At 71.5% G+C, this 111255-nt stretch carries 119 protein-coding genes, 1 tRNA gene and 3 pseudogenes (2 of these 123 only partly in view); 61 read left to right on the top strand and 62 right to left on the bottom strand.

Going from position 1 to position 111255, the window contains the following annotated elements:
* Together ACIHAD_RS06680 and ACIHAD_RS06675 are read left to right on the top strand one after the other, a co-directional pair.
* Nucleotides 1-98 carry the final stretch of a gamma-glutamyltransferase family protein gene (locus ACIHAD_RS06680; protein WP_397353354.1) on the top strand. The gene continues 1441 nt to the left of window position 1, outside the view, so 98 of the gene's 1539 nt are visible here — the last part of the coding sequence; the start codon falls outside the window, past its left edge; its stop codon occupies nt 96-98.
* 93 nt (nt 99-191) lie between these two features.
* On the top strand, nt 192-518 hold the full coding sequence (locus ACIHAD_RS06675; protein ID WP_397353353.1) for a DUF5709 domain-containing protein: 327 nt from the start codon (nt 192-194) through the stop codon (nt 516-518).
* A gap of 18 nt (nt 519-536) precedes the next feature.
* Here ACIHAD_RS06675 and ACIHAD_RS06670 read toward each other — a convergent pair whose 3' ends face one another.
* The 3 genes from ACIHAD_RS06670 to ppgK all read right to left on the bottom strand — a co-directional run bounded on the left by ACIHAD_RS06670 (nt 537) and on the right by ppgK (nt 5922).
* Nucleotides 537-1190 (bottom strand): HAD family hydrolase, encoded by a 654-nt coding sequence (locus ACIHAD_RS06670; RefSeq protein ID WP_397353352.1) that lies wholly within the window; start codon nt 1188-1190, stop codon nt 537-539.
* A 34-nt stretch (nt 1191-1224) separates the two neighbouring features.
* Nucleotides 1225-5097, bottom strand: coding sequence for an ATP-dependent RNA helicase HrpA (hrpA, locus tag ACIHAD_RS06665; protein WP_397353351.1), 3873 nt, complete (start codon nt 5095-5097; stop codon nt 1225-1227).
* Between the two features lie 96 nt (nt 5098-5193).
* Entirely contained in the window at nt 5194-5922 is a 729-nt protein-coding gene (gene ppgK, locus ACIHAD_RS06660) for a polyphosphate--glucose phosphotransferase (RefSeq protein WP_397353350.1), read from the bottom strand.
* 119 nt (nt 5923-6041) lie between these two features.
* On the opposite strand from ppgK, the gene ACIHAD_RS06655 reads away from it, so the two are divergent.
* Both ACIHAD_RS06655 and ACIHAD_RS06650 read left to right on the top strand, forming a co-directional pair.
* Nucleotides 6042-7151, top strand: coding sequence for a TIGR03118 family protein (locus ACIHAD_RS06655; RefSeq protein ID WP_397353349.1), 1110 nt, complete (start codon nt 6042-6044; stop codon nt 7149-7151).
* Between the two features lie 248 nt (nt 7152-7399).
* A complete protein-coding gene (locus ACIHAD_RS06650) occupies nt 7400-7762 on the top strand; it encodes a hypothetical protein (RefSeq protein ID WP_397353348.1) in 363 nt (120 codons plus the stop codon).
* A gap of 55 nt (nt 7763-7817) precedes the next feature.
* Here ACIHAD_RS06650 and ACIHAD_RS06645 read toward each other — a convergent pair whose 3' ends face one another.
* The gene (locus ACIHAD_RS06645; protein ID WP_397353347.1) at nt 7818-8402 is read right to left on the bottom strand and encodes an HAD family hydrolase; all 585 of its coding nucleotides are present in this window, start codon (nt 8400-8402) and stop codon (nt 7818-7820) included.
* A 126-nt stretch (nt 8403-8528) separates the two neighbouring features.
* On the opposite strand from ACIHAD_RS06645, the gene ACIHAD_RS06640 reads away from it, so the two are divergent.
* The 4 genes from ACIHAD_RS06640 to ACIHAD_RS06625 are packed head-to-tail and all read left to right on the top strand — an operon-like array spanning nt 8529 to nt 12978.
* Nucleotides 8529-9347, top strand: a complete 819-nt coding sequence (locus tag ACIHAD_RS06640) for a DUF4253 domain-containing protein (protein ID WP_397353346.1) — start codon at nt 8529-8531, stop codon at nt 9345-9347.
* Between the two features lie 52 nt (nt 9348-9399).
* Nucleotides 9400-10917, top strand: a complete 1518-nt coding sequence (locus tag ACIHAD_RS06635) for a hypothetical protein (RefSeq protein ID WP_397353345.1) — start codon at nt 9400-9402, stop codon at nt 10915-10917.
* Entirely contained in the window at nt 10914-11333 is a 420-nt protein-coding gene (locus ACIHAD_RS06630; protein ID WP_397353344.1) for a hypothetical protein, read from the top strand. Before ACIHAD_RS06635 ends, ACIHAD_RS06630 begins: the two co-directional genes overlap by 4 nt.
* Before the next feature lie 25 nt (nt 11334-11358).
* Complete coding sequence (locus ACIHAD_RS06625) at nt 11359-12978, top strand: MFS transporter (protein WP_397353343.1); 1620 nt, start codon at nt 11359-11361, stop codon at nt 12976-12978.
* A gap of 44 nt (nt 12979-13022) precedes the next feature.
* On the opposite strand, the gene ACIHAD_RS06620 is transcribed toward ACIHAD_RS06625, so the two are convergent.
* Nucleotides 13023-13817 carry an SAM-dependent methyltransferase gene (locus ACIHAD_RS06620; RefSeq protein WP_397353342.1) on the bottom strand — a complete coding sequence of 265 codons (795 nt, stop codon included), beginning with the start codon at nt 13815-13817 and terminating at the stop codon, nt 13023-13025.
* 206 nt (nt 13818-14023) lie between these two features.
* Nucleotides 14024-15280: a Scr1 family TA system antitoxin-like transcriptional regulator gene (locus tag ACIHAD_RS06615; protein WP_397353341.1), complete on the bottom strand. Its 1257-nt coding sequence runs from the start codon at nt 15278-15280 to the stop codon at nt 14024-14026.
* 222 nt (nt 15281-15502) lie between these two features.
* Between ACIHAD_RS06615 and ACIHAD_RS06610 the strand changes: the two genes are divergently transcribed.
* The 5 genes from ACIHAD_RS06610 to ACIHAD_RS06590 all read left to right on the top strand — a co-directional run bounded on the left by ACIHAD_RS06610 (nt 15503) and on the right by ACIHAD_RS06590 (nt 20725).
* A complete protein-coding gene (locus tag ACIHAD_RS06610) occupies nt 15503-16243 on the top strand; it encodes a hypothetical protein (protein ID WP_397353340.1) in 741 nt (246 codons plus the stop codon).
* A gap of 471 nt (nt 16244-16714) precedes the next feature.
* Entirely contained in the window at nt 16715-16915 is a 201-nt protein-coding gene (locus ACIHAD_RS06605; RefSeq protein ID WP_397353339.1) for a hypothetical protein, read from the top strand.
* A 37-nt stretch (nt 16916-16952) separates the two neighbouring features.
* The gene (locus ACIHAD_RS06600) at nt 16953-17693 is read left to right on the top strand and encodes a hypothetical protein (protein ID WP_397353338.1); all 741 of its coding nucleotides are present in this window, start codon (nt 16953-16955) and stop codon (nt 17691-17693) included.
* On the top strand, nt 17690-18874 hold the full coding sequence (locus ACIHAD_RS06595) for an FAD-dependent oxidoreductase (RefSeq protein ID WP_397353337.1): 1185 nt from the start codon (nt 17690-17692) through the stop codon (nt 18872-18874). Before ACIHAD_RS06600 ends, ACIHAD_RS06595 begins: the two co-directional genes overlap by 4 nt.
* Before the next feature lie 27 nt (nt 18875-18901).
* On the top strand, nt 18902-20725 hold the full coding sequence (locus ACIHAD_RS06590) for an RNA polymerase sigma factor (protein ID WP_397353336.1): 1824 nt from the start codon (nt 18902-18904) through the stop codon (nt 20723-20725).
* A 31-nt stretch (nt 20726-20756) separates the two neighbouring features.
* Here the strand turns inward: ACIHAD_RS06590 and ACIHAD_RS06585 are convergent, their stop codons facing one another.
* The gene (locus ACIHAD_RS06585; RefSeq protein WP_397353335.1) at nt 20757-22679 is read right to left on the bottom strand and encodes a Xaa-Pro dipeptidyl-peptidase; all 1923 of its coding nucleotides are present in this window, start codon (nt 22677-22679) and stop codon (nt 20757-20759) included.
* A 76-nt stretch (nt 22680-22755) separates the two neighbouring features.
* Here ACIHAD_RS06585 and ACIHAD_RS06580 point away from each other — a divergent pair, with 76 nt between their 5' ends.
* Both ACIHAD_RS06580 and ACIHAD_RS06575 read left to right on the top strand, forming a co-directional pair.
* Nucleotides 22756-23745, top strand: a complete 990-nt coding sequence (locus tag ACIHAD_RS06580) for an ADP-ribosylglycohydrolase family protein (protein WP_397353334.1) — start codon at nt 22756-22758, stop codon at nt 23743-23745.
* Nucleotides 23746-23776: 31 nt separating this feature from the next.
* A complete protein-coding gene (locus ACIHAD_RS06575) occupies nt 23777-24436 on the top strand; it encodes a FadR/GntR family transcriptional regulator (RefSeq protein WP_397353333.1) in 660 nt (219 codons plus the stop codon).
* A gap of 13 nt (nt 24437-24449) precedes the next feature.
* Here ACIHAD_RS06575 and ACIHAD_RS06570 read toward each other — a convergent pair whose 3' ends face one another.
* The 10 genes from ACIHAD_RS06570 to ACIHAD_RS06525 form a co-directional block, all read right to left on the bottom strand.
* Nucleotides 24450-25814, bottom strand: a complete 1365-nt coding sequence (locus ACIHAD_RS06570; protein WP_397353332.1) for an NADH-quinone oxidoreductase subunit N — start codon at nt 25812-25814, stop codon at nt 24450-24452.
* Nucleotides 25811-27274: a NuoM family protein gene (locus tag ACIHAD_RS06565; RefSeq protein WP_397353331.1), complete on the bottom strand. Its 1464-nt coding sequence runs from the start codon at nt 27272-27274 to the stop codon at nt 25811-25813. The genes ACIHAD_RS06570 and ACIHAD_RS06565 overlap by 4 nt, the downstream gene beginning before the upstream one ends.
* A 3-nt stretch (nt 27275-27277) precedes the next feature.
* Nucleotides 27278-29203: a proton-conducting transporter membrane subunit gene (locus ACIHAD_RS06560; protein WP_397353330.1), complete on the bottom strand. Its 1926-nt coding sequence runs from the start codon at nt 29201-29203 to the stop codon at nt 27278-27280.
* Nucleotides 29200-29505, bottom strand: a complete 306-nt coding sequence (nuoK, locus tag ACIHAD_RS06555; RefSeq protein ID WP_397353329.1) for an NADH-quinone oxidoreductase subunit NuoK — start codon at nt 29503-29505, stop codon at nt 29200-29202. The genes ACIHAD_RS06560 and nuoK overlap by 4 nt, the downstream gene beginning before the upstream one ends.
* Nucleotides 29502-29999 (bottom strand): NADH-quinone oxidoreductase subunit J, encoded by a 498-nt coding sequence (locus tag ACIHAD_RS06550; protein ID WP_397353328.1) that lies wholly within the window; start codon nt 29997-29999, stop codon nt 29502-29504. The genes nuoK and ACIHAD_RS06550 overlap by 4 nt, the downstream gene beginning before the upstream one ends.
* Nucleotides 29996-30865 (bottom strand): NADH-quinone oxidoreductase subunit H, encoded by an 870-nt coding sequence (locus ACIHAD_RS06545; protein WP_397353327.1) that lies wholly within the window; start codon nt 30863-30865, stop codon nt 29996-29998. Before ACIHAD_RS06545 ends, ACIHAD_RS06550 begins: the two co-directional genes overlap by 4 nt.
* Nucleotides 30866-30893: 28 nt before the next feature.
* Nucleotides 30894-31904, bottom strand: a complete 1011-nt coding sequence (locus tag ACIHAD_RS06540) for a hypothetical protein (protein WP_397353326.1) — start codon at nt 31902-31904, stop codon at nt 30894-30896.
* Between the two features lie 38 nt (nt 31905-31942).
* Nucleotides 31943-32281, bottom strand: coding sequence for an NADH-quinone oxidoreductase subunit A (locus ACIHAD_RS06535; protein WP_397353325.1), 339 nt, complete (start codon nt 32279-32281; stop codon nt 31943-31945).
* Between the two features lie 179 nt (nt 32282-32460).
* Nucleotides 32461-33399: a hypothetical protein gene (locus ACIHAD_RS06530; RefSeq protein ID WP_397353324.1), complete on the bottom strand. Its 939-nt coding sequence runs from the start codon at nt 33397-33399 to the stop codon at nt 32461-32463.
* Between the two features lie 55 nt (nt 33400-33454).
* Nucleotides 33455-33835: a hypothetical protein gene (locus ACIHAD_RS06525; RefSeq protein WP_397353323.1), complete on the bottom strand. Its 381-nt coding sequence runs from the start codon at nt 33833-33835 to the stop codon at nt 33455-33457.
* A gap of 61 nt (nt 33836-33896) precedes the next feature.
* On the opposite strand from ACIHAD_RS06525, the gene ACIHAD_RS06520 reads away from it, so the two are divergent.
* Nucleotides 33897-34139 carry a hypothetical protein gene (locus tag ACIHAD_RS06520; RefSeq protein WP_397353322.1) on the top strand — a complete coding sequence of 81 codons (243 nt, stop codon included), beginning with the start codon at nt 33897-33899 and terminating at the stop codon, nt 34137-34139.
* 73 nt (nt 34140-34212) lie between these two features.
* On the opposite strand, the gene ACIHAD_RS06515 is transcribed toward ACIHAD_RS06520, so the two are convergent.
* The 3 genes from ACIHAD_RS06515 to ACIHAD_RS06505 all read right to left on the bottom strand — a co-directional run bounded on the left by ACIHAD_RS06515 (nt 34213) and on the right by ACIHAD_RS06505 (nt 35824).
* Complete coding sequence (locus ACIHAD_RS06515) at nt 34213-34854, bottom strand: class I SAM-dependent methyltransferase (RefSeq protein WP_397353321.1); 642 nt, start codon at nt 34852-34854, stop codon at nt 34213-34215.
* 42 nt (nt 34855-34896) lie between these two features.
* Nucleotides 34897-35178 (bottom strand): metal-sensitive transcriptional regulator, encoded by a 282-nt coding sequence (locus ACIHAD_RS06510; RefSeq protein ID WP_352322745.1) that lies wholly within the window; start codon nt 35176-35178, stop codon nt 34897-34899.
* A 70-nt stretch (nt 35179-35248) separates the two neighbouring features.
* Entirely contained in the window at nt 35249-35824 is a 576-nt protein-coding gene (locus ACIHAD_RS06505; RefSeq protein WP_397353320.1) for a YybH family protein, read from the bottom strand.
* Between the two features lie 356 nt (nt 35825-36180).
* Here ACIHAD_RS06505 and ACIHAD_RS06500 point away from each other — a divergent pair.
* Nucleotides 36181-36294 (top strand): annotated as a pseudogene (locus tag ACIHAD_RS06500) (hypothetical protein); the annotation flags it as partial.
* On the opposite strand, the gene ACIHAD_RS06495 reads toward ACIHAD_RS06500, so the two are convergent.
* Genes ACIHAD_RS06495 through ACIHAD_RS06460 form a run of 8 tightly spaced genes read right to left on the bottom strand, consistent with a single transcriptional unit; the run spans nt 36258 to nt 46570 of the window.
* Nucleotides 36258-37346 (bottom strand): glycosyltransferase, encoded by a 1089-nt coding sequence (locus tag ACIHAD_RS06495; RefSeq protein ID WP_397353319.1) that lies wholly within the window; start codon nt 37344-37346, stop codon nt 36258-36260. The pseudogene ACIHAD_RS06500 and the gene ACIHAD_RS06495 sit on opposite strands and share 37 nt — an antisense overlap.
* Complete coding sequence (locus ACIHAD_RS06490; protein WP_397353865.1) at nt 37343-38326, bottom strand: iron-containing redox enzyme family protein; 984 nt, start codon at nt 38324-38326, stop codon at nt 37343-37345. The genes ACIHAD_RS06495 and ACIHAD_RS06490 overlap by 4 nt, the downstream gene beginning before the upstream one ends.
* Complete coding sequence (locus ACIHAD_RS06485; protein ID WP_397353318.1) at nt 38326-39057, bottom strand: class I SAM-dependent DNA methyltransferase; 732 nt, start codon at nt 39055-39057, stop codon at nt 38326-38328. The genes ACIHAD_RS06490 and ACIHAD_RS06485 overlap by 1 nt, the downstream gene beginning before the upstream one ends.
* A 54-nt stretch (nt 39058-39111) precedes the next feature.
* Nucleotides 39112-39432, bottom strand: coding sequence for a nitrite reductase small subunit NirD (nirD, locus tag ACIHAD_RS06480; protein ID WP_397353317.1), 321 nt, complete (start codon nt 39430-39432; stop codon nt 39112-39114).
* Nucleotides 39429-41858 carry a nitrite reductase large subunit NirB gene (gene nirB / locus ACIHAD_RS06475; protein WP_397353316.1) on the bottom strand — a complete coding sequence of 810 codons (2430 nt, stop codon included), beginning with the start codon at nt 41856-41858 and terminating at the stop codon, nt 39429-39431. Before nirB ends, nirD begins: the two co-directional genes overlap by 4 nt.
* Complete coding sequence (locus tag ACIHAD_RS06470; protein ID WP_397353315.1) at nt 41855-43249, bottom strand: FAD-dependent oxidoreductase; 1395 nt, start codon at nt 43247-43249, stop codon at nt 41855-41857. The genes nirB and ACIHAD_RS06470 overlap by 4 nt, the downstream gene beginning before the upstream one ends.
* The gene (locus tag ACIHAD_RS06465; protein ID WP_397353314.1) at nt 43246-45258 is read right to left on the bottom strand and encodes a molybdopterin oxidoreductase family protein; all 2013 of its coding nucleotides are present in this window, start codon (nt 45256-45258) and stop codon (nt 43246-43248) included. The genes ACIHAD_RS06470 and ACIHAD_RS06465 overlap by 4 nt, the downstream gene beginning before the upstream one ends.
* Nucleotide 45259: 1 nt before the next feature.
* Nucleotides 45260-46570: an MFS transporter gene (locus ACIHAD_RS06460; RefSeq protein ID WP_397353313.1), complete on the bottom strand. Its 1311-nt coding sequence runs from the start codon at nt 46568-46570 to the stop codon at nt 45260-45262.
* A gap of 234 nt (nt 46571-46804) precedes the next feature.
* Here ACIHAD_RS06460 and ACIHAD_RS06455 point away from each other — a divergent pair, with 234 nt between their 5' ends.
* Nucleotides 46805-47074 carry a hypothetical protein gene (locus ACIHAD_RS06455; RefSeq protein WP_397353312.1) on the top strand — a complete coding sequence of 90 codons (270 nt, stop codon included), beginning with the start codon at nt 46805-46807 and terminating at the stop codon, nt 47072-47074.
* 64 nt (nt 47075-47138) lie between these two features.
* On the opposite strand, the gene ACIHAD_RS06450 is transcribed toward ACIHAD_RS06455, so the two are convergent.
* On the bottom strand, nt 47139-47606 hold the full coding sequence (locus ACIHAD_RS06450) for a GNAT family N-acetyltransferase (RefSeq protein WP_397353311.1): 468 nt from the start codon (nt 47604-47606) through the stop codon (nt 47139-47141).
* 123 nt (nt 47607-47729) lie between these two features.
* Here ACIHAD_RS06450 and ACIHAD_RS06445 point away from each other — a divergent pair, with 123 nt between their 5' ends.
* Nucleotides 47730-49652 (top strand): hypothetical protein, encoded by a 1923-nt coding sequence (locus ACIHAD_RS06445; protein ID WP_397353310.1) that lies wholly within the window; start codon nt 47730-47732, stop codon nt 49650-49652.
* An 87-nt stretch (nt 49653-49739) separates the two neighbouring features.
* Nucleotides 49740-50717: an aldo/keto reductase gene (locus ACIHAD_RS06440; protein ID WP_397353309.1), complete on the top strand. Its 978-nt coding sequence runs from the start codon at nt 49740-49742 to the stop codon at nt 50715-50717.
* Between the two features lie 225 nt (nt 50718-50942).
* Here the strand turns inward: ACIHAD_RS06440 and ACIHAD_RS06435 are convergent, their stop codons facing one another.
* Both ACIHAD_RS06435 and ACIHAD_RS06430 read right to left on the bottom strand, forming a co-directional pair.
* On the bottom strand, nt 50943-51146 hold the full coding sequence (locus tag ACIHAD_RS06435) for a hypothetical protein (protein WP_397353308.1): 204 nt from the start codon (nt 51144-51146) through the stop codon (nt 50943-50945).
* A 108-nt stretch (nt 51147-51254) separates the two neighbouring features.
* Nucleotides 51255-51950 carry a GntR family transcriptional regulator gene (locus ACIHAD_RS06430; RefSeq protein ID WP_397353307.1) on the bottom strand — a complete coding sequence of 232 codons (696 nt, stop codon included), beginning with the start codon at nt 51948-51950 and terminating at the stop codon, nt 51255-51257.
* A 118-nt stretch (nt 51951-52068) separates the two neighbouring features.
* Between ACIHAD_RS06430 and ACIHAD_RS06425 the strand changes: the two genes are divergently transcribed.
* Entirely contained in the window at nt 52069-52851 is a 783-nt protein-coding gene (locus tag ACIHAD_RS06425) for an N-acetylmannosamine-6-phosphate 2-epimerase (RefSeq protein WP_397353306.1), read from the top strand.
* A gap of 43 nt (nt 52852-52894) precedes the next feature.
* A complete protein-coding gene (locus ACIHAD_RS06420) occupies nt 52895-54010 on the top strand; it encodes an ROK family protein (RefSeq protein WP_397353304.1) in 1116 nt (371 codons plus the stop codon).
* A gap of 128 nt (nt 54011-54138) precedes the next feature.
* Here ACIHAD_RS06420 and ACIHAD_RS06415 read toward each other — a convergent pair whose 3' ends face one another.
* Nucleotides 54139-55095 carry an ankyrin repeat domain-containing protein gene (locus ACIHAD_RS06415; protein ID WP_397353303.1) on the bottom strand — a complete coding sequence of 319 codons (957 nt, stop codon included), beginning with the start codon at nt 55093-55095 and terminating at the stop codon, nt 54139-54141.
* Between the two features lie 312 nt (nt 55096-55407).
* Between ACIHAD_RS06415 and ACIHAD_RS06410 the strand changes: the two genes are divergently transcribed.
* The 5 genes from ACIHAD_RS06410 (at nt 55408) to ACIHAD_RS06390 (ending at nt 58205) form a co-directional block, all read left to right on the top strand.
* Entirely contained in the window at nt 55408-55653 is a 246-nt protein-coding gene (locus tag ACIHAD_RS06410) for a hypothetical protein (protein ID WP_397353302.1), read from the top strand.
* Entirely contained in the window at nt 55643-56101 is a 459-nt protein-coding gene (locus tag ACIHAD_RS06405) for an ArsR/SmtB family transcription factor (protein ID WP_397353301.1), read from the top strand. Before ACIHAD_RS06410 ends, ACIHAD_RS06405 begins: the two co-directional genes overlap by 11 nt.
* Nucleotides 56098-56811, top strand: coding sequence for a cation transporter (locus ACIHAD_RS06400; RefSeq protein WP_397353299.1), 714 nt, complete (start codon nt 56098-56100; stop codon nt 56809-56811). Before ACIHAD_RS06405 ends, ACIHAD_RS06400 begins: the two co-directional genes overlap by 4 nt.
* Nucleotides 56812-56909: 98 nt before the next feature.
* Complete coding sequence (locus tag ACIHAD_RS06395) at nt 56910-57638, top strand: TSUP family transporter (protein ID WP_397353298.1); 729 nt, start codon at nt 56910-56912, stop codon at nt 57636-57638.
* A gap of 123 nt (nt 57639-57761) precedes the next feature.
* The gene (locus tag ACIHAD_RS06390; protein ID WP_397353297.1) at nt 57762-58205 is read left to right on the top strand and encodes a T6SS immunity protein Tdi1 domain-containing protein; all 444 of its coding nucleotides are present in this window, start codon (nt 57762-57764) and stop codon (nt 58203-58205) included.
* 58 nt (nt 58206-58263) lie between these two features.
* Here ACIHAD_RS06390 and sigJ read toward each other — a convergent pair whose 3' ends face one another.
* Nucleotides 58264-59172 (bottom strand): RNA polymerase sigma factor SigJ, encoded by a 909-nt coding sequence (gene sigJ, locus ACIHAD_RS06385; RefSeq protein ID WP_397353296.1) that lies wholly within the window; start codon nt 59170-59172, stop codon nt 58264-58266.
* 158 nt (nt 59173-59330) lie between these two features.
* Here sigJ and ACIHAD_RS06380 point away from each other — a divergent pair, with 158 nt between their 5' ends.
* The 3 genes from ACIHAD_RS06380 (at nt 59331) to ACIHAD_RS06370 (ending at nt 61252) form a co-directional block, all read left to right on the top strand.
* Nucleotides 59331-59960, top strand: coding sequence for an LUD domain-containing protein (locus ACIHAD_RS06380; protein ID WP_397353295.1), 630 nt, complete (start codon nt 59331-59333; stop codon nt 59958-59960).
* Between the two features lie 74 nt (nt 59961-60034).
* Entirely contained in the window at nt 60035-60919 is an 885-nt protein-coding gene (locus ACIHAD_RS06375; protein ID WP_397353294.1) for a DUF2268 domain-containing protein, read from the top strand.
* Nucleotides 60920-60934: 15 nt separating this feature from the next.
* A complete protein-coding gene (locus tag ACIHAD_RS06370) occupies nt 60935-61252 on the top strand; it encodes a TipAS antibiotic-recognition domain-containing protein (RefSeq protein WP_397353293.1) in 318 nt (105 codons plus the stop codon).
* An 81-nt stretch (nt 61253-61333) separates the two neighbouring features.
* Here ACIHAD_RS06370 and ACIHAD_RS06365 read toward each other — a convergent pair whose 3' ends face one another.
* The 3 genes from ACIHAD_RS06365 to ACIHAD_RS06355 form a co-directional block, all read right to left on the bottom strand.
* The gene (locus ACIHAD_RS06365) at nt 61334-62584 is read right to left on the bottom strand and encodes a serine hydrolase domain-containing protein (RefSeq protein ID WP_397353292.1); all 1251 of its coding nucleotides are present in this window, start codon (nt 62582-62584) and stop codon (nt 61334-61336) included.
* A gap of 141 nt (nt 62585-62725) precedes the next feature.
* Nucleotides 62726-63136: a hypothetical protein gene (locus tag ACIHAD_RS06360; RefSeq protein ID WP_397353291.1), complete on the bottom strand. Its 411-nt coding sequence runs from the start codon at nt 63134-63136 to the stop codon at nt 62726-62728.
* A 136-nt stretch (nt 63137-63272) separates the two neighbouring features.
* A complete protein-coding gene (locus tag ACIHAD_RS06355; protein WP_397353290.1) occupies nt 63273-63551 on the bottom strand; it encodes a hypothetical protein in 279 nt (92 codons plus the stop codon).
* A gap of 21 nt (nt 63552-63572) precedes the next feature.
* Here ACIHAD_RS06355 and ACIHAD_RS06350 point away from each other — a divergent pair, with 21 nt between their 5' ends.
* The 7 genes from ACIHAD_RS06350 to ACIHAD_RS06320 all read left to right on the top strand — a co-directional run bounded on the left by ACIHAD_RS06350 (nt 63573) and on the right by ACIHAD_RS06320 (nt 70009).
* Nucleotides 63573-64484 (top strand): DMT family transporter, encoded by a 912-nt coding sequence (locus ACIHAD_RS06350; RefSeq protein WP_397353289.1) that lies wholly within the window; start codon nt 63573-63575, stop codon nt 64482-64484.
* A 128-nt stretch (nt 64485-64612) separates the two neighbouring features.
* Nucleotides 64613-66070, top strand: a complete 1458-nt coding sequence (locus ACIHAD_RS06345) for an AMP-binding protein (RefSeq protein ID WP_397353288.1) — start codon at nt 64613-64615, stop codon at nt 66068-66070.
* 75 nt (nt 66071-66145) lie between these two features.
* A complete protein-coding gene (locus tag ACIHAD_RS06340) occupies nt 66146-66415 on the top strand; it encodes an acyl carrier protein (RefSeq protein WP_397353287.1) in 270 nt (89 codons plus the stop codon).
* Complete coding sequence (locus tag ACIHAD_RS06335; RefSeq protein WP_397353286.1) at nt 66412-66786, top strand: ectoine synthase; 375 nt, start codon at nt 66412-66414, stop codon at nt 66784-66786. The genes ACIHAD_RS06340 and ACIHAD_RS06335 overlap by 4 nt, the downstream gene beginning before the upstream one ends.
* 15 nt (nt 66787-66801) lie before the next feature.
* Complete coding sequence (locus ACIHAD_RS06330) at nt 66802-67956, top strand: acyl-CoA dehydrogenase family protein (protein ID WP_397353285.1); 1155 nt, start codon at nt 66802-66804, stop codon at nt 67954-67956.
* Nucleotides 67953-68609 (top strand): transglutaminase family protein, encoded by a 657-nt coding sequence (locus ACIHAD_RS06325; RefSeq protein ID WP_397353284.1) that lies wholly within the window; start codon nt 67953-67955, stop codon nt 68607-68609. Before ACIHAD_RS06330 ends, ACIHAD_RS06325 begins: the two co-directional genes overlap by 4 nt.
* 35 nt (nt 68610-68644) lie before the next feature.
* Nucleotides 68645-70009 (top strand): TrpB-like pyridoxal phosphate-dependent enzyme, encoded by a 1365-nt coding sequence (locus ACIHAD_RS06320; RefSeq protein WP_397353283.1) that lies wholly within the window; start codon nt 68645-68647, stop codon nt 70007-70009.
* A 123-nt stretch (nt 70010-70132) separates the two neighbouring features.
* On the opposite strand, the gene ACIHAD_RS06315 is transcribed toward ACIHAD_RS06320, so the two are convergent.
* Nucleotides 70133-70504, bottom strand: a complete 372-nt coding sequence (locus tag ACIHAD_RS06315; RefSeq protein ID WP_397353282.1) for a DUF5997 family protein — start codon at nt 70502-70504, stop codon at nt 70133-70135.
* Nucleotides 70505-70558: 54 nt separating this feature from the next.
* On the opposite strand from ACIHAD_RS06315, the gene ACIHAD_RS06310 reads away from it, so the two are divergent.
* On the top strand, nt 70559-71284 hold the full coding sequence (locus tag ACIHAD_RS06310) for a LysR family substrate-binding domain-containing protein (protein ID WP_397353281.1): 726 nt from the start codon (nt 70559-70561) through the stop codon (nt 71282-71284).
* A 100-nt stretch (nt 71285-71384) separates the two neighbouring features.
* Nucleotides 71385-71690, top strand: coding sequence for a hypothetical protein (locus ACIHAD_RS06305; protein ID WP_397353280.1), 306 nt, complete (start codon nt 71385-71387; stop codon nt 71688-71690).
* A 57-nt stretch (nt 71691-71747) separates the two neighbouring features.
* Here the strand turns inward: ACIHAD_RS06305 and ACIHAD_RS06300 are convergent, their stop codons facing one another.
* The 3 genes from ACIHAD_RS06300 to ACIHAD_RS06290 all read right to left on the bottom strand — a co-directional run bounded on the left by ACIHAD_RS06300 (nt 71748) and on the right by ACIHAD_RS06290 (nt 73023).
* Nucleotides 71748-71891, bottom strand: a complete 144-nt coding sequence (locus ACIHAD_RS06300) for a hypothetical protein (RefSeq protein WP_397353279.1) — start codon at nt 71889-71891, stop codon at nt 71748-71750.
* 45 nt (nt 71892-71936) lie between these two features.
* The gene (locus ACIHAD_RS06295) at nt 71937-72083 is read right to left on the bottom strand and encodes a hypothetical protein (RefSeq protein WP_397353278.1); all 147 of its coding nucleotides are present in this window, start codon (nt 72081-72083) and stop codon (nt 71937-71939) included.
* Nucleotides 72084-72336: 253 nt separating this feature from the next.
* On the bottom strand, nt 72337-73023 hold the full coding sequence (locus ACIHAD_RS06290) for a GNAT family N-acetyltransferase (RefSeq protein ID WP_397353277.1): 687 nt from the start codon (nt 73021-73023) through the stop codon (nt 72337-72339).
* Nucleotides 73024-73402: 379 nt separating this feature from the next.
* Between ACIHAD_RS06290 and ACIHAD_RS06285 the strand changes: the two genes are divergently transcribed.
* Both ACIHAD_RS06285 and ACIHAD_RS06280 read left to right on the top strand, forming a co-directional pair.
* A complete protein-coding gene (locus tag ACIHAD_RS06285; RefSeq protein WP_397353276.1) occupies nt 73403-74776 on the top strand; it encodes a hypothetical protein in 1374 nt (457 codons plus the stop codon).
* Between the two features lie 27 nt (nt 74777-74803).
* Nucleotides 74804-75649: an FkbM family methyltransferase gene (locus ACIHAD_RS06280; protein ID WP_397353275.1), complete on the top strand. Its 846-nt coding sequence runs from the start codon at nt 74804-74806 to the stop codon at nt 75647-75649.
* Here ACIHAD_RS06280 and ACIHAD_RS06275 read toward each other — a convergent pair.
* The 11 genes and pseudogenes from ACIHAD_RS06275 to ACIHAD_RS06225 form a co-directional block, all read right to left on the bottom strand.
* A complete protein-coding gene (locus ACIHAD_RS06275) occupies nt 75626-75895 on the bottom strand; it encodes a hypothetical protein (RefSeq protein ID WP_397353274.1) in 270 nt (89 codons plus the stop codon). The two genes, ACIHAD_RS06280 and ACIHAD_RS06275, sit on opposite strands and share 24 nt — an antisense overlap.
* Nucleotides 75892-76149, bottom strand: a complete 258-nt coding sequence (locus ACIHAD_RS06270; RefSeq protein WP_397353273.1) for a hypothetical protein — start codon at nt 76147-76149, stop codon at nt 75892-75894. The genes ACIHAD_RS06275 and ACIHAD_RS06270 overlap by 4 nt, the downstream gene beginning before the upstream one ends.
* 58 nt (nt 76150-76207) lie before the next feature.
* Nucleotides 76208-76879 (bottom strand): TetR/AcrR family transcriptional regulator, encoded by a 672-nt coding sequence (locus tag ACIHAD_RS06265; protein ID WP_397353272.1) that lies wholly within the window; start codon nt 76877-76879, stop codon nt 76208-76210.
* 102 nt (nt 76880-76981) lie between these two features.
* A complete protein-coding gene (locus ACIHAD_RS06260) occupies nt 76982-77248 on the bottom strand; it encodes a hypothetical protein (RefSeq protein ID WP_397353886.1) in 267 nt (88 codons plus the stop codon).
* A 100-nt stretch (nt 77249-77348) separates the two neighbouring features.
* Nucleotides 77349-77621, bottom strand: a pseudogene (locus ACIHAD_RS06255) (LLM class flavin-dependent oxidoreductase); the annotation flags it as partial.
* A gap of 93 nt (nt 77622-77714) precedes the next feature.
* Entirely contained in the window at nt 77715-78398 is a 684-nt protein-coding gene (locus tag ACIHAD_RS06250; RefSeq protein ID WP_397353271.1) for an alpha/beta fold hydrolase, read from the bottom strand.
* Nucleotides 78395-78874: an ester cyclase gene (locus ACIHAD_RS06245; protein WP_397353270.1), complete on the bottom strand. Its 480-nt coding sequence runs from the start codon at nt 78872-78874 to the stop codon at nt 78395-78397. Before ACIHAD_RS06245 ends, ACIHAD_RS06250 begins: the two co-directional genes overlap by 4 nt.
* Before the next feature lie 14 nt (nt 78875-78888).
* Nucleotides 78889-79362, bottom strand: coding sequence for a zinc-binding alcohol dehydrogenase family protein (locus ACIHAD_RS06240; protein WP_397353269.1), 474 nt, complete (start codon nt 79360-79362; stop codon nt 78889-78891).
* Nucleotides 79363-79600: 238 nt separating this feature from the next.
* Nucleotides 79601-80077, bottom strand: a complete 477-nt coding sequence (locus tag ACIHAD_RS06235) for an NUDIX domain-containing protein (protein ID WP_397353268.1) — start codon at nt 80075-80077, stop codon at nt 79601-79603.
* 1274 nt (nt 80078-81351) lie between these two features.
* On the bottom strand, nt 81352-81828 hold the full coding sequence (locus tag ACIHAD_RS06230) for an NUDIX hydrolase (protein ID WP_364329088.1): 477 nt from the start codon (nt 81826-81828) through the stop codon (nt 81352-81354).
* Nucleotides 81829-81858: 30 nt separating this feature from the next.
* Nucleotides 81859-83073 carry a helix-turn-helix domain-containing protein gene (locus ACIHAD_RS06225; RefSeq protein WP_397353267.1) on the bottom strand — a complete coding sequence of 405 codons (1215 nt, stop codon included), beginning with the start codon at nt 83071-83073 and terminating at the stop codon, nt 81859-81861.
* 125 nt (nt 83074-83198) lie between these two features.
* Between ACIHAD_RS06225 and ACIHAD_RS06220 the strand changes: the two genes are divergently transcribed.
* From ACIHAD_RS06220 to xerC, 4 genes and pseudogenes are all read left to right on the top strand, one after another.
* Entirely contained in the window at nt 83199-83546 is a 348-nt protein-coding gene (locus ACIHAD_RS06220; RefSeq protein ID WP_357698467.1) for a hypothetical protein, read from the top strand.
* Nucleotides 83547-84045: 499 nt separating this feature from the next.
* Nucleotides 84046-84702: pseudogene (locus ACIHAD_RS06215) on the top strand (replication initiator); the annotation flags it as partial.
* A 19-nt stretch (nt 84703-84721) separates the two neighbouring features.
* Entirely contained in the window at nt 84722-84868 is a 147-nt protein-coding gene (locus tag ACIHAD_RS06210; protein ID WP_397353266.1) for a helix-turn-helix domain-containing protein, read from the top strand.
* Nucleotides 84865-86013 carry a tyrosine recombinase XerC gene (xerC, locus tag ACIHAD_RS06205; protein ID WP_397353265.1) on the top strand — a complete coding sequence of 383 codons (1149 nt, stop codon included), beginning with the start codon at nt 84865-84867 and terminating at the stop codon, nt 86011-86013. The genes ACIHAD_RS06210 and xerC overlap by 4 nt, the downstream gene beginning before the upstream one ends.
* Nucleotides 86014-86105: 92 nt before the next feature.
* On the opposite strand, the gene ACIHAD_RS06200 is transcribed toward xerC, so the two are convergent.
* The 7 genes from ACIHAD_RS06200 to ACIHAD_RS06170 all read right to left on the bottom strand — a co-directional run bounded on the left by ACIHAD_RS06200 (nt 86106) and on the right by ACIHAD_RS06170 (nt 89395).
* Nucleotides 86106-86180: transfer RNA gene (locus tag ACIHAD_RS06200), tRNA-Val, on the bottom strand.
* A gap of 16 nt (nt 86181-86196) precedes the next feature.
* Nucleotides 86197-87138 (bottom strand): ROK family protein, encoded by a 942-nt coding sequence (locus tag ACIHAD_RS06195; protein WP_397353864.1) that lies wholly within the window; start codon nt 87136-87138, stop codon nt 86197-86199.
* Nucleotides 87139-87300: 162 nt separating this feature from the next.
* Nucleotides 87301-87630, bottom strand: a complete 330-nt coding sequence (locus tag ACIHAD_RS06190) for a hypothetical protein (protein WP_397353264.1) — start codon at nt 87628-87630, stop codon at nt 87301-87303.
* Between the two features lie 14 nt (nt 87631-87644).
* Complete coding sequence (locus ACIHAD_RS06185; protein WP_357965566.1) at nt 87645-88106, bottom strand: peroxiredoxin; 462 nt, start codon at nt 88104-88106, stop codon at nt 87645-87647.
* A 29-nt stretch (nt 88107-88135) separates the two neighbouring features.
* The gene (locus tag ACIHAD_RS06180) at nt 88136-88564 is read right to left on the bottom strand and encodes a DUF3052 domain-containing protein (RefSeq protein WP_352321051.1); all 429 of its coding nucleotides are present in this window, start codon (nt 88562-88564) and stop codon (nt 88136-88138) included.
* A 117-nt stretch (nt 88565-88681) separates the two neighbouring features.
* Nucleotides 88682-89089, bottom strand: coding sequence for a secondary thiamine-phosphate synthase enzyme YjbQ (locus tag ACIHAD_RS06175; protein WP_397353263.1), 408 nt, complete (start codon nt 89087-89089; stop codon nt 88682-88684).
* 9 nt (nt 89090-89098) lie between these two features.
* Complete coding sequence (locus tag ACIHAD_RS06170; protein ID WP_397353262.1) at nt 89099-89395, bottom strand: DUF1918 domain-containing protein; 297 nt, start codon at nt 89393-89395, stop codon at nt 89099-89101.
* 1315 nt (nt 89396-90710) lie between these two features.
* Between ACIHAD_RS06170 and aceE the strand changes: the two genes are divergently transcribed.
* The 3 genes from aceE to ACIHAD_RS06155 all read left to right on the top strand — a co-directional run bounded on the left by aceE (nt 90711) and on the right by ACIHAD_RS06155 (nt 95900).
* On the top strand, nt 90711-93458 hold the full coding sequence (gene aceE, locus ACIHAD_RS06165) for a pyruvate dehydrogenase (acetyl-transferring), homodimeric type (protein WP_397353261.1): 2748 nt from the start codon (nt 90711-90713) through the stop codon (nt 93456-93458).
* 185 nt (nt 93459-93643) lie between these two features.
* Nucleotides 93644-95143, top strand: coding sequence for an alpha/beta hydrolase (locus tag ACIHAD_RS06160; protein ID WP_397353260.1), 1500 nt, complete (start codon nt 93644-93646; stop codon nt 95141-95143).
* A gap of 10 nt (nt 95144-95153) precedes the next feature.
* Entirely contained in the window at nt 95154-95900 is a 747-nt protein-coding gene (locus ACIHAD_RS06155; protein WP_397353259.1) for a maleylpyruvate isomerase family mycothiol-dependent enzyme, read from the top strand.
* Between the two features lie 198 nt (nt 95901-96098).
* On the opposite strand, the gene ACIHAD_RS06150 is transcribed toward ACIHAD_RS06155, so the two are convergent.
* The 3 genes from ACIHAD_RS06150 to ACIHAD_RS06140 all read right to left on the bottom strand — a co-directional run bounded on the left by ACIHAD_RS06150 (nt 96099) and on the right by ACIHAD_RS06140 (nt 98372).
* A complete protein-coding gene (locus ACIHAD_RS06150) occupies nt 96099-96458 on the bottom strand; it encodes a VOC family protein (protein WP_397353258.1) in 360 nt (119 codons plus the stop codon).
* 76 nt (nt 96459-96534) lie between these two features.
* Nucleotides 96535-97263 carry a helix-turn-helix transcriptional regulator gene (locus ACIHAD_RS06145; protein ID WP_397353257.1) on the bottom strand — a complete coding sequence of 243 codons (729 nt, stop codon included), beginning with the start codon at nt 97261-97263 and terminating at the stop codon, nt 96535-96537.
* Nucleotides 97264-97349: 86 nt separating this feature from the next.
* Nucleotides 97350-98372: a PHP domain-containing protein gene (locus tag ACIHAD_RS06140; RefSeq protein WP_397353256.1), complete on the bottom strand. Its 1023-nt coding sequence runs from the start codon at nt 98370-98372 to the stop codon at nt 97350-97352.
* Between the two features lie 89 nt (nt 98373-98461).
* On the opposite strand from ACIHAD_RS06140, the gene ACIHAD_RS06135 reads away from it, so the two are divergent.
* From ACIHAD_RS06135 to ACIHAD_RS06095, 9 genes are all read left to right on the top strand, one after another.
* On the top strand, nt 98462-98860 hold the full coding sequence (locus ACIHAD_RS06135; protein ID WP_397353255.1) for a hypothetical protein: 399 nt from the start codon (nt 98462-98464) through the stop codon (nt 98858-98860).
* Nucleotide 98861: 1 nt separating this feature from the next.
* On the top strand, nt 98862-100007 hold the full coding sequence (locus ACIHAD_RS06130; RefSeq protein ID WP_397353253.1) for a glutathionylspermidine synthase family protein: 1146 nt from the start codon (nt 98862-98864) through the stop codon (nt 100005-100007).
* Nucleotides 100008-100031: 24 nt separating this feature from the next.
* Nucleotides 100032-100463, top strand: a complete 432-nt coding sequence (locus ACIHAD_RS06125) for a DUF350 domain-containing protein (RefSeq protein WP_364090593.1) — start codon at nt 100032-100034, stop codon at nt 100461-100463.
* A gap of 95 nt (nt 100464-100558) precedes the next feature.
* Nucleotides 100559-101683, top strand: a complete 1125-nt coding sequence (locus tag ACIHAD_RS06120; protein ID WP_397353863.1) for a PucR family transcriptional regulator — start codon at nt 100559-100561, stop codon at nt 101681-101683.
* A 103-nt stretch (nt 101684-101786) separates the two neighbouring features.
* Nucleotides 101787-102683, top strand: a complete 897-nt coding sequence (locus tag ACIHAD_RS06115) for an ACP S-malonyltransferase (RefSeq protein WP_397353252.1) — start codon at nt 101787-101789, stop codon at nt 102681-102683.
* Complete coding sequence (locus ACIHAD_RS06110; protein ID WP_397353251.1) at nt 102680-103636, top strand: beta-ketoacyl-ACP synthase III; 957 nt, start codon at nt 102680-102682, stop codon at nt 103634-103636. The genes ACIHAD_RS06115 and ACIHAD_RS06110 overlap by 4 nt, the downstream gene beginning before the upstream one ends.
* Nucleotides 103637-103722: 86 nt before the next feature.
* Nucleotides 103723-103962, top strand: a complete 240-nt coding sequence (locus tag ACIHAD_RS06105; RefSeq protein ID WP_397353250.1) for an acyl carrier protein — start codon at nt 103723-103725, stop codon at nt 103960-103962.
* A gap of 36 nt (nt 103963-103998) precedes the next feature.
* Nucleotides 103999-105231 (top strand): beta-ketoacyl-ACP synthase II, encoded by a 1233-nt coding sequence (fabF, locus tag ACIHAD_RS06100; RefSeq protein WP_397353249.1) that lies wholly within the window; start codon nt 103999-104001, stop codon nt 105229-105231.
* The gene (locus ACIHAD_RS06095; protein WP_397353248.1) at nt 105231-106655 is read left to right on the top strand and encodes an acyl-CoA carboxylase subunit beta; all 1425 of its coding nucleotides are present in this window, start codon (nt 105231-105233) and stop codon (nt 106653-106655) included. The genes fabF and ACIHAD_RS06095 overlap by 1 nt, the downstream gene beginning before the upstream one ends.
* A gap of 170 nt (nt 106656-106825) precedes the next feature.
* Here the strand turns inward: ACIHAD_RS06095 and ACIHAD_RS06090 are convergent, their stop codons facing one another.
* Complete coding sequence (locus ACIHAD_RS06090; protein ID WP_352323642.1) at nt 106826-107320, bottom strand: DUF3145 domain-containing protein; 495 nt, start codon at nt 107318-107320, stop codon at nt 106826-106828.
* A gap of 176 nt (nt 107321-107496) precedes the next feature.
* Here ACIHAD_RS06090 and ACIHAD_RS06085 point away from each other — a divergent pair, with 176 nt between their 5' ends.
* The 4 genes from ACIHAD_RS06085 to ACIHAD_RS06070 form a co-directional block, all read left to right on the top strand.
* Nucleotides 107497-108510: a S8 family peptidase gene (locus ACIHAD_RS06085; RefSeq protein WP_397353247.1), complete on the top strand. Its 1014-nt coding sequence runs from the start codon at nt 107497-107499 to the stop codon at nt 108508-108510.
* Between the two features lie 72 nt (nt 108511-108582).
* Nucleotides 108583-109143: an RNA polymerase sigma factor gene (locus tag ACIHAD_RS06080; RefSeq protein WP_397353246.1), complete on the top strand. Its 561-nt coding sequence runs from the start codon at nt 108583-108585 to the stop codon at nt 109141-109143.
* The gene (locus ACIHAD_RS06075; protein WP_397353245.1) at nt 109140-109601 is read left to right on the top strand and encodes a hypothetical protein; all 462 of its coding nucleotides are present in this window, start codon (nt 109140-109142) and stop codon (nt 109599-109601) included. Before ACIHAD_RS06080 ends, ACIHAD_RS06075 begins: the two co-directional genes overlap by 4 nt.
* Before the next feature lie 66 nt (nt 109602-109667).
* A protein-coding gene (locus tag ACIHAD_RS06070; protein ID WP_397353244.1) for a CHAT domain-containing protein crosses the window boundary here: on the top strand, nt 109668-111255 show its 5' portion. The gene runs 965 nt beyond the window's last position; only the first 1588 of its 2553 coding nucleotides appear in the window; its start codon is at nt 109668-109670; its stop codon lies beyond the right edge, outside the window.

The following is a 111255-nucleotide window of genomic DNA, read 5'->3' as shown; positions in this document are numbered from 1 at the left end:
CCTTCGGCCACGCGCACCTCATCGACGTGCGCCCGGACGGCATGCTGGCGGGCGCCGCCGACCCCCGTTCCCTCATCGGCGCCGCGATCGGCCGCTAGACGGACGCCAGATGGACAAGGATGAGCTACCGGACGCCCTAAACCGGGCCAAGTAGCAGGATTCCGGTCCGTACGGTGGGTAGAGGGCGCAGTATGAGCGAACTACCTCCGGACCGATTCGGCATGGCCGACGAGCAGGACATCGAGGTCAGGGAGTGGACCGACGACCTCGGCCTGCACCATGAGGTCAAAGAGGACGACCCCCAGCACGAGGCCACGCTCGACGAGCGGCTGCGCCAGGAGTTGCCCGACCGCCCGCGCCGCGCCCCGAGGCCCGAGCACCGCCTGACCGAGCCCGACGAAGGCGCCCACCCCGACACCGAGGACGAGGCCATCGGCATGGACTGGGGCGCCGACCGGGAGGACCTGTCGGCCGAGGAGCGCGCCCTGCGCATCGACCCCGACGAGGACCTCACCTGACGGGAGTCACCGGGATCCTCACGTGAGCCGCCGCAGGGCCGGCAGCAGGGCGTGCAGGTCGTCGACGATCACGTCGGCGGCCTTCGCCTGCGGACGCTCGGCGTGCAGGAAGCCCCAGGGGCCGCGGCGCAGCAGCGCGGTGCGCATGCCCGCGCGGGCGGCGGGCAGCACGTCGTTGTCGAGCCGGTCGCCGACGTAGAGGATCTCGGCCGGCTCGCGCCCGGCCACCGAGGCCACCTTGGCGAAGAACTCGGGGGCGGGCTTGGACAGCCCCCACCCGTCGGAGGTGTGCACGGAGTCCACCGGCAGGTCCATCGCCACCAGGGCGTCGAAGGCCCGCCGGGGCTGGTTTCCCGCGACGATCACCTGGAACCCGGCCGAGCGCAGCGCCGCCAGGGCCTCCCGCACGTCGGGGTAGAGGTCGTCGGCGTCGAAGTGGTTGCGCAGGCCGGCCGGGTCGTCGCGCTCCCAGGCGGCGGCCTCGGCCTCCACGTCGAGACCCGGACGGACCAGTTCGAACGCCTCGCGGTGGGAACGGTCGAGCGCCGCCATCCCGCCCAGCGCGCCCATGAGCACGAACCTGCTCACCCCCAGCCGGTCGGCCCAGCGCGACCAGATGCGCGTCTCGTCGATCAGCGTCTCACCGACGTCGAGCACCACGGCCTTGACCATCACTTCCCCTGTTCGTCCGTGCGCCGCCCCTGGCTCAGGGCCGCAGCTTCTCCATCGCCTTGGCGATGCGCTTCTCCGACACCGGTGTGGGGGTGCCGAGGGTCTGGGCGAAGAAGCTGACCCGCAGCTCCTCGATCATCCAGCGGATCTCCGTCACGTCGGGGTCGCCCCGGCGGGCCGGGTGGAGGCTCGCCAGCAGGTCCTGGTAGTCGTCCTCGATCTTGTGCACGCGGTCCATCCACTCCTCGTCCCGCCAGGGCTCCTCGGGGAGCTTGGTGAGACGGCGCTCGACGGCCCGCAGGTAACGCAGGACGTCGGGCAGGCGGCCGGTGCCGGTGGCGGTGACGAAGCCCTTGAAGACGAGCTTGCCGAGCTGGTCGCGCACGTCGTCGGTCGAGGCGCTCGCGCGCAGGCCGTCGAGGCGGGTGCCCACGGCGTGCCAGACGCTCAGGATCTGCTCGACCTTGGCCAGCACGTCGGCCGCGGTGTCGTGCAGCTCGGCCCGGACGTGCTGGTGGAGGCGGTCGAAGCCGGCCGGGTCCCAGGCCGGGCCGCCCAGGTCGAGCATCAGCTTGTCGACGGCCGCGTTGACCACGTCGTCGAACAGCGCCACGGCGCCGCCGTGGGGGCTGCGGGACAGGGCCAGCTTGGCCTGGTTGGACAGGCCGCCGAGCAGGGACCTGGCCGGGTTGGTGACGTTGAGCAGGAGCAGCCGGCGGGTGCCGGGCCAGTGGGCGCGGCGCTGCTCGGCGGCCGTCTCGAAGATCTTGACGGAGACCGAGTCGCCCGCGTCGACGAGCGCCGGGTAGCCCTTCATCCGGCCCTGCTCGAACACCTTGGGCAGGGTGCCGAAGCTCCAGGTGCGCAGGCCCGTACGCTCCAGGTCGTCGCCGGCCTCCGACAGGGTCTTGCGCAGGCGCGGCGCGAGCCGGCGCTTGAGCGCGTCGAGGTCTTTGTCCTCGGCCACCGTGCGCTTGCGCTCGTCGATCACCCGGTAGGTGATGCGCAGGTGGTCGGGCACCTGGTCGAGCTGCCAGGCGTCGTGCGGCACCCGGACGCCGGTGAGCCGCAGCAGCTCGCGCTCCACGGCCTCCAGCAGCGGCTCGCCGCCCTGCCTGACCCCGGCCAGCACCTGCTTGGCGTAGTTGGGGGCGGGCACGAAGTTGCGGCGCAGGTGTTTGGGCAGCGACCGGATCAGCGCGGTGATCAGGTCTTCGCGCAGGCCCGGGATCTGCCAGTCGAACCCGTCGGAGTTGACCTGGTTGAGCACCTGCAACGGCACGTGGACGGTGACGCCGTCGGCGTTGGCGCCCGGCTCGAACTGGTAGGTCAGCCTCATCCGCTGACCGAGCTGCTTCCAGGTGTCGGGGTAGTCGCGGGCGCTGATGTCGGCGCCCTCGTTGACCAGCATCTCCGGCGAGAACGTGAGCAGCTCGGGCTGCTCCTGCCCGGCCTTCTTCCACCAGGAGTCGAAGTGCCTGGCCGAGACGACGTCGGCGGGGACGCGCTGGTCGTAGAAGTCGTACAGGGCCTCGTCGTCGACCATGATGTCGCGGCGGCGGGCCCGGTTCTCCAGCTCCTCGACCTCTTCGAGCAGCCGGCGGTTGTCCTTGAGGAAGCGGTGGTGGGTGTCCCAGTCGCCCTCGACCAGGGCGTGCCGGATGAACAGCTCGCGCGACAGGTCGGGGTCGATGCGGCCGTAGTTGACCTTGCGGCCGACCACGAGCGGCACGCCGTAGAGGGTGACCTTCTCCAGGGCGATCACCGCGCCCTGGTTCTTCTCCCAGTGGGGCTCGGAGTAGGTGCGCTTGACCAGGTGCTGGGCGAGCGGCTCGACCCAGTCGGGCTCGATCTTGGCGTTGACCCGGGCCCACAGCCGCGAGGTCTCGACCAGCTCGGCCGACATCACCCACTGCGGCTGCTTCTTGGCCAGGGCCGAGCCGGGGAATACGGCGAAGCGGGCGTTGCGCGCGCCGATGTACTCCTGCATGGGCCGGCGCCCGTCGGCGGCGCGCTGCTTGTCCATGACGTCCTTGACGCCGATGTGCGACAGCAGCCCGACCAGCAGCGACACGTGCACCTGGTAGGGGTCGGCGGGCACGCTGCCGGGCTGGGCGCCGAGCGCCTGGCGGACCTGGCTGTAGATGTCCTGCCACTCGCGGACCCGCAGGTAGTTGAGGAACTCGGCCTTGCACAGCCGCCGGAACGCGCTGGAGGACAGCTCCTTCTGCTTGTCGCGCAGGTAGTTCCACAAATTGAGGTAGGTCAGGAAGTCGGACTCGGGATCGGCGAAGCGCCGGTGCTTCTCGTCGGCCTGCTGCTGCTTGTCGGACGGGCGCTCGCGCGGGTCCTGGATGGACAGCGCGGAGGCGATCACCATCACCTCGCGCAGGCAGCCGTTCTTCTCGGCCTCCAGCACCATGCGGCCCAGGCGCGGGTCGACCGGCAGGGACGCCAGCTTGCGGCCGACGCCGGTGAGCTTGCCCTGGGCGTCGAACGCGCCCAGCTCGTGGAGCAGGCTGACGCCGTCCTTGACCTGGCGGCGGTCGGGCGGCTCGACGAACGGGAACGCCTCGATGTCGCCCAGCCCGATGGAGGTCATCTGCAGGATGACCGAGGCCAGGTTGGTGCGCAGGATCTCCGGGTCGGTGAACTCCGGCCGGCCGAGGAAGTCCTCCTCCTCGTAGAGCCGGATGCAGATGCCGTCGGAGGTGCGGCCCGAGCGGCCCTTGCGCTGGTTGGCGCTGGCCTGCGAGATGGGCTCGATGGGCAGGCGCTGCACCTTGGTGCGGTGGCTGTAGCGGGAGATGCGGGCGAACCCCGGGTCGACCACGTATTTGATGCCGGGGACGGTCAGCGAGGTCTCGGCCACGTTGGTCGCCAGGACGATCCGGCGGCCGGTGTGGCGCTGGAAGACGCGGTGCTGCTCGGCGGCGCTCAGCCGGGCGTAGAGCGGCAGGATCTCGGTGTTGCGGAAGTCGGCCTTGGCCAGGGCGTCGGCGGCGTCGCGGATCTCCCGCTCGCCGGACAGGAAGACCAGGACGTCGCCGGGGCCCTCGGTGACCAGCTCGCGGCAGGCGTCGACGATGCCGCCGGTCTGGTCGTCGTCCTCCTCCAGCGGGCGGTAGCGGACCTCGACCGGGTAGGTGCGGCCGGAGACCTCGATGATCGGCGCGTCGCCGAAGTGGCGGGAGAAGCGCTCGGGGTCGATGGTGGCGCTGGTGATGATGACCTTGAGGTCGGGGCGCTGCGGGAGGAGCTGCTTGAGGTAGCCGAGGATGAAGTCGATGTTGAGGCTGCGCTCGTGGGCCTCGTCGATGATCAGGGTGTCGTACTGGTCGAGCATGCGGTCGTTCTGCAGCTCGGCCAGCAGGATGCCGTCGGTCATCAGCTTGACCAGGGTGCGCTCGCTCGCCTGGTCGGTGAAGCGCACCTTGTAGCCGACGACCTCGCCGAGCTCGGTGCCGAGCTCCTCGGCGACGCGCTCGGCGACGGTACGGGCGGCGATGCGGCGCGGCTGGGTGTGGCCGATCAGCCCGCGCACGCCGCGCCCGAGCTCAAGGCAGATCTTGGGGATCTGGGTGGTCTTGCCGGACCCGGTCTCGCCCGCGACGATCACGACCTGGTGGTCGCGGATGGCGGCGAGGATGTCGTCCTTGCGCTGGGACACCGGCAGGTTCTCCGGATACCGGACCTGCGGCACGGCTTCGCGGCGGCGCGCCAGCCGTTTTTCGGCGCGCTCGACGTCGGCGAGGATCTCGGTGACGATCTTGTCCCGGGCGTCACGGGAGCGGACCCGGCGCATGCCGTCGAGCCTGCGCCGCAGCCGCCGCTGGTCGCGCGGCATGAGCTCGGGCAGGCGGGACTGGAGGTCGGCGAGCGGAGAGGACAACGAAGGCGTTCCCATACTGCTTTCAGGATATTTGAGCCCCGTGGCCCCGGAGCCAACGGCCCATGCTGCCCGACGCGGCCCGCCTCCCGCATCCCAATATCGCCGTGACCCCTACCCGGCCGACCGGGTGGCGGCGTGGCGGGCGGCGCCGATGATGCCGGCCTCGTTCTGCAGGGCGGCGGGGACCACGGGGGTGTCGAGGGTGAGGTGCGGCAGGAACTTGTCGGCCTTCCTGCTCACGCCGCCGCCGATCACGATCAGGCCCGGCGAGAACAACATCTCCACGTGCCTGAGGTACTCCTCGACCCGCTCGGCCCACTTCTCCCAGCTCAGGTCGTGCTCCTCGCGGGCCCGCGCCGACGCGCGCTCCTCGGCGTCCTTGCCGCGCAGCTCCAGGTGGCCGAGCTCGGTGTTGCAGACGAGCGTGCCGTCGGCGAACAGGGCGCTGCCGATGCCCGTGCCGAACGTCAGGATCAGCACGGTCCCCTTCTGGTCGCGGCCCCTGCCGAAGGTCATCTCGGCGATGCCGGCGGCGTCGGCGTCGTTCAGCACCGTCGCGCCGCCGAACAGCTCGCCGGCGTCGACGCCGATCCACGAGCGGTGGACGTTGGCCGCCGTGTGCACGACCCCGTTGACGACGACGCCGGGGAAGGTGACGCCGACCGGGCCGTCCCAGTCGAAGTGCTTGACGATCTCGCCCACCACCTCGGCCACCCCCTCGGGCTTGGCCGGCTGGGGCGTGGCGATGCGCAGCCGCTCCTGGACGAGCTCTCCGGCCTCGGTGTCGACCGGGGCGCCCTTGATTCCCGAACCGCCGATGTCGATGCCCAACACGTTCATGACTCTCCTTCTCCCCCGCCCTGGACGGGAAAACTCGCCTACCGATATTTCCGGCCCGGCTGAACCCGCTCCGGGCCCTCCGCGTATCTCGCGTCACAAGCGCTAATTAGGAGGCACGGATGCGGCTCCGCATCATCACGCTCTGCGCTGTCGCGGCCGTCGCGGGAGCGACTCTCACCGCCCCCGCACACGCGACCACCAGGACCCGTTTCGACGTCATCAACCTTGTGTCGGACGTCAAGGGCAAGGCCCCGGTCACCGACCCCAAGGTCGTCAACCCGTGGGGCCTGGCCATGGGCAAGACGCTGTGGGTCTCCAACACGGGCACCGGCACCGCCACCGTCTACTCCGGCACGGGCAGGAAGGAGAAGACCGAGGTGTGGATCCCGGGCGGCTCCCCGACCGGCCAGGTGTTCAACCCGGGTGACGGCTTCACCGTGAAGGGGAGACCCGCCACGTTCATCTTCTGCAGCCCCAGCGGCGCGATCACCGGCTGGAACGCCGAGGCGGACCCGGCCAACGCCGTGATCGCCGCCTTCACCCGCGGCGCCGACTACAAGGGCCTGGAGCTCGTACGGACCGGCGACGGCGACTTCCTGCTGGCCGCCGACTTCGCCCACGGGCGCGTCCACGCCTTCGACGAGAACTTCCGGCGCATCCGTTTGGCCGGCTGGCAGTTCCAGGACTCGCAGGTCCCGCGCGGCTACAACGCCTACAACGTGGCCGTGGTCAACGGCAGCGTCTGGGTGTCGTACGCGCTGCGCGACCGCACCACCGGCAAGCCCGTCTTCGGCGCGGGCAAGGGCTTCGTGAGCCGCTTCAACGCCGACGGCCGCCTGACCGGCCGCATCTCCAAGGTCGGGCTCAACGCCCCCTGGGCCATGACCGCCGCGCCGCGCGGCTGGGGCCAGTACGCGGGCGCCCTGCTGGTCGGCAACTTCGGCGACGGCACCGTGCACGCCTACAAGGGCAACCGCCACCTGGGCGCGATCACCACGTCCAACGGCCGCCCCGTCACGCTCCCCGGCCTGTGGGACCTCGAACCCGGCACCGCGGCCACCGGCGGCGTGAACACGCTGTGGTTCTCCGCCGGCATCGACGGCGCCAAGCACGGCCTGATCGGGATGATCGCCCCCACCGGCACCAGGCCGACCTCCTCGGCCGCCCCCGCGAGCACGCCCGCGCCCACGAAGTCGAAGTCGCCCTACGGCGGCGGTGGCGGCTACTGACGCGGCTGCCGAACGGGGCCCTCGACGTTTCCGGCGCGGCCGGCGCGAGCCGCGCCGGAAACACCCCCCACCTGGCGGGATCTCCGGAAAACCTGAGCAAGACGTATGGACACGGAGTGCGACGGAGCAGATACTCAACGTGTCAACACCCTCGTCCCTGCTGTCACGTCGCCCCCAGCACCGCACAAGCCGGCGTGTTGTGTGCTGCCCGGAAACGTGCCTGTCAGGGAACAGGACAAGGAGAGACCATGCCATCGAAGAAGTCTCTGTTCCTTTCCGTCGCCGCCCTCGCCACCGCGGCCTGCGTGACGGCCACCGTCGTGGCCCTCCAGGCGTCCAGCCCCGTCTCGGCCGCCACCCGCCAGGCGGCGCTGCCGTCCGGCTATCAGCTCGTCACCCTGCCCAACTCCAACGTCCCCAACTTCCAGCGCCGCACGGTCTACTGCCCGGGTGGCAAACACGTGCTCGGCGGCGGCGGCGAGGCCCGGGGCAACGGCGCGATCCTGGTGGGGTCGTTCCCCACCGACGACGCCCGCGGCTGGATCGCGCTCGGCCGCCAGATCGGCTACAACGACGTCGGCATCAGCGTGTTCGCCATCTGCGCCGACTGACCCCGTCGACGGCCCCGCCCGCCACCCCGCGGGCGGGGCCGTCGCACGTCCGCCCTCAGAGCTGCCCGAGGACGGCCACCAGGTCGGCGACGGTGCGGTAGTGGACGCCCGTCATGCCGAGCGCCCTGGCGGCCTCCACGTTCGGCAGCCGGTCGTCGACGAACAGGCAGCGCGCGGGGTCGGCCCCGGCGCGTTCGGCGGCGATCTCGTAGATGCGCGGGTCGGGCTTGGCCACCCCCACCCGGGCGCTGCTGACCAGGTCGTCGGCGAAGTAGGTGAGCCCCAGCCGGTCGAGGTGCTCCTCCACGGTGTCCATGGCGTTGGTCACGATGATCACCGGCACGTGCCGCTGCGCCTTGGCCAGCAGCGCCCTGACCTCCTCGTCCACCCGGAACGGCACCGCCCCGAACTCGGCCACCGCCTGCCTGGCCCGCTCGTCGCCGCCGAGGGCGACCGCGACCGCGTCCAGCCATTCGCGCTCGGTCATCCGGCCCAGCGTGGCCGGCTCGATCAGCTCGGGAGCGAAGGCCGTGGCCATCAGCGGCAGGGCGTACCGGGCCTCGATCTCGGCCTGGACGGTGTCGTCGAAGAGGCGGAGCACGCCATCAAGATCGGTGAGAACCGCGTCGAAGGGGATCACAGCCATCATTGTGCCGTGAAGCACCGCATCCGCTGGTCCGAGAAGGTTTCGCGTGCCGCCAAGGCCCCGGGGCGACCGGCGGCACTACCATCTCCGAGACGGGATTCGGTATCGGAACGGTAGGGCATGGACGATCACCAGCTGCCACCTGAGTTGTGCCAGCTGTTCGCCGACGGCGGCAGGGGGCGCAGACTGCCCCCGGGCCTGCCCGAGGGCGACGTGGTCTGGCCCGACCCGGCCTACACCCGGCAGGACGCGGCGGCCCGGCCGGCGTTCTGGATGAGCGACGAGCGCGCCGCGGGCGAGGACTGGTCGTTCATGCGGGTCTGGCATCCGCACAGCGGCCTGTGGCCGGTCCTGCTCGACGAGTCGGCCCAGCCGTGGGCGATCGGGCAGATCGTCCCCGACGACCCGCTGCTGATCGGCCACTTCACCGCCGAGGGGTTCATGACCGAGGTGTGGCAGGAGTGGGTGTCGCAGATGCCGCGCGACGCGCTGGCGGAATTAGAGCCGTACGGGGCGCTCTGCCCGGGGCTGGCGCCGCCGGGGGTGCCCCGCGCCGACCCCGGCGACGTGGCCGACTGGCTGGCCCGCGAGCTGGCGCCCAAGGGCATGCCGCTCGGGCTGGTCGCGGCCGGGCGGGGGGCCGACGCGCTGGCGGTCATGGGCTGGCAGGGCGCGCTGCACCACAACGAGTGGATGGTGCCGCTGGCGGCCGTGGTGCGGAGCTGGGAGGACCGGTTCGGTGCCCGCGTGGTGAGCGTCGGGTTCAACACGCTCGACCTGAGCGTGGCCGCGCCGCCCGCCGACCCCGAGCACGCCCTGCACGTCGCCGCCGAGCACTGGGCGTTCTGCCCCGACAACGTCGTGCAGGGGCCGGGCGACCTCCAGGGGTACGCCGACCAGATCATCGGGCAACACGCCTGGTCGTTCTGGTGGGACTGAATCCCCGGCTTTTACGCTACTTTTAACCGCGACAGGAGGGCTCGGTCACAGCATGTCACGGGGAGACCTGACTCCGGAGTTACTGCATTCCTCGTCCTGGACGGACCGGCTGGTGCAGTCGGCCGGCATCCCCGTCCACGACGTGCCGCTGGTGTCGGTGGGCGGCGGGCTGGGCTCGTTCACCATGGTCGACGTGCTGCGCATCCGGGGCGTGCCGATCCCCGCCATGCGCGTGCTCTCGACCAGCGACACGCCGTGGCAGACGTGGGAGTACCTGACCCGCGTCTCCCAGTTGCCCGCGCACGAGCGGATCCGCTCCGACGCCGGCGCGCGGCCCGACAACGTCTGGGGCTTCCCCTCGTACGCGGTGCAGGAGGCCTGGCAGGACGGCTCGCTCAAGCCGATCCTCCAGGTGCTCGCCGAGCCGCTGTTCACCGACTTCTACAGCCCGCGCGCCGGGCTGGTCACGCAGACCGTGCGGCGCGAGGCCGACCGCATCGGCTACTGGCACATGCTGGCCAAGGGCCAGGTGCGCATGGTCAGGAAGCGGCTGGGCGGCGGGTACTTCACCGTGCTCACGCCGCCGCCGGGCACCTCGCCGACCAAGCGGGTGGTGCTGCGCTCCCAGTACGTGCACCTGGCCGTCGGCTATCCGGGGCTGAAGTTCCTCGACGACCTCCAGGAGTTCCGGCAGGCGCAGGGCGAGCGTTACCGGGTGGTCAACGCGTACGAGCCGCACGAGCACGTCTACGACCAGTTGCGCAAGCGTCCCGGGGTGGTGGTCGTGCGCGGCGGCGGGATCGTGGCCTCGCGGGTCCTCCAGCGCCTGATGGACGACCGCGAGCGGTACGGCCTGCACACCCAGATCGTCCACCTGTTCCGCACGTACGTGGCCGGTCCGCACGGCCCGAGCGTGTTCATGCGGCGCAAGGGCGGCGACGGCTGGGCCTACCAGGCGTTCACCATGCCCAAGTCGGCCTTCGGCGGCCAGCTCAAGGCCCGTTTCAGGAAGGCCACGCCCGAGCAGCGGGCCGCGATCTCCAAGGCGCTGGCCGGCACCACCACCCCGAAGCTGGCCCGCTGGCAGGAGCAGATGCGCAGGGGCCGGCAGGGCAACTGGTACCACCCCACCCAGGCCGTGGTCGACCGCATCGAACGCGCCCCCGACGGCCGCCTGGTCACCCACACCCGCAGCGTGAACGCCGCCGCCATGCAGTACGTGTCCGACTTCATCATCGACTGCACCGGCCTGGAGGCCGACATGCCCGAGCACCGCGTGCTCGACGACCTGCTGCGGCACGGCGGTGCCCAGCCCAACAAGGCCGGCCAGCTGCGCGTCGGCCCGAACTTCGAGGTGCGCGGCGCCGAGAGCGAGGGCGGCGTCCTGTACGCCTCCGGCGCCGCCACGGCCGGCAACCACTTCCTGGCCGTGGACAGCTTCCTGGGCATGCAGACCGCCGCGCTCGACATCGCCGCCGACCTGACCAGGCGCGGGTTCTGCAAGGGGCTCGGGCCGATGAGGTCCACCGCCCAGTGGCTGCGGTGGGCGGCGAACAGGAGGCCGGCTTGATCCCGACGCTGGCCGGGCGGTTGCAGACCCGGCTGTTCACGCTGGCCACCGTGGGCGCGGCGCTGACCGCGCTGATCACCCTGGTGCTGCCGATGTCCTTCAAGGACGCCTATCTCGTGCTGCTGGCCGTCGCCGTCGCGGGCGTCGGCTGGGAGCTGCTGTACCACCTGCTCATGCAGTTCCGCTGGGACAAGGACTGGCCGACGCTGTTCGGGCTGGTCACGGCCGTGCCCGAGGGGCTGCTGACGTGGGTGCTGCTGGACGGCGGGCTCGTTCCCGGGGTCGCGGGCCCGGTCAGGGCGTGGGCGTTCGCGGTGATGTTCGCCTTCGTCTGGCTCGGCCAGTGGTTGTTCGTGAACGGGCCGATGCGGGTGTTGTTCGTCGAATGGCGGCTGCGCGGCGGCCGCCTGCTCTGAACACGGATCTGATCACGGAGGGGCAATGGGGGGCGTCGAGCTGGCTCGACCGCTGTACTTCTGGCTCGGTTTCCTGGCCACGGTGGCCGGGGTCGTGCTGCATCTGCCGATGTACCTGCACGGCGCCGACATGCACTACCGCCTGGCGGGCATGCCGATGGACCTGCCGATGGCGATCGGCATGGCGCTGATCGTGGCGGGGCTGGCGGTCACCGCGTACGGGCTGATCCCGCCCGGCGCGCTCACCGCCCGGCCCGCCGCCGAGGTACGGGTCCGCGCGCTGGACGACGCGCGCATGCGGCCGGCGCACATCGGGCTGATCGTGGTCATGTCGGTCGCGGTGATCATCGACGCCATGAAACCGATCACGCTCGGCTTCGTCGCGCCCGGCATGGCCAAGGAGTACGGGCTGAAGTCCGCGCTCAACCCGGCCGGCGAGCTGCCCGTGGCGCTGCTGCCGCTGGCGGGGCTCACCGGGACCGTGCTCGGCTCGCTGCTGTGGGGCTGGATGGGCGACAAGATCGGGCGCAAGCCGTCGATCCTGTTCGCCGGGGTGTTGTTCATCGGCACCGCGATCTGCGGCGTCATGCCGGACTTCGAATGGAACCTGGCCATGTGCGTGGCCATGGGGCTGGGCGCGGGCGGCATGTTGCCGATCACGTTCTCGCTGCTGGCCGAGACGATCCCGCCCCGGCACAAGGGCTGGGTGATGGTGCTCATCGGCGGCAACCTGGCCGTCGCCTACCTGGCGGCGAGCTGGCTGTCGGCATCGCTGGCGCCGACGTTCTCCTGGCGCGTCCTGTGGCTGGTCGGGCTGCCGACCGGGGTGTTCCTCATCCTGCTCAACCGGTTCATCCCCGAGTCGCCGCGCTTCCTGCTCGCGCACGGCCGCGACGCCGAGGCCCGCGCCGTCCTGGCCCGGTACGGCGCGTCCGCCACCCCCCAGGAGGCCGCCGAGGAGGCCGGCGCCGGCGTGGAGCGCGTCGAGGACGAGCACGCGGGCGGCTACTCGCGGCTGTTCCGCCGCCCGTTCACCGGGCTGACGGTGGCCGTGGTGGTCCTCGGGCTGAGCATCGGCCTGGTCACCTACGGCTTCCAGCTCTGGATCCCGTCCAACCTGCAGAAACTGGGCCTCGACCAGCAGACGGCCGACCGGGCGCTGCGCGACTCGACGCTGCTCGGGCTGCCGCTGATCTTCATCTCGGCCGCCATGTACGGCCTGTGGAGCGCGAAGAAGACGATCGTCACGCTGTCGGCGCTGGTCGGTGCGGCGCTGGCGGTGCTGGCCTTCTCCGGCGAGACCCTGGCGCACGACCGTACCTGGCTGTACCTGCTGCTGGCCGGGCCGATCGTGGGGACGGCGACGATCGCCGCGGTGCTGGCCGCCTACAGCTCGGAGATCTACCCGACCCGGGTGCGCTCGCGCGGCTCGGGGCTGTCGGCCGGGATGGGCAAGGCCGGCGGCGTGGCCGTGACCGCCGTGCTCGTGGCCGGGGCCGCGGCGCCGTCGATCGGCACGACCGCGCTGCTCGGGGCGGTCCCGCTCATCCTGGCGGTGGTGGCGGTGCTGGTGTTCGGGGTCGAGCCGCCGAAGGGCGCGGCCGGTGAACCGGCCACACCCGCCGCCGCCTCCACACGCGCCTGACACTCAAGGGACGCCCGCCACGACTTCCGTCAGGGCCCTGGCACTCAGGGGACGCGTGCCACGGCGCCGTACGTGCCCGACGAGCTCGGCTGGTCGGAGCAGGCGGCGCCGGGGCCGTCGGGCCGCCACTCCGGGACCCACACCAGCCCCGGATCGACCAGCACCAGACCGTCGAGCAGCGCCGCCACCTCCCGCCTGCCGCGGATCGCGTGGCCGGGCAGCGTCATCGCCAGCAGGTCGCGGATCGCCGGCAGCAGCTCGCCGGGCACGCCGTCGAACGTCGTCTGCAGGAGCGACAGGTAACTGCCGTCCGGCGCCGCCTGGCGGACCCGTTTGATCACGTAGTGGACGTACTCGTCGTCGGTCAGGCTGTGGGTGGACAGCAGCAGCACGGCCACGGGCCGGTCCCAGTCGAGGAAGCGCCGTACCACCCCGTCGTCGAGGATCGCGTCGATCTCGCGCACGTCGCCCTCGACCACGCGGACCAGGTCGGTGACCGGCTCGATGGTGGCCCGCGCGAGGGCCAGCACCATCGGGTCGTTCTCCACGTAGACCACCCGGGCGGGCGCGCCGCCGGGGCCGCCCGCGGCCACGTCGTGCAACCGCCGGCCCGCGGGAAGGCCGCTGGGCACGCCACTTCCCACGATGACGAACTGGTCCACGCCTTCCGCCGCCACATGACGGACCACGCGCGTAAGGAATTGCAGCACGGCCCGCGCGGCGGTGGTCGTCACGGAGGCTGCCTGGTCATATCGGCGCACCAGATCGCGGTCGGCCGAGAAGTTGTTCTTCCCGCCCGCGGCCGCGTCGAGCACACGGGTTGTCCTCGCTCGGGTCATCTCCAGCTTCGCCAGGTTTCGGATGGCACGCTGACGCATTGAGTGTTGCCCCTTTCCCCTCGCCCACTATCTCGGGAAAAGCTGATCCTTTCGGACCCCACTCGATGACCCAGACCATATGATCCTCGTTACGCACAGGAAGACAACAGGAAAAGCATGAATTCTGCGGAAATATGCCTTACCTGAATGGCGCGCCTACGAAGAGATCATTTTCCGATCGAGCGCGACAGGCGTTCGCGGTGGAGCTCCAGCACCTCGTACGTCTCCTCGCGGGTGGTGGTCGTCACCGACAACTTCGTGAACGCCTGGTGGTAGGTCTCGACCGCGGCGACGTCGGTGATCAGCTCGTCGGACTCGATGCCGTGGGCGCAGGCGACGTCCGGCTCGAACGCCTCGGCGAAGCGCCACAGCGTGAACGGGCCGGTGCGCGGCACGTACGCGGGGTCGTCGATCGGCACGACGTGCAGCGAGACGTTGGGCCGCTTGGCGTGGTCGAGCAGCAGGTCGAGCTGGCGGAGCTGGGCGTGCGGGCCGACGATCGAGCGCAGCAGCGCGGCCTCGTCGATCACCGCCCACAACACCGTGTCACCGGCCCCGGCCAGCACCTCCTGGCGGGCCATGACCAGCGCCAGGGCCTCCTCCACCGACGACTGCCCGAGCGTGGCCGGCCCGGCCACGGTGAGCGCGGCCCGCGCGTAGTCCTCGGTCTGCAACATCGGCGGGACGAACTGCGGCTGGTACGTGCGGATCACCGTGGCCCGCTGCTCCAGCGCGTACGCGGTGGCCAGCCAGACGGGCACCGACTGGGCGTCGTACCAGGCGGCCTCGCGCTCGCCCCTGGCCAGGGAGAGCACGTACTCGCGGACGGGCGGGGCGGTCACGCCGTAGAGGCCGAGCAGGCGCTCGACGGTGATCGGCGTGGGCGCGAGGCGGCCCTCCTCGATGGCGGGGATCGCGGCGGCGCCCCTGCCGAGCGCGATCTCGACCTGCTCGACCGAGAGCTGCACACCCATGCGCAGGCCGTGGAGCCGCTTGCCGAGCGCGCGGCGCTGGGAGTCATTGAGCGGCGTGGCGGCGTCGGGGATCTCGGGGGCCGGCTCCGGCTCGCCGGGCAGCCCTTCGGCCCGGCGAGCGAGCTCGACCACGCCGCGCAGGACGGCCAGCGACCCCTCGGACAACCCTGAGGCCGACAGGCCGATCGCGGCCGCCCGCAGTTGCAGGTCCTCGACCGCGCCGGACTCGTAGTGCTCGTCGCCGACCAGCCAGCCCACGCTCACCTGGAGGCAGGAGGCCAGCGCCCGGAGCACCTGGAGGGTCGGATTGGTCTGCTTGCCGGTGCGGAGCTGGCTGACGTAGGCACGCGTGATGGGTATGCCCGCCTCGGTGAGGGCGGAGGCGACCTGGGCGCCTGTGAAGCCGCGCTTGGTCAGCGCGAGATCGAGCCGTTCGGCGAAGTTCGCCACGGCACACCTCCTACCGCCCGTGAACTTTTCCCAGCCTAAGGTACGAGACCCCTACTGTCCCCTGCCACGCGGGCCAGCTCTGCCCGGCGGGTAGGTATCAACTTATTCGCAAAGTGTGAGTTGACATAGCCCCTCTTTCCAGCACAGTATCGGAGCGCGTGGTAACTGTGGCTTAACAGCCCGGACGATTCGCGAGAGTCTCCGGGGAGGAGGTGGCCGGACGTGACCATGGACTCCCTCGGCGGCTCGCGCTTCCTGGAAGATCCGGTCTCCCGGGGGCAGGAGCAGGTGGTCCGGCGCATCTGCGCGCGGATCGCCGGCCCGCTGACCGGCCGCGACGTCCATGTCGCCGAGCTGCCGCTCGGCGGGGTCGAGATCTGGCTGGACAGCCCGCGCCACCTCTGGCGTCTCCATCACCGCATGGCCCGCGAGCTGCGGCTGGCCGGCTGGCACACCGAGCCGGGCCCCGACCGGCTGCTGCTGCTCGGCTGGAGCCCGGTGTGCCTGGGCCACCGCGCCAGGATGCTGGGCGCGGCCCTGACCGGCCGGCTGGCCCACTTCGACCGCACGTCGTTCGCGGCCGTCATGATCGCCACCCGGCTGCGGCACGAGGGGCTGCCCGCCGCCGAGCTGCCCGCCGCCGTGGTCGACCGTTGCCGCGACGCGCTGCGCTGGCCCGCCCGGCTGGCCGACCTCGACGGCCTCGAACGCAGGTCGTCGCTGGAACCGATCAGGCTCAGGCTGGCCCAGGTGGCCGGGCTGGAGTCGAAGGTGAGCCGGCGCTGCGCCGAGCACCTCGCGCTGGCCTCCAGGGTCGCGCGCACGGTGGCCGGCGACGCGCCGCCCGTCCGCTCGCGCGCCTCCGGGCCGCGCGCGGGGCTGACCGAGCGCATGGTCTGCGTCAGCGTGCCCAACAGGGCCGCCGCCGCGCCGGCCGCGCTCGACCCGGAGACGGCGCGATGACGCCGATCCCCCTCGCCCGACGCCGGGCCTCGCCGCCCACCGGCCCGTCCGCATCGCGTGCGGCCACGGTGGCGGCCCTCCTGCGGCCGGCTCCGGCGCTACCCCATCCCTCCGGCACCGTGCGTCACGTGTCCGACAAAGTCGGCACGGTGCTGACGGCCGGCGCGGTAGCGGCTGGCGTGCTGGCCAACTCAAGGGGTAGTGCCTGGGGCCGGCTTTCCTCGCGGCCGTCCGCCCGTGACCGGGCGGCGGCCTCCGCGATCGGGGAGGCGGGCCCGCCCGGCTCCCCGGTCGCCACCACCGGCACGGCGGCCACGCCGGGCGCGACGATCGGCGTGACGGGCGCCACGGCTCTGATCGACCGCCCCCTCAGGGGGCCGGCGTCCGTGCGGGCCCCCGTGCCGGTGGCCATGACGTCCGCGGGCCGCGCCCGGCCCGCCTCACCCAGATCCGCGACCGACAGGAGTGATCATGCTCACCGACGAGGTGTCCAGGCGGCAGCCGCACGAGGTGCACGCCAGGGGCGCGCGGCCCCTGCCCGCGGAGCCCAGGGGCGAGGGCCGGGACGAGCCGGCGCGGGCCGAGGCCCCGGCGCGCACCGTCCACCGGCTGCGCCGGATCCGGCAGGTGTCCGTCCAGGCGATCGGCGAGATCGACCAGGCACTGGCCTGACCGTCATGCGGACGGTCCTCGACCCGGAAGGTGTCAGATGAGCCGCGGCAGGGTGGGCGTGATCGTCGCCCCCGCCAATCCCTCGGCGGAGCCCGAGCTGACCCGCCTGCTCGGCTCGCGCGCCGACATGCACGTCACCCGCTTCCCCGTGCACCGGGGCGTGTCGCTCGCCGAACGGCTGGAGAGCTACAACGCGGCCCTGCCCGGCATGGTCTGCGCGTTCGACGGCCTGCCGCTCGACGCCCTGGTCATGGCCTGCAGCGAGGCGCGCTACCTGCTGGGCCCCGACGAGGACGGCGACCAGTGCGCCCGGCTGTCGGCCTCGACCGGCGTGCCGTTCGCCTCCTCCACGCAGGCGACCAGGGAGGCGGTCGAGCACGTCGGCGCGAGCGACATCGTGCTGGTCTCGCCGTACCAGCCGTGGCTGACCGAGCTGGCCGAGCGCTTCTGGAAGACGGCGGGGCTCAACGTCACGCAGGTCGTCCAGGTGCGGGCGGCCAAGGGCGGCTACTCCTCCTACGCGGTCACCCCGGCCGAGCTGATCACCCAGGTCGAGCGGGCCGAGGTGCCGGGCGACGCGGTGCTGCTGTTCACCGGCACCGGCATGGCCACGCTGCCCGTGCTCGGGCCGCTCAGCGCCGGCAACGACCGCACACTGCTCACGTCCAACCTCTGCACCGCCTGGTGGGCCCTGTCGCGGGCCATCGGCGAGCACGTCACGCTCAGCCGGGTGCCCTACCGCCGCCACATGGCGGAACAGGGGAGGCGCCCCGCATGAACGGCGTCATCGTGGTCGGGGCCGGCCCGGCGGGGCTGACCGCGGCGCTCTCGCTGGCCAGGGCCGGGATCCCGGTCACCGTCCTGGAGCGGGAGAACGAGCTCGCCGTGCAGGCGCGGGCCTGCACCTTCCACCCGGCCACGCTCGACCTGCTCGACGAGCTGGGCGTGGCCTCGCAACTCGTCGCCAAGGGCCGCGTGGTCGACCGGGTGCAGTGGCGCGACCGGTCGGGGATCGTCCTGGCCGAGATGGGCATGAACCGGCTCAACGGGCTGACCAAGCACCCGTTCAGGATCCACGCCGACCAGGCCGCGCTCACCCCGCTGCTGCTCGCGGCCCTCAACGCCTACCCCGACGTCGACGTGCGCTTCGGCACCCGCGTCGACGGGGTCTCCGAGGGGGGCACCGGCATCCGGGTCCGCGTCGGCCACACCTGGACGCGGGCCCGTTACATGATCGCCGCCGACGGCGGCCACAGCACGGTACGCGGCTCGCTCGGGCTGCCCTTCCCCAGGTCGGCCTACCCGACGCAGGCGCTGCGGGTGTTCACCGACTCGCCGCTCGACCGGCTGCTGCCGAGCCTGGCGCCGCTCACCTACGTCCGCGACGTGCAGCAGTCGTGCACGCTGCTCGCGCTGCCCGACCACTGGCGGATCATCTTCAGGATCCCCTGCGACGCCACCGAGCCGCTGTCGTCGCCCAACGTCTCGATGCTGGTCCGCCGCGCCCTGCCGGGGGCGAGCGGGCCCATCCACGTGACCGGGGCCGACCGGTTCGGGCTGTCCAGGGGCGTGCTGACCTCCTACCGCTGCGGGCGGGTGCTGTTCGTCGGCGACGCCGCCCACTTGACCTCCACGGTCGGCGGCCTCAACATGAACGCCGGCATCCACGACGCCGTCGAGGTCGGCCAGGTGATCGCGGCCGTGCTCGGCGGTTTCGCGCCGCCCACCGCGCTGGAGGCGTGGGCGTGGCGGCGGCGGGCCGTGCTGCTGCAACGGGTGATCCCGCGCGGCGAGGCGCGGCTGGCCGGCGTGCGCGAGCGCGACAGCGCCCGGCTGGCCGCGGCGATGGCCGGGCTGCGGGCCATCGCCGGTGATCCGGAGGCCACGCGGGCCTATCTCGCGCAGGCCTCGCTGCTCGACACCGTTCCCGGCTCCGCCGGCGGAGCCCGGCCCGTCTGAGACACCGCTGAGGAGGTGTGACACCGCATGTGGCGAACGCTCTCGGACGAAGCGCGCCAGGCCATCCGCGAGCTGTGCGACACGCACGGCTCCCGCCTCTACGACTACTGCCGCACCGAGCTGGCCGCGGGCGACGCCGAGCAGGCGGTCGCGGGCGCGCTGGTGTCCGCCCACCTCTACGCGGACCGGATGCCCGACCCCGCCCTGCACCGGCCCTGGCTCTACGCCCTGGCCCGCGCGCATCGCGCGTTCGTGGCCAAGCCGGCCAGCATCGGCTCGTGGTCGCGTCCCGGGCGGATGTCGGAGCTGCTGCCCGAGGCGTTGCTCTCCCTCGACCGTCCGCTGCGCGAGCTGCTCGACCTGTCGCTGCGCCACGGCCTGTCCGACGCCGAGCTGGCCACCGTCTTCGGTCTGGGCCAGGACGAGGTCAGGGGCGTCGTGACACGGGCGGCCGACGGGCTGGAGGGCTGGTTCGCCGCGATCATCGCCGCACGCGGCCGTACGGGATGTCCTGATCTGACCACGCGGGTGGCGGCCTGGGTGACCTCGCCGGGCCGCCGGGCCCGCGCCCGGATCAGCCGTCACATCCGGGGCTGCGCCGCCTGCCGGGCCGCGCCCAGGACCATGTCGGCCGCCACGCTGCTGCGCCGGCTGCCGATCGCGGCGCTGCCCGGCACACTGCCCACCCGGCTCGCCTCGGCGCAGCCGCTGCCCGGAGACGCACCTTTCTGGCGGGCGGACGGCTTCCCCGTGCAGGCACGCACCCTGGTGGAGCCCCTCGCGGCTCCACCGGGCGTGGAGGCAACGCCGATGCCCCCGGTCGCCGACCCCACGACGGCGACACCGGGAAAGCCCTGGTCGGCGGCGGGCGCGGCCGCCGCCGACCAGGAGCCCCCGGGGCGGGCGGCGCGCGGGCGGCACCCGTTCACGCCGACGAGCCGCACCCGGCCCTTCCGCGGCGGCTCCCAGGGCGACAAGCTCGTGTACGGCGACCGCGCCGAAGGCGGCCTCAGCGGCACCGTGGTCAACGGCACGACCAACGGCACCTCCAACGGAAGCGCTGTCGGCGGCGCGGACGCCGGTGGCGGTGACGGCGCCGCCGCCCCGTCCGGCGCGATGATCATCCGGTACGGCGGCATCGGCTGGAACGGCGAGCCCGGCGGCCTCGACCGGCTCGACGGCGAGGCGCCCTGGCAGGAGTTCTGGCGGGAGCAGCCCGCCGAGCCCGAGCAGGAGGCCGAGGCCCCGATCCGCACGGTGGCCAGGCTCGGCCTGCTCCTGGGCGTCGGGCTGCTGGTGGTGGGCCTGGTCTGGGCGGTGCTCAACGCCCGCGCGCACCCGGCGACGACGGTCACCAGGGCGGCGGCGCAGTCGAGCGTCCCGGCCGGGACGCCCACGCGCTGGACGGCCGCGGTCGGCCCGGCCGCCGGCTCCGGCCTGTCGTCCCTGGACAGGAAGGCCGAGCTGCCGAGGCCGGCCCCGCCCACGGCCCGGCTGTCGCCCCGGTCGGCGTGGCTGGGGTCCGGGCGCACCGGGGCGTTCTCCCTGGCGTGCACCGGGACCTGCCGGGTCGTCTCGGCCACCGGCACGCGCGGCATCGTCGTGGACGGCACGACGTTCCGCGTCAAGGACCCGCGCTCGCGGCCCGGCTGCCCGGGAGGGCCCGACGTGCGGCGCGGCCGGATCACCATCGTCTGGACGGGCCGCGCAACCGGCGACGGCCTGCGCACCGGCGGCACGGCGACCGCCGGCGGCACGCTCACCCTGAAGGTGGGCTGGACGATCGCCAGGGACAAGGGCGTGCGGCGGCTCGACGCCGAGCGCGGCGTCCACTGGAGCAACTGCGGATGAGGCCCCGGACCCGCCGGGGCCTCACGCGCGGCTAGAAGAACTGGAACCCGGGCTCGGGCTCCGGCAGGTCGAGCTGCTGCGGTCCCCTGAACGTGGCGCTGTCCTTGGGCACGTCGGCCAGCGGCGTCCCGAGCACGAACGGCACGGCCACGCTGCTCCTGGCCAGATCGACGGTGACGGTCGCGCCGGTGCCGTCCTCACTGGTGTAGGTGGTGTCGGTCCCGGCCAGCACCAGGCCGATCCGGTGGCCCTTCCTGAAAGTGTAGTCCTGCGGCAGCGTCAGCCACCTGACCGTCCCGTACGTGCCGACGGGCAGCGGCCGGGCCTGGCTGAGCGAGTCGCGGTTCTGGACGTCGATCCAGCCGCGGGCGACGATCTCCAGCGGGCGGGTGGCCACGTTCGTGGTGACCTTCTTGTAGCAGGCGTCGTCGGCCGCGGTGCTCTCGCCGTGGCAGTCCTCCTCGGTGAGCGTGGTGACGCCCTGGCCGCGCCGCCAGTCGACGCGGGTGTCCTCGCCGAAGTCGACGAGCAGGGCGGTCAGGTTGGCGGTGGGCTTGTCGAGCTTGACCCGCAGGTCGGCGGTGGGGGTGCCGGACAGGCGCAGGTCGAGCGGGAGCGCGCCGGTGGTGAAGGCCGCGCGGCCCGGCTTCGCAGCGCCGACGTCGGCCACCATCTCGGTCTCGCTCAGCGCGAGGTCGGTGAAGGTGGCGGTGCTGTTCCCACGGGCCTTGAGCAGGCCGAGCGAGCCGTCGGCGGCGGGCCGCAGCACGGCCTTGAGCGCGTACGGGGCCGGCCAGTCGCGCTGGGTGGTCCACTGCGCCGGGCCGAGCTGCACGTCGGCGCGGGGCTCGTTCATGATCCCGTTGCGGACGCCGTGCAGCCAGTGGTCGAACCAGCGGTGCAGGGTGTCCACCCACAGGTCCCTGCGGCCCTCGAAGTCGAACGGGTCCACGTGCTGGTACTGGCCGACCCAGATCTTGCGCGGCACGTTGCGCTGGGCCAGGGCCTGCCACCAGGCGGAGAAGTTGTCCGGCCGGACGTTGAGGTCGTTGACCGTGTGCACGACGAAGACGCTGGCCTTGACCTTCGAGGCGTCGCCGAGCAGGCCCTTGAGGTAGTCGCGTTCGTTCCAGAAGGCGGTGTAGTTCCCGGTGTCGTCGCCGTCCTCGGCGTCCATGCGGTCGCGGACGGCCTGGCACTTGGCCTCGGGGTCGGTGTCGACGTAGTTCGTCAGCCAGGAGGCGTAGTCGTAGTTGTAGACCACGCCGTTCGAGCGCTGGTACTTGTACCAGGAGCTGATGGCCGAGATGGGGACGATCGTCTTCAGGCCCTCGACGCCGGTGGCGGCCACGGCGTTGGCGAGCGTGCCGTCGTACGACTTGCCGATCATGGCGGCCTTGCCGGTGGTCCAGTCGGCCACGGCCGGGGTGCCGTCGGCCCTGACCGCCTTGGCGCGGCCGTTCAGCCAGTCGATGACCGCCTTGCCGCCCAGTACGTCGGCCTTGCCGCCCATGTCGGGGCAGCCGTCGGACCTGGTGGTGCCGAGCATGTCCACGTTGAGGACGGCGTAGCCGCGCGGGACGAAGTAGTTGTCGTAGAACAGAGGGAATTTCGTGACATTTCCGGAGGCGTCGTATTCCTTGCGCTCTCCCTCGTTCCCGCGCCCGGAGTTGTCGTAGTACGGACTCTCGTCGATGATCACGGGCACCTTGAGACCCGGACCGGACTCCTTGGGACGGATGATGTCCACCCTGACCCTGTCGAGCGCGCCGTCGAGGTCGCTGTCCACGGTGGACTCGACGTACACGTGCTCGCGGACGGCGTCGGCGTAGGAGAAGACCGGCTGCGTACGGCCGTTCTCGACGGTGATTCCGGGGCCGGCAGCGGCTTGTGCCGGGGTCGCGATCGCCAGGGTGAGGGCGACCGCGAAGAGGGCCGGGCGTAATTGTGGCACGCGTGACCTCCGTGACGAGTGTCGTAATTTCCCCCGCAATCTCTCACCCGTCCCCAAAGCTGACAAGATCCCACGTATGGACGTAAAGGACCGGATCCGGGGCTGCCTGCTCGGCGGCGCGATCGGTGACGCGCTCGGGGCGCCCATCGAGTTCGAGTCGCTGCGGGAGATCCGCAGGCATCATGGCCAGGACGGCATCACCGGATATGTCGCCACCTGGCGGGGCACGAGCGCCCTCGTCACCGACGACACCCAGATGACCCTCTTCACCGTCGAGGCGCTGACCGGCGACCGCACGCCCGGCGGGGTGCGGCAGGCGTACCTGCGCTGGCTCGACACCCAGGAGCACCAGGCTCCCCCGCCGGCCGACCGTCCCCACCGGACCGGCGCGCTGCGCGAGGAGGGCTGGCTGTACTCCCGGCGGGCCCCGGGCAACGCCTGCCTGTCCGGGCTGAGCCGGCCCTTCCCCGGCCCGTCGCCGTTCGGCACGCCGGGCCCGGTGAACCCCGGCTCCAAGGGCTGCGGCACGGTGATGCGCTCGGCGCCGTTCGGCCTCGTGGCGCCGTACGACGCGGGCGCGGCGTTCGAGCTGGCGGCGGTCTGCGCCCAGATCACCCACGGCCACCCGACGGGCTACCTGGCCGCGGGCGCGTTCGCCGCGATCATCGCCCGCCTGATGACCGGCGAGCCCCTGGAGGCCGCCGTCCACCACGCCCTCGGCCTGCTGGCCGGTCAGCCGCGGCACGAGGAGACGTCCGGCGCCCTGCGCGCGGCGCTCGACCTGGCCGCGTCCGGCCCGCACTCCCCCGAGCGGGTCGAGTCGCTGGGCGGCGCGTGGGTGGCCGAGGAGGCGCTGGCCATCGGCGTCTACTGCGCCCTGGCCGAGCCGTCGCCCGAGCGGGCGCTGCTGCTGTCGGTCAACCACTCGGGCGACAGCGACTCGACCGGCTCGGTCTGCGGCAACCTGGTGGGCGCGCTGCGCGGCGCGGCGGCGCTGCCGGCCGCCTGGCTGACACCGCTGGAGGGACGCGACACGATCGAGCGCCTGGCCGCCGCGCTCCTCTAGGCTGGAGGCTCACCGGGACGGAAGGGATCGCATGCGAAACGTCGCGCGGACCTCGCTCGTCGACTCCGCCATCGAAGAGCTCCGCAGGGAGATCAGCAGCGGGGCGTGGCCGGTCGGGACGAAGATCCCGTCCGAGAGCCGGCTCGCCGAGAGCCTCGGCATGAGCCGGCTGTCGGTGCGCGAGGCGGTGCGGGTGCTGGCCCACGCCGGGCTGCTGCAGACCAGGCAGGGCGACGGCACGTACGTGACCGCCACCGACGAGGCGCAGGTGGCGCTGCGCCGGCGGCTCGACCGGGCGGCCGCGATGGACATCATCGACGTGCGCCGCGGGCTCGACCTGGTGGCCGCCCGGCTGGCGGCGGTCAAGCGCACCGGCGACGACGTGACCGCGATGCGCGAGGCGCTGGCCCGCCGCGGGTCGGCCGCGCGCACCGGCGACCTCGACGGGTTCGCCGACGCCGACGCCGACTTCCACCTGCTGGTGGCCGACGCGGCGCACAACCCGCTGCTGGCCGACCTCTACCGCAGCATGCGCGACGCGCTGCGCGAGAGCGTCAGGGACAAGGAGCAGGCGGCGCTGGCGCCGGACCCGTCGCACGACGACCTGCTGGCGGCGATCGAGGCGGGCGACGCGGCCAGGGCGGTCGAGGTCTCGGTCGCCATCCTCGACGACCAGGAACGCGAACTGTGACCCACGCGCCCGTTCAGCGGGCGATCAGCAGGGCGAGAGCGGCGGCCGGGCCGAGGAGGACCGAGGCGGCGGCGCACACCTGCGCGACCGGGCTCGACACGGCGCGGGCCGGTGCGGCGGGCGTCGCCGGGCCCTCCTGGGCGAAGACCGGGCGGATCCAGCGCAGGTAGTAGAAGAGGCTCGCGACGGTGTTGGCGGCGGCGACCACCGCGAGCCAGGCGTACCCGCCGTCCCAGGCCGCGGCGAACATCAGCAGCTTCCCGGCGAACACGGCGGTCGGCGGCGTCCCGACCAGGCCCAGCAGGCAGACCACCAGCGCGAACGCCGTCCACGGCGACCGCCGGCCGAGCCCCGCGTAGTCCCGCAGCCGCTCGGCCCCCGTGGCGACCACGACGGCGAACGCGCCCAGGTTCGTGACCGCGTAGGCGGCCAGGTAGAACAGCAGCGCGGGCGCGGCCAGGCCGGTGCGTCCCGCCATCGCGACCGGGACCAGCAGGTAACCGGCCTGGCTGACCGTCGAGTACGCCAGCAGCCGCCGTACGTTCTCCTGCTGGAAGGCGGCCAGGTTGCCCAGCGTCATCGTGCCGGCGGCCAGCACCGCGAGCAGCGCGGGCTCGTCGAGCACCGTCGTCGCCAGCCGGTACAGCGCCACCAGCGCCCCGATCTTGGGCACCGTGGTGACGAACGCCGCCACCGGCGCCGACGTGCCCTCGGTGACGTCGGGCACCCAGAAGTGCGCGGGCGCTCCCCCGGCCTTGAACAGCGGCCCGGCCAGCAGCAGCACCGCGCCCACGGCCGGGGCCCGCGCGACGGGGTAGGCGGTGGCGCCGGACCAGCCGTACACGAGGGTGGCCCCGGCCAGCATGAGCACGCCGAGGAACGCGCCCATCAGGTAGTACTTGAGCGCCGCCTCCGTGCCGGACGCGTCCTTGGCGAAGCCCGCCAGCGCGTACGCCGGGATGCTCGCCAGCAGGTACGCCGCCACCAGCACGAGCAGGTCGTCCGCCCCCGCCATGAGGACGGACCCCAGCGCGGCCAGCACCATCAGGGTGTACAGCTCGGTCTCCCTGCTGTCACCCCTGGCCCGGCCGGTCGCCAGCCACACGGCGAGCAGGGTGGCCAGGCAGACGGTCACGCGGGCCACGCCGGTCGGCGGATCGACGGCGTAGGCGTCGAAGGCCAGGGCGGCGGGGCGGCGCAGGGCGGCGGCGCTCGCGGCGGCGGCCCCGGCGAGCGCCGCCATGCAGACCCAGGCGGCGACGCGCTGCCGGTGGCGCGCCACGAACAGCCCCGCGACCAGCGCCGCCACGGCCCCCGCCAGCATCAGGACCTCGGGCAGCAGGAGGGTCACCGCCGCGCCGCCATGGGGTGCGGTCATCGGCCCGCCAGGGCGACGACGGCGCGGGCGGCGGGCTCGATCAGGTCGAGCAGCGGGCGCGGGGCCAGGCCGATGAGCAGGGACAGGACGAGCAGCGGGGCGATTGCCCCCAGCTCCCGCGGCCGCACGTCGGTGACCCGCGGCGTCAGCTCGCCCGGCTCGCCGAGGAAGGCGCGCTGGAGGACCCGCAGGAACAGCGCCGCGGTGATCAGGATGCCGACGACGGAGAGCGCGCCTGCGACGACGGCCCCCGAGCCGATCACCCCGGTGAAGATCTGGAACTCCGCGATGAACCCGGACAATCCCGGAAGCCCGAGCGAGGCGAACGCCGCCACCGCCGTGAGCCAGGTCAGCACGGGCGCCCGTCCGGCGATGCCGCCGTACCGGCCCAGGGCGTAGCCGCCCGCGCGGTCCCACAACACGCCGGTGATCAGGAACAGCGCGCCGGTGACCAGGCCGTGGCTGACCATCTGGGTGACCGCGCCGGTGACCGCCAGCTCCCTGGCCCGCGCCGGGCCGCCGGCCAGCCCGGCGGCGCCCAGGGCGAGGACGACGTAGCCCATGTGGTTGACCGAGGTGTAGGCGATCAGCCGTTTGAGGTTCTCCTGGGCGAGCGCCACCAGGGCGCCGTACAGGACGCTGAGCAGGCCGATCAGGATGACCAGCCAGGCGTACGAGCGCCATGGGCCGGGCAGCAGCGGCACGGCGATGCGGGCCAGCCCGTACGTGCCCATCTTGAGCAGCACCCCGGCCAGGACGGCCGAGCCCGCGGCCGGGGCGTCGGTGTGCGCGGGCGGCAGCCAGGTGTGCACGGGCACGACCGGCGTCTTGACCCCCAGGCCGATCCCGATCGCGAGCAGCACCGCCGCGCCCGCGTCCGGCGGGCGGCGGGTGAGGTCGGCGAGGTCGAAGGTGTGCGGCTCGGCGGCCAGGTACAGGCCGATGAAGCCGAGCAGCAGCGCCAGCGAGCCGAGGAACGTGTAGAGGAAGAACGTCAGCGCGGACCTGGCCCGGTCGCCGTGCCCCCAGCCGACGATCACGAAGTACATGCCGACGATGGACAGGTCGAAGAAGACGAAGAACAGCAGCAGGTCGAGCGCCGCGAACAGCCCGGTGGAGACGGTCTGCAGGAACAGGAACAGCGCCGCGTACGCCTTGGGCCTGGTGGGCTCGCGCAGCGAGTGGACGGCGCAGAGCAGGAACAGCACCGCGGTCATGGCGATCAGCGGGAGCGACAGGCCGTCCACGCCGACGTGGTAGCCGGCGCCCGCCGTCGGGATCCAGCGCAGCCTGGTCTCGTACGCCAGGCCGCCTCCGTACCCGGTCCACAGGACGATGACCAGGGCGAGGTCGGCGGCGGAGGCGGCCAGCCAGATCCGGCCCGCCGCGCGCGCGGTGACGCCCGGCAGGACGAGCAGGGCGGCGGCGGCCAGCGGCAGGAACACCACGACGTCGAGCACGCCTCACCTCACGATCGCGAACACGACGGCCAGCACGACGAGGGCGACGGCGGCCTGGGCGAAGTAGGTGTGGACCTGTCCGGTCTGCGGGCGCCTGGCCAGCCCGCCGAGGCGTCGTACGGCGCCGCCGACCCGCCGTACGAGGCCGTCCAGCCCTGCCTCGAACGGGCTCGCGGCCAGCCGCGCGGCCGAAAGCCCGGCCCGCGCGACGGCCTCGACCGTGCCCTGCACGACCCGCTCGTCGAACCACGCCACCCACCGCGCCGCCCCCAGCAGCGGCTCCCACACCACACCCCGCGCCACCCTCTCCAGCCCCAGCCACCGCCCGAAAACCCCGCCTCCGTAAGCGATCGCGGCCTTCCCGGGCCTCACCGCGATCCCGGCCTTCCCGGGCCTCACCGCGATCGCGGCCTTCCCGGGCCTCACCGCGATCGCGGCCGTCACCAGGGCGAGCGCCGGGAGCCCGGACAGGGCCAGCCCGCCCGCCGTGAGGCCGGGCGCGTCCGGATCGCCGACCAGCCGGGACCACCAGCCGTGCACCGCGGGCAGCCCGACCACCCCGAACCCGGCCGCCACCAGGGCGAGCACGGGCAGCGGCAGCAGTTCCGGCCCCGCCACCCCACCCGAGGCCCGCCGCTCGGTCCCGCCGCCGCCCCCGCTCCCGCCCCCGCTCCCGGCCCCGGCCCCGGTCCCGGTCCCGGTGGCCGCGTCGGCGGGCCGCCAGACCTCGGCCAGCGCCTTGCCCGCGTACAGCGCGGCCACCACCCCCGCCGCGAACCCCACCACGCGCGGCCCCGGCTGCCCGGCCCCGCTCAGGACGGCGTCCTTGGTCACCCACAACGACAGCGGCGGCACCCCCGCCAAGGCCATCGCCCCCACCCCGAACACCACACCCACCAGCGGGAACCGCCGCGCCGCCCCGTGCAGCCCGGCCAGGTCCTCGGTGCCGAGCGCCGCCAGCCAGGCCCCCGCCGCGAGGAAGAGCAGGCTCTTGACCGCCGCGTGCGCGACCAGGTGGGCCGTCCCGCCCGAGACCGCCGGCACCCCCGCCGCCAGCACCATGAACCCGACCTGCGCGCAGGTCGAGGCGGCCAGGAGCTGCTTGAGGTCCCGCTGCGCCACCGCCACCAGCCCGAGCAGCAGCGCCGTCACGGCCCCCGTCCAGGCCACCACCGCCGCCGCCCAGCCGGTGACCGCGAGCAGGGCGTGCAGCCGCATCAGCAGGTACGCCCCCGCGACCACCATGGTCGCCGCGTGCAGGAAGGCCGACACCGGGCTCGGGCCCACCATCGCCCGCGACAGCCAGAACGCGAACGGCCCCTGCGCCGACTTGCCGAGCGCCGCCAGCACGACCCCGCCCGCCACCAGGTCACGCCACGGCGGAGGCAGCCCCGGCAGCCCGGCGAGCGCCAGCCCGCCGCCGCCGGCCAGCGCCGCGCCGCAGGCGACGTAAAGGCCCAGGTCGCCGGCCCGGGTGGTGACGAAGGCGACGGCGCCGGACCGTACGTGCTCCCGGTCGCGCCACCGGTAGCCGATCAGCGCGTACGACATCGCGCCCATGACCTCCCAGCCCATCAGCAGCAGGACGAGGTCCGTCGCGGTCACCGTCGCCAGCATCGCGCCCAGGAAGATCAGCATGAGCCCGTGGAAGCGTCCCGACCGCGGCTCTCCGGCGGCGAACACCAGCACGGCCAGCCCGACCGCCGCCACGGTGACCACCATGACGGCCGAGAGCCCGTCCACGGCCAGCCCTTCGCCGAAGATCAACCGGGCCGTCGCCGAGGGCCTGGTCACCGCCGCGTGCACGGCCAGCCCGAGCGTCACGGCGGCCGTGGCGACGGACAGGGCGGGGGCGGCGCGGCGTACCGGGATCAGCAGCGCGCCGGCGGCGGCGGGCAGCGCGGGCAGCAACCACAGGGACGGGCTCATCCTCTGAGGTCTCCGGCGGCATCGGTCATGTCCACGTCGCGGGCGCGGAAGACGGCCGTGGTGACGGCGAAGCCCATCGCCATCTCCAGGGCCATCACGGTGACCGCCACCAGGACGAGGACCTGGCCGTCCGCGGCGGCCGGGGCGACGTGGTACCAGAAGGCGCCGCCGGCCGCGATCAGGCCGTTGATCATGAGTTCGAGGCCCATCATGAGCATGACGATCGACTGCTGGGACAGGACGCCGTACAGGCCGACGGAGAACAGGGCGGCGGCCAGCAGCAGGAAGGCCTGGAGTGTCACCGGTCGTACCGTCCCCGGTGGGTGGCCAGCAGCACGGCCGAGATCATCGTCGCCAGGACGGACACCCCGACGACCATCATGACCAGCATCTTCGGCCCCATCAGGGACAGGCCGAGCGCGTGCGTGGGGTCCGCCGGCGGCCGTCCGCGCCGGCTCGGCCAGGAAGCGAGCAGCGCCCCTGACGCCAGCAGGACGAACACCGTCCCGGCGATGGCCGCCGCGCCGCGCCGGTTGTGCACCATCTTCATCGGCATGAGCCCGGCCGGGTTCATCATGTACATGATCATGAAGACGGCCATCACCATCATCTCCATGACCATCATGAGGACGACCAGCACCCCCAGGTACTCCAGGTCGATCAGCAGCAGCGTCCCGCCCACCGCCAGCAAGGACACCAGCAGCGCGAACGTCGCCCGCGCCATCGAGTCCACCACGAACACCGCCACCCCGCCCGCCACCGCGACGACCGCCAGCGCCCAGAACGCCACGTTCACGGCAGCACCACCATCGCGACGACCAGCAGTTGCACGAGCGTGACCGGGATCAGCACCACCCACGCGAACTGCACGAACCGGTCCATCCGCACGACCGGCACCCGATGCCTGACCAGCACCAGCACGGCGAGCACCGCCACGGTCTTGAGCAGCCCCCACGCCCAGCCGGGCAACACCGGCCCCGCCGCGCCCCCGAGGAACAACGGCACCGCCCCGGCCGCCGCCACGACCAGCAGCGCGTAGCGTCCGGCCAGGAAGACCAGCCGGTCGGGGCCGCCCAGCTCGCCCGGCACGCCGCCGCACACGTCCCGGCCGACGGGCTGGCACATCGGCCCCCAGAACGCCATCGCCACCGCCGACACCAGATAGACCACGAACGCGACCGGCATCCACACCACGAACCACAACCCCCGCTGCGCCGCCACGACGTCCGCGAACCGCAACGACCCGGCCCCCACGCCCGCGGTGATCAGCACGAACATGTGCGGCAGCTCGTACGCCAGGCCCTGCGCCAGAAACCGGTAGCCGCCGACCAGCGGCCACACCGCGTTGACCCCCCACCCGACCAGCCACAGAGCCCCCCAGACGCACACCTCCATGGCGTTGAACCACACCACCCCCGCCCCCAGGTCCAGCACCGGCGCACCCCCGACCGGCAGGACGACGGCCGCCAGCAGCGCGGCCAGCGGCAACACCACGACCCCGGCCCTGGTGAGCAGGACGTCGGCCCTGTCCGTCCGCCGCCGCTGCTGCACCACCAGCCGCGCCCCCTCCCGGAACGGCGCCACCGCCGCCGCCCGCCACGAGCCCCGGCCCGCGCCGAGCGCCGCGTCGAAGGCCGCCGCGCCCCACGTCAGCACCGCCATCCCCAGAGCCGTCCCCACAACCACCGATTCACCCGTCCCTGGCTACCGACGGCAGCCGGTCGAGGTCCGGATCGAGACCGGCCACGATCAGCCGCGCCACGGCGAGCTCGGCCCCGGCCAACAGGCCGGGCAACAACGCCAGCACCCCGTCCACCGGGACGTCCCCGCCGTCCTCAGGCCCGGAACACTCTTCGGTCAGGGCCTCAACGTCGTCGAGCCACCGGCGCACCCGATCCAGGGTGTCCCCCCGCAGCGGCCGCGGCGCGTCGGGGCCGAGCTCACCGGCGCCGCGCAGCATCCACCGCAGCACCCATGACCGACGCACCCGCCGCGTGAACCGGACACACCGACGCCTTGCCCCGTCATCGACGGCGCCCGCGAGCAGGCGGTCCCGCAGGCGCCGGGCGTCTCTCGCGGCGGCGGGCCATCCGGCCACGCCGAGCAGCCTGCCGAGGCTGTCCAGACGGGCCGCCGCCGTACGCCGCCGTGCCTCCTCCCGGCTCGCCCCCGACCCCGGTCCCCAGAACGCACTCCCCGCGCCCTCAGCCGGAAGAGCCCGCACCTCCGCCTCCTGGATCACGTCCCCTTGCAGGACGGTCTCCACCACCAGCCCCGCCGGCCAGTCCACGAGTACGGGCCCCAACGGCACGTGAAGCCGATCCAGCTTCAACCCGTCCCGGTCGGCCCCCCGCTCAGCCATGGGCGGTTCGTCCGCACCCTCCCGAGGCGTCCCCGAGGCCATGGCACCGGCGTCCCGCCACTGGCCCCGCTCGTCCCCCAGCACGCGAACCGCCCGGTCCAACGCGGTCACGACCTCACCACCCGAGACGTCCGGCGGCAGTTCCACCAGCGCCCTGGGGACCGGAACCGCCCTCCAGACCTCCCGTACGGCTCCCGCCAGCTCCGGTCCCGGACGCCCGCACACCACCACCAAGCTCGCCTCCGCCGGGGACGCCGCCACCGGCCATCCACGACGGCCCACCTCCGCCTCGGCCAGCAGCCGCGCGCCCGTCCCGTACGGGGAGGCGACGACGAGCACCCGGGGCCGAAGCGCCGCCTGCCGAAGAAGCCACCCCCTCAGGCCCACCGGAACGCCCCTTCCCGCCACGCGTACAGAACCCCGACCAGCAGCAGCCCCAGGAAGGCGAACATCTCCACCACCGCCGGGACCCCCACCTCGGCCACCACGATCGCCCACGGGTACATGAAGACCATCTCCATGTCGAAGGCGAGGAAGACCAGCGTCACGGCGTACCACCGGACGTGGAAGCGGGAGACGGCATGCTCCCGGGGCCGCGCCCCGGACAGGAACGGCCCCACCGGCACGACTCCCCGGGGCGACAGGATCAGGGAGGCCAGATACACCCCGGCGACCCCGGCGGCGAGCAGCGCCACGAGCCCCAGCACAGCGCCCACCGCTCTCACCTGCCGCAGAGCCCCGAAGATCAGAACAACCTGCTACTCACCGTAGCAACCGGAAACCCCCTTCCCCACGACCGACATCCACCCACGAACCGCCCTCTCACCAGCACGAACACGACGGCCCCCCTCGCCGACGACACGCCCCCAGCCCGCCGACCAGGTCCGCCGTCCGGTTAACCGCCGATGACGAGGGTCTCCGAGGAGCCGTCCTCGCCGGCAGGGCCCTGATCCCCGTCCTTCCGACCGGGACGGCGTGACCTGCCCACCAGACGAGGCAGGCGTATCGCCACGAGCACCACCAAGGCGCCGCCCACCGCCGCCGGCAGCAGCGCGTACGCCGGAACCCTGCCCCCCGGAGCGCCGCCCCCTTCAGCCCCGACGCCCGGCGCCTCCATGGACGACACCTCGGCGCCCGGCGGCTCCGTGGACGGAACCGCGGTAGTCGCGCTCCCTCCGCTGTCGGCCTCGCCCCCCGTCAACACGGGCGCGCTCTTGCCCATGGGGAACCCCGGCGGCCGGACCGCGCCCCAAGGGTCTTTCCCGTCCCCGCCGAACGTCGCCACCTTGTCCTGCGGCACCGGGTCGACCACCAGGCGCCCGGGAACCGTGAGCGTCCCCACCGCATAGGGCTCGAACCAGCCCTGGACGCCCGCCACCTTCCACACCCCGTCCGGTACGGCCACCGACGTGGCGTAGTGGCCGGGCTCCGGGAGCGGGGTGCCGGGGAAGGTGACGGTCCTGCCGTCGGCCCGGGTGAGGCGCAGGCCGACGGGGTCGAGCTTGCCCACGTAGGGATGCGTGCCGTGCTGCAGCACCCAGAACCCCACCGTGTACGACTTCCCACCCCCGAACACCTCCGGCGGCGGATCGAGGTAGGTCACCGCCCATCCCCCGCGTACGGACGCGGAGGCCGGAGCCTCCCACCATCCGAACGCCGGCAGAACGGCCAGCAGGACAGCCACCACGGCCGCCAGCCGCCCCACCGACACGACGCCCCGCCGGACGGCAGCCACAACGGCCCGTACGGCAGCCGGCCGGGTTACAGGCCGGGCGGCCGGGACGGCCGCTCGCCGGGCGGCCAGCGTGGCCGGCATGGCCAGAGTTGTTTTCATCGTGCACCTCCGCCCCCCCATACACCGCCCCGCCCCGCCAGGTTCCGCCCGCGGATCAGACGAGCAGCTTGCCGATCGCCTCGGCCACCGCCTCCGGCTGGGACTCGGGCAGGAAGTGGCCGTCCGGTAGGCGGCCAGGGCGCCGCGGTCGTGGCCGATCAGGGCGGAGCGCGCGCATCGTCCACGATCCGCTCGCGTTCCCGGTGACCTGCAGGCCGGGGCAGACGACGTGGAAGCGGTCGGCGAGCAGCGGGCCGACGTGCCGCCGGGCGAGATGGGTCTGGGGGAAGCCGGGCAGCAGCGGGACGGCCGGCCGCTCGCCGCCCACGGCGACGTGGAGGCCCCAGACGGTGTGGCGGCGGAAGCCGGGAACGGCGACAGCATTTATGCCGGGAACATGCCAGACGGGTGCGACAATTTCCGGTACGGCGAGCACAATGGAGTCAGCACGAGGAAATCAGGGCGAGAATTCGGCGAGGAGCGAGGAGGATTACGCCGTGTCCGCCACCGCAGGCGAATATCTGACCGCGATGCTCGACGTTCTGGTTTACGAGAACGTATTGGTGGCCTGGCGACGCGCGCCGGGCGGTTACCTGATCGTCACGCATGAGGGCGAGGAGGTGCGGCTGACCGGGCAGCAGGCCGGGATGTGGGCGCAGGGGGCGTTCGCGGTCTATCTGGCACTGGTGGATCAGCGCCGCATCACTCCGCGCATCCCCGGCGACACCGCAACACAATAACGCGCATCAGAACAAAAGCCCATTTTCCAGATTTCTCGCCACAGCCACCGTGACGAACCGGCCGGACAACCGGTCAAGCGGGTTTTCTGGCGCGTCCCAGAATGTGCGGCATACTCGGCGACAACGGCAACGGCCGGAACGCGAACCGTTCGCGTTCCTCGACCACCAGGCCGCTGTCGGCCATGGCGCGCTCGGTGTCGCGGTTGAGGCGGCACCCGCCGGCCATCCGCCGCCACAGCGGCGTCACGAGATCCTGCACCAGCGCGCCGGCGGCCCGCGAGGAGCGCACGTGCTCGTAGAACCGCACCTCGCCCCCGGGCCTGAGCACCCGGGACACCTCGCCGAGCGTCACCCGCTGGTCCGGCACCGAGCACAGCACCAGCGAGAGCACCACGGCGTCGAAGGAACCGTCCTCGAAGCGCAGGTCCGCGTCGTGCCCGGCGACCACCCGCACGGGCACCGGCGCACCGGCCGCGACCCGGCCGGCCAGCTCGCGCAGCCGGTCCTCGGGCTCGACGGCGACCACCTCGCGGACCGTCGCCGGGTAGTGCGCGAAGTTCATCCCGTTGCCCGCGCCGATCTCCAGCACCCGCCCGCTCAGCCCGGCCAGCAGGCGCCGCCGGTGCTCGGCCGCGCCACGCCGTTCCGACTCGGCGCTCATCCGCTCGTACGCCTGGGCGAAGCGGGGGTTCTGGAACCGCGACAGGTCCTGCACGTCCCCCACGCTAACCCGCCCCCGCCCGCGCCGCGCGATCCGTCACGAACGGACGAGGCGGGCGATGGCGTCGGCCGCCTCCTTGACCTTGGCCTCCGCCTCGGCCCCGCCCTTGCGCGCCGCCTCGACCACACAGTGCGCCATGTGCTCCTCCAGCAGCGACAGCGCGAACGACTGCAACGCGCTGGTCGTCGCCGACACCTGGGTCAGGATGTCGATGCAGTACTTGTCGTCCTCCACCATGCGCTGGATGCCCCGCGCCTGGCCCTCGATCCGGCGCAGCCGCCGGAGGTGGTCCTGCTTGCCGTCGGTGTACCCGGCCATCTCCCGGTCCTCTCGCTCGCTACACCGACCGCAACACGGTACCCCCCTACCGTATTCCTGGCGAGGTCCGTCAGCCGCCCTGGTTGTTCATGAAGCGCGAGATCAGCCACTGGCCGCCCTGGTGCGTGAGCATGAAGAGCTCGCGGTAGGTGGTGTCCCCCTGCTTGCTGGTCGAGCGCGCGAAGGCGTCCTGGCTGCCCGCGTTCCGCGTCTCGTCGATGGTGTGCGTGGCCGACTTCAGGTCGGCGCCGTCCTGGAGCTGCTTCTGGAAGAGGCTGCGGATGGCCTGCGAGCCCGTGGCCGTGGCCTGCCCGTCCATGGCCACCACGGCGTCGTTGGTGAACGTCTTCACGACCGCGTCCACGTTGCCGGACTTCAGGGCGTCGAAGTAGTTCTGGACGGCGGCGCGCGGCTGGGTGGCCGCCGTCATGGTGCCGGTCGGCGTGGCGGTCTCGGTCATGGTCTCGGTCGTGGTCGGCGACTCCATGCCGGTCTCGGTGGGCGTCATCATGGTCTCGGTCGGCGTCGCCGGGCTGGCCTCGCCCTTCATCGCCTGGGTGTTGCTCCCGGAGGAGCAGCCCGCGACCAGGACGACGGGAACGACAGCGGCCAGCAGGAGTGCCCTGCGCTGAAAAATCTTGCTCATGGCGGGGTTGATGCCCGCGCCAGTCGTCACCGAATGCCCGGTTTAGGCACTCCGCACGACGCCTTTACCTGAGGCCGGTATTACTCACGGTCACGCTTCACTGTCATTGGTGAGATCATTCAGAGCCACGATCGTTGCCGCGCCGAGACCGGATGGGCAAGGGCCGCCTATAGCGTCCCTCCAGTGCGGCCAACACAGGCGAACCCCGAGCCACTGCCCCAGCGCGAGGACGCCGAACGCTGCGCCAGCGTCCGGTCCGGGCGGCGGTGCGTCCTGCCTGCGGCTCACCGTAGCCTGCACGTCTATCCACCGGTCGAGGCCGTGTAGTCGGCCGGCCGGCGGGGCAGGGGACGACGATGGACGAACCGACGACCACCGTCACGCCCTGTGCGGACGGACCGCTGCTGATCAGGGGTTCCTTCACGCTGCTGACTCAGGACGGCGAGCCGATCGACCCGGGCAGGGCCACGGTCGCGCTGTGCCGGTGCGGCCGATCGTCCACCAAGCCGTTCTGCGATGGTTCGCACAAGTCCGTCGGCTTCCGGGCGTCGAGCGAGCCCGACCCGCCCGCCGACTGCTGAGCCCGCGCGCGCAGCCACCGCGCCGAGTGGGCGGCCCGCGCGAGCCTGGCCCCCGCGTACGGCACGCCGCCCGCGCACGCCGCGCCCACCGCCAGCCAGGAGCACACCGCCCGCTCCAGCACCCACACCGGCGCGAACAGCGAGGCCGAGGCGGGGAAGACGCGCCGCCCGCCGGCCCGCCGCCGCCCGGCCTCGGCCAGCCCGACGGCCGCCCCGGCGGCGGCCAGCAGCGGCAGCGGCCGGCGCACCAGCGCGAGCGCGGGCAGCACCGCCAGGAAGGACGCCAGCCTCACCGGCTGCGCGAGGTCGTCGTAGGCCTGCCGGACCCGCTGCGACCAGAACCGCCGCGCGTCGCACGGCAGCCTGCGGACGTACAGGCCGGGCGGGCACAGCTCGCGCCCGCCGTGGGCGCGCACGGTACGGACGAGCTCCAGGTTCTCGAACAGCACGTCGCCGTCGTAGCCGCCCATGGCCAGGAAGAACGACCGCCGGACGCCGAACGTGCCCGGGTAGTCGGCGCCGAACGCGCGGTTGAGCAGGCTGCGGGCGGTGTCCCAGCGGGCGTGCCAGGGGGCGGGGTCGAAGTAGTTCTGCGGCCTGACCAGTTCGGCGCGGGCGAGCAGGGCGTGCATCTCGGCCAGGGCGGGCAGGTCGTAGCGCACGTCGTCGTCGGCGATCACGACGCGGTCGCCCGCGGCCAGCCGCAGCCCGGTCGTCACGCCGTCGACCTTGCCGTTGGCGAAGGACAGGCCGGCGGCGGGGCTGACGTGCCGGACCAGGCAGCGCCAGCGGCGGGCGTGCCGGGCGTACAGCTCGGGCGGGCTGCCGTCCACCACGGTCACGCGTACGTGCGGGGCGAGGGCGCGCAGGTATCCGGTCAGCTCGTCGAGGCCGGAGTCGTCCTGCCAGCGCAGCGGGACCACGTAGTCGAGGTCGATCACGCGGGCACCGGCCGGGCGAGCAGGGAGGAGGCGCCGCGTTCCCAGTGGCCCAGGACGTGCCCGGCCCAGCGGCGTTCCAGGGCCAGGGCGCAGGCGGCGCCGTACAGGACGTCGCCGGTCAGGGCGGGGAAGGCGGCCGCGAAGCCGCCGCACAGGTCGCCCGCGGCGATCTGCTCGTGCACGGCGTCGGCCTGCACGTGCTCGTCGTAGAAGCGGGCCGCCGCCGCGTCGCCGCCGAGCCGGCGCAGGCCCATGGCGTAGCGGCGGTTGGGCAGCGACGAGGTCAGCTCGATCGCGGCCAGATGGCCGACCAGCGCGCCGCGCAGCCGCCGGTGCAGCCCGAACAGCGACATGGCGTTGCTGACGGCCAGCGTGACCGCGGGCACCCTCGGCAGGTACGCGCCGTAGGAGTCGTCGAGGCCGAGGCCGCGCATGGTGTGGCCGAACAGCTCGCAGTGCATGCGCTCGTGCCGCCCGCCGCCGTACTCGTCGGCCTGGATCTCCACCAGGGCGGCCTTGGACCGGCCGCGCAGGCGCGGGATCGCCCAGGTGTGCGGGTCGGCCTCCTTCAGGTGGTAGATCGAGCGGTGGATCACGAACTCGCGGAAGGTCTCGATCCCGGCCTCGCGCTGGAGGAACAGCGAGACCGACGGCTCGTCCTCGTCCTCGGCGGTCATGGCGGTGAGCGCGCGCCGCACCTCGCCGGGCGGCACCGGCCCGGGACGCGGGACGGCCTCGGCCAGGTCCCGCTCGAAACGGCCTTCCAGCAGGCCGCGCAGGCGCAGCAGCGACGGCTCCCACTCCCAGCGGTCGTCGACCTCGTCGAAGCCCTGGTAGTGCAGCTCGTAGCAGGCGAACAGGGCGAGGTGGAGGTCCTCCTCGCCGGCGGGGGCGGGTGCCTCGGGCAGCGTCGCGGGCGGCCGGGCGAGCCGGTCGAACAGCAGGTCGGTGAGCGCGCCACGCGCGGGCGGCAGGCGCATCACGCGGCCTTGCGGTAGACGGAGACGTGCGCGCGGCTGTCGTCGGTGAACGGGCTGCCGATCCAGTCGGCCCAGCGGTGCTCCAGAGCCATCCCGGCCAGCCTGGCCATCAGGTCGAGCTCGCACGGCCAGGCGTAGCGGTGGTTGGCGGGCAGCAGCCGCACGCCCTCGTCCGTCAGCCGTACGCGGGTGGTGCGCATGTGCTGGGTGGCCGGGGCGAGCCTGGCCGCCTCCATGAGGACGACGTCCTCGGCCAGCGACAGCAGCCTCAGGGCCGAGCCGTCGCGGAAGGCGGCCGGGTCGGGCACCCACGCCTCGACCACGAACCGCCCGCCCGCGCGCAGGTGCCGCGCCGCGTTGGCGAAGCAGTCGACCTGCGCCTCCTGGGTGGGCAGCGCGAAGATCGTGTTGATCGCGAGCACCGCCAGCCCGTACGAGCCCTCGGCCCGCGCGGTCGAGAAGTCGCCCACCGTCACGGGGATGGCCTCGCCGCCCGGTTTGGCGCGCAGCTCGCGGGTCATCTCCGGCGAGGCGTCGATCCCGGCGACGGACAGGCCGCGGGCGGCCAGCGGGAGCGCCAGTCGTCCGGTGCCGATGCCGAACTCCAGCACCGGGCCGCCGTCGGCCAGCGCGGCCAGCCGCTCGACGGCTGCCCCGGTCGGCAGCTCCGTCACCGTGGCGTCGTAGATGTCGGCGATCCGGCGCCCGTAGGCGGAGGCGTCGTAGGTCACGCGCACACCCCCGTCCCCCATGTTTCAGCAGGTCAATGCCCGTGGCCTGATCGGCTAAACGCTGACCTCCACCCGCCCGCCCGCCACCCGTACGGCGTAGACGGGCACCTGGACGGCCTCCTCGTCCAGGCACGTCCCGGACACGAGCGAGAAGACCTGCTTGTGCAGCGGCGAGGCCACGGTGGGCTCGCCGCGCCTGGTGCCGACGATGCCGCGCGAGAGCACGTACGCGCCGCTGAACGGGTCGAGGTTGTCCAGGGCGTGCACGTGCCCCTCGTGGGTGCGGAACAGCGCCACCTGCCGGCCGCCGACCAGCGCGCAGACGCCGCGCTCGGGCAGCATGGTCGCGTACTCGCAGACCGGGGTCCAGCTCATCGGGCCATCACCGGCCTGATCTGACCGCGCTCGGAGGCGAACACGATCGACGGGTCGGGCACGCCGGGGGCGTTGACGAAGCTGACGAACCTGCCCAGTTTCTCCGGGTCGTCCAGGGTCGCCGCCCACTCGTCGGCGTACGTGGCGATGTGCTGGTCCATCTGGGCGTCGAGGTCGGCGCAGATGCCGAGCGAGTCTTCCATGATCACCTTCCGTAGGTGGTCGAGGCCGCCGTCCAGCGACTCCAGCCAGGCGGCGGTGCGTTGCAGCCGGTCGGCGGTGCGGACGTAGAACATCAGGAACCGGTCGACGGTCCTGATCAGGTCGTCGGTGCTCAGGTCGGTGGCCAGCAGGTCGGCGTGGCGGGGCTTGAAGCCGCCGTTGCCGCCGACGTACAGGTTCCAGCCCTGCTCGGTGGCGATGACGCCGAAGTCCTTCGATCTGGCCTCGGCGCACTCGCGGGCGCAGCCGGAGACGGCCGACTTGAGCTTGTGCGGCGAGCGCAGGCCGCGGTAGCGCAGCTCCAGGGCGATGGCCAGGCCGACCGCGTTCTGGACGCCGTAGCGGCACCAGGTGGAGCCCACGCAGGACTTCACCGTGCGCAGGGCCTTGCCGTAGGCGTGGCCGGACTCGAAGCCGGCGTCCACGAGCCGCCGCCAGATGTCCGGAAGCTGCTCGACCCGGGCGCCGAACAGGTCGATGCGCTGGCCGCCGGTGATCTTCGTGTAGAGCCCGAAGTCGCGGGCGACCTCGCCGATCACGATGAGCTTGTCCGGCGTGATCTCGCCGCCCGGGATGCGCGGGACGACCGAGTACGTGCCGTTCTTCTGGATGTTGGCGAGGAAGGCGTCGTTGGTGTCCTGCAACGCGGCCCGTTCGCCGTCGAGCACGTGCCCGTTGTGCAGTGAGGCCAGGATCGAGGCCACGGCCGGCTTGCAGACGTCGCAGCCGCGTCCCTGCCCGTGCTCGGCGATGAGCCGGGAGAACGTCGTGATCTTCCGCACCCGGACGATGTCGAACAGCTCGGCCCGCGAGAACGCGAAGTGCTCGCACAGCGCCTTGTCGACCTCGACGCCCGACTTCTCCAGCAACTGCCTGAGCATCGGCACGCAGCTCCCGCACGTGGTGCCGGCCCGCGTGCACGCCTTGAGGCCCGGCACGTCGGTCACGCCCAGGTCGGCGACGGCGTGCCGGACGTCCCCCGCGCACACGTTGTTGCACGAGCAGACCAGGGCGTCGTCGGGCAGGTCGAGCCGCGCCCCCGAGCCGCTGAACAGCAGGTCGGAGGGCGGCGCGGGCAACGGCTTGCCGACGAACGGCCGCAACGCCGCATACGGCCCGGCGTCCCCCACGCAGATGCCGCCGAGCAGCGTGCGGGCGTCGTCGCTGATGAACAGCTTCTTGTAGACCCCGGCCACCGGGTCCATGTAGGTGACGTCGAGGGCGCCGTCCATCGCGCCGAACTGCGCGACCTCGACGCCGAGCAGCTTGAGCTTGGTGGACAGGTCCGCGCCCGCGAACGTGGACGTCCCGCCCGTGATCCGGTCGGCGGCCACCTCGGCCATCGTGTTGCACGGCCCGGCCAGGCCGTAGACCATGCCGCCGGCCAGCGCGCACTCGCCGATGGCGTAGACCGACGGGTCGGAGGTGCGCATCCCGGCGTCCACCACGACGCCGCCCCGCTCGCCCACCTCCAGCCCGCACGCCCTGGCCAGCTCGTCGCGCGGCCTGATGCCCGCCGAGAACACCACCACCTGGGCCGCGATCAGCGTGCCGTCCGGCGTGCGCAGCCCGGCGACCCGGCCGTCCGGTCCGGTGACGACCTCCTGGACGCCCGCCCCGGCGTGCACGCCGAGCCCGAGTGCCTCGACGTGGCCCTTGAGCACCGCGCCGCCGCCCTCGTCCACCTGGCGCGGCATCAGCCAGGGGCTCATCTCGACGATGTGCGTCCGCAGGCCGAGCGTCCGCAGCGCGTCGGCCGCCTCCAGGCCGAGCAGGCCGCCGCCGACCACGACGCCTTCGGCGGCATCGACGGCCGCCGCCGAGATCGCGTCCAGGTCGTCGATGGTGCGGTAGACGTGGGCGTGCTCGCGTCCGGGCACCGGCGGCACGAACGGCGCCGACCCGGTGGCCAGCACGAGCACGTCGTACGGCTCGGCGGCCCCGCCCTCGACGCTCACCGTGCGCGCCTCCCGGTCGACGGCGACGGCCCGGCTGCCCAGCCTGGTCACGGTCCCGTCGGGCACCGGGTAGGTGAGGTCGGCCACGGTGGTCCCCGACAGGTACGAGGTCAGCGCCACCCGGTCGTAGGCCGGGCGCGGCTCCTCCCCGATGACGGTGATCCGCCCGTCGAAGCCCCGGCTCACCAGGGTCTCCACGAAGCGGTGCGCGGCCGGGCCGTACCCGACGACGACGATCCTCCTCATACCGGAACTCCTTCCTGCTCACACAGCCAGCCGACGATGCCCTCCACGGCGTCGCGGCAGGTTCCGCATCCGGTGGTGGCCCTGGTGGCGGCCGCCACCCCGGCCACGTCGCGGGCGCCGGCCTCCCAGCACGCCCTGATCTGTCCCTTGGTCACGTTGCTGCACCGGCAGACCTCGGCCGCGTCCGGCATCAGCACCGGGCTGTCGGCGACCGGCGCCGAGGCCAGGCCCGGGAACAGCAGCCCGGCGCGGTCGCCCGGCACCGGGCCGCCGCGGTCGAAGAGCTGGGTGAGGGTGCCGACGGCGTCGCTCTCGCCCAGCAGGATCGCGCCCACCAGCCGCCCGTCGCGGATGACGAGCTTGCGGTAGGTGCCGCGGGCGCGGTGGCTGAAGCGCACCACCTCGGCGTGCTCCTCGCCGAGCTGCGTCTCGCCCATGGCGGCCAGCTCGACGCTCTTGGCCTTGAGCCTGGTGACCAGCCGGGAGCCGCGGTAGCGGGCCTTGCCGCCGGTGATCACCTCGGCGGCCACGGCGGCCTGCTCCCAGGCGGGGGCGACCAGGCCGTACACCGTGCCGTGGTGCTCGGCGCACTCGCCGACGGCGAAGATCGACGGGTCGTCGGTGCGCAGCTCGTCGTCCACGACGACGCCGCGCCGCACCTCCAGCCCGGCCTCGGCGGCGAGCCCGGTGACCGGGCGCACGCCGCAGGCCAGGACGACCAGGTCGGCCTCGACCAGCTCGCCGCCGGCCAGCCGGACGCCGTCCGGTTCGATCGCGGTCGCGCTGACGCCGGTGCGGGTCGCCACGCCGAGCCCGGCCAGGGTCTCGCCGAGCACCTGGCCCGCCTCGGCGTCGAGCTGGCGTTCCATCAGGTGCCCGGCCAGGTGCAGCAGCGTGACCGGCAGGCCGCGCCCGGCCAGGCCGCGGGCGGCCTCGACGCCGAGCAGCCCGCCGCCGACGACGACCGCGCGGCGCGCCCGCCCGGCCGCCTCCATGATCCGCTCGCAGTCCTCCAGCGTGCGGAACGGCACGGCCCGCCCGGCGCCGGGGAGCGGCGGCACGACCGCCTCGCTGCCGGTGGCCAGGACCAGCACGTCGTACGGCTCGCGCCGCCCGTCCGCGGTCACCACGTGCCGGGTGTCCCGGTCGACGCGGACGACCTCGGCGCCGGGCACGGCCTCGACGGCGTGCGCGGCGTACCAGGAGGGGTCGAGCAGGCGCACCTGGTCGGGACGCGAGCCGCCGGCCAGCACGTCCGACAGCAGCACCCGGTTGTACGGCGGCCCCACCTCGGCCCCGAACACGGTCACCCGCATCCGCGGGTCGCGCGCCCGCACCTCACTGACCAGGCGCGACCCGGCCATCCCGTTCCCCACCACGACGAGCCTCATGACTCCCTCTCCACCCTGACGGCGCAGACCTTGAACTCCGGCATCCCGGAGACCGGGTCGAGCGCCGGGTTGGTGAGCCGGTTGGCGCCCTCCCAGTGGAAGGGCATGAACACGGTGTCGCGCCTGATGGCGTCGCTGATCCTGGCCACCGCCCTGCTCCGGCCCCTGCGGCTGCTGACCAGCACCAGGTCGCCCGCCGCGACGCCGAGCTGCTCGGCCAGGTCGGGGTGCAGCTCCACGAACGGCTCGGGGGCGGCCCGCACCAGCGACGCGATCCGGCGGGTCTGGGCGCCGCTCTGGTAGTGGGACAGGATCCGGCCGGTGCTCAGGTACACGGGGTAGTCCTGGTCGGGCTCCTCGACCGGGGGCCGGTGCTCGACCGGGACGAACCTGGCGCGGCCGTCCGGGTGGGCGAAGCGGTCCAGGAACGGCCGGGGCGTGCCGGGGTGGTCGCCGGACGGGCAGGGCCAGAAGACGCCCGTCTCGGCGGCGATGCGCTCGTAGGTGATGCCGGAGTAGTCGGCGACGCCGCCCGCGGTGGCCCGGCGCAGCTCGTCGAAGACGGCGGCCGGCTCGGTGTCGAAGCGGTGCCCGAGCCTGGCGGCCAGCCCGGCGATGACGTCCAGGTCGCCGCGGACGCCCTCCGGCGGCGCGACGGCCCGGCGGCGCAGCAGGACGCGGCCTTCCAGGTTGGTCATCGTGCCGCTCTCCTCGGCCCACTGGGTGACCGGCAGGACCACGTCGGCCAGCGCCGCCGTCTCCGACCGCACCACGTCGGCCACCACCAGCAGGTCCAGCCCGGCGATCCGGCCGCCGACGTGCGCGGACGCGGGCGCCGAGACCACCGGGTTGGACCCGAACAGCAGCAGCGCCCGCGGCCCGTCCGGGGTGCCGAGCGCGTCCAGCAGCTCGTACGCCGACCGCCCCGGCCCCGGCAGGTCCTCGGCCCGCACGCCCCACACCTCCGCGACGTGCGCGCGGGCGGCCGGGTCGTCGATCCTGCGGTACCCGGGGAGCTGGTCGGCCTTCTGGCCGTGCTCCCTGCCGCCCTGGCCGTTGCCCTGGCCGGTGAGGCAGCCGTAGCCGGAGCCGTACCGGCCGGGCAGTCCGAGCGCGAGGGCCAGGTTGACGAACGCGGTGACGGTGTCGGTGCCCTTGGCGTGCTGTTCGGCGCCGCGCCCGGTCAGGACGTAGGCGTTGCCTGCGGCGGCCAGCGCGCGGACGGCCTGCCGCATCCGGTGCACCGGCACCCCGGTGACGCGCTCGACGCGCTCGGGCCACCAGGAGGCCAGCGAGGTACGCACCTCGTCGAACCCGGTGGTCCTGGCGGCCACGTAGTCGGCGTCCACGAGGTCGTCGGCGATCGCCAGGTGCAGCAGCCCGAGCGCGAGCGCCAGGTCGGTGCCGGGCGTGGGCTGCAGGTGCAGCCAGGCGAGCCTGGCCGTCGGGGTGCGGCGCGGATCGACGACGATCAGCCGCGCCCCCGACAGGTGGCGGACGAACGGCGGCATGGTCTCGGCCACGTTCGCGCCGGCCAGCAGCACGACGTCGGCGTCGTCCAGGTCGGTGATCGGGAAGGGCAGGCCGCGGTCCATGCCGAAGGCGCGGTTGGAGGCGGCGGCGGCCGAGGACATGCAGAAGCGGCCGTTGTAGTCGATCTGGCTGGTGCCGAGCGCGACCCTGGCGAACTTGCCGAGCTGGTAGGCCTTCTCGTTGGTCAGGCCGCCGCCGCCGAACACGGCCACGGCGTCGGGGCCGTGCTCGGCGCGGATCTCCGACAGCCGGTCGGCGACGTGGTCGAGGGCGGCCTCCCACTCCACCGGCTCGCCGTGCAGGAGCGGGGTGGTCAGGCGCTCGCCGTTGGTGAGCAGCTCGGCCGCCGTCCATCCCTTCTGGCACAGCGCGCCGGGGGCGTTGGCCGGGATGTCGGTCCTGGGGCTGATCTCCAGCCCGGGGCCGATCCGCATGCCGCACTGGAGCGCGCAGTAGGGGCAGTGTGTCTTCGTCATGTCAGACCCGGGCGTGGGCGAGGCTGGCGACGACCTTGACGCCGACGGTGCGCGTGTAGCACCACCAGGTCAGCGCCAGGCAGGCGGCGTAGAAGGCGGCGAAGGCCAGGAACGCCGGCGCCGGGGTGCCGGCCGCGGCGAACGCCATGCCGAAGGCCCGGTTGATGAGGAACCCGCCGAGCGCGCCGACCGCCGAGATGATGCCGATCGCCGCCGCGGCCTGGCGCCTGCCGTACAGCAGGGCCTCCTCGCCCTCGCCGCGCTCGGCGACCGCCTTGGCCTGGAAGATCGCCGGGATCATCCGGTACGTCGAGCCGTTGCCGATGCCCGCGGTGAGGAACAGCAGCTGGAAGGCGAGGAAGAACAGCCAGAACCCGCCGGAGGCGCTGCCGAGCCACACCAGCAGCACCCCGGCGCCCATGGCCGCGAAGTTCCACTGCGTCACCGGCGCGCCGCCGAGCCGGTCGGCCAGCCAGCCGCCCACCGGCCTGACCAGCGAGCCGAGCAGCGGCCCGGCGAACGCCACCGCCGCGTACGGCGCGTCGGGGAACAGGCTCTTGCTCAGCAGCGGGAAGGCGGTCGAGTAGCCGATGAACGAGCCGAACGTGCCGACGTACAGGAAGGACATGATCCAGGTCTGCGCCCGCCCGGCCACCGCGAGCTGCTCGCGCGGCTCGGCCCTGGCGCCGGCCAGGTTGTCCATGAAGAACCACGCGCAGGCCGCGGCCACCACGATGAACGGGATCCAGAACCACCCGGCGGCGGCCAGCCCCAGCGAACCGATCACCAGCGGCACGACGAGCTGCACCGAGCTGACCCCGACGTTGCCGCCCGCCGCGTTAAGCCCGAGCGCCACCCCCTGCCGGCCGCGCGGGTAGAAGTAGGTGATGTTGGCCATGCTGGAGGCGAAGTTCCCGCCGCCCACCCCGGCCAGCGCCGCGATCACCAGGAACAGCCAGTACGGCGTGCCCGGATCGTTCACCGCCACCCCGAGCAGCACGGCCGGGACCAGCAGCAGCGCCGCGCTGGCCACGGTGAAGTCACGCCCGCCGAACCGGCCCGGCCCGAACGTGTAGGGCACCCGAAGGACCGACCCGACCAGGTTCGGCAGCGCGACGAGCCAGAAGAGCTGGTCGGTGGAGAAGTCGTAGGTCCCCATCCTGGTGGCCACGACGCTCCACAAGGTCCAGACGGTGAACCCGAGATGCTCGGCCACGATGGAGAAGACCAGGTTGCGCCGGGCGACGTGCCTGCCGCTCCGCTCCCAGAAGGCCGGGTCGTCGGGGTGCCACTCGGTGATCCAGCGCGCCATCACTCTCTCCTCCGCTCGGCGTCGGGAGCACCACGGTAGGAAGGGCGCGTTACGCGTTCTGACGGCCGGCGGCGGTGTGTCGGTTACGCGTGATTCACCGCTGTAACAAGGCGCGCACAAGCGTCACCTGCGAAACATGCCGGAAATGATCGGAGTTCTGGCTGGTTACGCGGTCTTCCCCGGGGTAACAGCACTCAAGGCAAGGGGGGAATAATGATCAAAAAGCTGCATCAGATGGGGATCAAGTCAGGCCACATGTACGCCGCGGGACTGGCGTCCATCGGCCTGTCCTTCGCTTCTTGGATGATCTCCAAGAACCAGGAGGGCGCGGGCCTCGACCGGGCCGACCGATGGGGGATCTTCATCGGCGAGTGGGCGCCCACGTTCTTCGCGATCGGCGTCGCACTGCGGATCGAGGAGACCCACAAGGACCTCGAAGAGGGGGGCACCGAGATGTTCGACAGCAGCCAGGGCCAGCGGGCCAGGTCGCACGTCGGCGTTTGACCAGGACGCCGCGCAGGTCACGCCGGGGGGCCGGCCTGCGCGGCACACCCCGCCGCCGGCGGCCTCAGCGGGACAGCCGCTCCAGCGGCTCGTCGGTCAGCCGGTACTTCAGCCACTCGTCCTGCCGCACGGCGCCGAGCTTGTCGTAGAAGGCGATGGACGGCTCGTTCCAGTCGAGCACCGACCACTCCAGGCGCTGGTAGCCGCGTTCGGCGCAGATCCTGGCCAGCTCCGCCATCAGCGCGCGGCCGTGGCCGCCGCCCCGGTGCTCGGGGCGCACGTACAGGTCCTCCATGTAGATGCCGTGCACGCCGCGCCAGGTGGAGTAGGTCAGGAACCAGATCGTGAAGCCGACGGGCTCGCCGTCCTGCTCGGCCATGTGGGCGAACGCGGCGGGCCGCTCGCCGAACAGCGAGCCGCGCAGCATCTCCTCGGTCACGCGGACCTCGTGCAGGGCGTTCTCGTACGCGGCCAGCTCGCGGATCATGCTCACGATGGCGGGGACGTCTTCCGGGGCGGCGGGGCGAATCATGCGCACAGGGTAGCCAGCGCTTTTGGTTGAACCGTCCACCGCCCCCGTACGTCGTTACAGCAGAACGGTATTCGGGGGACCGTCTGGAAGCTCAGCCCGGATGACCGAATGGGGACGGAAACCGTGGGCGTTTTAGAGGAGCTGGGGGTTCGCCTGCCCTCGTATCCGGACATCAGGCTCGCGCTCGTGCTCGGTGAGCGCGCTTTGTACGTGAACGGGGACCTGCAGACCGCCAGGCGCTGGTTCGACTCGGCCTACCGGCAGGCCGAGTCGCGCGGCGACGTGCCCGCCCTGGCAAGGGCCGCGCTCGGCCTGGGCGGGGTGTGGGTGCAGGAGCACCGCACGTGCGCGGAGTCGGAGATGGTGCGGGCGCGGCAGCGGCACGCGTTGTCGCTGATCGATCCGTACTCGCCGCTGGCGCTGCGGCTGCGGATCAGGATGACCGGGGAGGAGGACTACAGCGCGGGCGGGCACGAGGAGATCCTGCGGCTGGTCGCGCGGGCCAGGAACGCGGGCGAGCCGGCGGCGCTGGCCGAGGCGCTGAGCCTGGCGCACCACTGCCTGCTCGGCCCGGAGCACGGGCCGGCGCGGCTGGAGCTGGCCAGGGAGCTGATCGGCCAGGCGGCGGTCACCCGGCGCAGGGGCGACCTGCTGATGGGCCTGCTGTGGCGGACGGTCGACCTCTACCTGGCCGCCGACCCGCACGCCGGACGCTGCCTGGAGGAGTTGCGGGGCCTGCTGGCCGAGCACGACCACCTGGCGGTCGGGTTCGTGACCGACGTGATCAGGGCGATGCTGGCCGTCAGGGCGGGCCGGTTCGACCAGGCGGAGAAGATGGCCGGCGACTGCTTCGAGCGCGGCCTCAAGGCCGGCGACATGGACGCCACCGGCTGGTACGGCGGCCAGATCGGCGCCATCCGCTGGTACCAGGGCCGTACGGCCGAGCTGCTGCCGGTGCTGGCCGACCTGGTCAGCTCGCCCACGCTCAGCCCGGTCGACAACTCCTACCTGGCGGCCCTGGCGCTGGCCGCGGCCACCTCGGGCGACCGCAGGGCGGCGGCCGGTCACCTGGCCCGGCTGCGCGGCCGGGACCTGGACGACCTGCCGAGGTCGAGCACGTGGCTGTTCTCGATGTACTGCGTCGTCGAGACCGCCCACCTGCTCCAGGACGCCGACACCGCCGCCGAGGCGTACGCGCTGCTGCTGCCTTTCGCCGGGCTGCCGGTGGTGGCCAGTCTGGGTGTGGTCTGCCTCGGCTCGGTGCACCACAGCCTGGGCATGGCCGCGCTCACGACCGGCGACGTGGACCGCGCCGCCGGGCACCTGGCGGAGGCCGTACGGGCCGACCTCGCGCTGGGCCACTGGCCCGCCGCGACGCTGTCGCGCTGGCGGCTCGGCCAGGCGCTCGCGCTGCGCGACGGGCCGCAGGACAAGGCGGCGCGCGCCCACCAGAGCGCCGCCGCGCAGGAGGCCAGGGACCTCGGCATGGCGCTGCCCGCCGTGGTCGGCAGGGCGGCCGCGGCGAACGGGGCGTTCCGGCTGCGCAGGCACGGGCGGCACTGGCAGGTGGAGCACGGCGGGCGGCTGGTGGTGGTCGAGCACAGCGTCGGCATGGGGCACCTGGCGACCCTGATCGCCAATCCGGGGCGGGAGATCCTGGCCGCCGACCTGGCCGCGGGCGCGCCGGCGCAGGAGAGCGAGCCCGCCTCGGCGCAGCCGGTGCTGGACGACCTGGCCAGGGAGACCTACCGGCAGCGGCTGAGCGAGTTGCAGGCCGAGATCGACGAGCTGGAGGCGATGAACGACATCGAACGGGCCGCCGCGCTGCGGCTGGAGCGCGAGTGGCTGGTGGCCGAGCTGTCGGCGGCGACCGGGATCGGCGGGCGGGCGCGGCCGTTCACCGGCACGGGGGAACGCGCGCGGATCGCCGTCGGCAAGGCGATCAGGCGGGCGATCTCCCGCGTCTCCTCCGCCGACCAGGCGCTGGGGGAAGAGCTGCGGGCCACCGTACACACGGGCGTGCGCTGCAGCTACCGGCCTCGCTGACGGCGGTCCGGGCGCGCCCCCCGCGGCGCGCCCGGACCTCCTCGTCCGGGACACTGGTCGCAGGAACCAGACGAACGGACATAAAGCATGGAACACCGCACACTCGGACGTACGGGACGCCAGGTCGGCGTCGTGGGCCTCGGCGCGTGGCAGCTCGGCGCCGACTGGGGCGAGGTGAGCGAGGTCGAGGCGTCCGCCACCCTGGAGGCGGCCGTGAAGGCGGGCGTCACCTTCGTCGACACCGCCGACGTCTACGGCGACGGCCGCAGCGAGCAGATCGTCGGCCGCTTCGCCAAGGGACATCCCGGGCTCACCGTGGCCACCAAGATGGGCCGCAGGATGGCGCAGGTGCCGGCCAACTACGTGATGGACAACTTCCGCGCCTGGAACGAGCGCTCCCGGCGCAACCTCGGCGTGGACACCCTCGACCTGGTCCAGCTCCACTGCCCGCCCACCCCGGTGTACTCCTCCGACGCGGTCTACGACGCCCTGGACACGCTGGTCGCCGAGCAGAGGATCGCGGCGTACGGCGTCAGCGTGGAGACCTGCGAGGAGGCGCTGACCGCCATCGCCCGGCCGGGCGTGGCCACCGTGCAGATCATCCTCAACGCGTTCCGGCTCAAGCCGCTGGAGCGAGTCCTGCCCGCCGCCCGCGCGGCCGGGGTGGGCGTCATCGCCCGCGTCCCGCTGGCCAGCGGCCTGCTGTCGGGCCGCTACGACGAGCACACCGTGTTCGCCCCCGACGACCACCGCAACTACAACCGGCAGGGCGAGTCGTTCGACGTCGGCGAGACCTTCTCCGGCGTGGACTTCGGCACCGGGCTGGAGGCGGTGCGCAGACTGGCCGGGCTCGTGCCCGAGGGGGCGTCCATGGCCCAGTTCGCGCTGCGCTGGATCCTCGACCAGCCCGGTGTCTCGGTCGTCATCCCCGGCGCGCGCAACCCCGGCCAGGCGCGCTCGAACGCGACCGCCGCCGGCCTCCGCTCGCTCTCCGCCGAGACGCTGGACGCCGTGCGGTCGGTCTACGACGAGCTCATCCGGCCGCAGGTCCACGACCGGTGGTGACCCGTTGACGGTATGGCCTCCCGGGCCTAATGTTTAGGAAACTTTCCTAAGCAATTCTCGCCGCGCGCACACCTCCGAGGAGCCCCCGCATGAACGCGAGAAGATGGACCGCCGGCTGCGCCACGCTGACCGGGCAGACGTCCTACACCGGGATCACGGCGCACACGACCGTGAGCGTCTGGGTGGACACCCGCGGATGAGCCCCAACGGATACGGCGGCTTCCGTCAGCTCCCGTGACCCTTCCGCCTGCCGTACGCCAGGTAGGCGACGGGGCCGAACGGCTGCACGAAGATGCCCGGCCACCAGATGCCCTTCCAGCCGCGGATCTCCCGCTGCGGCCGGCGCCGCAGGTCCGCGGCGGCGGCCCCGGTGAGCACCAGCTCCGCCGAACCGAGCGCGAGCAGCATCGCCCGCCGCCGCTTCGACATGTCACTCCATCGCATTCCGATCGACCTCTCTGGCGGACGCCGCCTGTCCTCCAGTCGTCTACCGCACGCTTCCATGGTTAGACAAGTCCCCTTTTGTTCGGATAACCATCACCGCCGGATCGCGATCTCGTAGGAGTAGCGATCGCCCCGGTAGATCGACTTGGCCGCCTCGATCGCCCTTCCCCGCTGGTCGTAGGCCACCCGTTCGACCAGCAGCGCCGGCGACAGCGGCGCCGCCTCCAGCAGCGCCGCCTCCTCGGGCTCCAGCACCGTGGCCCTGATCGACTGCTCGGCCCGCTCCAGCCTGATCCGGTACGCCCCCGCCAGCACCTCGTACAGCGACCCGCCGAGCGGCCGGTCGAGCAGGCCCGGCACGTACGCGGCCGGCACGTGGGCACGTTCCAGGCACATCGGCGAACCGCTGGCCGTACGCACCCGGCACAACCGCACGACCGCGTCCGCCGGGCTGATGCCGAGCGCCTGCCCCACCCGCGCTCCCGCGGGCACCTCGGCCGCCTCAAGCAGCCGCGACCCCGGCTCCAGCCCGCGCCCTCGCATGTCCTCGCTGAACGACGTCAGCTCGATCGTCTTGGCGATGCTCCGGTGGGCGACGAACGTCCCCGCCCCCTGGACGCGGTAGACCCGCTGGTCGGTCTCCAGCCGGTCGACCGCCCGCCGCACGGTCAGCCTGCTGACCCCGAACTCCTCGGCGAGATCACGCTCGGCGGGCAGCCGTTCGCCCGGCTTCAGCTCGGTCTCGATGAGCGTGAGCAGATGGTCTCTGAGCTGGCCGATCTTCGTCACGGGTGGTCGTCCTCGGTCGGGGTGCGCCTCTTGACGCTCCGATCGTAATTGGGCTATACCAATCGAGCAACCTGGAGGTGGGCGTTCACCTCCATACCGACAGATTGGGCTGTACCAGATGGACGTGGTGACCGCGATCGAAGGCGGCCTGGTCGTGAGCTGCCAGGCCCCCGAGGGCCACCCCCTCCGCGACCCGCGCACCATCGCGCTCCTCGCCCGCTGCGCCGAACTGGGCGGCGCGGCCGGCCTGCGCGTCAACGGCCCCGAGGACGTCCGCGCGGTCAAGGCCGTCTCGCGCCTGCCCCTCATCGGCCTCGCCAAGGTCCCCCGCCCCCACGCCCGCCCCCTGATCACCCCGTCCTTCGCGTTGTGCGAGGACCTGGTACGAGCCGGCGCCGACATGGTCGCCCTGGAGGTGACGGCCGAGGCCGAACCGCAAGTCGGCGACCTGCCGGCCCTGGTCGAACGGGTGCGCGGGGAGCTCGGGGTGCCCGTCATGGCCGACGTGTCAACGGCCGAGGAGGGCCTGCGAGCCTGGGACCGAGGCGCCTCCCTGATCTCCACCACCCTCTCCGGCTACACCCCCTACACCACCGCCCACCCCCCGACCGTCCCCTTGAGAACCACCACCGCTGACCCCACCGCCGCCACCGACCCCGGCCCCAGGACCGGTTCCGCCCCTGGGCCGGGGCTCGCGCATGAGCCCGATCTCGACCTGGTCAGCGAGCTGGCCGCCCTCGGGATCCGTACGGTCGCCGAGGGCCGGCTGCGTACGGACGCCCACGTGGCGGAGGCGTTCGCCCGAGGCGCCTGGTCGGTCGTGATCGGCGGCGCCATCACCGACCCCCTTGCCATCACCCGCCACCTCACCGCGGCCACCCCCAAGGGAAGCCTCCGGTGACCCAACCCCCATCCACCCCCGCCCCCACCACACCGGCGAACCCATGACCAACCCCGCAGAACACCACACGACCAGCACCCCACACCGCCCCACCGACGGCACCCCGGTCGTCCTCGGCATCGACATCGGCGGCACCAAGACCGCCGCCGCCCTGATCCCGACCTCCCCCGGAACCGAGCTCCACCTCTCCTCCCACGTGCCGACCTCCTCCAAGACGGAGGTCCACCTTCCCGCCCGCGTCCGGACGCCCGCCGAAGGCGGCGCGTCGGCGGTGCTGGCCGCCGCACTGGACCTGGCCGCAGACCGCCTCACCCAGGCACGCGCCGCCGGTATGAAGGTCATCGCCTGCGGAGTGGGCAGCGCGGGCACCATCGACGACAAGGGCGTGGTCACGCACGCCACCGACGCCCTGCCCGGCTGGCGCGGCACCGACCTGGCCGCCGCCTTCACCGACCGGCTCGGCCTGCCGGTCACGGTGCTCAACGACGTCCACGCCTGGGCGCTCGGCGAGGCCCGCCACGGCGCGGCCAAGGGCAGCCGTCTGGCCCTGGTCCTCACGATCGGCACCGGCATCGGCGGCGCCCTCGTACGCGACGGCGAACTGCTGCGTGGCCGCAACGGCATGGCGGGCTCCCTGGGCCACACCCCCGCCGTCCTGCCTCCGGGCGTCGCCGCCGACCGCCCGTGCCCCTGCGGCGCGACCGGCCACCTGGAGGCGTACGCGTCAGGCCCGGCGATCCTGTCCACCTACCGCGCCCGCGGCGGCACAGCCACCGACCTCCGATCCCTCCCCAACCCCCCGGTCCCAGGGCACCAACCCGTCACACAGAACCCGTCCGAGCCCACCGGCCTACCGGGCCTGCCCGGGACCACCGGCCAGCGGGACGTCACCGAGGCGACTGATCCCCTGGCCCGCGAGGTGATCCGTGAGGCCGCCCTCATCCTCGGCAGATCGATCGCGTCCGCCGCCACCCTCCTGGACCCCGACGTGATCGTCCTGGGTGGCGGCGTCACCGGTCTCGGCGACCTCCTGACCGTTCCCCTGATCGAAACCGTCCGCCGGTGCGCGCCGCGCGGCATCGGCTCCATCCCCGTCCGGCTCTCCGCCCTGGGCCTGCACGGAGCCGTCCTGGGCGCCGCCTCAGCAGCCATGCCCTGACTCCGGAGCACCGCCGGGCGCCACAGCTCCCCCTTGGGACAAGCTGCGCCAGCGCTCTCCCACCCCCCAGCAGACCACCCCGGCTCGCCGATGGTGGCGTGCGCAAGAGGCGGCGTGCCGAGGAGGCGTCAGTCGCGAGGGGGGAGGTGGAGCCAGATGTCGGGTGGGCCCAGGACGGGCCGGGCGTCGGTGAGCCGCAGCCCCGCGTACGCGCAGCAGTACGCCACAGCCTCCCCCTGGTACAGAAAGGCGGTCAGCACCTCGTCCGACGAGCTGTCCGGCGGCACCCAGCCCCCGCCCGGAAACGTGTCCCATTCCTCGATGACCCCGCCCCGCGAGCTGAACCCCTGGTCGCCGCTCTTCGGATCGGCGAACAGCGCGTGACAGACGGTCCCCACCGAGAGGCGGTTGATCACGTCGGCGCTCGTCACCTCGTGCCCCCGGCGTTGGCTGACCGCGCACCCGCCCGGCACGTCGGTGGCGCCCACCAGGCCGCCCCCCTCATCCGGGTACGGCTCGTCGAGGACCCCGTCGATCCCGGCCCCTTCGGCCACCGTCGCGCCCAGCCGCCACGCGGCCTCCGCCGCGGTGACGCCCGCGACGCACACCAGCCCCAGCCCTTCGTACTCGAAGTCGCCCAGGGCCTCGATCAGCCGCTCGGCCTCCAGGACGGCAGCGTTCTCCGCCGCCGACAGCGAGGGCTTGTCGCGCGGGAAGGGGAAGAACAGCCCCGGGTTGGGCCCGGCCAGGCTGAGCCGCCCGGGCGACCAGCCGCCCGTCATGGGGCGCCACGGATCGGCCCCCGCGGCGACCAGGGCGAGCGCGTTGTCCCTGCGGTGGGCGAACACGGCTCGCCAGAGAGCGCTACGCCCCTCGTACGCGGTGTCCACGTCGCCGGCCCGGCGGGCCAGTTCGGCGACCACCTCGGGCGAGCCGTACTCGGCGGCGAGGTGCAGTGGCGGCCCCTCATGCCACAGGTCGGCGTGGAGATCGGCGCCGGAGTCGAGCCGGGCGCGGATCTCGCCCAGATCGCACCAGTCATCCCAGTCCAGGCCCACCCATCCGGCTTCCTTGGTGACAACCACGACACTCCCCCAGAGGCAGCTTATCGAACACCAGTGCGAGCTTATCGCGGTTCCCGCGCCGGACAAGCCCTGACGGCCCTACCCGACCGCGCACGCGCACCCGTCAGCGCGAGGCGAACCGGCGAGGGCCTCGCAAGCCTCTGAACATGGACAGCAGTCGCAACCCGAGGGTCCGGCGACCAGACAAAACCCTAAACGCAGCGTCGCCACGCCTCGACCAGGAGTGACATAACCGTGCCCTTCCGGCGGTACACCCCTGTCTCCTCCGGCGCGTCTTCTCCCGTCCGGACCTTCCGTCCCTGGAGTGACGCCATGCGTACGAACCCGAGCACGGCCAGGATCGTCACCACCGCGGCCGCCCTGCTGCCCCTCACCCTCCCCCTGAGCGCTCCGGCCGAGGTGGCTGCAGCGGTGCCGCGTTCAGCGAGGCGGGCGGCCCAGGATCGCCCCCTCGGCGCCGAGGCCGACACCGGCCAGGGCGACCACGAGCAGGAGCGCGACGCACCGGGCTTGCCAACACATCACGACATCGGGTTAACATCGGTATATGGCGATTGATCCTGAGGGCGGCCGATGCGTCAGTGCCGACATCGCCGCCGGCATCTCCCCCGCGGCTGCGCTGTTCCACTCCCTGGCCGACGAGACCCGGCTGCGCATCGTCCAGCGACTGGCCCGTGGCGAGGCCCGCGTGGTGGACCTGACCACCCAGCTCGGGCTGGCCCAGTCCACGGTGTCCAAGCACCTGGCCTGCCTGCGCGACTGCGGCCTGATCGACTACCGCGCCGAAGGCCGCCAGTCGTTCTACTCCCTGACGAGGCCCGAGCTGATGGACCTGCTCGCCTCCGCCGAGCAACTGCTGGCCGCCACCGGCCGCACCGTGGCGCTGCGTCCCCTCCACGAGGGCCGTCCCACCGGTGGGACATCCGTCCCGAGCGGCCCTGCGGCCGCGCTCGACCAGCTCGGGGAGCCGAGCGGTGACCAGGTCGCGGGAGAGGCGGTGTCGTGACCGCCCTCAACCCCACCGCCCCGGCGCGGCGGACGGTCCTGCGGCGCCGTGTCCGGCTGCTGGTCGCGACGACCATCGCCTACAACGTGATCGAAGCGGTGGTGGCCATCACCGCCGGGACCCTGGCCTCCTCCGCGGCGCTGGTCGGGTTCGGCCTCGATTCGGTGGTGGAGGTCGCCTCGGCCGCCGCGGTGGCCTGGCAGTTCTCCGCCGCCGACCACGAGCGCCGCGAGCGGGCCGCGTTGCGGGTCATCGCGATCTCCTTCTTCGTGCTGGCCGCCTACGTCACCGTCGATGCCGTGCGTGCTCTGTTCGGCGCGGGTGAGGCCGAGCACTCCACTCCGGGCCTGGTCCTGGCCGCCCTGTCGCTGGTGGTCATGCCGTTCCTGTCCTACGCGCAGCGCCGCGCGGGCCGCGAGCTCGGCTCGGCCTCGGCGGTGGCCGACTCCAAGCAGACCCTGCTGTGCACGTACCTGTCCGGCGTGCTGCTGGTGGGCCTGGCGCTCAACAGCGCGTTCGGCTGGTCCTGGGCCGACCCGGTCGCCGCGCTGGTGATCGCGGCCGTCGCGGTCAAGGAGGGCCGCGAGGCATGGCGTGGGGACGCCTGCTGCGCCGTCCCGGCGGCCTCCGTCAGCGACGCCGAGGCGGAGGGCGACGGCTGTGGCACCTGCGCTCCCGGCTGTTCCTGCTGCTCGGCGTCCGCAGAGTGACATGGCCCCGGCCGCTCGCCCTGCCGCGTGCGCACGGAGCCGCCCGCTGACCGGCCCCAGCGTGTCTGCACCGTTCGCACCAGGGGAGAGGCGTCGTCGTGAGCACGGTCCTGGTCATGGTCGTCATGGTGGCCGCGACGTTCGCCACCGCGGTGTTGTCGGCGGTGGCCGGGTTCGGCGGCGGGGTGCTGCTGCTGCCGCTGTTCGTCGCGGTCCTGGGCACCCGGGACGCGGTCGCGGTGCTGACCGTCGCGCAGCTGGCCAGCAACGGCAGCCGCGTGTGGTTCAACCGGGCCGAGGTGGACCGGCGTCTGGTGATCATCTTCGCCGCAGGGGCCGTTCCCGCCGCCGTGGCCGGCGCGCTGGTGTTCGCCACCGCGCCGCTGGCCGCGCTGACCCGCGTCATCGGCGTGTTCCTGCTGGTCATGGTGGCCTGGCGACGTCGGCGGCCGCATGGCGTCCGGCTGGACGACACGGCGTTCGCGGCTGTGGGGGCCGCGTCCGGGTTCGGGTCGGCGCTGGTCGGCTCCATGGGGCCGATGGTCGCCCCGTTCTTCCTGGCCCGCGGGTTGCTGCGGGGCGCGTACATCGGCACCGAGGCCGCGGCAGCGGTGGTGATGCACCTGACCAAGCTGATCGTCTTCGGCGCGGCCGCCGTGCTCACCACGGCCGGCGCCGCCACCGGACTGGCCCTGGCACCGGCGAGCGCGGCCGGCGCGTGGGCGGGCAAGAAGATCGTCGAGCGGTTGCCCGCCGGCGCCTTCGTGGTGGCGGTCGAGGCGGGACTGGTCGCCTCCGGGCTGGTGCTCGTCATCACCGGAGGCTGACGCCCTCGCGGCGGCCCTTGACCAGCCCGGCCGGCCGCAGCTTGGCCAGGTGCCGGCTGAGTCGGGCAGCGAGATGTCCCCTTAACGGACATACGGTTTGATATCGGGATGGAATTGACGAAGGTGTTCACTTCTGAACAGTTCGAGCAGGGCCTGGAGTCCTGGCGCTGGATCGGGCTGGAGGGCAAGGTACCGGTGATCGCGTCCCTGTTCGGGGATGTGATCTTCCAGGCGGCGGACGGCTTCTGGTGGCTCGACTCGTTGCAGGGCACCCTCACCCGGTCGTGGGCGGACGCCGACGCGCTGCTGGCGGAACTGAACACCGAGGACGGTCAGGAGCACTACCTGCTGGCGAGCCTCGCGCAGGCGGCTGGGCAGCGAGGACTGACCTTGGCGGCCGGACAGATGTACGACTTCACGCGCCCACCGGTGCTCGGAGGCGAGGTGGGCGCGGACAACCTGCAAGTGATCGACTTCGTGGTCGGGCTGAACATCGCCGGCCAGATCCACCAGCAGGTACGCGCTCTGCCTCCTGGCTCTCCCATCAGCGGGATCACCATGAGTTGAGGACGTACAACGCCTCGGTACGGCCTCGTCGAAGCGATGGCGGTCGGCCGGGGGAGTCTCAGTCCGTCGTCCAGTGGCGGAGTTTGTTGGGGTTGCGTACTACCCAGATGTGCTTGATCCGGTCGCCCGCGACCTCGAACGCGAACACCGTCACGATGACGCCGTCCTGCTGAGCCACCAGACCGGGCTGACCGTTGACCGTGCGTTCCAGGAATGCCATGTCGTCGGGCCTGCGGCGGGCGAGGTCGACCCAGGCGCGTGCGATCCGCTCACCGCCTTCGATGGGATGCGGGAAGGTGACGGCCAGGCCGCCGCCGTCGGCGGTCGCCGTGGCGTCGGGGTCGAGCAGGCCGATCAGTGCCTCGATGTCCTGGGCCTCCCATGCCCGCTTGAAGTCCCTGACGACGCCGGCGGGCCGGGTGGCCGGAGTCGCGGAATACCGCGAGGCCCGGACGCGGCGGCGGGCCGAGGAGGCCAGCTGGCGGCACGCCGCCGGGCTACGGCCGACGATCTCGGCCACCTCGTTGAAGGAATGGCAGAAGACGTCGTGCAGGATGAACGCGACGCGTTCGGCCGGCGTCATCGATTCCAGGACGATCAGGAAGGCCAGGCTGACCGACTCGTCCAGAGTGACCCGGTCGGCGGGATCGGCGGCGGTGCCGTCGGGCAGCGGCTCGGGGATCCACTCGCCCACGTAGGTCTCCCGCCGGGCCCGTGCCGAGCCGAGCACGTTGAGGCAGATGCGGCTGGCGACCGTCGTCAGCCAGGCGCCGGGCGACCTGATGGCGTCCTGCTGTTGCCGGGACATGGCGTACCAGCGGGTGTAGGTCTCCTGCACGGCGTCCTCGGCCTCGGCCAGCGAGCCCAGCAGCCGGTACGCGAGATTGGTCAGGTGACGCCGCTCGCTCATGATCGCGTCCAGGCTCGGGTCGGGCCGGCTCTGTTCCGGCTCGGATCGGGTGGTCATGGCGCCGTCGCTCCCTGTGTCGCTGCCGTCCTCACCGGTTCCGACAAGACGGCGCACCGGAGTGTGAGGCGGCGCACCGGCCTCACATTCCCCAGGGCCGCGTTGTCGAGCTGCAGAGACCCACACATCATCCGGCGAACAGAAAGCTCACCGACATCATGACCATCTCAGTTCCGGAAACTCCGTTCGCCGACGCAGCGCCCGCCGAACGCCTGGAGCGGGCGGCCGCCGCCCTGACCGCGCACGGTTTCACCGTCGAGATCCTCGATGACGCCGCCGCCGCGCGTGCCCGGGTCAGGGAGCTGATCCCGGACGGGGCCGGCGTGTTCACCGGGTCCAGCGAGACCCTCCGCCTGTCCGGCATCGAGGAGGACATCAACACCGGCGGCCGGTACGAGGCCGTCAAGCCGCGCACCCTGGCCATGGACCGCGTCACCCAAATGGACGAGATCCGGCGGCTGCGCGCCAGCCCCGACGTCGTCGTGGGCAGCGTCCACGCGGTCACCGAGACCGGTTCCCTCGTGGTCGCCTCGGGCAGCGGAAGCCAGCTGCCCAGCTACTGCGGCGGCGCCGCCCGCGCGATCTGGATCGTCGGGGCGCAGAAGGTGGTGCCCGACCTGGACACCGCGCTGCGTCGCGTCGAAGACCACTGCCTGCCGCTGGAGAACGCCCGCGCCCAGGCGGCCTACGGGGCGCCCAGCGCCGTCAACCGCCTGCTCATCCTCAACGCGGAATACCAGCCAGGACGCGGCACCGTCCTGCTGCTCCGCGAGAGCATCGGATTCTGAACCACCGCCGGGCAGCGGCCCCGGATGCCGCCGGTTTGACCTTGACGGTGCGTCAACTTCTAGCATCAGGGGCCATGTCCATCACCGTTCTTGACACCTGCTCCGCCATGAAGCAGATCCTGCTGGCCCCGGTCGCGAAGCGCGCTGATCTGCTGCGTTCGATGCTGGAGGCCAACAGGGGCATGTACCGCTACCACCCCGGCGAGCTCGACCTGGTCGCCGTGCACCTCCAATCGTCAGGGTTCCCCATCGACCGTGACGAGGAGCGTTGCCTCGACGCGCTGGAAACCCTGGCGGCGGCCGGGGCCTGGGAGCGGATGCAACGCGCGCTCGACGACGCTCTGGCCGTACTGCTGGAGGCGACGCCGGGGCTGGAGGCCCCGGACATCACCGTGCTGTTCGTCCTCGGCGATCCGGCTGACAAGCACTTCATGGGCCCCTGTCTGGGGTTGACCGGGTTCGGCGGCATCTCGGGCAACATCGCCATCACGTTCTGGCCCTTCCCCGAGAACGTGGAGCGGCTGGAGGCCACCGTCGTGCACGAACTCAACCACAACCTGCGGTGGAGCCCGGGCGGGGTGGTGTGGGACCCGATGACCGTCACCGTCGGCGAGCACATCGTCGGCGAGGGCCTGGCCGACGCCTTCGCCCGCCAGCTCTACGGGGACGAGCTCGGCCCGGCCCGCATCGGCGTGCCGCACCTGCACGACGACGAAGTCTTCGCCAAGGTCCTCACCGGCCTCGACGTGACAGGCATGCACAACTTCACTGCCTGGGTGCATGGCGACCCCGGCGCCGAGCATCTCGGCGTCACCCCGGTGGGACTGCCGATGGGCGCCGGGTACGCCGCGGGCAACCGGCTGGTCGACACCTACCTGGCGGCGACCGGGCAGACCGCGGCGCAGGCACTGCGCGCCGACAGCTCGGAGATCATCGCAACCACGCTCCGCCGCGGGTGACACTGGAGCGATGGAGTGGACGATCCAAGAGCTCGCGGCGAGGGCCGGCATCACCAGCCGTACCTCGTCGCCGCCTGGGTCGCCGCGGTGAGGTCCGGGGTCTCTCCGACCTCGGAGCACGCTCAGTCGCTGGCCGCCCGGCACGTCCGGTGGCTGAGCCTGATCCCCGGCACGCCCACGGCCGAGGGCGACCGGGAGCGCTCGATCGAGATGGTGACCTGCCTGGGCGACATGTACGCAGACGACCCCCGCTTCGCCACCATGTACGACGACACCGCCGGGGCGATGTTCGTCCGCGACGCGCTCCAGGCGTACGCGCGGACGCGGATGTGACTCGCACGGGTCACGGAGGCGGGTCTCAAGCCGCTGAGGGAACTCCGGTCGGCGAAGTGAGCCCCGGGACCTACGGCGTCCTCAGAAGTAGCGGGACGTCAGGTCCGTCGTGGGCCAGGAGGAGACGCTGACCTTGTTCATGTCGTCGTCGATCGTGTCGAAGTCGAGCGACCCGGTCTCCTCCCTGCGGTTGAACACGACCGCGTAGCTGAAGCCGTTCTGCAGCCGGGCCAGGTAGGAGAACGTGCCGGGCATCGAGCCGTCGTGCCAGGTGTTGAGGTGGCCGGTGACCTGGCGCACCCACCAGCCGCCGCCGTACCAGGAGCCGTACTGGTTGACGCCGATCTCCGGCTTGGCGAACAGCTTGGCGATCGAGGCCGAGGTCAGCACCGTGCCGGGCTTGTCGAAGGCGAGCGTCCAGCGGACCAGGTCGACGGCGGAGGCGAGCCAGCCGCCGTTGGCGTCCTGGTTGGGCATGTTGAAGCCGCCGTACTGGTAGGGGACGACGGTGCCGGAGGTGTCCACCACCGACTTGTTCGTGTACTGCGACTCGTAGGCGACCTCGCCCGCCACGGCCTCGCTCCTGAGGCTGCGGCCGAGCCGCATGCGGGTGATGCCGAGCGGCTGGAGCAGCTTGGTCTTGATGTACGACTCGTACGACATGCCGGAGACCTTCTCGATGACGCGTCCCAGCAGCAGGTAGCCGTAGTTGCTGTAGACCATCTTGGCGCCGGGGTCGAAGTCGAGCCGCCGGGCGGTGGCGTACTTGATGATGTCGGCGTGGCTAATCGGCAGCGGCACGTCGAGCGCGGCCGAGATGGTGTGGTCCAGCCAGAGCTGGTCCTTGGAGACGTCGCGGTCCCAGCCGCCGAGGTGCTGCATGAGGCGCAGTACGGTGACCTGCCCCATGCGGGTGTCGAGCGGGGTGAGCCCGAGGAGCTGGGTGACCTTGGCCGACAGGCTGAGCTTGCCGTCCTGCACCAGGCGCATGATCGCGGCGGAGGTGATGTTCTTGCTCAGGCTGGCGATCCGGAACAACGAGGTCGGCGACACCGTGGGCAGGGCCCTGGAGAAGTCGTTGTAGCGGTAGCCCCGGGCGAGGACGATCTTGCCGCTCTTCATGATGGCGAGCTGCGCGGCGGTGATCCGCCGGTCCAGCACGAACTTCTTCACCACGTTGTCGAAACCGGCCAGCGAGGCGGGGGCGATCCCCGACATCTCGACCCCGGGTATGGGCTTCGCCGCCCGCGCCGCCGTTCCGGGCGCGAGAACCGCGGCCGGAACCGCGATCGCGCCCGCTTTGAGCAGATTTCGCCGGGACAGCAGCGTCACGTCAGGCCCCCAAGTCACATCCGTATCAATAGGCCACGTATCTTACGGATGTTTCGGTCATCCTTGACAAGAAGCTGCCAGATCGCCCAGCGAGCGCCGCCGGCCCGGCGACCCCGGCCGCCGGGCGGAGCACCGAGGAGGCTAGGCCCGCGTCATGGTGGACTGGTAGCCGCCGCCGGGCCACTCCCAGGCGCCGGCGTTGGTGTTGCCGTCCTCGCTGAACGTGCCGACGAAGCGGGCGGGCGAGCCCTGGTCGCCGTACCAGATGGTCAGCGTGTCGCCGCTGACCTCCCAGGTGTACTTCAGGATCTCGGCGCCCTGGCCGAAGAGGTGCGACTTGAGGGTCTTGCTCTCCTCGTCGTAGCCGATGTACTCGACGGCCTTGGTGTCGGCCAGGTCGACGTGCTGGACCAGGAAGTTGCCGCCCTCAAGCCATTCGAAGCGCACGGTGCCGGCGTCGGTCGGCTTGCCGTCCTCGACGTTGCTGACCCGCCAGGTGCCGATGAGGACGTCCAGCTGCTGGAGCGCGGGATTGGGGGATTTATCAGTCATTGGTGGTTTCCCTCCGTTTCAGGGTGACAATGCACGGCTTGGCGCGGCGGGACCAGCGGCCCGATGCCGTCCGGCGAGAGCCGGTGATTCGCGGCTGACCTGCGAGGACACCGATCGGCGGCACTCCGGTCGCGCGTCAAGCATCCCTTGGGATCGAGCCGATTGTCCACTGAAAGAGCACGTTGGAAGAAGCCGCGACACGGGTGCCGTGCGATTGTCGGGAGAAATGCTTTCGTGCGGGAATTGTCGCGCGGCAGCGAATAGGCTGGAGGATTTTCATGGATTCGCCGTCGGTCTCACGCAGGCCGCCGGCCCGCATCCCCGGCGCCGCTCCCGCTCCCGCCTTTCCTGTTCCACCGCCGGCCGCTTCGTCGCCGACCGCTCGCCTGCCCCTCGCCTTGAGCAGACCGTCCATCTCGATCCCAAGGAGCCGCATGTGAGCCGCCGTGGCTGGGTGCTGTTCGCCCTGATGTCCGTGATCTGGGGCATCCCCTACCTCCTCATCAAGGTCGCGGTCGGCGGCGTGCCGGTGCCCGTGCTGGTCTTCGCGCGCACCGCGATCGGCGCCGCGCTGCTCCTGCCGCTGGCGATCCGCGGCGGGCAGCTCGCGATGGTCCGGCGGTACTGGCGGCCGGTCACCGCGTTCGCCTTCCTGGAGATCCTGGCGCCCTGGTGGTTGCTGTCGGACGCCGAACGCCGGCTGACCAGCTCGACCAGCGGCCTGCTGATCGCCGCGGCCCCCATACTCGGCGTGGCGCTGGCCCGCCTGAGCGGCGGCGGCGAACGGCTCGGCAGGGCCCGCTGGGCCGGGCTGGTGGTCGGGCTGGCCGGCGTCGCCGTGCTGGCCGGGCCGCACCTGAGCGGCGGGGACGCCTGGTCGATGGGCGAGGTGCTGCTGACCGCGCTCTGCTACTCGATCGCCCCGCTCGTCGCCGACCGGCACCTGCGTGACCTGCCCACCATCCCGCTGACCGCCGCCTGCCTCACCCTGGCCGCCTTGGTCTACACACCCGCCGCGATCTGGACCTGGCCGTCCGCCATGCCCAGCGGGCAGGTACTGGCGGCGCTGGCCGGGCTGGGCGTGATCTGCACCGGGCTGGCGTTCGTGGTGTTCGTGGAGCTGATCAAGGAGGCCGGGCCGTCGCGGGCGCTGGTGTCGACGTACATGAACCCGGCGGTGGCGATCGTCGCCGGGGTGCTGATCCTGGACGAGCCGCTGACCGCCCTGATCGTGGTCTCGTTCGTGCTGATCCTGGGCGGGTGCGTGCTGGCGACCCGCGCCGAGGAGGAGACGCCCGCCCCGGCCGGCCCGCCGGAGCGGGCGGAAGAACTGGAAGTACGGTCCTGACCCTTTCTCGTTGACAGGAAGCTGCCGGGCGCGGGCAATTAGCTGAAGCCCGCGTTCCCGACACCGAAGTCGCACATCGAACACAATCATTGGTATCCGGCAACCAAGAAATCGATGGGTGACCTCCGATGACCACAGAACTGCTCCGCGATTTCATCGCGCACACCGAGAGAGAACCGTCCGCGCCGGCACTGCGCACCCGGACGGAAATCGTCGGCTACGCCGAACTGGCCGCACTGGCCGGACGGGCCCAAAAAGAACTGGACGCCCTTCCGCCGGGCCCGGTGGCGGTGCTCGCCCGCAAATCCCCGCAGGCGGTCGCGCTCGTGCTCGGCTGCCTGGCGGCCGGTCGTCCGCTGCTGCTGCCGCCGATCGACCTCGGCGCGGTCGCGCTCGGCGAGCTGTGCGCGCGGGCGGGCTGCGTCGAGGTGCTCGCCGCCACCCCCGAGGACGCCGCCGAGCACCCGGACGTGGTCACCACCGTGATCAGCGGGCGCGGCGGCGGGCCCGCCCCGCTGACGCCTGTCGCGGTCGCCGAGCAGGACACCGCGTTCATGCTGACCACCTCCGGCTCGACCGGGGCCCCGAAGATCGTGCCGCTGTCGGCGGGCGCGGTGACCCGGTTCACGCACTGGGCCGGCGACGCGTTCGGCCTGGGCCCCGGCGAGGTGGTGTTCAACTACGCGCCGCTCAACTTCGACCTGTGCCTGCTGGACGTGTGGGCCACGCTGCGGCACGGCGGATGCGTCGCCCTGGTCGACCCGGCCCTGGCCGCCAACCCCCGCTACGTCTGCGACTTCTTCACCGCCTCGCGGGTCACCGTGGTCCAGGGCGTGCCCATGCTCTACCAGCTGCTGGAGGAGGGCGTCTTCCCCGGCGTCCGGCACGTGATCGTCACCGGCGACCACGCGCCGGTGCCCCTGCGCGCCGCCCTGCCGCGCAAATTCCCGCGCGCCCGGCTGCACAACGTCTACGGCTGCACCGAGACCAACGACAGCTTCTGGCACGAGTTCGACGCCGCCGAGGCCGCCGGGCCCGGCCCCCTGCCGATCGGCCGGCCGCTGCCCGGCGTCGTCGCGGCCTTCGGCCCCGGCCTGGCGCCCGTCCCGCCGGACGACGGCGGCACCGAGCTCCTGGTCTGGACGCCGTTCCAGACCGCCGGGTACGTGACGCCTGACCCGGCCGCGGCGACCGGCCGGTTCGTGACCGGGCCCGACGGCCGCCGCTACTTCCGCACCGGCGACCTGGTCCGCCGGGACGCCGCCGGCCGGCTGTTCCTCGTCGGCCGGGACGACTTCCAGCTCAAGGTGCGCGGCATCCGGGTCAACCTGGAGCAGATCGAGCGGGTGCTGCTGGAGCACGACGACGTCGTGGAGGCCGCCGTCGTCCCGGCGATGGACGGCGCCGAGACCCGGCTCACCGCGTTCGTCCGCGGGACCGGCCCTGGGCGGTTGTCGGGGCTGCGCCTGCGTACGCACTGCGCGATGCGGCTGCCGCGGGCCGCGATCCCGTCCGCCATCAGGCTGGTCGAGCAGCCGTTCCCGCGTACCTCGACCGGAAAGGTGGACCGGAAGCGCATCGGCTGACACGCAAAGGCATATTGCGGGCACGCGCATTCTCGGAGATGCCGCCGCGGGCTCGCGCGTGTGATGCTGCCTTTCGTGGACATCACACGCCAGATTAAAGAATTCGTGGTGACCGAGTATCTCCCCGATACTCCGCCCGACGAACTCGAGGCCGACTACGACCTTTTCCGTAACGGGGTCATCAGCAGTCTGGGCCTGTTGAAGCTCATCGGCTGGATCAAGGACAGGTTCGACGTCCCGGTCGACGAGCTCGACATCGCCCCGGAGAACTTCCGGACCGTGGCGGCCATTCGTGAATTCGTCGGAACTGCATTATCAGCACCAGCAGAACGGACACTGCAATGATCATCCGCAAGATCTCTGACGTGACGCCGGTCGAGTGGGGGAACGGCCTGAGCCACCGCTTCCTGGTCGAGCGCGACGGCATGGGCTACTCGCTCACCGACACGATCGTCTGGGCCGGGACCAGCTCCCCCCTCCAGTACCGCAAGCACCTGGAGGCGTGCTACTGCATCAGCGGGCGGGGCGCCGTGATCGACGCCGACGGACGCCAGCACATCCTGGAGCCGGGCACCATGTACGCCCTCGACCAGAACGACCCGCACCACCTGATCGCCGACCCCGGCGAGGACCTGCGGCTGATCTGCGTCTTCTCCCCCGCGTTGCAGGGCGACGAGCGCCACCGGCTGGCTGAGGCTCAGTTCTCCCACTACTGACGGATCTGGTCACCCATGGACGAGTGGAGCGACACACACCGCGAGCTCCGGGCCGAGTTCGCCGACTGGTACGAGGTGCTGGGCGAAGGCCACCTGGACGCCGACCGGGCGGCGGGCCTCCCCGCGGAGAAGTGGGAGCAGGTGCGCGCCTCCGGGCTGCTGCGCCTGCCGTTCTCCGCCGAATGGGGCGGCCGCGGCCTGGACCTGCTCAGCACCATGTACGTCCTGGAGGGGCTCGGCGAGCGCTGCAGGGACGGCGGGCTGTGCTTCTCGCTCTGCACGCAGATCGTGAGCGCCGGGATCCCGCTGCAACGCTTCGGCAGCCCCGAGCTGAAGGCCCGCCACCTGCCCGGCATCTGCGCCGGGACGACGATCACCGCGCACGCGATCACCGACCCCGGGGGCGGGTCCGACGTGCTGGGCATGGGCATGACCGCCAAACAGGACGGCGACGACTGGATCCTCGACGGCGACAAGGTGCTCGTGACGAACGGCCCGGTCGCCGACCTGTTCGTGGTCTACGCGCTGACCGACCGCGACCTCGGCCCGTTCGGCCTGACCGCCTTCCTGGTCGAACGGGACACCCCGGGCCTGCTGGCCGGCCCGGACGTGCCCAAGATGGGGCTGCGCACGTCCCCGCTCGGGGAGCTGACCTTCCGCGACTGCCGTGTCCCGGCCGGGAACGTGGTGGGGCGGCCCGGCATGGGGTTCACCGTGCTGGAGCACGTGATGCGGTGGGAGATCCTGTGCTCCTTCATCGTCCAGGTCGGCGCGATGCGGCACCGGCTGGACCGCTGCGTCGAGCACGCCTCCCGGCGCCGCCAGTTCGGCCGTGCGATCGGCTCGTTCCAGATGGTCGCCGGCCGCATCGTGGACATGAAGATCGACGTGGAGACCGCGCGGCGCTGGTTGTACGACGCCGCGCGCGGCTTCGCGGCCGGCCGGGACGTCGCCACCGACATCGCGATCGCCAAGGTGGTGGCCAGCGAGGCGAACGTCAGGTCGGCGCTGGCCGCGATCCAGATCTTCGGCGGCAGCGGCTACCTGACCGGGACCGGGCTGGAGAAGGACCTCCGCGACGCGGTCGGCGGCACCATCTACTCCGGCACCTCGGAGATGCAACGGATCCGCATCGCCCGGATGCTCGGCCTCAAGGAGTCACACACATGACCGCTGCCCTGGCCCCCACGAAGTTCCTCGACGCCGGCCACCCCGTGGTGCGCGAGTTCGCCGAACGGGCCGTCGAAGGCGCCACCACCCCCACCGAGCGGGCCGTACGCCTGTACTACAAGGTGCGCGACGACATCCTGTACGACGTCTACGACATCGACATGTCCCGCGACGGCCTGCGGGCCAGCACGATCATCTCCCGCGGCAGCGGCTTCTGCCTGCACAAGTCGGTCGTGTACGCCGCCGCCGCCCGTTCCCTCGGCCTCCCGTCCCGGTTGGTGTTCGCCGACGTGCGCAACCACCTGGCCTCCGGGCGGCTCAAGGAGCTCGTCGGCGGCGACGTGTTCCGCTTCCACGGCCTGGTCTCCGTCCAGCTCGAAGGGCGCTGGGTGAAGGCCACCCCCGTGTTCAACAAGATGCTCTGCCGGCTGTACCGCCTGAAGCCCCTGGAGTTCGACGGCACCGCCGACAGCGTCTACCACCCGCACGACGACTCAGGTCGGCGGCACATGGAGTTCCTGCACTGGCACGGCGAGTTCGACGACTTCCCCTACGAGCTGGTCCTGGAGGGGTTCCGGACGGCCCACCCCGGGCTGCTGGGCGGCCGGGACCAGACCGTGAAGGGCTCGCTGACCGCAGAAGCGGGCGTCTGACCCCCATCGACGAAGTCCCTTTTGAGAGGTATCCGTTGAACGAGCGCGTCAAATACACCCTGAACGAGGACGACATCCCATACACCTGGCTGAACATCGCCGCGGACTTCGGCGAGCCGGCCCCCATCCTCGACCCGGCCACCGGCGCGGCGATCAGCCGCGCCGAGCTGTGCAGGACGATCGCCGAACCGCTGGTGGACCAGGAGCTCAGCACCGAGCCGGAGTTCGAGATCCCCGGCCCGGTCCGCGACATCTACCGCCAGTGGCGGCCGACCCCGCTTTACCGGGCCCGCCGCCTCGAACGCGCCCTCGACACCCCGGCCCGCATCTACTACAAGTACGAGGGCGTCTCGCCGGTCGGCAGCCTCAAGCCCAACTCGGCGGTGCCGCAGGCGTACTACAACAAGCAGGTCGGCAAGACCGGGCTGGTCACCGAGACCGGCGCGGGCCAGTGGGGCAGCTCGATCGCCTCGGCCGCGGCGATGTTCGGGCTGAGCGCGCAGGTGTTCATGGTGGGCGTCAGCTACCGGCAGAAGCCGTACCGCCGGGCCCTGATGGAGGCGTACGGCGCGGTCTGCAATTCCAGCCCCAGCCCGCTGACCGCGGCCGGACGGGCCGTGCTGGCCGAGGACCCCGACCACCCGGGCAGCCTCGGGATCGCCAAGTCCGAGGCCCTGGAGGTCGCCTACGGCAACCCCGAGCTGGGCTACACCCGCGGCAGCTCGCTCAACCACGTGTGCGCGCACCAGACCGTCATCGGCCAGGAGGCGATGCTCCAGATGGAGCTCGCCGAGGACTACCCCGACATCGTGGTCGGCCCCTGCGGCGGCGGCAGCACCCTGGCCGGGATGTGCTTCCCGTTCCTGCGCGACAAGCTCCGCCGCGGCCGAGACATCCGGCTCATCGCCGCCGAACCGGTCGCCTGCCCCACCCTGACGCGTGGCCGCATCGCCTACGACCACTCCGACGCGGCCCGGCTCACCCCGCTGTCCCGGATGCACACGCTGGGCCACAAGTTCGTGCCGCCGCCCGTGCACGCCGGCGGGCTGCGCGCTCACGACATCTCCCCGCTGATCAGCCGGGCCGTCGAGAACGGGCTGATGGAGGCGGTCGCGATGCGGCAGAACGACTGCTTCGAGGCAGGCGTGCTGTTCGCCCGCGAGGAGGGCATCGTGCCCGCCCCCGAGTCCGCGCACGCGGTGCGCGCCGCCATCGACGAGGCGCTGCGCTGCCGCGAGGAGGGCCGCTCGAAGGCCATCCTCATCGCCCTGTCCGGACACGGCCACTTCGACCTGGCCGCCTACGAGAAGTTCCAGGCCGGACTGCTGCCCGACGACGCGCCGACGGACGAGGACCTCGAACACGGCTTGTCGAGCATCCCCGACCTCGCCCGCGCCTGACCACATCGCGCCCCGCGGCCTGCCCCGACCGGCAGGCCGCACCGGCGTCTCGGGCCCCGCTCGGCATCTCCCGGCATTCAGCGGCGTCCGGCGGCTCGGTCGGCCGCCGGCGCCGGTCGCCGGCTAGCGCTCCTTGAGCCGGAGCGCTTCCTTGCGGTTCTCCGCCTGGACGGTCCGCTCCCGCTCCAGCCAGTCCGGATTCTCCGCCTTCAGCGCGTCGATCTCGGCAGTGGTGAGCGGCTCGGTGATCCCGCCCCTGAGCAGACCCGAGATCGAGACCCCGAGCTTCGCGGCGACGACCTGCCGGGGATGCGGCCCGTTACGCCGCAGGTCGGCAAGCCACGCGGGCGGCTTCGCCTGCAGCTCGTTCAGCTCGTCCCTGGAGACGACACCCGCCTGGAACTCCGCGGGCGTGGCCGAGAGAAGGACACCCAGCTTCTTGGCCGCCGTCTCGGGCTTCATCGTCTGGATGCTCTTCGGTTTGGACGAGGTCATGACCCCAAGCCTAGCCAGTCGGAACACCGTCCCGGACATCGATACCCTGAGGACGTGACTGACGAGACCGGCACCGGCTTCCGGCTGGCGTACGTGCCCGGCGTGACCCCCGCCAAGTGGGCCAACGTCTGGGCCGAGAGGCTGCCCGACGTGCCGCTCACCCTGCTCACGGCCCCCGACCCCGAGGCGCTGGGCCTCCTGCGGGGCGGCGGCGCCGACGCCGCGTTCGTCCGGCTCCCGATCGACCGCGAGGGCCTGAGCGCGATCCCCCTCTACATCGAGACCACGGTGGTCGTGGCGCCCAAGGACCACGCCGTGACCGCCGCCGACGAGGTGACCCTCGCCGACCTCGCCGACGAGGAGATCTTCCACCCGCTCGACGACACCATCGAGTGGACGTCCCGGCCCGGGCGGCCGGCCTTCACCCGGCCCGCCACGACGGCCGACGCGATCGAGATGGTGGCCTCCGGCACCGGCCTGCTCCTCGTCCCCCAGTCGCTGGCCCGCCTCCACCACCGCAAAGACCTGACCTACCGCCCGGTGACGGACGCCCCCCAGTCCCAGATCGCCCTGGCCTGGCCCACGGACGCGACCACCGACCTGGTGGAGGACTTCATCGGCATCGTGCGCGGCCGCACGGTGAACAGCTCGCGGGGCCGCACCCCCGCCTCCCCACCGGAGAAGCCGACACCACGCCAGCCCCCCAAACCCACCCAAAACCGCTCCAACCGCCGCGCCGCACCGACGAGCCGCAAGAAGAAGGGAAACCGCCCCCGCTGAGAGCCCGGCCGGGGGGTTGACGCCACGGACAGCGCGGCTAGTTTTTCTTAGGAAGCTTTCCTAAGAGTGCACTGCCTGACGACCCGCTGGAGGTCAGCACATGCGCGCGAGAAAGCACTTGGCCCTCCCCCTCGCCACCGTCCTCACCACCGTCGCCCTCGTCGGCGCCGCCTCTCCCGCACACGCCTCCCCGACCGGCTGCACCACCGGCCGCGACGGCAAGACCGCCTGGGCGTACTGCACCGGCGGTTCCGGCAACTACGCCGTAGTCATCCGCGTCACCCACCCCGACCCCCAGGTCGGCTCGTGGCCCGAGGGCGGCCCCTGCGTCTCCCCCGGCCAGCGGTCGGAGTACACGCCGTACCACAACATCCCGTTCACCGTCACGGGCATCGCCTACTGCTGAAGCACGGACAGCCCTCGCCCGCGAGGAGAGCGAGGGCTGTTCACGCACTGGTCCCACCTACGTGACGATGAGACCGGCGTCGGCGAGAACGGCCAGGAACAACCCTCCGCACAGCAACGCGATGGGCCACACCTTCTGGGTGAGGGCGACCAGGATGCCGGCGAGGAGCGCCAGCAGAGCGAGGATGGTGAGGGCGTCCATATGAGTGTTCCTGCCCGTAGGGGGTGACCTCAGCCGTTCGTGGGGTCAGAGCTCGCCGAGCTTCGGGATGAGCTCGCCGAGAACCCAGAGCGCCAGACCGAGTGCGAGCAGGTTGACGCGCGCTCCGCCGATGTTGAAGGCGGACAGGACGAAGCAGGCCAGGGCGAGGATGAGCAGAACAAGAGTGATCATGCCGGCTTCCACTTCTGTAGCTGGGGTGGTTGCACAGCGCTACCCGTGATCATCCGATGTAGGCATCCGCGTACGGAGACGAGGGCGAAGCCGTCCCCGACGCCCTTCGACGGCGGACCCGCTTCACTCCGGGACGCATCGAACCCGCCGGCAGCGCCCCTGCACCAACTCCACCGCAACGCGACGTCACAGCTCATGGCCGACATGAACGACCCTTCCAACACCGCGACAGGCAGTCCGCCGCCCGTCCCCCTCAGCCCTGGACGGCGAGCTGCAGAAAGTGAATCGCCGTGTTGGCGCGACACCCGATCCGCTCGTACACGGGCTGCCCGGCCTGCGTGGCATGGAGGACCAGCCGCCGGTGCCCGCTCCGCTCGCCGCCCTCGTGAATCGCCTTGCGGGTGACGGCCTCGCCGTACCCCCTGCGCATCTCTCCGGGCAGGGTGGCGACGAGCGCCAGGAAGATCGAAGCCGGACCGGCGACGGTGGCGGCGCAGGTCACCGGCCGTCCCTCGCGGTATCCGAGATAGGCGTGGACGTCGCCGCACCACAGCTCGGAACCGGCCAGAGCGACCCGGCCCGCCTCGGGCGCCATGCCGTAGGCACGTGCGTTGATGTCGCCGTACGCGGCGAGCTGCTCCTCGCTCTCCACCCGCCGGAACTCCAGCTCCGGATGGTACGGCTCAGGCACCAGCAGGTCCCCCGCCATACCCCGCCCGGAGAACGCCACCTCCAGACCGGCCTCGGCGGCGCGCTGGACCAGACTCCCCTTCGCCTGAGCACTCAGCAGATCCTCGAAGACCCACAGATATCCGCTTTCACATTTGGACCTCATGAACGCCGCCACCCGTGCGAGCCGTTCGCTGAGCGCGTCCGCCGAGATATCCGTCCCTGCCAGCGTCACGGTGTTCCAGAACCCGAACGAGCTGTCAGCCCACATATGGACGATCCCGTCATCCGTACTGACCCGACCGCCTCGATCCCGCACCAAGGCGCCCCAGACAGCGACGAGATGATCCCTGGACTCCAGAGCCTCCTCAAGGGAAGACACAGCAAATCCCCTTCCTCAGCCACTGACACCGTTCGATTGGTTAGCGAAACTGTGGGCCGTTTTGTCGGCAATGACCCAAGGATTCGTTTCCTCCACGGACGTCCCATCCGCACACGAGACGAGGCGGCCACTCTCAATGATGACCTTCCCTGCGGTACTCGGCTGTGCTTGTCTTGGGTGGTAACCGGTGGCGCCCCGGCGGAGAAACGGGCAAGTCATCGTCAAGCCGGCGAACAGTAGCTGCTCCCAAGGGTGGTATCTCGAAGAGATGAAGCGCGATGACTCCCGCTCCATCAACGCCATGCGTGCCACGTCCCAGTTCGCCGCCTTGGAACCGATTTGGGCTGGTATCAGCTCCACCATGCAGTTGCGGGCTCTCCTGGTGTTCGGAGCGCTCTTCAACGAACGGGTCTACGTCCATGACACCCAACTCGTCGACAATCCCCGGGTCGTGGGCGACTTCAGCAGGTCGGACCTGCGGGAGAGCAATTTCTACCGGCTGCTCAGGGACCTCATCGCGAGCGGTGTCGTCGCGGTCGGGCTCCGCGGCCACAATTACCTCTTCCAAGAAGACAGACTCGTCCCCTGCGACTCGTTGGCCGAGGTTCTGAACAGCTGGAAGCGGAACAGTCCTGACGGCAAAGGATGGGTCATCTCGCCGGTCTCGGTCGCACGCGACAACATGATCGAGGAACTTGACGGAATCCTCGCCGGCGACGGTTCGGTCGTCGTCCGCTACGACTATGTCAGCACCAAGGACGACTTCATGCGCCAGGTCCGCGAGGCGGCCAACTCGCCGGGCTCGGTGCTGACCGGCCTTCTGTCGGCGCAGCCGATCGAACTGAGAAGACGGTACGACGAGATCCTTTCGAGGCCGCGGTTCTCCCACACACCTATTTTCGCGCTGCTCCACGACTCCGGACTGCCGGTCAGCAGCGAACTGATCCAGATCCACGGCCTTTTCGGCGAGACCGCCCACGCACGTGCGTTCAACGCGAGGATCATGGGATCGGACTGGAATTCCGGGGACGGCACGGGCCTCGCCGAGGCCGTTCTCACGGATGGAAGGCTTGAGCACAGGCAGCCGGATCCTCAGCTCGACATGCGGGAACTCGTCGAGACGGCCTATCGGATGGTCGAGGGTCCGCCGCCTGACCTGCTCGCCATGCTGCGTTTCGAGGAGATCATCGCACTGCGCGAACAGGCCAGAGAGCTGTTCGAGATCCAGTCCTACCTCGAAGTCTCGAACGCCCGCGACGCGGACGACGCGCTGGCCACAGCATTGGCCGACTGCGCCGCCGACTACTGGCAGCGTGTATGCGACCACATCCGGGCGACGCGGCCCCATCTGGCGGTCAGGTCCACGAAGCTCGGCATCTTCCTGCGCAAGAGGATGCCTGGGCTCGCGAAAGTCGCCGAACGGTTCGCGATGACCGGGCTGTCGACGCTCACCGAAGTGGCGGTCAATGCCGTCCCGGTGGTCGGAGGCCTGTTGAGCGAAAATTCCAAACGCAGCATGGTGCGGCACGCCAATATCGAGTTCGTCTTTTTCGCGGACTCCTCCCGCATGCGGGAACTGAAGAGCTTCTGTCCGTACCGAAGCTGGATCTCCTCCGACGCGAGATCGATCACAAGTGGGTGAGCGCAGAACACCTCCCCGGGAGTCCTGATGCCAACAGCACCTTCCCTCTCGCAGTGCGACGGACTCACCTGGGCTCTCAGGCCTGCCAGTGGTGACCGCGTCGGACCGGGGCCGCACGAGCAGGACATCTGGCGCCTCCTGCAGTACTTCGCCGAACCGGGTTCCGCGTTTCTCGACGTCGGCGCTCACGTCGGCCACTACGCCTTACGGATGGCCCGAGCCTTCACCAGGGTCATCGCCGTCGAACCGAACCCGGTCGCGCTCCGCGCCCTGCGCCTCAATCTGCAACTCAACGACATCGAGAACGTCGACATCCACCCTGTGGCCTCGCATGACTCCAGCGCACGACTACGACTTTGGGATCCCTACAACGTCACCGCTGGACCCTGCACGCGTACGTTGGGTGTCGGCGAGGCGGCGACCGTTCCCGCCGACTGCGCCACTTCCGCCCTCCATCACGGCGAGGAGGGGTTCGGCGCGTTCCTCGGTGAGGTGAACGCCCTGCCGATCGACCTCATGACGTCGCGGTCCCGGGAGAGGATCCGGCTCGTCAAGATAGACATCGAGGGTCATGAAGGGAAGGCTCTGGCGGGCGCGAACGAGACGATCGCTCACCATCAGCCGGCGCTCCTGATCGAGATGCACGACTCCATGTACGGCGAACGCATCAGGGAGGAGGTGATCGAGCAGCTCTCGCGGCACGACTACGCCTGGTGCGACTTCTCGCTCTACCAGCGATCGAAGATGACACCGTCAGACATGTGCCCATACATCTACGCCGAGCCCGTCAGCGCGCAGCGGATCGGGGATGTCCTCGACTTCGCCGTCCGAGCGAACGACGGCGCGGCGTCACGCTGGGTGACGACTCCGTGAGACGTTCAGGATCACGAGGCTCATCTTCTCGTGCCGTACCCAGCACAAGGCGTCGAAGTCGCCTATCTCCGCCTTCAGCAACCCTGCTTCCTTGTCGATCGTCCGCAGCAAGCCGGAGTCGAGGTCGGTGGAGAGGTATTCCAGGCAGTTGAGAACGAAGGCGGCGGCCATCGGATCGGAAGCGTGAACGGAACGGATCTGCCGCACCGCCGACGACGCGAGCTGGATCTCGTAGTAGCCCTTCATGACGCGAGCTCACGGCGCAGGTCGCTGAGCCGCGTCGTCCCCATGCCGATGCCGAGCTCCGCGATCAGTCTCAGGCCCAGGAGCCGGTCAGCGGCATCCCGAGCCTCATGGAGCACGTCCACGCCGGCGGCGGCCACCTCGTACGGCACCACAGCGGCCACCAGGCGGCCATCCTGCTCCAGAAGGACGACCTCTCCCGCTGTCGCCTGATCAATGGCCTCCTGGACGGCGGCAGGGGTGGCGGGAATCCGCAACGTCCGATTTCTCATGGGCAGATGGCTCTCCGTTCGCGGACTGCGCAGCCCTTTCACCTTAAAAGCCCTTACCCCCAGGACCCCCACCACAATACTTCGCCGCCGTTACGGAGGAGTAGCTCGTGTGCATGCAGCCCGGAGCCGAACGATGGGCGACGCCGGCGAGCACCAGGCCGAGTTCCGTCAGCGAGTCCTCCATCGCGGCACGCTGGTCCGGGGCGCGGGCGATGTCCAGGGCGCTCTCGCAGATCCCCCCGTACAGCAGTGAGGTGACGGGGTCCAACGGCCGGTCCGGGATGCACCCGGCCTCGATCGCGATGGCCAGCCCGCGCCGCATCTGCTCCTTGCACCCGGCCTGGATGTCTCGCATGGCGGACCAGCCGAGCGCGCCCGGCGCCTCGACCAGCGTGATCTTGCGTACGCCGGGTTCGAGTGACGCCTCCAGCAGGCGCCGGCAGCCCGCCGCCACCCCGTCCCACGGATCAGGCTGGGCCTGGAACGCCTGCCGGACGATCAGCGAGAGCGCCTTCTGGTCGGCGGCGTAGACCTCGCGGAAGATGTGCTCCTTGTTGCTGAAGTGATGGTAGAAGGCGCCACGTGTCACGCCGGCCCTGGCACAGATGTCGTCCACAGAGGTGGCGGAGAAACCGTCGCCGATGAAGAGCTCGCGCGCCGCCGCGACCAGGGCGGACGTGGTCGCCTTGGTGCGCTCCTGCTGGCTCCGTCGCACACTCGTGCTCTCTGCCACCCGCGTGTCCCCCTCACTCCGAACCCGAGTCGCTCTGAACCCGAGGTTAGAAGAACATACGCGGCGAACGTGTTCCCCGGGCCCTCAAGGGCGCCCGTGCAGGCGGAGCAGCGGCAGAACCTGGCCCGCGACCTTCTCCAAGGCCACGTGATGGTCATCGGCGGCCAGCCGGACGATGACATGCCGGGCTCCTGCCCGCATGTAGGAGTTCAGCCATTCCGCGGCCTCCGCGGGCCAGCCGGCGAACATGGCCTGGATCTTCGCCACCGCCTCCAACGGGGCATTGTAGTAACGCTCGACGCTCCTCCTCAGGAGTTCGCGCGCGTGCTCCGGGTCGTCGTCCAGGGACACCGTCGCGTACATGGCGGGGGTGACCGGGCGGGACGCGTCCCGCTGGATGGCCGCCGCCCATGCCCACGATCAGGCGCCCATCGGCGATCCGGTCCAAGGTGGCGAGCTGATGCGCCAGCAGGATCGGGTGGCGGAGCGCGGGCAGCAGCACCGCGGCGCCGAGCGTGAGCCGCCGGGCCTTGACGGCCACGGCGGCCAGCAGGAGCAGGGGATCGACGCGTGGCCGGGTCAGTGGGCTGTCACCGGCCCACAAGGAGTCGAACCCGAGGGACTCGGCGTACTGAGCATGAGCGATCATCAGGGCCGGATCGTCGTCGCCGCGTACGGCCTGATCGCGGGTCGGAAGCAGGTAGCCGATCTTCACTTCGGCCATGTGGCCACCTCTCTTCACGGGTCCCGCCGCGCTGCAGCGGCAGGACGGGAGCTCGGCAACCCGGTCCGACGGCGAACCGCACGTCCGTGCCGACTACCTGTCCTTCAGCAGGAGGTCCGCCAGTTCCTGCGGCGCGGTGACCATGGCGTCATGGCCGGCGTCCAGGACGGTGGCGGCCCAGCCGTGCTCGTCGGCCACCCGCGGGAACGGCATGGGGCCGCCGGGTGTGCAGAGCACCGCTCGGCACGCGATCTCGTCGACGGCTCCGGACAGCCGGGTCGGGTCGGAGAACGTCCGCCGGGGATGGGCCGTCAGCAGGGGCTCCAGCCATGCCACCTGATCCGGTTCCGTCACGCCGACGGCGGCCGCCGATGAGGGCGGGATCATGCCGTTCGCGGTGACCGAGTCGATCCAGTCGAGAAAGAACGCGGGAGCCAGATCGTCCAGCGACTCGCCGTCCCGGCCCGCCCAGGCGTCGACCATGATGATCTCGGAGACGCGTTCCGGCGCACGGTCGGCGGCCTCGCGCACGACCAGACCGGCGTAACTGTGCCCGACGAGCACGACATCCCGCAGATCCTCGTATTTCAGCAGGCCCAGCAGGTCGTCCACGTGCGTCCGCAGGCCGATCGCCGGGCCGGCGAGGTGGGCCCGCTCGCCGAGACCGGTCAGCGTCGGAGTGTGAACCTCATGACCGGCCTCCCTCAACCGCGCGGCCACGTGCCGCCAGCACCAGCCGCCGTGCCAGGCCCCGTGCACCAGTACGTACGCCGTCATCGCGCCACCGCCTTCGCGTTCCGCTCCCGCCAGGCGGCGAACCGCGCCGCGGCGTCGGCGGTGGACAGCCCGAGTTGCTCGCACATCTGGTGGAAGTCGAAGAAGATCCGCTCCTGGGCGATCAACCCGTCCCGCACTCTCCAGTGGCAGGCGAACGGCAGCGCGAACGCTCCGCCCGTGGGCCCGATCCCCACCAGGCTCTCCGTCATGGTGGCCCGGATCGTCCCGGCGCCGGCGACCAGGTCGTCCGCCGCGACGAGGTATTCGAGTTCCACGCCGTAATCGGGAAATGTGCGGAGAGGGGCGGCGGTCTGCCGGGCGACGTCGTCGATGCCGGTCGCGACGGCCTCGAACGCTGTCGTCTCGAAAACGGTGTCCGGGCTGCAGTACCGCAGAGCCGTCCGGACGTCGGCGCGGCTCTTGGCCCGCGCGCAAGCCCGGACCACCTCAACCGGCGCGGCGTGCTGTTCTGACACTGCTCCTCCTCAGTTCATCTCGCCTGCGCGCTCGTGCAACCCAGGGGTCCAGGCCGCCTGCCGGCTGACCAGGACGCCGCCCGGCCGCAGGCACTCCAGCGCTCCGAGCCCGGCCTCGCCGCCGCCTCGGTGAAGCTCGAACCCTCCGGCATCCGGGCGAAGTGGCGGGCCGGAGCGGTGACGTCCTCGGCATAACAACCTGCGGCCCTGGGGAACCACGGCATCCCGAACACCCGATCGCCGGTCCGGAAGCGGGTCGTGCCGTAGCCGGTGCTCACCACTGTCCCCGCGACGTCCCAGCCGTTGATGAACGGCAGATCGAGCACCCGGTTGTACGCCTGCCCCCGGCGCGTGAAGACGTCCACCGGATTGACCCCGGCCGCCATGACCTCGACCAGCACCTCGCCGAACACCGGCGCAGGCTCCTCCACCTCGACCAACGCCATGACCTCGGCCTCTCCCCACGCCGACTGCCGCATCGCCCGCATGACCGCCCTCCCGGGGTGATGAGGACGCCAACAGTACATACATACATCATGTATGTAAATGCGAAGACTTCCCCGAAGAAGAGCAGGCCACACACCGCCATCATGCCGGGACTTACGCCGCTGGACGAGACCGCCGAAACTCAAAAGTTTGCACAGGGTGGGCGGCACTCTCTTCGAACCCGTAACCCTTGCTTATGATGCCCGCCGCGAGAAGGTGGGACCTCGTCCTCGACCGTTGTCACTCGGCGGGAACGGCCTGGCCATACTCCAGATACACGGTCTTACCAAGCTCGCGTGCAGTGACGGCGGCTTTGACGCGACGAGCAAGCCGCTCGATCAACAGCCCGTCCAGTTCCTCGACGGGATGAAACTCGTAGGCGCTCAGCTCGTGGTCCACGAACGTGATCTGCTCGAGCAATTCGTCATCCAAGGTGCCGCCGTCGAACACGAACAGGACCCTGTCGTCCTCCTTCGGAAGAGGCGCCCAATCGACCACGAGGAGGCGACCGATGGCCGGCTGAATGCCCAGTTCCTCTTGCACCTCTCGGACGCACGCCTCGTACGGGGTCTCTCCCGGCTCGACGCCCCCACCGGGAATGTCCATGGACGGCTTGTACGTAGGACGGACGACAAGCACACGACCACTGTCATCAAAGAACAGCGCGCCGGCGGCGGCACGGGCCAGGGCGAACGGCGGAGCCTCCTGATCGTTCACAGCCCCGACCTTACGCCACGAGAACTTCCTTCACACGATGTGCAGTCGGCAGGCAAGAGAGCTGAAACTAGTCTTGCCCTTCCGCCTTCTGATCCACGACATCGTGAGCTGACGGCTCACGTAGCCTGCTCGGGCGCGATGGTCTCGTCCTCCAACAGCGCGGCAATCGCGTCGTCGGTATGGTTCAACAGGCTCGATGCATGCGTCACGACCAAGTCGTGACGAGCGCCACCCGATCGGAAGTGCGCCGGCATCCAAAACCGGCCCGAGTTCCACCGCCACCTGGATCGCCCAGCTCGATTGCCGTCGCCAGCTATGGATGCGGACGTTCGTCGGCTCGAACGCGGTCCAGACAACAGGTCGGTGGTAGGGGCCGTTGGACAGAAGGAACGGCATGACGTGTCGCTCGGCAGCCGTGTCGGCCAGTCGGAGGTGGCCAAGGCGTATCGCCTCCTGCGGGCCGTTCACATGATGGCGGCGGACGATCAGATCATCCCTCGCCATACCTGCCGCATCCGTGGTCCCGGCGAGGAAAAGCCCGCAAAACGGCCAGTCCTCACCGCGGCGAAGGTGTTCGAGCCGGCTGACCTTACACCGACCCGCCCTGGTTCTCCTCACCACCTTCGCCAGCCTGCGTTGGGGCGAGGCGGCGGCCCTCCCGGCGGTGGTCCTGGACCTGAACGCCCGAACCATCAGCGTTCGGCAACGGCATGTGGAACTAGACACCGGCGTACTCCTCGGCGGCCCACCAAGTCCCCCGCGGGTGGCCGCACGATTGCCATCCCGGAAGCGATCATCCCCGTCCCTCAGCGAACATCTGGACGAGTTCACGAGTTCGGAAACCGACGCGCTATCTTCACTGGAGGCACGTGGCGACATCCCGGAACAGTAACTTCCGCCGCGCGACCAAGTGGGACAGACATGGGCAACACGATCGCCCGCCGGCTCGGGCGCAGGCCACGAAGATCTCATGCGGACCGCCCCGATCTACCAGCACAGCACGGCGGAGGCCGACCGCAGGATGGCCGACGCCACGAACGCGAAGATCGAAAAGAGTTCTCATACCGGCTGATGGCACGAAGCCCCGTTTCCGTGATCGGAAACGGGGCTGTTCTACGAGGTGGGCGGTACTGGGTTCGAACCAGTGACCCCTCGCTTGTAAGGCTCGCCGCGAGAGGGTGGGACCTCGGGTGATTCGGGGTCCCGCCTCGGCGAACGTTCCGCCCTGGTCCTCGATCGTCCACGCTCGTCCTGGGCTGTTGTCACTCAGATAGTCACTCAGTGGGGGCGGCCTGGCCGTGCTCCAGATAGACGGTCCTGCCAAGCTCGCGTGCAGTGGCGGCGGCCTTGACGCGACGGGCAAGCCGCTCGATCAACAGCCCGTCCAGTTCCTCGACGGGATGAAACTCGTAGGCGCTCAGCTCGTTGTCCACGAACCTGATCTGCTTGAGCAATTCGCCGTCCAAGGTGCCGCCGTCGAACACGAACAGGACCTTGTCACCCTCCTTGGGGAGAGGCGCCCAATCGACCACGAGGAGGCGACCGATGGCCGGCTGAATGCCCAGCTCCTCTTGCACCTCTCGAACGCACGCCTCGTACGGGGTCTCTCCCGGCTCGACGTACCCGCCCGGGATGTCCATGGAGGGCTTGTACGTAGGACGGACGAGAAGCACACGACCGCTGTCATCGAAGAACAGCGCACCGGCGGCGGCACGGGCCTGGGCGAACGGCGGAGCCTCCTGATCGTTCACAGCCCCGACCTTACGCCACAGGGACTGCCTTCACACGATGTGCAGTCGCCGCGCGAGAGCTGCGAGTTGGAAACTGGGTTTGCTCTTCTGCCTTCTGATCCACGACATCGTGAGCTGGCGGCTGAGGTAGTGATGGCGCACCTGCTCGGGAGCGATGGTCTCGGCCTCCAACAGCGCGGCCATCGCGTCGTCGGTACGGTTCCACAGGCTCAGGGCATGCGCCACTGCCAGGCCATGACGAGCGCGACGTTCGATCGGCAGCCCGCTGGTATCCAGCTTCGGCCCGAGTTCCACAGCCACCTGGATGTCTCCCAGCTCGATTGCCGTGGCCACCTGATGGATACGGACGTTCGTCGGCCCGAACGCGGTCCAGACATGGTTGGCGTCACCGCCGAGCCGCACCGCCGCTTCCTGTGCCTCGGCGAGGAACGCGCGTGTCGTGCTGCGGTCGTCGTCTCGCGCCGCCGCCATCGACCCGGCGAGGTACAGCGTGCCGTACACCGAAAGCAGCTCAGCCGTGGCGTGCGGGAGGTCAGGAGACAGCAGGTCGGCGGCGTCCATCGTGAGCTGCTTGGCTGCCTCGTAGCGGCCGTTGGACAGAAGGGCGTGGGTCACGGAGCGAAGCAATGAGGCCGTCACGAGCTGATCACCGGATTGCCGTGCAAACGACAGTCCCCGCTCGGCGGCGATCCACGCGAGATCAGCCTCACCCACCTTGGTCAGGATGCTGGCAGCGGCGTGGTAGACCTGCCCGAGCACTCCCGATGCGGCCATGCGCGCGTCACCGTTCGCTGCGCGCGCAGCATGATGCGCCTCCCCCAGGAGTCCGGGCAGAGTCCGTATCACGTAGCCGTACCGGGCTCCCTGGTACGCCCGCCACACCTCGGCAAGGGCACGTCGCAGGTCGGCCTGCCCGGAGGGTTCCGCGTTCTCCACGAGCCCGGCCATCGGCGAGAGCTGCCGATAGTCCGTGATCGCGGCGCGCAGTGCTGGGATGGTCTGATCGCCGCTTCCGTCCGTCCACTCGAACAGGTGCGGCTCGGCCAGTAGATCACCGAGGGACACGTCCAATACGCTCGCCAGGGATTTGATGACGGACAGACGATCCAAGGTGATGCGGTCGTTCTCCACCTTGCTCAGCCAATCGGTGGTCCGTCCCACCAGCCCGGCCAATACGTCCTGAGACATCCCACGCCGTCGCCGGTACCAGGCCACGCGCTGGCCGATGGACAGATTGCTGGTCATTCCTCGCATGCACCTCATCCTCATCGGATGCCTACGACGGACCCCTGAATTTCTTTCCGGCCTCACAGCTCGGCCGACACATACCGTCACGCTACGTCACTGCCGTACGTGATGGGAGGTAACTCATGCAACCGCCGAACCGACACCCCACGCCAGAGAAGCACGCCGCCGATGCCCTGGCCGACGCCCTCGCCGCTCACGGCGTATCCGCAGACGTCCATGACGGCTATGGCCTGAGCCTGGTGTCCGTGTGGGTCGGGCTCGTCGTCTGGTGCGACGGCGATTGGTACTGGTGGCGGGCAGGCTGGGACGACCGCCGCAAACGAGTGCTGTACGCCCGCCATCCGGCCATCGAACCGTCGAGAGCCGCGCGCCGGGTTGCCTTCCGCTACGCGGACCTGCAACGACGCCACCCCCTCTCGGAGACGATCCGCAGTCTGCGCCCGGAATCCACGGAAGCGAGCCCGCAGTGAAGGAGATTCTGCGCAGTGGCCTGCTTGCGCTGGTGTCCGTGCGGGTCGGACCGGTCATCTGGTGTCACGGCGGGCGGTACTGGTGGCGATCAGCACGGGACGCGAGACGACAGCGAGTCATCTACGCCTGGCCCCCCTCCACCGGGCCCGCTTGGGCCGCCCACCGAATCGCTCTCCGCTACGCCCGGCTTCGGGAGTCTCAGCCACTCTGTACGCCGGTCGCCGGAGTGCAACCATGCCCATGACCTCGGCAAAGTTGATCGCCGAATATCCGGAGTGGCAGGTTCACGACATGGCCGCAGGGTGGGCGGCCATTCGGAAACAGTCCGTTCCCCGTACAAGCGGGCAGTCCAACGTCCGTTGCGGGGCGACGTTGGAAGAACTGGCTGCGAACCTGCAAGCGGAGACCAGGTTAGGGAAGAAGCAGAGGTCTCTTCACGGGTCGGCCTGAACGGCCCTGCGGCACGCCGGGCACCACCACAGGCAGCAACCCGGGTGAATCGATAGCAACCCGACCGCCCCGTCCTTCGGCCCCGTCCACTCCTACCGCGACGGCCGCGCCTGCCACCCCCGCAAACACGACACCCGATGCGAGCACGGACAGCCGATCGGCTGCCACCTGCGACACCAGCCCCACGACGAACGACTCGGCCAACCCCTGTGCCCTGACTGCTACGACTACACCGGCGCGGTCCTGTGGCAGGCACACGCGGGCGCGCTGTGGCACCGCTTCACCCTCGCCCTGCGGCAAGAACTGGCCACCCAGAGCGGGATGACCCGCCGTGCCTTCGCTCAGCACGTCAAGGTGTCGTTCGCCAAGGTCGTCGAGTACCAGCGACGCGGCCTGATCCACTTCCACGCCATCATCCGCCTCGACGGCCCCGCCGGACCGCACCAGCCGCCACCCCACTGGGCCGACCACCACCTGCTCACCCAGGCCATCCCACCCGACGTACAACAGGTCACCGTCACCACATCACCCAGCGACCTGGGCCGATGGACCCTCACCTGGGGCCAGCAACTCGACATCCGCCCCATCCTGTTCGACCCACGCGCCGACGGTCTCAGCGAACGCGCCGTCGCCTCCTACATCGCCAAGTACGCCACCAAGGGTGCCGAAGCCACCGGCACCGTCGATCACCGCCTGTCCTGCCGGGCCTGCACCGGACGACGCCATGCACCTGCTCAGCCTCAGCCGCAGCGTGATCTACGAACTCCTGCGCTCCGGCCGGCTCCGCTCCGTCACCCAGGGACGGACCCGGCTCATCCCCGCCTCAGCCATAGAGGACTACATCTCCCTGCTCGAACAGGAGGCTCCATGACCGAACGACGCAGCCGAGGAGACGGCGGCCTCCACTGGGACGAGAACCGGCAACGCTGGATCGCCTCAGTCACGGTCGGCTACACCCCGGCGGGCAAGCGCATCGTCAAGAAGGCCAGCGGCAAGACCAAGACCGAAGCCAAGGCCAAGCTCAAAGAGATCATCCGCGACCACGAGGACGGTCTGGCCATCGCGCCGACCAACTACACCGTGGCTGACGCGGTGCGCTACTGGCTGGAACACGGCCTCGGTGCGAGGTCAGAGGCCACGGTGAAGATGTACAACACCTATGCCGCCAAGCACGTGATCCCTGCCCTCGGGGCTCGCAAGCTACGCGATCTCTCAGTGGAGGACGTCGACAAGTGGCTCGCTGGCAAGACCGGCGAACTGGGCGCCCGGTCGCTCAAGCTGATCCACGGCATCCTCAACCGGTCGGTGAAGAGCGCGATGCGCCGTGACAAGGTCAAGCGAAACGTCGTGGATCTCTGCGACATCCCAGAGGGGCGCACTGGACGTCCCTCCAAGGCCCTGACACTGGCCCAAGCTCTCGCCGTCCTCACACAGGCGGAACAGGGCGGCGAGCGCATGCGAGCCTACATCGTTCTCTCCCTGCTGATCGGTGCTCGCACCGAAGAGCTGAGGGCACTTCTCTGGTCGCACGTCGTGGCGTACGACGAGGCCCGTGCATCCTGGCTGCCGGTGACCCAGACCGGCTGGGAGCACGACGACTTCGCGGTCTACGTCTGGCGATCCGTACGGCAGAAGGGCGACACCAAGACCGTCAAGTCTCGGCGATCACTCAAACTCCCCCGGCGTTGCGTGGAGGCGCTACGCCTGCTCAGAGAAGCCCAGGACGTCGCGCAGCAGAAGGCCGGCGACCGGTGGAAGGACACGGACCTCGTGTTCTGCACGCGCACGGGCACTCCCGTCACGGCGCACAACGTACGACGCGACTTCCGGAAGGTCGTGGAGGCGGCAAGACTCACCGGGCGGGAGTGGTCGCCTCGCGAGCTGCGGCACAGCTTCGTGTCCGTGCTGTCAGACTCCGGCGTCCCCATCGAGGACATCTCACGCCTCGTCGGGCACTCCAACACGGTGGTCACCGAGACCGTCTACCGGCATCAGATCCGGCCCGTGATCATGTAGGGAGCTGCGGCGATGGACAAGATCTTCGGGACTTAGTCCCTCACTTAGTCACTCAGACGCCGTTTTCAAGATCAGAGATTGTACGTCTACGCTGGTGGGCGGTACTGGGTTCGAACCAGTGACCCCTCGCTTGTAAGGCGAGTGCTCTACCGCTGAGCTAACCGCCCCTGATCGGCACTAACCTTACGACACCCGAGGGGCCGATCGCACATTCACCGTCCAGCCGGGGCCCAGTTCCGGGTGGCCGGCGGCGCGCCAGCCCAGCAGGGCCGCGCCCAGCATGCCGGCGTCGACGCCCAGCGCGGCCGGGACCAGCGGGGGTGCGTCGCGGAAGGCCAGGCGCTTGCCCAGGCGGGTACGTACGGGGTCGAACAGGGCGGGACCGGCCTCGGCCAGGCCGCCGCCGAGGACGATCACCGAAGGGTCCAGCAGCAGCGTGTACGTGGCCAGGGCGAGCGACAGGGCCTCCACGGCCTCGTCCCACACCTCGATGGCGATGGGGTCGTCGGAGGCGACCACCTGCTCGGCGCGTACGCCCTCGACGCCCGTGCGCTGGCTGTAGCGTCGGCCGACCGAGGCCGCCGAGGCGTAGGTCTCCAGGCAGCCGAACTGGCCACACGCGCACTGCTCGCCGTCGGGGAAGACGGGGGTGTGGCCGATCTCGCCGGCCCAGCCCGAGGAGCCGCCGTACGGGTCGCCGTTGATGATGGAGGCGCCGGCGATACCGGTGCCGATGGGGAGGAAGAGGAAGTCGGAGACGCCTCTTCCGGCGCCGAGGATGCTCTCGGCCAGGCCGCCCGTCCGGACGTCGTGGCCCAGCATGACGGGGATGTCCAGGGTGGTGAAGTTCGAGGCGGGGACGTCGCGCCAGCCCAGGTTCGCCGCATAGAGAGCCGCGTCCTCGGACACCAGCCCAGGGACGGCCAGGCCGACGCCTGCCGGGTCGCTGTCACCGGAGGCGGCCAGGTGGCCGATGAAGTCTGAAATGGCGGACACGACCGCCTCAGGACCCTCCGCGCGAGGGGTGGGGCGCCGCTCGCGCAGCAGCACCTCGCCGGACTCGCTGACCAGGCCGCCCTTCATGGACGTGCCACCGACGTCGAGTGCGACGACGAACGAACTCATAGCGGACACGAAAGGAGACGATAGCGCAGGTCAGCAAATGTCCGAAAAGGCGCTTGAGAATCTCTCAGGCGGGAGGAGCCGGCAAGCCGCACGTCGGGAGAACGACATGACAGTGATCATCCCCGTCCGACGGCAAGGAGGGCAGGGGCGAGGCGCGGACGGTCAGGCCCTGCCCAGCACCCGGTTCAGCGCCGCCTCGACCTCCGCCGACAGCCCCGGCGGAGCCCCCGACCCCACGTACGCCCCCTGCTTCCCGAACCCCTCCGACGCCCGAGCCATCCGGACGGCGCCGCAACCGCGGCACTCGACCTCCCCCAGCCGGCAGATGAGCGCGGTGGACCCGCACGTGGCACAGGAGTCGAGATCGAGGTCGTGCAGCCGTTGACAGTCCGGGCAGATCAGCACCTGGGACTCGTTGCGCACCCCGCGCTGCCACGGGCTGGCGCCACGCACCGGGTCGGTCTGCCGGGCCCCGCATCGGTAGCAGGGCATCGTTCCCTCCGAGGTCAAGAAATGTCGGCGAGTGCCTTGACGTAGTCGGCGACGTCGCGTGCCGAGGAGATCGGACTGATCACCGACCACCGGATCACGCCCTCGCCGTCGATGACGAAGGTCCCCCGACGCGCGAGCCCCTTCGCCTCATCGAACACACCGTACGCCTGGGCGACCTGTCCGTGTGGCCAGAAATCGGAGAGTAGGGCGAATCCGTAACCTTCCCGATCGGACCAGGCACGCAAGGCGAACACGGAGTCGACGGACACGGCGAGCACCCGCGCGTCGAGAGGCTGGTCACGCAGCGCGGTGAGCTCGCCCTCGCAGATCCCGCTGAAGGCAAGCGGATAGAAGACCAGCACGACCTTCTCGCCCCGGAACATGGACAGTCTCACCGGGGCGCCGTGCTGGTCCTGCAGCTCGAAATCCGGAGCCAGTGCGCCGACCTCGGCAGGATGTGCGTTCACAGCGACCATCCTGCCGTATCGGCCGGCCTCGGAGTTTCCTAACGTCGGCCCTTCGGGGCGACGAGCCTGGTCCCGGACCAGTCGGGTGCGGCTGAGATGCTGCTGGTCTGCGAGAGACCCGCGGTAGCGGCATCCTCCCCGATGTCGCTCGGCTCCACGTGGCCATCGCGCCCGGCCTTGGGAGTCAGCAGCCAGATCTGGCCGGCTTCGGCGAGTGCTCGCATGGCGTCGCTGAGGGCGTCGAAGAGGTCCCCGTCGCCGTCGCGCCACCACAGCAGCACCACGTCGACGACGTCGTCACTCTCCTCGTCCAGCAGCTCGTTGCCGGTCAGGTCCTCGATGGAGTCGCGAAGCTCGTCGTCGACGTCCTCGTCCCAACCGATCTCCTGCACCACCTGACCCGGCTTGAGGCCGAGTCGTTCGGCCAGGCCGCGCTCGCCCTGCGCCTGACCCGCGGTCGCGCTCACGTTTATCCCTCCTGCTTGAGTGGCCCCGCTCTATGCGGTTATCGCTTCGGCACAGTCCACACGCTGTGACCCTCAGTCGTCAACGGTCGCCACGGGTACGGCCGTAGTCGGCCAGAATCAACCCGACAAAAACGACAGGCGAACCTGGCGTTGCGTGTTGTCGACATTGAGGTCGACGAGCGCCACGGACTGCCAGGTGCCCAGCGCCATTCTCCCGCCCAGCACGGGGATCGTGGCGTACGGCGGGATCAGCGCGGGCATGACGTGTGACCTGCCGTGACCGCGCGAACCGTGGGCATGACGCCAGCGGTCGTCGGCCGGGAGCAGGTCACGCAGCGCGGCGATCAGATCGTCGTCGCTGCCCGACCCGAGCTCCAGCAGGGCCACGCCCGCGGTCGCGTGCGGTACGAAAACGTGCAACAGGCCGTCTTCTCCCTGCGCGCGCACGAAATCTACGCATTCAGCGGTGATGTCGTGCACAGTCTCACGTGAACCCGTGGCCACGGAGATGATTTCTGATCTCACAGGTAAATCCTACTGAGGCACAACGACGGCATCAGGACCGGGAAAGACCAGCCCGGTGTGGCCGTCGTCGAACCGCACGATGTAGGGAGGCCCGCCTTCCGTGCCGTGGACCTCGATGATGACGCCACCTCGCTCCTTCTCGCCGACGGTATTGCCGTGCATCAGGAGCCGGTCTCCTGCCGTCGCATTCATACCTTCCAGATTGGTACGGCGGACCGCCGAGGAAAAGAGCGGATGCCGCGGACGGCGATTTTTTGCCCGGTCTTCATTCGGGCCGAAAATGATGCCCGAAACGTTACGAGGCACGGGCGGGGCACTTCAGGGTTCGTGGCCGGACGGTGGTCCGGGCGGCGCTCGCGCCTGCCACGGCATCGCTGCCGGTCAGGGCCGTGGTCGTGGGGTCGGGGTCTGCCCTGTCGCTCGATGATTCCGATATGGCCTCATTTCAGCAGCGGGCGCCTGGGAGCGGCCCCGAGGCCCGGGTACCTGGAGTGGCGGAGGAGGGGAACTGCGCGCGGCTCTGGAGCCGTGTGCACGTGAGGGAGGGCGGCCGGAGGGGGGCGGCGGAGAGCCCGGAAGCTGGCGGAGGTGCCGTTCCAGCGGATGCGTGCAGCCGCGCCTCTTGATTCAGTGGATATAGGTCTCGGTTGGGCGAGCACAGAGCGATACGTCGAGGGGCGCCCTCGGAGGAAGGGGCGGCGGGCGCCCAGCCATGGCCAGGCGCCACAGAGCGGGGGCAGCAGCGGGTCCGTGGTGACGACCGACTGCAAGGAGAACGCGCGACGCCCGCCGGGTCCGAGCGGGACGTGCCGCCTCCGGCGACCCGACGAGACGCCGCACGTCTTCAATGCGCCCGACGGGCCGAAGGCGCCGGCGGAGGAACCCCGCCCCCGAATCGTGGTGCGGTGGAGCCTCCGCGCCGCCAGGACGGATATGCGGCTGCCGCAAGGACCTGGGGGGACTGCGGGGCGGAGCTTGGGGCCGGCCAAAGCCGTGGGGACCGACCATAGCCATGGGGCCAGCCGAAGCCTTGGGGGCCAGCCAGAGCCGTGCGGGCCAGCCGGAGCCGTGGGGACCGGCCTGAGCCATGAGGCCGGCCGGAGCCTCGGGCCAGGCCGGAGCCTTGGAGCCGGAGGCTGCCGCACCGGCGGGCTCTTCAGGGGTGGGGCGGCGGCGTCCACTCAACGCACGATCACAGGTCCGCCGGAGCCCGCCGCGGGCTGCGGTGAGCACGGAGAAGCGGTGCGGGTCTGCGCCCTCGCGAACGCACGCCCCGCGGCCTCGTACCGCGAGGTCGGTGGTTAGACTCGCGCGGCGCGCCACCCCGTCCACGTGAGGAGCGCCCGGTTCGGGGGAGGGGTGAGGGCGGAGGCCGACCCACCCGGACAGCCCCCTAGGATTGGGGCGAAATTTCGTCCGTTTTCTAGTCTTGTTAAATTGCTCCACCGATGTCACCTTTGGTGGCGATTCGTCCTACCATCGGTGGTCTAGGCCACCAACATGGCCCTGCCAGCAGGGACGCTCTGGTTACCCGTCAGTAGAGATGCGTTTTCTACGACTAGCGACCAGGATGGAAGGCGACCCAGACCAGACTTCAGTCATTCTCGGAAGGCGAGACCCAGTGGCTTCCGGACGCCAGCGATTCTCGATCATCAGCGACGGCCTACCCAGCCAGCTGCCTGATGTCGACCCCAGTGAGACCAACGAGTGGCTCGAGTCTCTCGACAATGTCGTCAAGACCGAAGGCCGCACCAGAGCCCGCTACCTCATGCTCCGCATGCTGGAACGGGCCCGCGAGCACCAGGTCGGCGTGCCGGGCCTGCGCAGCACCGACTACATCAACACGATCCCGCCGGAGCGCGAGCCCTGGTTCCCGGGCGACGAGCACGTCGAGCGGCGCATCCGCGCCTACATCCGGTGGAACGCGGCGGTCATGGTGTCGCGGGCCAACGCCCGTACGAACGTGGGCGGCCACATCGCCACCTACGCCTCGGCGGCCTCGCTCTACGAGGTGGGCTTCAACCACTTCTTCCGCGGCAAGGACCACGGCGAGTCGGGCGACCAGGTGTTCTTCCAGGGCCACGCCGCGCCTGGCATCTACGCCCGCGCCTTCCTGGAGGGCCGCCTCAACGAGGCGCAGCTCGACGCGTTCCGGCAGGAGTTGTCGCACGGCTTCCGCGGCCTGCCCTCCTACCCGCACCCGCGGCTCATGCCCGACTTCTGGGAGTTCCCGACCGTCTCCATGGGCCTCGGCCCGATCGGCGCGATCTACCAGGCGCGGTTCAACCGCTACCTGCTCAACCGCCAGCTCAAGGACACCTCGCGCAGCCATGTGTGGGCCTTCCTCGGTGACGGCGAGATGGACGAGCCCGAGTCGCTCGGCGCGATCGGCCTGGCCGCCCGCGAGGAGCTGGACAACCTCACGTTCGTCATCAACTGCAACCTGCAGCGGCTCGACGGCCCGGTACGCGGCAACGGCAAGATCATCCAGGAGCTGGAGTCGTACTTCCGCGGCGCCGGCTGGAACGTGATCAAGGTCGTGTGGGGCCGCGACTGGGACCCGCTGCTCGCGGCCGATGTCGACGGCGTGCTGGTCAACCAGATGAACACCACCCCCGACGGCCAGTTCCAGACCTACTCGGTCGAGACCGGCGGCTACATCCGCGACCACTTCTTCGGCGGCGACCCGCGCCTGCGCAAGATGGTCGAGCACCTGTCCGACGACGACATCCGCAAGCTGTCGCGCGGCGGCCACGACTACCGCAAGGTCTACGCGGCCTTCAAGGCGGCCCGCGAGCACGTCGGCCAGCCGACGGCGATCCTCGCCCAGACCATCAAGGGCTGGACGCTGGGCAAGGACTTCGAGGCGCGCAACGCCACCCACCAGATGAAGAAGCTCACCAAGGCCGAGCTGAAGGAGTTCCGCGACCGGCTCTACCTGCCGATCCCGGACTCGGCCCTGGAGGGCGAGCTGCCCCCGTACTTCCACCCGGGCGAGAACGACCCGGAGATCCAGTACATGAAGGAGCGGCGCGCGGCGCTCGGCGGCGTGCTGCCCAAGCGGGTCATGCGCGCCAAGCCGGTCAAGCTGCCCGGCGACGACGTCTACAGCCAGTTCCGCAAGGGCTCGGGCAAGCAGCAGGTCGCCACGACCATGGCGTTCGTGCGCCTGCTGAAGGACCTCATGCGCGACAAGGAGATCGGCCACCGGTTCGTGCCGATCATCCCCGACGAGGCGCGTACGTTCGGTCTGGACGCGATGTTCCCGACGGCCAAGATCTACTCGCCCCACGGGCAGACGTACGAGGCGGTCGACAGGGAGCTGCTGCTGTCGTACAAGGAGGCCGTGCAGGGGCAGATCCTGCACGAGGGCATCAGCGAGTCGGGCTCGATGGCCTCGACCATCGCGGCCGGCACCGCCTACGCCACGCACGGCGAGCACATGATCCCGGTCTACATCTTCTACTCGATGTTCGGCTGGCAGCGCACCGGCGACCAGATGTGGCAGATGGGCGACCAGATGGGCCGCGGCTTCCTGCTCGGCGCCACCGCCGGCCGCACCACGCTCAACGGCGAGGGCCTGCAGCACGAGGACGGCCACACGCCGCTCATCGCCTCGACGAACCCGGCCGCGGTCTCCTACGACCCGTCCTGGGCCTTCGAGGTCGCCCACATCGTCAAGGACGGCCTGCGCCGCATGTACGGCGAGCAGCCCGAAGACGTCTTCTACTACCTGACCGTCTACAACGAGCCGTACCTGCAGCCCGCGCAGCCGGCCGACCTCGACGTGGAGGGCCTGCTCAAGGGCCTGTACAAGTTCGCCGAGGCGCCGCGTACACAGGGTCCGAAGGCCAACATCCTGGTCTCCGGCGTGGCAGGTCCGTGGGCCATGGAGGCCCAGCGGCTGCTGGCCGAGGAGTGGGGCGTGTCGGCCGACGTGTGGTCGGCGACGTCGTGGACCGAGCTGCGGCGCGAGGCGCTGGCGTGCGAGGAGCACAACCTGCTCAACCCCGACGCCGAGCAGCGCGTCCCGTACGTGACGCAGGTGCTCTCGCAGGCCGAGGGCCCGTTCGTGGGCGTCAGCGACTACATGAAGGCGGTCCAGGACCAGATCGCGCAGTGGGTGCCGGGTGACTGGTCCTCGCTGGGCACCGACGGGTTCGGCCTGTCCGACACCCGCTCGGCGCTGCGCCGCCACTTCCACGTGGACGCCGCCTCGATCACGCTGGCCGTGCTCACCCGGCTGGTCAAGCGGGGCGAGCTCGACGGCGAGGTGCTGCGCGAGGCCATCGCCCGCTACCACCTGAAGAACGGCGTCACCGAAGCCGGCGGCGCGGAGAGCAACGACACCCAGTCGATGGGCGTCTGAGTCATCCGGAAGGGGCGCTCCCGCGAAGAGTATTTCGCGGGAGCGCCGTCATGTCCGGGCCCCCGCTCCGTCAGACGGATGAGGCGGCACGTCCAGGAGGGGTACGTGCCGCCTCACCCAGGTTTGACGCGGGGTCCCGTATCGTGGGCACTACTTCCCCCGAAGACACGAAGGGGAATGTTCGTATGCGACGCGTCCTAGCCGCCGCCCTGCTCGTGACGGCCGCGGGCTGCGCGAGTGCACCCGCAGAGCCCGCCACCGACGGCCCGGCCGCCGACACCGACACGATCACCTGGGGGCCGTGCACCGACATCAGACGCCCGGACGGCGAGCCGCCGGCCCGGCAGGACGCCTCGGTGCGCTGCGGAAAGCTCGCGGTGCCCCTCGACTACTCGCGCCCCGACGGTGACAAGCTGGAGCTGGCGCTCATCAAGCTGTCGGTCACCGATCCGAAGAAGCGGCTCGGTTCGATGGTGTTCAACTTCGGCGGGCCGGGCGCCTCCGGCGTGGACACCCTCGACCAGGCGGCCAAGGCGCTCACGTCCCTGCGCGCCCACTACGACCTGGTCAGCTTCGACCCGCGCGGCGTCGAGCGCAGCTCGGGCGTACGCTGCGGCGACAGCGCGCAGATGGACCGGTTCGTCTCGCTGGACACGCTGCCCACCAACGCGCAGACGCACCAGGAGAGCCTGGACGCCAACAAGGAGTTCGCCCGGCTCTGCCAGGAGCACTCAGGCAAGGTCCTCCCCTACGTCGGCACCGTGAACGCCGCCCGCGACATGGACCGCATCCGCGCCGCCGTCGGCGACCCCAAGCTCAACTACGTCGGCATGTCGTACGGCACCCAGCTCGGCGCCGTCTACGCCACCGAGTTCCCCAAGAACGTGGGCCGCATGCTGCTCGACGCGCCGCTCGACCCGACGGTCACCTTCGAGCAGCGCACGCTGACCCAGACCCGCGGCTTCCAGCAGGCGTACGAGAGCTTCCTGCGAAGCTGCGTCAAGGGCGGCTGCGAGGTCGGCAAGGACGTGACCGCCGCCAACGCCAACGTCGAGAACCTGATGACCCAGCTCACCACCAAACCGCTGAAGGTGGACGGCCGGCAGCTCACCCAGGGCCTGGCCTCCACCGGCGTGGCGGCGGCCCTGTACTCGGAGCTGACCTGGCCGTTCCTGGAGAAGGCGCTCGGGGATGCGCTGAAGGGCCACGGCGAGGCGCTGATGTACCTGGCCGACTCCTACACCGGACGCTCGGAGGACGGCACCTACTCCACGCAGATGACCAGCTTCCCGGCCATCACCTGCGTGGACACCGCCGAACGCCCCAGCCAGGAGGAGCTGCGCCGCACCGAGACGGCGGCGCTGAGGATCTCGCCGCTGTTCGGCAGCGAGGGCTCGGGCGGCCTGTGCCGGGTGTGGCCGGTCCAGGGCAGCAACCAGGCGCGGCACGTCAACGCCACCGGATCGGCGCCGATCCTGGTCGTGGGCGGCAAGGGCGACCCGGCCACGCCGTACCAGTGGGCGCCGCGGCTGACGGCCCAGCTCAGGACCGCGCGGCTGGTGACGTACGAGGGCGAGGGGCACGGGGCGTACCTGTCGGGCAGCAAGTGCGTGCAGGGGCTCGTGGACGCGTACCTGGTGGAGGGCAAGCTGCCGAGCAAGGGCGCGACCTGCCCGGCGGCCTAGTGTGTGACGGGTGACCGACAACGACACCTTCATCACCCGGATCGAGGACGAGGCCGCGCGGCTGGCGGCATTGGCGACCGATCTGTCCGTCCCGGTGCCGACGTGCCCGGGATGGACGTTCGCCGAGCTCGTCACGCATGTCGGCCAGACCCATCGCTGGGCGGCGTACGTGCTGCGCAACCAGGTGCGGGAGCGCATCTGGTCGCGGCAGGTGCCCAGCGGGCTGCCCGAGGGCGCGAGCGGCGACGCCGCCTGGCTCATGGAAGGGGCCGCCGACCTGCTGGACGTGCTGCGCGCCACCGACCCGGAGCTCGCGGTGTGGACGTGGGGACCGGACCCGCGGGCCGGGTGGTGGGCGCCCAGGATGCTCTTCGAGCTGGTGATCCACCGGGCCGACGCCGAGCTCGCACTTGGCCTCGACCCGGAGATCCCGGCGGCGACCGCCGTGGACGGCATCGAGGAGTTCCTGCACAACCTGCCGTCGGCGACCTGGGTGACCCGGTCGCTGGCCGAGCTCGGCGCGGAAGGGGCCACGATCCACCTCCACGCGACCGACCTCGACGGCGAGTGGACCATCACGCAGGGCGCCGCCGGTGCGGTCACCTGCGAGCGCGGCCACACCAAGGGCGACGCCGCCGTACGCGGCCCGGCGAGCGAACTGCTCCTCCTGCTCTACGGCCGGCGGCCCCCGCGGTCGCCGGCCGTCTTCGGCGACCACGACCTGCTGACCCGCTGGCTGGCGGCCGCCGCCTTCTGAGACAACCCCCCTGCCGAGGGAAGGGGCCCTGGACGCGCCGCCGCTCGGCGATCGGCGGCGTGTCCAGGGCGGGTGAACCGCCCCCAGGCGGGACGGACCCCGTCGCGCGGCCCCGGTTCGGCGGGGAAGGTGCTTCCCCGGGGGCGCGAGCGCGGGCACGGTCCCGCGAGCTCCGGCGGCGTCGGCCGCCGGGCGGGCTCACCTGCGGTGGAAGATTCCGAACAGGCTCCCCGAGACGTCACGCAGGTAGGCGAAGTCGGTGCCCGCGCCGTCGTCGATCACCTTCATGACCACCTTGCCGCCGAGCGACTCGCTCTTGGCGCACGCGGCCTCGACGTCGGCGACCTGCACGTGGAACACGGCGTGGGCGGGGAAGTCGCCCTTGTTGTTGAACAGCCCGCCGCCGTGACGCTCGCCACCCGGGTAGTCGACCATGCGGTAGTCGAGCGGGCCGTCGTCGTCACGGCTGAACGACCAGCCGAACAGCTCGCCGTAGAAACGCTCGGCGCCTTCGGGGTCGTCGGTCGCGATCTCGAACCAGGTCACCGTGTTGTCCATCGTCATCTCCTCGTCTTTCGAACAAGACAACGATGTATCGCTATGGCGACAACCCTATGTCGGTGTTTCCCCATGATTAATCGAGCATGGTTCCGCGTACCACCATCTCCGGCACGTCGGGCGCGAACCCTTCGAGCGGCCGCTCGGGACAGCGCTCGATGGTCACGACGGCGGCGGCGATGCGGTCGAGCCGGAAGACGCGGACGTCCTCCCGCAGCCGGCACCACGCCACGAGGTACCAGAAACCGCCGCGCCCGCCCAGGAACACCCCCGGCTCGACGTCACGCGAGGTGAGCGCCCCCTTGGCGTCGGCGTAGTCGAGCCTGAGCACGCGCCGCCGCAGCAGCGCCTCCTCGATGGCCCGGGAGATGCCCTCGGCGCCGAGCGGCCGGCTCGGGGAGCCGGGCTCGGGCGGCTCGCTGACGAGCTGCACCCGCCGCGCCAGCTCCCTGGCCAGGTCGCCCTCGGGCCCCGGCATGGCCGAGACCACCTTGCGTAACGCGCTGCGGGCCTGGCGGCCGAACGGCTGGTCGCCGGCCTGGCTGAGCGCCACCGCGATGGCCACCGCCTCGGCCGGGGTGAAGTTGAGCGGGGGCAGCGACATCTTCTTGTCGAGGGCGTAGCCGCCCCTGCGACCGGGCTCGGCGTAGATCGGCACCCCGGACCCCTGCAACGCGGTGATGTCGCGCTCGATGGTGCGCACGCTGACCTCGAACCGCTGGGCGAGCTCGCGGGCGGAACGGCAGCGTGGCGCGATGGCGCGCAGGTCCTCGACGAGCGCATAGAGCCGGTCGGTACGGTTCACAGCCGGAACGCTACGCGCCGCCACCGACAATCACCGGCCCCGCGCGGGCCGGGCAAGAGCGGACTGACCGCGCCGACACCCAGGTCTTACGACGCCGTCCACTCCAGCAGCCGCTCCAGGGGCCAGGTGTTGACGATCCGCCCGGCCTCGATGCCGCAGCGGGCCGCCCGCTCGCAGCCGAAGCGCTGCCAGTCGAGCTGGCCGGGCGCGTGCGCGTCGGAGTCGATCGAGAACACGCACCCCATCTCGTACGCCAGCCGCATGAGCCGCTTGGGCGGGTCGAGCCGGTCGGGCCTGGAGTTGATCTCCACGGCGACCCCGAACCGCCGGCACGCCTCGAAGACCAGCTCGGCGTCGAACTCCGACTCCGGCCTCTTGACCCCGCGCTCGCCGCCGCCCCGCACGACTCTCCCCGTGCAGTGACCCAGCACGTCGACCCGCGGATCGGCGACGGCGGTGACCATGCGGCGGGTCATGTCCTCGCGGTCCATGCGCAGCTTGGAGTGGACGCTGGCCACGACCACGTCGAGCCGTTCGAGCAGGGCCGGGTCCTGGTCGAGGGAGCCGTCGAGGTTGACGTCGACCTCGATGCCGGTCAGGATCCGGAACGGCGCCAGCCGCTCGTTGAGCCCGGCCACCACGTCGAGCTGCCGCTCCAGCCGCTCGGCCGACAGCCCCTTGGCCACGGTCAGGCGCGGCGAGTGGTCGGTCAGCGCCCAGTACTCGTGCCCGAGCCCCCTGGCGGCCTCGGCCATCTCCTCGATCGGCGAGCCGCCGTCGGACCAGTCGGAGTGGCTGTGCAGGTCGCCCTTCAGCGCCTCGCGCAGGGCCGCGGTCTCCGCGTCGAGCTCGACGCCCTCGGTGGCCCGCAACCTACGCAAATACGTTGGAACCTGACCGTCGAGCGCTTCGTTGATCACAAGGGCGGTGACCTTGCCGATGCCGGGGAGATCGCCCAGCCCGCCGGCGCCGGCCAGCCGCGCGAGCTCCCCTTCCGGCAGGTCGTCCACGACCGCGGCCGCGCGGCGGAACGCGCGGACCCGGTAGGTGGGCTCACCTGCGCGTTCGAGCAGGAAGGCGATCTCGCGCAGGGCCTGAACCGGTTCCATGAGTCATTCCTACCCGAGCGGACGAACACCGGCATTGAACGGGGACAAGGCCCACCGATAGGCTAATCGCCCAGGAAAGCAGGAGCTAGATGGCACATCCGCCGCGCAAGCCGGCCCCCCCACCCCCACGCAAGTCGTCCAAGGCCGTCCCGCTGACCATTCTCGGGGTCCTGTCGGTGATGCTGGTGGGCTACTGCGCCGCCACCCAGGACGACGACGACGTCACCGCCGACTGCGTGGTGCGGCTCGACGACGGCACGTACGAGGTCGTCGACGACGACTACTGCGACGACGACGGCGGCAGCGGCGGGTCCCACTTCTACGGGGGTTCGCGTGGCGCGTACATGTGGTACTACGGCGGCCACCGGATCGGCAACCGGATGCAGGGCGGCACCACGTACCGGCCGTCCGACGTGAACATCTCCAGCCGCAGCGGCAAGTCGATCCAGCGCGGCGGCTTCGGCAACAGCTGGGGCGGCGGGAGCTGACGTGCGCCGCGAGCATGGCATCGCCCGTCCCGGCTGGGAGAAGACGATCGAGGGCCAGGGCCTGGCCTACCACCGGGCGGCCCACCCCGAGGGCCTGAGCAGGCCCTACTGGGACGAGTCGGTCCACTACGTCCTGTCCGTGGAGGAGGTGGAGTCGCTGGAGGAGCAGGTCGAGGAGTTGCACGGCATGTGCCTGCGGGCCGTCGAGCACGTCGTCTCGACCGGCCGCTACGCCGACTTCGCCATCCCCGAGTGGGCCGCGGACGCCGTGGCGCGCTCGTGGGAGCGCCGCGACCCCCACCTCTACGGCCGCTTCGACCTGCGCTACGACGGCACGGGCCCGGCCCGGCTGCTGGAGTACAACGCCGACACGCCGACGTCGCTGGTGGAGTCGTCGGTGATCCAGTGGTTCTGGCTGCAGGACACCCACCCCGGCGACGACCAGTGGAACTCCGTGCACGAGCGGCTCATCGAGCGCTGGCGCGAGCTGTCGCTGCCGCCCGGCCCCACGCACTTCGCCTTCACCAACGCCGACGAGACGGGCGAGGAGGCGATGACGGTCGCCTACCTCCAGGAGACCGCCGAGCAGGCGGGCCGGCGGACGGTCGCCGTGGCCATGGAGGACATCGGCTGGGACGAGCTCAACCGCTGTTTCGTCGACGCCGGCGAGGAGATGATCCGCTCGGCGTTCAAGCTCTACCCCTGGGAGTGGATGCTGGCCGACGACTTCGGCCGGCACGCGGTGCGCCACTCCACCTGGATCGAGCCGCTGTGGAAGGCGCTGCTGTCGAACAAGGCGCTGCTCGCCGTGTTGTGGGAGCTCTACCCCGGCCATCCCAACCTGCTGCCCGCCTACCTCGACGGGCCGCGCGAGCTGACCTCCTACATCGCCAAGCCCCTGCTCGGCAGGGAGGGCGCGTCGATGCGCATCGTCACCCCCGAGGGCACCCAGGAGACGCCGGGCCGCTACGGCCGGGAAGGCTACGTCTTCCAGGGCTTCGAGGCGCTGCCCGCGTTCGAGGGCCAGCGGCCGGTGCTCGGCGCCTGGGTGGTCGCCGACGAGGCCGCCGGGCTCGGCATCAGGGAGACCACCGGCCTGATCACCGACGACACCTCCTCCTTCGTCCCTCATCGCATTGCGAGCTGAAGCACCCCCGTGATTGGAAATGACGTGACCCTTCTCGAAGTCCTGGCCCGCGGCGCCGGCGCGATCGCCGCGTACGCCGCCGTCGGCGTGATCCTCCTGATCGTCGGCTTCTACGTGATCGACTGGGCCACGCCCGGCAAGCTGAGCGAGATCATCCGCACCGAGCGCAACGCCAACGCCACGCTGCTCACCACGTCCGCGCTGGCGGCGATCGGCCTCATCGTGGCCGCCTCCATCTGGTCCTCCGGCGGCCGGCTGGCCGAGGGGCTCGCGGGCACGGCCGTGTTCGGGCTGGTCGGCATCGTGGTGCAGACGGTGGCGATGCTGGTGTTCGACAAGGTCGTCGGCATCTCCGTACGCGACCTGGTGAAGGAGCCGGAGCTGCAGCCCGGCGCGCGGCTGCTCGCGGTCACCCACGTGGCGATCGGCCTGATCACCGCGGTTGCGGTCATCTGAAACACCGCTGTTACGGTCATCGGAACCGACCTGGCACTCTAGGAGGCGTGACAGACCGGACTCGGGAGGACACCACGCGCAGGCTTGAGCGTGCGATGGGCACGCTCGGCACGGCGGCGATGGCGCGCATGGACGACCAGCTCCCCTGGTTCCGGGCGCTCAGCGCCGAGGACCGCTCGTGGGTGGGCCTGGTGGCCCAGGCCGGCATCGCCGCGTTCGTGGAGTGGTTCCAGCACGCCGGCGAAGACCGTCCGACGCCCAGCATCGAGTTCTTCGGCACGGCCCCGCGCGAGCTCAAGCGCTCGATCTCGCTCCAGCAGACGGTCGACATCGTCAGGATCGTGGTCGAGGTGGTCGAGGCCCAGACCGACGAGCTGGCCGCGCCGGGCGGCGAGGACCAGCTCCAGCAGGCGATGCTCCGCTACACCCGCGACGTGGCCTTCGCCGCCGCCCACGTCTACGCCCGCGAGGCCGAGGCCCGCGGCTCCTGGGACGCCAGGCTGGAGGCGCTGATCGTCGACGCGCTGGTACGCGGCGAGGTCGACGACGGCCTCCACTCCTGGGCCGCGGCCCTCGGCTGGACCTCCTCCCCCGTCGTCGTGATCGCCGGGCACGCCCCCGACGACGACCCGCGCGCGGTCATCGACGGCCTGCGCGAGAAGGGCCGCCGCATCGGCATGGACCTGCTGGCCGGCGTCCAGGCCGACCGGCTGATCGTGATCGTGGGCGGCGCCGACAGCGTCCAGGACGCGGCCCGGCAGGTCGTGGCGCGCTTCGGCGTGGGCCCGATCGTCATCGGCCCCGAGGTGCCCGACCTGCACGCCGCCGCACGGTCGGCGCGGGCCGCGCTGGCCGGGCTGAAGGCGTCCGCGGGCTGGCCGGACGCGCCCAGGCCGGTGCACGCCGAGGACCTGCTGGCCGAACGCGCGCTCGACGGCGACACCGACGCCAGGGAGCAGCTCATCGAGAACGTCTACCTGCCGTTGGCCGGCACACCGCTGCTCGATACCCTGGCCACATACCTCGAACAGGGCACCTCCCTGGAGGCGACGGCCCGGCTGCTGTTCGTACATCCGAACACGGTCCGCTACCGTCTGAAGAAGATCACCGAGCTCACGGGCTACCAGCCCACCGAGGGCAGGTCGGCCTTCACGCTGCAGGTCGGCCTCATCCTCGGCCGGCTTTCCGAGGGCGCGGCGGCATGGCGGGCCCTAACGTAACATTCCCGAAATCTTCACTGTAGGGTTCCTACAAAACACCCCGGACAAAGTTCGTACGGATCTCCATCCGCGTGTCGAAGTTCTACAGGGCATGGTGGTTTTTGTGCTTGTACTCGTCGCTCCGGGCCAAGGTGCCCAAACCCCAGGCTTCCTGACCCCTTGGCTTGAGCTGCCCGGTCTGGCCGACAGGCTCGGCGCGTGGTCGGAGGTCGCCGGGATCGACCTGGTCGCCTACGGCACCACCGCCGACGCCGACGAGATCCGCGACACCGCCGTCGCCCAGCCGCTGCTCGTGGCCGCCGCGCTGGCCGCCGCCGAGGCGCTGGGGGCCTCCCCCGACGTGCTGGCCGGCCACAGCGTGGGCGAGTTCGCCGCGGCCGCGCTGGCCGGGGTGCTCACCGCCGAGCAGGCGCTGAGCCTGGTCCGCGAACGCGCCCAGGCCATGGCCAAGGCCGCCGCCGTCACCGAGACCGGCATGACCGCCGTGCTCGGGGGCGTGGAGGCCGACGTGCTGGCCGCGATCGAGCGCCACGGGCTGACCCCGGCCAACATCAACGGCGCCGGCCAGATCGTGGCGGGCGGCACGCTGGAGCAGCTCGCCGCCTTCAAGGACGACGCGCCCGCCCGTGCCAGGCTCATCCCGCTCAAGGTGGCCGGCGCGTTCCACACCGGTCACATGGCCCCCGCCGTCGACGCCCTGCGCGAGGCGGCCTGGAACGTCGTGCCCGGCGACCCGCGGGTCACGCTGCTGTCCAACGCCGACGGCCGGCCCGCCGCCACCGGCGCCGAGTTCGTCCAGCGGCTCATCTCGCAGATCAGCAGCCCCGTCCGATGGGACCTGTGCATGGCGACGATGGCCGAGCTGGGCGTGACCAAGATGATCGAGCTGCTGCCCGGCGGCACGCTGACCGGGCTCGCCAAGCGCGGCCTGCGCGGCGTCGAGACCGTGGCGCTGAAGACACCCGACGACCTCGACGCGGCCAGGGAGCTGATCAAATGAGGATCCCAGACATCGCCCCCGGCGCCCGGATTCTGGCCTTCGGCCACTACCAGCCGGACAACGTCGTCACCAACGACGACCTGGCCAAGACCATGGAGACCAACGACGAGTGGATCCAGTCCCGCGTCGGGATCAAGGAGCGCCGGATCGCCTCCGCCACCGAGTCCGTGGAGGACATGGCGGCCCAGGCCGGCGGCAAGGCGCTGGCCGCCAGCGGCCTGGCCCCCGACGAGGTCGACCTGGTGATCGTGGCCACCTGCACACTGGAGACCCAGATCCCCAACGCCGCGGCGGTCGTGGCCCACCGGCTGGGCATCAAGTCCCCGGGCGCGTTCGACGTCAACGCCGCCTGCGCCGGCTTCTGCTACGCGCTCGGCACCGCCAGCGCCGCGGTCCGCGGGGGCGCGGCCAGGAACGTGCTGGTCATCGGCTCGGAGAAGCTGTCGCAGTGGATCGACTGGACCGACCGGTCCACGGCCGTGATCTTCGCCGACGGCGCCGGCGCCGCCGTGGTGGGCCCGTCCGACACGCCCGGCATCGGCCCGGTGGTCTGGGGCAGCTCCGGCGACAAGTCCGAGGCCATCGCCATCGCCGACCGGACGAAGTTCCTCTTCCAGGAGGGCCAGACGGTCTTCCGCTGGGCCACCACCGCGCTGCACCCGGTGGCCCTGGAGGCGTGCGCCCGCGCCGGGGTCGACCCCTCGGAGCTGGCGGCGTTCGTGCCCCACCAGGCCAACCTGCGCATCATCGAGGCCATCGCACGCAAGCTCGGTGCCGACAAGGCCGTCGTCGGCCGGGACATCGTCACCGCGGGCAACACGTCGGCGGCCTCCATCCCGCTCGCGCTCTCGCGCATGCTGGAGCGCGGCGAGGTCCGCTCAGGCGACCTCGCGCTCATCCTCGGCTTCGGCGCCGGTCTGGCCTATGCGGGCCAAGTGATCGAGATTCCGTAGGATCCGGTACGGCTACCGCCGTACTTGTTCAGAGCTCGTACGGCGAGAGCCGTACAGAGAAACCACAAATAAGGAGAAGTAGCAACATGGCTGCCACCGACCAGGACATCCTCGCGGGCCTCGGCAAGATCATCAACGAGATCACCGGCATTCCGGCCGGCGAGGTGACCCCGGAGAAGAGCTTCGTCGACGACCTCGACATCGACTCCCTGTCCATGGTCGAGATCGCCGTGGCCGCTCAGGACGAGTTCGGCGTCGAGATCCCCGACGACCAGCTGAAGAACCTGAAGACGGTCAAGGACGTCCTCAACTTCATCCAGGCCTGACGACAAACAGTTCTGACCAGTAAGGAGCGCGAAAACGTGAGTGCGAACCGGGTACGTGTCGTCGTCACCGGGCTTGGCGCGACGACGCCCGTCGGTGGAGACGTCACCTCGACCTGGACGGCGCTCCTCGCCGGTCAGTCGGGTGTGGAGACCCTCACCACGGAGTGGATCGACTCCGTCCCCGTGCGTTTCGCGGGGACGGCGGCGGTCGACCCCACCGAGGTGCTGCCCCGCCCCGAGGCTCGCCGTCTCGACCGCAGCGAGCAGTTCGCCCTGGTCGCCGCCCGGGAGGCCTGGCAGGACGCCGGCGCCCCCGAGGTGGCCCCCGAGCGGCTGGGCGTCGTGGTCTCCAGCGGCATCGGCGGCATCACCACCACCCTGACCGCCTACGACACGTGGAAGGAGCGCGGCTGGAACCGGCTGTCGCCCTTCACCGTGCCGATGCTCATGCCCAACGGCCCGGCCGCCTGGATCGGTATCGACCTGGGCGCCCAGGCGGGCGTGCACGCCACCGTCTCCGCCTGCGCCTCCGGCGCCGAGGCGATCGGCTACGCCATGGACATGATCCGGCTCGGCCGCGCCGACGTGGTGGTCGCCGGCGGCACCGAGGCCGCCATCCACGGCCTCAACATCGCCGCCTTCGCCGCCGCGCGGGCGATGTCCACCCGCAACGACGACCCGCAGGGCGCCTCCCGGCCGTGGGACCGCGACCGTGACGGGTTCGTGCTCGGCGAGGGCGCCGGCATCGTGGTGCTGGAGTCCGAGGAGCACGCCAAGGCGCGCGGCGCGCGCATCTACGCCTACGCCGCCGGCGTCGGCTACTCGGCCGACGCCCACCACATCACCCAGCCCGAGCCCGAGGGCCGCGGCATCATCATGGCGATGACGCAGGCACTGACCGACGCCGAGATCACCGGCTTCGACGTCAAGCACGTCAACGCGCACTCCACGTCCACCCCGGCGGGCGACGTCGGCGAGGTGCAGGCCGTGGCCAAGGCCATCGGCACCCACCCGCTGGTCACCTCGACCAAGTCCATGACCGGTCACCTGCTCGGCGGCGCCGGCGGCATCGAGTCCGTCTTCACCGTCAAGGCGCTGCAGGAGCGGATCGTCCCGGCCACCATCAACCTCGACAACCTCGACGACGGCATCGAGGTCGACATCGTCCACGGCGCGAACCGTCCGCTGCCGCAGGGCGACATCGCCGCGGTCAACAACTCCTTCGGGTTCGGCGGGCACAACGTCACCGTCGTCTTCAAGGGGGCTTGATGACCGTACTGGACAGCCGGGTGGTGGGTGGAGACTCCGAGCAGGAGCCCGCCGACCCCCGTGATCCAGTCGTCCGTCTGACAGCGCTGCTCGACGAGGGCTCGCTGCGGCTCATCACCCCCGAGGACAACAGCGGCGTCCTGGCCGCCATGGGCCGGATCGAGGGCGTGCCCGTCGCCGCCTTCTGCAGCGACGCCCGCTTCCAGGGCGGCGCGATGGGCAGCGAGGGCTGCGAGCACATCGTGCACGCCTACGACGTGGCCGTCCGCGAGCGGGTGCCGGTCATCGGCATCTGGCACTCCGGCGGCGCCCGGCTCGCCGAAGGCGTCGAGTCGTTGCACGCCGTCGGCCGGGTGTTCGCGGCCATGACCAAGGCGTCGGGCGTCGTGCCGCAGATCTCGGTGGTCGTCGGCCCGGCCGCCGGCGGCGCCGCCTACGGCCCCGCGCTCACCGACCTGGTGATCCTGGCCGACAGCGGCCGCATCTTCGTGACCGGCCCCGACGTCGTGCGCAGCGTCACCGGCGAGAACGTCGACAGCGAGGCGCTGGGCGGCCCCGAGCCGCACAGCAGGCGCAGCGGCGTGGTGCACGTCGTCACCAAGACCGAGGCCGACGCCTACCTCAAGGCGCGCCAGCTCGCCACGCTGCTCGGCCACCAGGGCCGGGTGCGCCCCGGCGAGGTGGAGGAGGTCGACTTCTCCTGCCTGCTGCCCGAGTCGGCACGCCGGGCCTACGACGTCAAGCCGCTGGTCAACGGCCTGCTCGACGAGGCCGGCGTCGAGCTGCACGCCAAATGGGCGCCCAACGTCGTCACGTCTCTGGGCCGTCTCGGCGGCCGGACGGTCGGCGTCGTCGCCAACAACCCGTTGCGGCTGGCCGGCTGCCTCGACGCCACGTCCGCCGAGAAAGCCGCCCGCTTCGTACGTATGTGTGACGCTTTCGGGGTGCCATTGGTTGTCCTCGTGGACGTACCCGGTTACCTGCCGGGCGTCGGCCAGGAGCACGACGGCGTCGTCCGGCGCGGCGCCAAGCTGCTGCACGCCTTCGCCGAGGCGTCGGTGCCCCGGGTCACCCTGGTCACGCGCAAGGCGTACGGCGGGGCGTACATCGCGATGAACTCGCGGGCGCTGGGCGCCACCAGGGTGTTCGCCTGGCCGACCACCGAGGTGGCGGTCATGGGGGCCGTGGCGGCGGTGCGCGTGCTCAAGCGGCGCCAGCTCGCGGCGGTGCCCGAGGACGAGCGGCCGGCGCTGGAGCAGCGGCTCGCCGAGGAGCACGAGAAGCTCGCCGGCGGCCTGGCGCGGGCCCGGGAGCTGGGCGTCATCGACGAGGTGATCAAGCCGGCCGAGACGCGCGGCGCCATCGCCAGGGTGCTCGCCCAGGCCACCCCGGCCCGGGGCGCCCACGGCAACATCCCGCTGTAGATCCGTCCGCGAAAGGCCCCGCACCGATACCCGGTGCGGGGCCTTTCGGCTGCGTGCGGAGTCGTACGACAGGCCGTGAACAGGCCGTGCGACGAGACGCGCGACGGCCTGTGCGACGACGGGCCGATGCGGGCCGCCCCCGGCGGGCGCTCAGCGGGAGGTGGGGCGGGTCAGACGGCGGCGTGCAGCCAGCGGACGGGAGCGCCGTCGCCGGCGTACCGGAAGGGCTCCAGCTCTTCGTCCCACGGCCGGCCGAGCAGCTTGTCGAGCTCGTCCTCCAGCACGCACCGGCCCTGGGCGGCCATCATCATGGCGGCACGCAGGCGGTCTTCGGGGATCATGATGTCCCCGGCCGCGCCGATGACCGCCGTGAAGGCGCCGAGCGTGGGCGTGTAGGCGTGTCTGGAACCGTCGACGCCGGGCGACGGATCCTCGGTGATCTCAAATCTCAGGCGCTGCCAGCCCATGAGCGAAGAGGCGATGGCCGCCGCGATGCCGGCGCGGCCCTCCCACTCCGCCTGCGCGCGCACGACGTTCGGCGCGGCTGGTTGCGGTGTCCACGTCAGATCAACGGGCACGCCAAGGACACCCGCGACTGCCCATTCGATGTGAGGGCACAGCGCGGGCTGAGCCGAGTGGACGTAAAGCACGCCACGAGCAGACACCGGACCTCCCGTTTCGGTACGAGGTGCGCCTTCCCCAACGGCCTCGCCCCGGGATGATCACAAGTGACTAGGGAGAGACTACCGTCGGTCGCCATCGGACACCAGAGGGGGGCCATACCAAGTTGGTGCGGGCGTGTCACGTGACAGTTGTGGCGGGCGGGGAAACATACCGGCTCATGGACATGCAATCTGTCGGCGAGGCGTACATCCGGCCAGGTCAGGTGCTGGTCGACCGGGGCGCGGTGTCGGCCGCCGCTCGTTGGACGCAGGCGGTCTCCGAGGCCGACGGAGTCACCGTCCTGCACCTGTCGGCCGGGGTGGACCCGTGCGAGATCACCGCCGAGCTGCGCGACCGGGGCTTCCGGGCCTCGCCCAACCACGTGCTCACCGGTCAGCCGCTGTTCTTCGGCGGCCCGGCCTCCCGGCCCTTCCCCGTGCCGCCGGTCTCGTACCGGCCGGGCAGGTCGCGTTCCGACGTGGTCGTGGCCGTGCTCGACACCGGCGTGGCCAAGCACCCGTGGTGGTCGGGCAGCGAATGGTACGCCAGGCTCGGGCCGGAGGGCGCCGACGCGGCCCAGGGCGCGCAGGCCGGGCACGGCACGTTCGTCGCCGGCCTGCTGGCCCGCCAGGCGCCGGGGGCCAGGTTGCGGGTCCGCCGGGTGCTCGACGGCGACGGCCTGGGCGACGAGGCGACCGTGGTGCGCACCCTCCACCGCATGCGCGAGGACCCGCCCCAGGTGCTCAACCTCTCCTTCGGCTGCCACTCCTTCGACGACCGGCCGCCGCCCCTGCTGGCCGACGCCATCGGCGCCCTGAAGGACACGGTGACGGTGGCCTGCGCCGGCAACACCGCCTCCGACCGGCCGTTCTGGCCCGCCGCCCTGCCGTGCGCGGTGGGCGTGGCGGCCCTCGACGCCGCGCAGGAGCGCCGCGCGCCCTTCTCCGGATACGGCACCTGGGTCGACGCCTGCGCCCGCGGCGACTGGCTGACCAGCAGTTTCCTGAACACGGGCGAGTTCGCCGGCTACGCCGCCTGGAGCGGCACGTCGTTCGCCGCCGCCCTGGTGTCGGGGGCCGTGGCCGAGGCCGCCCGGCGCGAACCGGCCAAGGAAGCCGTCGAACGACTGCTCGACCCCCGGCAGTCCCGGCAAATTCCCGATCTGGGAGTTGTCGTACCCACGAGTCTGTAGAGTTTACGCTCAGTCCTCAGCCAATCACGAGGAGACAGGATGACCTCCCCGTGCGGGACGAAAGGAGGCCGCATGAGCGACTTGCGCGATCCGGCGGAGCTGCTCCGCGACGCGGCCGACGGCGACCGATCCGCCTGGGACGAGCTGGAGTCCCGGTTCGGTCCGCGCATGTGGGCGCTGGCCCGCTCGTGCGGGCTGGGCGAGGCCGACGCCGCCGACGCGGTCCAGGGCGCCTGGCTGCGGCTGCTCCAGCACATGCACGACATCCGCGACCCCTCGCGGGTGGGCGGCTGGCTGATGACGACCACCCGCCGTGAGGCGCTCCTCCTGCTGCGGAAGGAGTCGTCGGGGCTGCTGGTCAGCGATCCGGAGGGAAGGCCCACCTTCGGGGCCGTCGAGGAGCCCGATCCCGCGTCCGCCGTGCTGGAGGCCGACGGCAGGCGTCTGCTGTGGAAGTCGGTCTCCGCCCTGCAAGAGCCCTGCCGCACACTGCTGCAGCTGGTCGCGACCGATCTCGGAAACCAGCAGATGGCGATGCGGCTCGGGTTGCCCGTGGGCAGCGTGGGGCCGACCAGGGCCCGCTGCCTGGAGAAACTGCGCACTCTGCTCTCACTACAGGAGACAGCGCAATGATCAACGACGAGTACTTCCTGGCGGCCCTGCGGCTCGCCGCCGGGATGGATCCGATGCCCGGGCACGTGTCGGCCGCCGCGCGTGACATCTACGGGCTGCGTGTTCCTCAGGCGGTGACCGCCGACCCGGCCGACCACGCCGGGGGCCGCGCGGCGCGGTCCGGCGCCGCCGACCGCGACGACGGGTCCCATCTGGTGCGGTTCGTCACCGACGGTCTCACCTTCGACCTGGAGGTGACCGTGGGCGACGGGCTGATCGACGTCGCCGGGCAGATCTTCCCCGATCCCGGGGAGGACGCCGTCATCGACGTGCGCACCCCCCACCTGACGCTCACCCGGCAGGTCGCCCGGAACGGCCGGTTCGCGGCCACCGGGCTGCCGCCGGGGTGGCTGAGCGTCGTGTGTCACCGTCCCGGTCATGCGCCCGTCCAGACCAGGTGGGTGCGCATCCGGCCGTGACGCGCCCGTCCAGGACCCGTCCGCGCCGAACACCCCCGCCCCCTCCTCCCCGCCGGTCAGCCCCCCATGAGCGTCACTTCACCCCCACCAGGATCAGCAGCCGACCACGGTCCGCTCGTCGAGGCGGCCGAGGCCGCCGTGCTGCGCGCGCACGTCGATCCCGAACAGGCCCTCTACGCCGGCCGCACCGTGCTCGCCGCCGCCCGCCGCGCCCAAGCGCCGGCGGCCGAGGCGATCGCGCTGCGTGCCATGGCGCTGGCCGCCCGCGAGTTGGGCGACCTCCTCAGCGCCGAACACTGCCTGCGGCAGGCCATCGCCACCCCGGGCGCCCCGGCCGAGCGCCGGGCCCAGGCGCGGCTGTCGCTGGTCACCGTACGCACCGAGCGCGGGCATCCGCTCCAGGCGCTGCGCGTGGCCGCCCTGGCGTGGGCCTACCTGTCCCCGCTCGACCGGGCCAAGCTCGACACGCAGCGCGCGGTCGCGCTGGCCCACCTGGGCCGCCACCAGGAGGCCATCGCGGCCTGCGACCGGTCGCTGCGAGCCCTCGTGGGCGCGCCGGGCACGGTCGACGACCGGCGTTTCCTGGCCGGCGGCCTGCTCAACCGGGGTCTCATCCACGCCTACCGGGGCGACTGGGAGGCCGCCATGCGCGACATCGAGGCCTGCCTGCAGCTCGCCCGGCACGCCGGCCTGCGCCACCTGGCCCGGCTGTCGGCCGCCAACCTGCCGTTCCTCGCGGTGCGGCGGGGGGACATCGCGGGCGCGTTCGAGCACTACCGGGAGGCCGAGGACACCTTGTTCGGCTTCCCCGAGCGGCTGGCCACGATGCGGGCCGACTTCGCCGGCGCGCTGCTGGCGGCTCACCTGCCCGGCGAGGCCAGGGCCATGCTGAGCCTGGCCGTCCCCGATCTGGAGTCCTCCGGCGCGCAGGTGGCGCTGGCCGAGGCGCGGCTGAAGCTGGCGCAGGTCGAGCTGCTCACCGGCGACCCCCACCGCGCGCGGCAGGTGGCCGAGCAGGCGGCGTGCGAGCTGGCCGAGCAGGAGCGGCTGTCGTGGCTGCCGCTGGCCAACGAGGTCGTCCTGCGGGCCCGGCTGGCGCTCGGGCCGGTCACGTCCGCGCTGGTCACAGGCATGATCAAGTGCGCCGACGAGCTGGAGGACGTCTCCTCGCACGTGGCCGCCGCCGCGGCGCTGCGGCTGGCCGCGGCCGAGGCGGCGCTCGCCGTCGACGACCATCCGGTCGCCTCGGCCCAGCTGCGCAGGCTCACCCGGCACGCCGAGCGCGCCGAGCGCTGGATGCCCGCCGGCACCCGCCTGACCTCGCTGGCCCCCGAGCCGCAGCCCACGCAGCTCGCGCAGGTCCCGGCAACCGTACGCCAGCACGCCCTGGCCCTGGAGGCGGCGCTGCGGGAGGACGTCACGGGGGCGCTGCGGGCGGTCCGCGACGGGCTGGCCGAGGTGAGCGGGCAGGTGGAGACGTTCGAGGATCCGGCGCTGCGGGCCCACGCGGCCCGGTCCGGGGAGCGGCTGGCCGCCTTCGGGCTGGGGCTGGCGGTCCGCGACGGATGCGCGGACGAGGTGTTCGAGTGGGCCGAACGGTGGCGCGCGGTCGCGGCGCCGGAGCACGCGTGCGGCCTGGCGGAGGTCGACCAGG

It is taken from the genome of Nonomuraea sp. NPDC052265 (genome assembly GCF_044547985.1).
In the GTDB taxonomy this organism is placed as follows: Bacteria; Actinomycetota; Actinomycetes; order Streptosporangiales; family Streptosporangiaceae; genus Nonomuraea.
This window is presented reverse-complemented; position numbering and strand designations above follow the sequence as displayed.

Coding starts and splice junctions, on each gene's coding strand:
- ACIHAD_RS06675 (WP_397353353.1), top strand. CDS start 192: ATGAGCGAACTACCTCCGGACCGATTCGGCATGGCCGACGAGCAGGAC.
- ACIHAD_RS06670 (WP_397353352.1), bottom strand. CDS start 1,190: ATGGTCAAGGCCGTGGTGCTCGACGTCGGTGAGACGCTGATCGACGAG.
- hrpA (WP_397353351.1), bottom strand. CDS start 5,097: ATGGGAACGCCTTCGTTGTCCTCTCCGCTCGCCGACCTCCAGTCCCGC.
- ppgK (WP_397353350.1), bottom strand. CDS start 5,922: ATGAACGTGTTGGGCATCGACATCGGCGGTTCGGGAATCAAGGGCGCC.
- ACIHAD_RS06655 (WP_397353349.1), top strand. CDS start 6,042: ATGCGGCTCCGCATCATCACGCTCTGCGCTGTCGCGGCCGTCGCGGGA.
- ACIHAD_RS06650 (WP_397353348.1), top strand. CDS start 7,400: ATGCCATCGAAGAAGTCTCTGTTCCTTTCCGTCGCCGCCCTCGCCACC.
- ACIHAD_RS06640 (WP_397353346.1), top strand. CDS start 8,529: ATGGACGATCACCAGCTGCCACCTGAGTTGTGCCAGCTGTTCGCCGAC.
- ACIHAD_RS06635 (WP_397353345.1), top strand. CDS start 9,400: ATGTCACGGGGAGACCTGACTCCGGAGTTACTGCATTCCTCGTCCTGG.
- ACIHAD_RS06625 (WP_397353343.1), top strand. CDS start 11,359: ATGGGGGGCGTCGAGCTGGCTCGACCGCTGTACTTCTGGCTCGGTTTC.
- ACIHAD_RS06620 (WP_397353342.1), bottom strand. CDS start 13,817: ATGACCCGAGCGAGGACAACCCGTGTGCTCGACGCGGCCGCGGGCGGG.
- ACIHAD_RS06605 (WP_397353339.1), top strand. CDS start 16,715: ATGCTCACCGACGAGGTGTCCAGGCGGCAGCCGCACGAGGTGCACGCC.
- ACIHAD_RS06600 (WP_397353338.1), top strand. CDS start 16,953: ATGAGCCGCGGCAGGGTGGGCGTGATCGTCGCCCCCGCCAATCCCTCG.
- ACIHAD_RS06595 (WP_397353337.1), top strand. CDS start 17,690: ATGAACGGCGTCATCGTGGTCGGGGCCGGCCCGGCGGGGCTGACCGCG.
- ACIHAD_RS06590 (WP_397353336.1), top strand. CDS start 18,902: ATGTGGCGAACGCTCTCGGACGAAGCGCGCCAGGCCATCCGCGAGCTG.
- ACIHAD_RS06580 (WP_397353334.1), top strand. CDS start 22,756: ATGGACGTAAAGGACCGGATCCGGGGCTGCCTGCTCGGCGGCGCGATC.
- ACIHAD_RS06575 (WP_397353333.1), top strand. CDS start 23,777: ATGCGAAACGTCGCGCGGACCTCGCTCGTCGACTCCGCCATCGAAGAG.
- ACIHAD_RS06570 (WP_397353332.1), bottom strand. CDS start 25,814: ATGACCGCACCCCATGGCGGCGCGGCGGTGACCCTCCTGCTGCCCGAG.
- ACIHAD_RS06560 (WP_397353330.1), bottom strand. CDS start 29,203: ATGAGCCCGTCCCTGTGGTTGCTGCCCGCGCTGCCCGCCGCCGCCGGC.
- ACIHAD_RS06545 (WP_397353327.1), bottom strand. CDS start 30,865: ATGGCGGTGCTGACGTGGGGCGCGGCGGCCTTCGACGCGGCGCTCGGC.
- ACIHAD_RS06530 (WP_397353324.1), bottom strand. CDS start 33,399: ATGAAAACAACTCTGGCCATGCCGGCCACGCTGGCCGCCCGGCGAGCG.
- ACIHAD_RS06510 (WP_352322745.1), bottom strand. CDS start 35,178: ATGGCCGGGTACACCGACGGCAAGCAGGACCACCTCCGGCGGCTGCGC.
- ACIHAD_RS06505 (WP_397353320.1), bottom strand. CDS start 35,824: ATGAGCAAGATTTTTCAGCGCAGGGCACTCCTGCTGGCCGCTGTCGTT.
- ACIHAD_RS06490 (WP_397353865.1), bottom strand. CDS start 38,326: ATGCGCCTGCCGCCCGCGCGTGGCGCGCTCACCGACCTGCTGTTCGAC.
- nirD (WP_397353317.1), bottom strand. CDS start 39,432: ATGAGCTGGACCCCGGTCTGCGAGTACGCGACCATGCTGCCCGAGCGC.
- nirB (WP_397353316.1), bottom strand. CDS start 41,858: ATGAGGAGGATCGTCGTCGTCGGGTACGGCCCGGCCGCGCACCGCTTC.
- ACIHAD_RS06470 (WP_397353315.1), bottom strand. CDS start 43,249: ATGAGGCTCGTCGTGGTGGGGAACGGGATGGCCGGGTCGCGCCTGGTC.
- ACIHAD_RS06465 (WP_397353314.1), bottom strand. CDS start 45,258: ATGACGAAGACACACTGCCCCTACTGCGCGCTCCAGTGCGGCATGCGG.
- ACIHAD_RS06460 (WP_397353313.1), bottom strand. CDS start 46,570: ATGGCGCGCTGGATCACCGAGTGGCACCCCGACGACCCGGCCTTCTGG.
- ACIHAD_RS06455 (WP_397353312.1), top strand. CDS start 46,805: ATGGGGATCAAGTCAGGCCACATGTACGCCGCGGGACTGGCGTCCATC.
- ACIHAD_RS06450 (WP_397353311.1), bottom strand. CDS start 47,606: ATGATTCGCCCCGCCGCCCCGGAAGACGTCCCCGCCATCGTGAGCATG.
- ACIHAD_RS06440 (WP_397353309.1), top strand. CDS start 49,740: ATGGAACACCGCACACTCGGACGTACGGGACGCCAGGTCGGCGTCGTG.
- ACIHAD_RS06435 (WP_397353308.1), bottom strand. CDS start 51,146: ATGTCGAAGCGGCGGCGGGCGATGCTGCTCGCGCTCGGTTCGGCGGAG.
- ACIHAD_RS06425 (WP_397353306.1), top strand. CDS start 52,069: ATGGACGTGGTGACCGCGATCGAAGGCGGCCTGGTCGTGAGCTGCCAG.
- ACIHAD_RS06420 (WP_397353304.1), top strand. CDS start 52,895: ATGACCAACCCCGCAGAACACCACACGACCAGCACCCCACACCGCCCC.
- ACIHAD_RS06410 (WP_397353302.1), top strand. CDS start 55,408: ATGCGTACGAACCCGAGCACGGCCAGGATCGTCACCACCGCGGCCGCC.
- ACIHAD_RS06405 (WP_397353301.1), top strand. CDS start 55,643: ATGGCGATTGATCCTGAGGGCGGCCGATGCGTCAGTGCCGACATCGCC.
- sigJ (WP_397353296.1), bottom strand. CDS start 59,172: ATGACCACCCGATCCGAGCCGGAACAGAGCCGGCCCGACCCGAGCCTG.
- ACIHAD_RS06380 (WP_397353295.1), top strand. CDS start 59,331: ATGACCATCTCAGTTCCGGAAACTCCGTTCGCCGACGCAGCGCCCGCC.
- ACIHAD_RS06375 (WP_397353294.1), top strand. CDS start 60,035: ATGTCCATCACCGTTCTTGACACCTGCTCCGCCATGAAGCAGATCCTG.
- ACIHAD_RS06360 (WP_397353291.1), bottom strand. CDS start 63,136: ATGACTGATAAATCCCCCAATCCCGCGCTCCAGCAGCTGGACGTCCTC.
- ACIHAD_RS06355 (WP_397353290.1), bottom strand. CDS start 63,551: ATGGACGGTCTGCTCAAGGCGAGGGGCAGGCGAGCGGTCGGCGACGAA.
- ACIHAD_RS06345 (WP_397353288.1), top strand. CDS start 64,613: ATGACCACAGAACTGCTCCGCGATTTCATCGCGCACACCGAGAGAGAA.
- ACIHAD_RS06335 (WP_397353286.1), top strand. CDS start 66,412: ATGATCATCCGCAAGATCTCTGACGTGACGCCGGTCGAGTGGGGGAAC.
- ACIHAD_RS06330 (WP_397353285.1), top strand. CDS start 66,802: ATGGACGAGTGGAGCGACACACACCGCGAGCTCCGGGCCGAGTTCGCC.
- ACIHAD_RS06325 (WP_397353284.1), top strand. CDS start 67,953: ATGACCGCTGCCCTGGCCCCCACGAAGTTCCTCGACGCCGGCCACCCC.
- ACIHAD_RS06315 (WP_397353282.1), bottom strand. CDS start 70,504: ATGACCTCGTCCAAACCGAAGAGCATCCAGACGATGAAGCCCGAGACG.
- ACIHAD_RS06305 (WP_397353280.1), top strand. CDS start 71,385: ATGCGCGCGAGAAAGCACTTGGCCCTCCCCCTCGCCACCGTCCTCACC.
- ACIHAD_RS06300 (WP_397353279.1), bottom strand. CDS start 71,891: ATGGACGCCCTCACCATCCTCGCTCTGCTGGCGCTCCTCGCCGGCATC.
- ACIHAD_RS06295 (WP_397353278.1), bottom strand. CDS start 72,083: ATGATCACTCTTGTTCTGCTCATCCTCGCCCTGGCCTGCTTCGTCCTG.
- ACIHAD_RS06290 (WP_397353277.1), bottom strand. CDS start 73,023: ATGTGGGCTGACAGCTCGTTCGGGTTCTGGAACACCGTGACGCTGGCA.
- ACIHAD_RS06285 (WP_397353276.1), top strand. CDS start 73,403: ATGAAGCGCGATGACTCCCGCTCCATCAACGCCATGCGTGCCACGTCC.
- ACIHAD_RS06280 (WP_397353275.1), top strand. CDS start 74,804: ATGCCAACAGCACCTTCCCTCTCGCAGTGCGACGGACTCACCTGGGCT.
- ACIHAD_RS06275 (WP_397353274.1), bottom strand. CDS start 75,895: ATGAAGGGCTACTACGAGATCCAGCTCGCGTCGTCGGCGGTGCGGCAG.
- ACIHAD_RS06250 (WP_397353271.1), bottom strand. CDS start 78,398: ATGACGGCGTACGTACTGGTGCACGGGGCCTGGCACGGCGGCTGGTGC.
- ACIHAD_RS06240 (WP_397353269.1), bottom strand. CDS start 79,362: ATGCGGGCGATGCGGCAGTCGGCGTGGGGAGAGGCCGAGGTCATGGCG.
- ACIHAD_RS06225 (WP_397353267.1), bottom strand. CDS start 83,073: ATGACCAGCAATCTGTCCATCGGCCAGCGCGTGGCCTGGTACCGGCGA.
- ACIHAD_RS06220 (WP_357698467.1), top strand. CDS start 83,199: ATGCAACCGCCGAACCGACACCCCACGCCAGAGAAGCACGCCGCCGAT.
- ACIHAD_RS06210 (WP_397353266.1), top strand. CDS start 84,722: ATGCACCTGCTCAGCCTCAGCCGCAGCGTGATCTACGAACTCCTGCGC.
- xerC (WP_397353265.1), top strand. CDS start 84,865: ATGACCGAACGACGCAGCCGAGGAGACGGCGGCCTCCACTGGGACGAG.
- ACIHAD_RS06195 (WP_397353864.1), bottom strand. CDS start 87,138: ATGAGTTCGTTCGTCGTCGCACTCGACGTCGGTGGCACGTCCATGAAG.
- ACIHAD_RS06190 (WP_397353264.1), bottom strand. CDS start 87,630: ATGCCCTGCTACCGATGCGGGGCCCGGCAGACCGACCCGGTGCGTGGC.
- ACIHAD_RS06185 (WP_357965566.1), bottom strand. CDS start 88,106: ATGGTCGCTGTGAACGCACATCCTGCCGAGGTCGGCGCACTGGCTCCG.
- ACIHAD_RS06160 (WP_397353260.1), top strand. CDS start 93,644: ATGCGACGCGTCCTAGCCGCCGCCCTGCTCGTGACGGCCGCGGGCTGC.
- ACIHAD_RS06150 (WP_397353258.1), bottom strand. CDS start 96,458: ATGGACAACACGGTGACCTGGTTCGAGATCGCGACCGACGACCCCGAA.
- ACIHAD_RS06140 (WP_397353256.1), bottom strand. CDS start 98,372: ATGGAACCGGTTCAGGCCCTGCGCGAGATCGCCTTCCTGCTCGAACGC.
- ACIHAD_RS06135 (WP_397353255.1), top strand. CDS start 98,462: ATGGCACATCCGCCGCGCAAGCCGGCCCCCCCACCCCCACGCAAGTCG.
- ACIHAD_RS06120 (WP_397353863.1), top strand. CDS start 100,559: ATGGGCACGCTCGGCACGGCGGCGATGGCGCGCATGGACGACCAGCTC.
- ACIHAD_RS06110 (WP_397353251.1), top strand. CDS start 102,680: ATGAGGATCCCAGACATCGCCCCCGGCGCCCGGATTCTGGCCTTCGGC.
- ACIHAD_RS06105 (WP_397353250.1), top strand. CDS start 103,723: ATGGCTGCCACCGACCAGGACATCCTCGCGGGCCTCGGCAAGATCATC.
- ACIHAD_RS06095 (WP_397353248.1), top strand. CDS start 105,231: ATGACCGTACTGGACAGCCGGGTGGTGGGTGGAGACTCCGAGCAGGAG.
- ACIHAD_RS06085 (WP_397353247.1), top strand. CDS start 107,497: ATGGACATGCAATCTGTCGGCGAGGCGTACATCCGGCCAGGTCAGGTG.
- ACIHAD_RS06080 (WP_397353246.1), top strand. CDS start 108,583: ATGAGCGACTTGCGCGATCCGGCGGAGCTGCTCCGCGACGCGGCCGAC.
- ACIHAD_RS06075 (WP_397353245.1), top strand. CDS start 109,140: ATGATCAACGACGAGTACTTCCTGGCGGCCCTGCGGCTCGCCGCCGGG.